General features: G+C 68.3%; 112 protein-coding genes and 2 tRNA genes (2 of these 114 only partly in view). 69 read left to right on the top strand and 45 right to left on the bottom strand.

From position 1 onward, the window contains the following. Together argF and H566_RS0102945 are read right to left on the bottom strand one after the other, a co-directional pair. A protein-coding gene (argF, locus tag H566_RS0102950; protein ID WP_211238027.1) for an ornithine carbamoyltransferase crosses the window boundary here: on the bottom strand, positions 1–822 show its 5' portion. The gene continues 96 nt to the left of window position 1, outside the view; the window shows 822 of its 918 coding nt (coding positions 1–822); the start codon lies at positions 820–822; its stop codon lies off the left edge, out of view. Positions 823–824: 2 nt separating this feature from the next. Further along, complete coding sequence (locus H566_RS0102945; RefSeq protein WP_028310255.1) at positions 825–2,024, bottom strand: aspartate aminotransferase family protein; 1,200 nt, start codon at positions 2,022–2,024, stop codon at positions 825–827. Between the two features lie 263 nt (positions 2,025–2,287). Here H566_RS0102945 and H566_RS0102940 point away from each other — a divergent pair, with 263 nt between their 5' ends. Beyond that, positions 2,288–2,620 (top strand): DUF3579 domain-containing protein, encoded by a 333-nt coding sequence (locus tag H566_RS0102940; RefSeq protein WP_028310254.1) that lies wholly within the window; start codon positions 2,288–2,290, stop codon positions 2,618–2,620. 305 nt (positions 2,621–2,925) lie between these two features. Here the strand turns inward: H566_RS0102940 and rpsT are convergent, their stop codons facing one another. Next, positions 2,926–3,192: a 30S ribosomal protein S20 gene (gene rpsT, locus H566_RS0102935; RefSeq protein WP_028310253.1), complete on the bottom strand. Its 267-nt coding sequence runs from the start codon at positions 3,190–3,192 to the stop codon at positions 2,926–2,928. A 158-nt stretch (positions 3,193–3,350) separates the two neighbouring features. After that, the gene (locus H566_RS22565; protein ID WP_156924277.1) at positions 3,351–3,572 is read right to left on the bottom strand and encodes a hypothetical protein; all 222 of its coding nucleotides are present in this window, start codon (positions 3,570–3,572) and stop codon (positions 3,351–3,353) included. 231 nt (positions 3,573–3,803) lie between these two features. Between H566_RS22565 and murJ the strand changes: the two genes are divergently transcribed. Beyond that, the gene (murJ, locus tag H566_RS0102925; RefSeq protein ID WP_028310252.1) at positions 3,804–5,348 is read left to right on the top strand and encodes a murein biosynthesis integral membrane protein MurJ; all 1,545 of its coding nucleotides are present in this window, start codon (positions 3,804–3,806) and stop codon (positions 5,346–5,348) included. 15 nt (positions 5,349–5,363) lie between these two features. Further along, the gene (locus H566_RS0102920) at positions 5,364–6,212 is read left to right on the top strand and encodes a SirB1 family protein (RefSeq protein WP_028310251.1); all 849 of its coding nucleotides are present in this window, start codon (positions 5,364–5,366) and stop codon (positions 6,210–6,212) included. Positions 6,213–6,278: 66 nt separating this feature from the next. Here the strand turns inward: H566_RS0102920 and ggt are convergent, their stop codons facing one another. The 7 genes from ggt to H566_RS0102885 all read right to left on the bottom strand — a co-directional run bounded on the left by ggt (position 6,279) and on the right by H566_RS0102885 (position 12,325). Further along, a complete protein-coding gene (gene ggt, locus H566_RS0102915; protein ID WP_028310250.1) occupies positions 6,279–8,126 on the bottom strand; it encodes a gamma-glutamyltransferase in 1,848 nt (615 codons plus the stop codon). Between the two features lie 230 nt (positions 8,127–8,356). Beyond that, positions 8,357–9,013 (bottom strand): adenylate kinase, encoded by a 657-nt coding sequence (gene adk, locus H566_RS0102910; RefSeq protein ID WP_028310249.1) that lies wholly within the window; start codon positions 9,011–9,013, stop codon positions 8,357–8,359. A 125-nt stretch (positions 9,014–9,138) separates the two neighbouring features. Continuing rightward, the gene (gene kdsB, locus H566_RS0102905; protein WP_028310248.1) at positions 9,139–9,924 is read right to left on the bottom strand and encodes a 3-deoxy-manno-octulosonate cytidylyltransferase; all 786 of its coding nucleotides are present in this window, start codon (positions 9,922–9,924) and stop codon (positions 9,139–9,141) included. Next, positions 9,924–10,100, bottom strand: coding sequence for a Trm112 family protein (locus H566_RS27960; protein WP_084544696.1), 177 nt, complete (start codon positions 10,098–10,100; stop codon positions 9,924–9,926). The genes kdsB and H566_RS27960 overlap by 1 nt, the downstream gene beginning before the upstream one ends. Further along, positions 10,081–11,208, bottom strand: a complete 1,128-nt coding sequence (gene lpxK / locus H566_RS0102895; protein WP_028310247.1) for a tetraacyldisaccharide 4'-kinase — start codon at positions 11,206–11,208, stop codon at positions 10,081–10,083. The genes H566_RS27960 and lpxK overlap by 20 nt, the downstream gene beginning before the upstream one ends. Positions 11,209–11,266: 58 nt before the next feature. Next, entirely contained in the window at positions 11,267–11,695 is a 429-nt protein-coding gene (locus H566_RS0102890) for an ExbD/TolR family protein (RefSeq protein WP_028310246.1), read from the bottom strand. Positions 11,696–11,710: 15 nt separating this feature from the next. After that, complete coding sequence (locus H566_RS0102885; RefSeq protein ID WP_028310245.1) at positions 11,711–12,325, bottom strand: MotA/TolQ/ExbB proton channel family protein; 615 nt, start codon at positions 12,323–12,325, stop codon at positions 11,711–11,713. A 330-nt stretch (positions 12,326–12,655) separates the two neighbouring features. Here H566_RS0102885 and xseA point away from each other — a divergent pair, with 330 nt between their 5' ends. Both xseA and H566_RS0102875 read left to right on the top strand, forming a co-directional pair. Beyond that, positions 12,656–14,023 carry an exodeoxyribonuclease VII large subunit gene (xseA, locus tag H566_RS0102880; RefSeq protein WP_028310244.1) on the top strand — a complete coding sequence of 456 codons (1,368 nt, stop codon included), beginning with the start codon at positions 12,656–12,658 and terminating at the stop codon, positions 14,021–14,023. 151 nt (positions 14,024–14,174) lie between these two features. After that, complete coding sequence (locus H566_RS0102875; protein WP_028310243.1) at positions 14,175–14,756, top strand: superoxide dismutase; 582 nt, start codon at positions 14,175–14,177, stop codon at positions 14,754–14,756. 182 nt (positions 14,757–14,938) lie between these two features. Here the strand turns inward: H566_RS0102875 and H566_RS0102870 are convergent, their stop codons facing one another. Both H566_RS0102870 and H566_RS27955 read right to left on the bottom strand, forming a co-directional pair. Next, positions 14,939–15,403: a DUF192 domain-containing protein gene (locus H566_RS0102870; RefSeq protein WP_169732485.1), complete on the bottom strand. Its 465-nt coding sequence runs from the start codon at positions 15,401–15,403 to the stop codon at positions 14,939–14,941. 31 nt (positions 15,404–15,434) lie between these two features. Next, positions 15,435–16,034 (bottom strand): pseudouridine synthase, encoded by a 600-nt coding sequence (locus H566_RS27955; protein ID WP_084544695.1) that lies wholly within the window; start codon positions 16,032–16,034, stop codon positions 15,435–15,437. 132 nt (positions 16,035–16,166) lie between these two features. Between H566_RS27955 and icd the strand changes: the two genes are divergently transcribed. Next, positions 16,167–17,438, top strand: a complete 1,272-nt coding sequence (gene icd, locus H566_RS0102865) for an NADP-dependent isocitrate dehydrogenase (protein ID WP_028310241.1) — start codon at positions 16,167–16,169, stop codon at positions 17,436–17,438. 102 nt (positions 17,439–17,540) lie between these two features. Here the strand turns inward: icd and H566_RS0102860 are convergent, their stop codons facing one another. Continuing rightward, entirely contained in the window at positions 17,541–17,747 is a 207-nt protein-coding gene (locus H566_RS0102860) for a cold-shock protein (protein ID WP_028310240.1), read from the bottom strand. Between the two features lie 484 nt (positions 17,748–18,231). Between H566_RS0102860 and clpS the strand changes: the two genes are divergently transcribed. Both clpS and clpA read left to right on the top strand, forming a co-directional pair. Next, positions 18,232–18,540, top strand: coding sequence for an ATP-dependent Clp protease adapter ClpS (gene clpS / locus H566_RS0102855; RefSeq protein WP_028310239.1), 309 nt, complete (start codon positions 18,232–18,234; stop codon positions 18,538–18,540). After that, positions 18,537–20,852, top strand: coding sequence for an ATP-dependent Clp protease ATP-binding subunit ClpA (gene clpA, locus H566_RS0102850; protein ID WP_028310238.1), 2,316 nt, complete (start codon positions 18,537–18,539; stop codon positions 20,850–20,852). Before clpS ends, clpA begins: the two co-directional genes overlap by 4 nt. A 113-nt stretch (positions 20,853–20,965) precedes the next feature. On the opposite strand, the gene H566_RS0102845 is transcribed toward clpA, so the two are convergent. The 9 genes from H566_RS0102845 to H566_RS0102805 form a co-directional block, all read right to left on the bottom strand. Beyond that, positions 20,966–22,177, bottom strand: a complete 1,212-nt coding sequence (locus H566_RS0102845) for an acyltransferase family protein (protein WP_028310237.1) — start codon at positions 22,175–22,177, stop codon at positions 20,966–20,968. Positions 22,178–22,340: 163 nt separating this feature from the next. After that, entirely contained in the window at positions 22,341–22,790 is a 450-nt protein-coding gene (gene dut / locus H566_RS0102840) for a dUTP diphosphatase (protein ID WP_028310236.1), read from the bottom strand. Further along, positions 22,787–23,986: a bifunctional phosphopantothenoylcysteine decarboxylase/phosphopantothenate--cysteine ligase CoaBC gene (gene coaBC / locus H566_RS0102835; RefSeq protein WP_028310235.1), complete on the bottom strand. Its 1,200-nt coding sequence runs from the start codon at positions 23,984–23,986 to the stop codon at positions 22,787–22,789. Before coaBC ends, dut begins: the two co-directional genes overlap by 4 nt. Positions 23,987–24,069: 83 nt before the next feature. Then, the gene (locus tag H566_RS0102830; RefSeq protein ID WP_051377925.1) at positions 24,070–25,689 is read right to left on the bottom strand and encodes an efflux transporter outer membrane subunit; all 1,620 of its coding nucleotides are present in this window, start codon (positions 25,687–25,689) and stop codon (positions 24,070–24,072) included. Further along, positions 25,682–28,816: an efflux RND transporter permease subunit gene (locus H566_RS0102825; RefSeq protein WP_028310233.1), complete on the bottom strand. Its 3,135-nt coding sequence runs from the start codon at positions 28,814–28,816 to the stop codon at positions 25,682–25,684. Before H566_RS0102825 ends, H566_RS0102830 begins: the two co-directional genes overlap by 8 nt. Positions 28,817–28,833: 17 nt before the next feature. After that, entirely contained in the window at positions 28,834–30,126 is a 1,293-nt protein-coding gene (locus H566_RS22560; RefSeq protein WP_084544693.1) for an efflux RND transporter periplasmic adaptor subunit, read from the bottom strand. Between the two features lie 212 nt (positions 30,127–30,338). Continuing rightward, positions 30,339–30,806, bottom strand: coding sequence for a signal peptidase II (gene lspA / locus H566_RS0102815; RefSeq protein ID WP_051378180.1), 468 nt, complete (start codon positions 30,804–30,806; stop codon positions 30,339–30,341). Between the two features lie 260 nt (positions 30,807–31,066). After that, complete coding sequence (gene ileS, locus H566_RS0102810) at positions 31,067–33,886, bottom strand: isoleucine--tRNA ligase (RefSeq protein WP_051378178.1); 2,820 nt, start codon at positions 33,884–33,886, stop codon at positions 31,067–31,069. Positions 33,887–34,091: 205 nt separating this feature from the next. After that, on the bottom strand, positions 34,092–35,096 hold the full coding sequence (locus tag H566_RS0102805) for a bifunctional riboflavin kinase/FAD synthetase (protein WP_028310230.1): 1,005 nt from the start codon (positions 35,094–35,096) through the stop codon (positions 34,092–34,094). 114 nt (positions 35,097–35,210) lie between these two features. On the opposite strand from H566_RS0102805, the gene purN reads away from it, so the two are divergent. The 4 genes from purN (at position 35,211) to H566_RS0102785 (ending at position 40,329) form a co-directional block, all read left to right on the top strand. Continuing rightward, positions 35,211–35,873, top strand: coding sequence for a phosphoribosylglycinamide formyltransferase (gene purN, locus H566_RS0102800; protein ID WP_028310229.1), 663 nt, complete (start codon positions 35,211–35,213; stop codon positions 35,871–35,873). Positions 35,874–36,080: 207 nt separating this feature from the next. Further along, positions 36,081–37,640, top strand: coding sequence for an RsmB/NOP family class I SAM-dependent RNA methyltransferase (locus H566_RS22555; RefSeq protein ID WP_084544689.1), 1,560 nt, complete (start codon positions 36,081–36,083; stop codon positions 37,638–37,640). Between the two features lie 17 nt (positions 37,641–37,657). Then, positions 37,658–39,031 carry a mechanosensitive ion channel family protein gene (locus H566_RS22550; RefSeq protein ID WP_051377924.1) on the top strand — a complete coding sequence of 458 codons (1,374 nt, stop codon included), beginning with the start codon at positions 37,658–37,660 and terminating at the stop codon, positions 39,029–39,031. A gap of 113 nt (positions 39,032–39,144) precedes the next feature. Further along, positions 39,145–40,329: a DesA family fatty acid desaturase gene (locus H566_RS0102785; protein ID WP_028310228.1), complete on the top strand. Its 1,185-nt coding sequence runs from the start codon at positions 39,145–39,147 to the stop codon at positions 40,327–40,329. 226 nt (positions 40,330–40,555) lie between these two features. Here the strand turns inward: H566_RS0102785 and rpmG are convergent, their stop codons facing one another. The 3 genes from rpmG to radC form a co-directional block, all read right to left on the bottom strand. Next, positions 40,556–40,711: a 50S ribosomal protein L33 gene (gene rpmG, locus H566_RS0102780; RefSeq protein ID WP_028310227.1), complete on the bottom strand. Its 156-nt coding sequence runs from the start codon at positions 40,709–40,711 to the stop codon at positions 40,556–40,558. Between the two features lie 29 nt (positions 40,712–40,740). Further along, on the bottom strand, positions 40,741–40,974 hold the full coding sequence (gene rpmB / locus H566_RS0102775; RefSeq protein WP_028310226.1) for a 50S ribosomal protein L28: 234 nt from the start codon (positions 40,972–40,974) through the stop codon (positions 40,741–40,743). A 235-nt stretch (positions 40,975–41,209) separates the two neighbouring features. Beyond that, a complete protein-coding gene (gene radC, locus H566_RS0102770) occupies positions 41,210–41,887 on the bottom strand; it encodes a RadC family protein (protein WP_028310225.1) in 678 nt (225 codons plus the stop codon). Positions 41,888–41,962: 75 nt separating this feature from the next. Between radC and H566_RS0102765 the strand changes: the two genes are divergently transcribed. From H566_RS0102765 to H566_RS0102755, 3 genes are all read left to right on the top strand, one after another. After that, positions 41,963–42,418 carry an FKBP-type peptidyl-prolyl cis-trans isomerase gene (locus H566_RS0102765; protein WP_028310224.1) on the top strand — a complete coding sequence of 152 codons (456 nt, stop codon included), beginning with the start codon at positions 41,963–41,965 and terminating at the stop codon, positions 42,416–42,418. A gap of 1 nt (position 42,419) precedes the next feature. Beyond that, positions 42,420–43,358 (top strand): 4-hydroxy-3-methylbut-2-enyl diphosphate reductase, encoded by a 939-nt coding sequence (ispH, locus tag H566_RS0102760; RefSeq protein ID WP_028310223.1) that lies wholly within the window; start codon positions 42,420–42,422, stop codon positions 43,356–43,358. 47 nt (positions 43,359–43,405) lie between these two features. Then, positions 43,406–43,481, top strand: a tRNA-Thr gene (locus H566_RS0102755). 171 nt (positions 43,482–43,652) lie between these two features. On the opposite strand, the gene H566_RS22545 is transcribed toward H566_RS0102755, so the two are convergent. The 7 genes from H566_RS22545 to H566_RS22530 form a co-directional block, all read right to left on the bottom strand. Then, the gene (locus tag H566_RS22545; RefSeq protein WP_051377922.1) at positions 43,653–44,117 is read right to left on the bottom strand and encodes a c-type cytochrome; all 465 of its coding nucleotides are present in this window, start codon (positions 44,115–44,117) and stop codon (positions 43,653–43,655) included. After that, the gene (locus H566_RS22540) at positions 44,117–44,572 is read right to left on the bottom strand and encodes a c-type cytochrome (protein WP_051377920.1); all 456 of its coding nucleotides are present in this window, start codon (positions 44,570–44,572) and stop codon (positions 44,117–44,119) included. The genes H566_RS22545 and H566_RS22540 overlap by 1 nt, the downstream gene beginning before the upstream one ends. A 98-nt stretch (positions 44,573–44,670) precedes the next feature. Further along, positions 44,671–45,207, bottom strand: coding sequence for a methylamine dehydrogenase light chain (locus H566_RS0102740; protein WP_028310222.1), 537 nt, complete (start codon positions 45,205–45,207; stop codon positions 44,671–44,673). 8 nt (positions 45,208–45,215) lie between these two features. Next, entirely contained in the window at positions 45,216–45,860 is a 645-nt protein-coding gene (gene mauD, locus H566_RS0102735) for a methylamine dehydrogenase accessory protein MauD (protein WP_245591273.1), read from the bottom strand. Beyond that, on the bottom strand, positions 45,835–46,386 hold the full coding sequence (locus H566_RS22535) for a MauE/DoxX family redox-associated membrane protein (RefSeq protein ID WP_051377918.1): 552 nt from the start codon (positions 46,384–46,386) through the stop codon (positions 45,835–45,837). Before H566_RS22535 ends, mauD begins: the two co-directional genes overlap by 26 nt. Further along, entirely contained in the window at positions 46,383–47,537 is a 1,155-nt protein-coding gene (locus H566_RS0102725; RefSeq protein WP_034410334.1) for an amine dehydrogenase large subunit, read from the bottom strand. Before H566_RS0102725 ends, H566_RS22535 begins: the two co-directional genes overlap by 4 nt. A gap of 469 nt (positions 47,538–48,006) precedes the next feature. Further along, the gene (locus H566_RS22530) at positions 48,007–49,038 is read right to left on the bottom strand and encodes a helix-turn-helix domain-containing protein (protein ID WP_051377917.1); all 1,032 of its coding nucleotides are present in this window, start codon (positions 49,036–49,038) and stop codon (positions 48,007–48,009) included. A gap of 226 nt (positions 49,039–49,264) precedes the next feature. On the opposite strand from H566_RS22530, the gene hmuQ reads away from it, so the two are divergent. Then, complete coding sequence (gene hmuQ, locus H566_RS0102715) at positions 49,265–49,567, top strand: heme-degrading protein HmuQ (RefSeq protein WP_028310219.1); 303 nt, start codon at positions 49,265–49,267, stop codon at positions 49,565–49,567. 19 nt (positions 49,568–49,586) lie between these two features. After that, the gene (locus H566_RS0102710) at positions 49,587–51,128 is read left to right on the top strand and encodes a glycoside hydrolase family 130 protein (RefSeq protein ID WP_084544687.1); all 1,542 of its coding nucleotides are present in this window, start codon (positions 49,587–49,589) and stop codon (positions 51,126–51,128) included. Positions 51,129–51,134: 6 nt separating this feature from the next. Here the strand turns inward: H566_RS0102710 and H566_RS0102705 are convergent, their stop codons facing one another. After that, entirely contained in the window at positions 51,135–52,154 is a 1,020-nt protein-coding gene (locus tag H566_RS0102705; protein ID WP_156924276.1) for an NAD-dependent epimerase/dehydratase family protein, read from the bottom strand. 13 nt (positions 52,155–52,167) lie between these two features. Here H566_RS0102705 and H566_RS0102700 point away from each other — a divergent pair, with 13 nt between their 5' ends. Then, entirely contained in the window at positions 52,168–53,226 is a 1,059-nt protein-coding gene (locus H566_RS0102700) for a CDP-6-deoxy-delta-3,4-glucoseen reductase (RefSeq protein ID WP_028310216.1), read from the top strand. Between the two features lie 104 nt (positions 53,227–53,330). Here H566_RS0102700 and H566_RS0102695 read toward each other — a convergent pair whose 3' ends face one another. The 4 genes from H566_RS0102695 to H566_RS0102680 all read right to left on the bottom strand — a co-directional run bounded on the left by H566_RS0102695 (position 53,331) and on the right by H566_RS0102680 (position 57,070). Further along, the gene (locus H566_RS0102695; protein ID WP_245591272.1) at positions 53,331–54,152 is read right to left on the bottom strand and encodes an ABC transporter ATP-binding protein; all 822 of its coding nucleotides are present in this window, start codon (positions 54,150–54,152) and stop codon (positions 53,331–53,333) included. Beyond that, positions 54,149–54,919: an ABC transporter ATP-binding protein gene (locus tag H566_RS0102690; RefSeq protein ID WP_028310214.1), complete on the bottom strand. Its 771-nt coding sequence runs from the start codon at positions 54,917–54,919 to the stop codon at positions 54,149–54,151. The genes H566_RS0102695 and H566_RS0102690 overlap by 4 nt, the downstream gene beginning before the upstream one ends. Beyond that, positions 54,916–56,019: an ABC transporter permease subunit gene (locus H566_RS22525; protein ID WP_034410690.1), complete on the bottom strand. Its 1,104-nt coding sequence runs from the start codon at positions 56,017–56,019 to the stop codon at positions 54,916–54,918. The genes H566_RS0102690 and H566_RS22525 overlap by 4 nt, the downstream gene beginning before the upstream one ends. 121 nt (positions 56,020–56,140) lie before the next feature. Then, positions 56,141–57,070, bottom strand: coding sequence for a branched-chain amino acid ABC transporter permease (locus tag H566_RS0102680; RefSeq protein ID WP_028310213.1), 930 nt, complete (start codon positions 57,068–57,070; stop codon positions 56,141–56,143). A gap of 354 nt (positions 57,071–57,424) precedes the next feature. On the opposite strand from H566_RS0102680, the gene H566_RS0102675 reads away from it, so the two are divergent. Then, on the top strand, positions 57,425–58,690 hold the full coding sequence (locus tag H566_RS0102675; RefSeq protein ID WP_028310212.1) for a D-amino acid dehydrogenase: 1,266 nt from the start codon (positions 57,425–57,427) through the stop codon (positions 58,688–58,690). A gap of 103 nt (positions 58,691–58,793) precedes the next feature. On the opposite strand, the gene H566_RS22520 is transcribed toward H566_RS0102675, so the two are convergent. Next, complete coding sequence (locus H566_RS22520; RefSeq protein ID WP_034410331.1) at positions 58,794–60,059, bottom strand: EAL and HDOD domain-containing protein; 1,266 nt, start codon at positions 60,057–60,059, stop codon at positions 58,794–58,796. A 201-nt stretch (positions 60,060–60,260) separates the two neighbouring features. Here H566_RS22520 and H566_RS0102665 point away from each other — a divergent pair, with 201 nt between their 5' ends. Both H566_RS0102665 and lgt read left to right on the top strand, forming a co-directional pair. Next, positions 60,261–60,521 carry a hypothetical protein gene (locus H566_RS0102665; RefSeq protein ID WP_028310211.1) on the top strand — a complete coding sequence of 87 codons (261 nt, stop codon included), beginning with the start codon at positions 60,261–60,263 and terminating at the stop codon, positions 60,519–60,521. Between the two features lie 98 nt (positions 60,522–60,619). Next, positions 60,620–61,438, top strand: a complete 819-nt coding sequence (gene lgt, locus H566_RS0102660) for a prolipoprotein diacylglyceryl transferase (protein WP_028310210.1) — start codon at positions 60,620–60,622, stop codon at positions 61,436–61,438. A gap of 77 nt (positions 61,439–61,515) precedes the next feature. Here lgt and fur read toward each other — a convergent pair whose 3' ends face one another. Further along, positions 61,516–61,944: a ferric iron uptake transcriptional regulator gene (gene fur, locus H566_RS0102655; protein WP_028310209.1), complete on the bottom strand. Its 429-nt coding sequence runs from the start codon at positions 61,942–61,944 to the stop codon at positions 61,516–61,518. 102 nt (positions 61,945–62,046) lie between these two features. On the opposite strand from fur, the gene H566_RS22515 reads away from it, so the two are divergent. The 6 genes from H566_RS22515 (at position 62,047) to H566_RS0102625 (ending at position 66,435) form a co-directional block, all read left to right on the top strand. Further along, entirely contained in the window at positions 62,047–62,463 is a 417-nt protein-coding gene (locus H566_RS22515) for an outer membrane protein assembly factor BamE (protein WP_084544684.1), read from the top strand. A gap of 19 nt (positions 62,464–62,482) precedes the next feature. Further along, positions 62,483–63,295: a 4-hydroxy-tetrahydrodipicolinate reductase gene (gene dapB, locus H566_RS0102645; RefSeq protein WP_034410329.1), complete on the top strand. Its 813-nt coding sequence runs from the start codon at positions 62,483–62,485 to the stop codon at positions 63,293–63,295. A gap of 6 nt (positions 63,296–63,301) precedes the next feature. Further along, entirely contained in the window at positions 63,302–63,964 is a 663-nt protein-coding gene (locus H566_RS22510; protein WP_051377913.1) for a MotA/TolQ/ExbB proton channel family protein, read from the top strand. Continuing rightward, positions 63,964–64,389, top strand: coding sequence for an ExbD/TolR family protein (locus H566_RS0102635; RefSeq protein WP_028310207.1), 426 nt, complete (start codon positions 63,964–63,966; stop codon positions 64,387–64,389). The genes H566_RS22510 and H566_RS0102635 overlap by 1 nt, the downstream gene beginning before the upstream one ends. A gap of 52 nt (positions 64,390–64,441) precedes the next feature. After that, positions 64,442–64,517, top strand: a tRNA-Ala gene (locus H566_RS0102630). A gap of 145 nt (positions 64,518–64,662) precedes the next feature. Beyond that, positions 64,663–66,435, top strand: a complete 1,773-nt coding sequence (locus tag H566_RS0102625; protein WP_028310206.1) for a site-specific integrase — start codon at positions 64,663–64,665, stop codon at positions 66,433–66,435. Between the two features lie 33 nt (positions 66,436–66,468). Here H566_RS0102625 and H566_RS28760 read toward each other — a convergent pair whose 3' ends face one another. After that, the gene (locus H566_RS28760) at positions 66,469–66,738 is read right to left on the bottom strand and encodes a hypothetical protein (RefSeq protein WP_156924275.1); all 270 of its coding nucleotides are present in this window, start codon (positions 66,736–66,738) and stop codon (positions 66,469–66,471) included. A 147-nt stretch (positions 66,739–66,885) separates the two neighbouring features. On the opposite strand from H566_RS28760, the gene H566_RS0102620 reads away from it, so the two are divergent. Both H566_RS0102620 and H566_RS0102615 read left to right on the top strand, forming a co-directional pair. Further along, the gene (locus H566_RS0102620; RefSeq protein WP_028310205.1) at positions 66,886–67,713 is read left to right on the top strand and encodes a KilA-N domain-containing protein; all 828 of its coding nucleotides are present in this window, start codon (positions 66,886–66,888) and stop codon (positions 67,711–67,713) included. A gap of 146 nt (positions 67,714–67,859) precedes the next feature. Then, a complete protein-coding gene (locus H566_RS0102615) occupies positions 67,860–68,210 on the top strand; it encodes a hypothetical protein (RefSeq protein WP_028310204.1) in 351 nt (116 codons plus the stop codon). 1,091 nt (positions 68,211–69,301) lie between these two features. Here H566_RS0102615 and H566_RS22505 read toward each other — a convergent pair. After that, entirely contained in the window at positions 69,302–69,943 is a 642-nt protein-coding gene (locus tag H566_RS22505; protein ID WP_051377911.1) for a recombinase family protein, read from the bottom strand. A gap of 180 nt (positions 69,944–70,123) precedes the next feature. On the opposite strand from H566_RS22505, the gene H566_RS0102605 reads away from it, so the two are divergent. The 25 genes from H566_RS0102605 to H566_RS27950 all read left to right on the top strand — a co-directional run bounded on the left by H566_RS0102605 (position 70,124) and on the right by H566_RS27950 (position 90,023). After that, positions 70,124–70,480, top strand: a complete 357-nt coding sequence (locus H566_RS0102605; RefSeq protein ID WP_028310203.1) for a hypothetical protein — start codon at positions 70,124–70,126, stop codon at positions 70,478–70,480. Positions 70,481–71,263: 783 nt separating this feature from the next. Next, positions 71,264–72,106, top strand: a complete 843-nt coding sequence (locus H566_RS0102600; protein ID WP_156924274.1) for a hypothetical protein — start codon at positions 71,264–71,266, stop codon at positions 72,104–72,106. Between the two features lie 5 nt (positions 72,107–72,111). Then, complete coding sequence (locus H566_RS0102595) at positions 72,112–72,666, top strand: GTP-binding protein (RefSeq protein WP_028310201.1); 555 nt, start codon at positions 72,112–72,114, stop codon at positions 72,664–72,666. Further along, positions 72,663–74,012 (top strand): phosphatase domain-containing putative toxin, encoded by a 1,350-nt coding sequence (locus H566_RS27135; RefSeq protein ID WP_051377909.1) that lies wholly within the window; start codon positions 72,663–72,665, stop codon positions 74,010–74,012. Before H566_RS0102595 ends, H566_RS27135 begins: the two co-directional genes overlap by 4 nt. A gap of 39 nt (positions 74,013–74,051) precedes the next feature. Then, a complete protein-coding gene (locus H566_RS0102585) occupies positions 74,052–74,462 on the top strand; it encodes a hypothetical protein (protein WP_028310200.1) in 411 nt (136 codons plus the stop codon). Between the two features lie 88 nt (positions 74,463–74,550). After that, entirely contained in the window at positions 74,551–74,961 is a 411-nt protein-coding gene (locus H566_RS0102580; RefSeq protein WP_084544682.1) for a roadblock/LC7 domain-containing protein, read from the top strand. Between the two features lie 208 nt (positions 74,962–75,169). Continuing rightward, positions 75,170–75,652: a pyridoxamine 5'-phosphate oxidase family protein gene (locus H566_RS0102575; RefSeq protein WP_028310198.1), complete on the top strand. Its 483-nt coding sequence runs from the start codon at positions 75,170–75,172 to the stop codon at positions 75,650–75,652. A gap of 23 nt (positions 75,653–75,675) precedes the next feature. After that, a complete protein-coding gene (locus tag H566_RS22495) occupies positions 75,676–76,524 on the top strand; it encodes a YihY/virulence factor BrkB family protein (protein WP_169732484.1) in 849 nt (282 codons plus the stop codon). 88 nt (positions 76,525–76,612) lie between these two features. After that, positions 76,613–77,746, top strand: a complete 1,134-nt coding sequence (gene ribBA, locus H566_RS0102565; RefSeq protein WP_028310197.1) for a bifunctional 3,4-dihydroxy-2-butanone-4-phosphate synthase/GTP cyclohydrolase II — start codon at positions 76,613–76,615, stop codon at positions 77,744–77,746. Beyond that, positions 77,743–78,252, top strand: coding sequence for a 6,7-dimethyl-8-ribityllumazine synthase (gene ribH, locus H566_RS0102560; protein WP_051377906.1), 510 nt, complete (start codon positions 77,743–77,745; stop codon positions 78,250–78,252). Before ribBA ends, ribH begins: the two co-directional genes overlap by 4 nt. Beyond that, the gene (gene nusB, locus H566_RS22490; protein ID WP_034410326.1) at positions 78,242–78,745 is read left to right on the top strand and encodes a transcription antitermination factor NusB; all 504 of its coding nucleotides are present in this window, start codon (positions 78,242–78,244) and stop codon (positions 78,743–78,745) included. The genes ribH and nusB overlap by 11 nt, the downstream gene beginning before the upstream one ends. A gap of 26 nt (positions 78,746–78,771) precedes the next feature. Continuing rightward, positions 78,772–79,827 carry a thiamine-phosphate kinase gene (gene thiL, locus H566_RS0102550; RefSeq protein ID WP_034410324.1) on the top strand — a complete coding sequence of 352 codons (1,056 nt, stop codon included), beginning with the start codon at positions 78,772–78,774 and terminating at the stop codon, positions 79,825–79,827. Between the two features lie 79 nt (positions 79,828–79,906). Next, positions 79,907–80,434, top strand: a complete 528-nt coding sequence (locus H566_RS0102545) for a phosphatidylglycerophosphatase A family protein (protein WP_028310194.1) — start codon at positions 79,907–79,909, stop codon at positions 80,432–80,434. A gap of 27 nt (positions 80,435–80,461) precedes the next feature. Continuing rightward, on the top strand, positions 80,462–80,965 hold the full coding sequence (locus tag H566_RS0102540; protein ID WP_028310193.1) for a CinA family protein: 504 nt from the start codon (positions 80,462–80,464) through the stop codon (positions 80,963–80,965). Positions 80,966–81,087: 122 nt separating this feature from the next. Then, a complete protein-coding gene (recA, locus tag H566_RS0102535) occupies positions 81,088–82,128 on the top strand; it encodes a recombinase RecA (protein WP_028310192.1) in 1,041 nt (346 codons plus the stop codon). A gap of 2 nt (positions 82,129–82,130) precedes the next feature. Next, positions 82,131–82,595, top strand: coding sequence for a recombination regulator RecX (gene recX / locus H566_RS0102530; RefSeq protein ID WP_028310191.1), 465 nt, complete (start codon positions 82,131–82,133; stop codon positions 82,593–82,595). 291 nt (positions 82,596–82,886) lie between these two features. Next, on the top strand, positions 82,887–83,195 hold the full coding sequence (locus tag H566_RS28755) for a hypothetical protein (protein ID WP_156924273.1): 309 nt from the start codon (positions 82,887–82,889) through the stop codon (positions 83,193–83,195). Next, positions 83,192–84,361 carry an ADP-forming succinate--CoA ligase subunit beta gene (gene sucC, locus H566_RS0102525; RefSeq protein ID WP_028310190.1) on the top strand — a complete coding sequence of 390 codons (1,170 nt, stop codon included), beginning with the start codon at positions 83,192–83,194 and terminating at the stop codon, positions 84,359–84,361. Before H566_RS28755 ends, sucC begins: the two co-directional genes overlap by 4 nt. Positions 84,362–84,375: 14 nt before the next feature. Next, positions 84,376–85,269, top strand: coding sequence for a succinate--CoA ligase subunit alpha (gene sucD / locus H566_RS0102520; protein WP_028310189.1), 894 nt, complete (start codon positions 84,376–84,378; stop codon positions 85,267–85,269). Positions 85,270–85,447: 178 nt separating this feature from the next. Further along, complete coding sequence (locus tag H566_RS0102515; RefSeq protein ID WP_028310188.1) at positions 85,448–86,164, top strand: TerC family protein; 717 nt, start codon at positions 85,448–85,450, stop codon at positions 86,162–86,164. Positions 86,165–86,239: 75 nt separating this feature from the next. Continuing rightward, complete coding sequence (locus H566_RS0102510) at positions 86,240–87,076, top strand: Stp1/IreP family PP2C-type Ser/Thr phosphatase (RefSeq protein ID WP_028310187.1); 837 nt, start codon at positions 86,240–86,242, stop codon at positions 87,074–87,076. 58 nt (positions 87,077–87,134) lie between these two features. After that, positions 87,135–87,860 (top strand): FHA domain-containing protein, encoded by a 726-nt coding sequence (locus tag H566_RS22485; protein WP_051377903.1) that lies wholly within the window; start codon positions 87,135–87,137, stop codon positions 87,858–87,860. Between the two features lie 18 nt (positions 87,861–87,878). Then, a complete protein-coding gene (locus tag H566_RS0102500) occupies positions 87,879–88,646 on the top strand; it encodes a 3',5'-cyclic-nucleotide phosphodiesterase (protein ID WP_028310186.1) in 768 nt (255 codons plus the stop codon). Between the two features lie 257 nt (positions 88,647–88,903). Continuing rightward, positions 88,904–89,350: a pilin gene (locus tag H566_RS0102495; protein ID WP_028310185.1), complete on the top strand. Its 447-nt coding sequence runs from the start codon at positions 88,904–88,906 to the stop codon at positions 89,348–89,350. Between the two features lie 238 nt (positions 89,351–89,588). Then, positions 89,589–90,023, top strand: coding sequence for a pilin (locus tag H566_RS27950; RefSeq protein ID WP_028310184.1), 435 nt, complete (start codon positions 89,589–89,591; stop codon positions 90,021–90,023). 7 nt (positions 90,024–90,030) lie between these two features. Here H566_RS27950 and moaC read toward each other — a convergent pair whose 3' ends face one another. Further along, on the bottom strand, positions 90,031–90,522 hold the full coding sequence (gene moaC / locus H566_RS0102485; RefSeq protein WP_028310183.1) for a cyclic pyranopterin monophosphate synthase MoaC: 492 nt from the start codon (positions 90,520–90,522) through the stop codon (positions 90,031–90,033). 85 nt (positions 90,523–90,607) lie between these two features. Between moaC and H566_RS0102480 the strand changes: the two genes are divergently transcribed. Then, positions 90,608–92,431, top strand: a complete 1,824-nt coding sequence (locus H566_RS0102480) for a M48 family metalloprotease (protein WP_028310182.1) — start codon at positions 90,608–90,610, stop codon at positions 92,429–92,431. Positions 92,432–92,602: 171 nt separating this feature from the next. Next, positions 92,603–94,027, top strand: coding sequence for a patatin-like phospholipase family protein (locus H566_RS0102475; RefSeq protein ID WP_245591270.1), 1,425 nt, complete (start codon positions 92,603–92,605; stop codon positions 94,025–94,027). Positions 94,028–94,133: 106 nt separating this feature from the next. Here H566_RS0102475 and H566_RS0102470 read toward each other — a convergent pair whose 3' ends face one another. Beyond that, on the bottom strand, positions 94,134–94,892 hold the full coding sequence (locus H566_RS0102470) for a 16S rRNA (uracil(1498)-N(3))-methyltransferase (protein WP_028310180.1): 759 nt from the start codon (positions 94,890–94,892) through the stop codon (positions 94,134–94,136). 205 nt (positions 94,893–95,097) lie between these two features. On the opposite strand from H566_RS0102470, the gene H566_RS0102465 reads away from it, so the two are divergent. The 6 genes from H566_RS0102465 (at position 95,098) to H566_RS22475 (ending at position 102,892) form a co-directional block, all read left to right on the top strand. Next, complete coding sequence (locus H566_RS0102465) at positions 95,098–96,183, top strand: M35 family metalloendopeptidase (RefSeq protein WP_051377901.1); 1,086 nt, start codon at positions 95,098–95,100, stop codon at positions 96,181–96,183. Between the two features lie 25 nt (positions 96,184–96,208). Beyond that, entirely contained in the window at positions 96,209–96,697 is a 489-nt protein-coding gene (locus tag H566_RS27130; RefSeq protein WP_051377899.1) for a hypothetical protein, read from the top strand. Positions 96,698–97,009: 312 nt separating this feature from the next. Beyond that, complete coding sequence (gene tkt, locus H566_RS0102455) at positions 97,010–99,040, top strand: transketolase (protein ID WP_051377897.1); 2,031 nt, start codon at positions 97,010–97,012, stop codon at positions 99,038–99,040. Between the two features lie 127 nt (positions 99,041–99,167). Next, positions 99,168–100,178 carry a type I glyceraldehyde-3-phosphate dehydrogenase gene (gene gap / locus H566_RS0102450; RefSeq protein ID WP_028310177.1) on the top strand — a complete coding sequence of 337 codons (1,011 nt, stop codon included), beginning with the start codon at positions 99,168–99,170 and terminating at the stop codon, positions 100,176–100,178. Positions 100,179–100,376: 198 nt separating this feature from the next. Continuing rightward, positions 100,377–100,856: a hypothetical protein gene (locus tag H566_RS0102445; RefSeq protein WP_028310176.1), complete on the top strand. Its 480-nt coding sequence runs from the start codon at positions 100,377–100,379 to the stop codon at positions 100,854–100,856. A 50-nt stretch (positions 100,857–100,906) separates the two neighbouring features. After that, positions 100,907–102,892 carry a S8 family serine peptidase gene (locus tag H566_RS22475; protein ID WP_051377895.1) on the top strand — a complete coding sequence of 662 codons (1,986 nt, stop codon included), beginning with the start codon at positions 100,907–100,909 and terminating at the stop codon, positions 102,890–102,892. A gap of 9 nt (positions 102,893–102,901) precedes the next feature. On the opposite strand, the gene rrtA is transcribed toward H566_RS22475, so the two are convergent. Further along, entirely contained in the window at positions 102,902–103,570 is a 669-nt protein-coding gene (rrtA, locus tag H566_RS22470) for a rhombosortase (RefSeq protein WP_051377894.1), read from the bottom strand. Positions 103,571–103,747: 177 nt separating this feature from the next. On the opposite strand from rrtA, the gene H566_RS0102430 reads away from it, so the two are divergent. From H566_RS0102430 to H566_RS0102400, 7 genes are all read left to right on the top strand, one after another. Next, entirely contained in the window at positions 103,748–104,929 is a 1,182-nt protein-coding gene (locus tag H566_RS0102430; RefSeq protein WP_028310175.1) for a phosphoglycerate kinase, read from the top strand. A gap of 206 nt (positions 104,930–105,135) precedes the next feature. Continuing rightward, positions 105,136–106,200, top strand: a complete 1,065-nt coding sequence (fba, locus tag H566_RS0102425) for a class II fructose-bisphosphate aldolase (protein WP_028310174.1) — start codon at positions 105,136–105,138, stop codon at positions 106,198–106,200. A 221-nt stretch (positions 106,201–106,421) separates the two neighbouring features. Then, the gene (locus H566_RS0102420) at positions 106,422–107,318 is read left to right on the top strand and encodes a phosphoribosylaminoimidazolesuccinocarboxamide synthase (protein ID WP_028310173.1); all 897 of its coding nucleotides are present in this window, start codon (positions 106,422–106,424) and stop codon (positions 107,316–107,318) included. 149 nt (positions 107,319–107,467) lie between these two features. Continuing rightward, positions 107,468–108,247, top strand: a complete 780-nt coding sequence (gene tam, locus H566_RS0102415) for a trans-aconitate 2-methyltransferase (protein WP_028310172.1) — start codon at positions 107,468–107,470, stop codon at positions 108,245–108,247. An 8-nt stretch (positions 108,248–108,255) separates the two neighbouring features. Continuing rightward, positions 108,256–108,768 (top strand): 5-(carboxyamino)imidazole ribonucleotide mutase, encoded by a 513-nt coding sequence (purE, locus tag H566_RS0102410; protein ID WP_028310171.1) that lies wholly within the window; start codon positions 108,256–108,258, stop codon positions 108,766–108,768. A gap of 108 nt (positions 108,769–108,876) precedes the next feature. Further along, entirely contained in the window at positions 108,877–110,067 is a 1,191-nt protein-coding gene (locus H566_RS0102405; protein ID WP_028310170.1) for a 5-(carboxyamino)imidazole ribonucleotide synthase, read from the top strand. A 12-nt stretch (positions 110,068–110,079) separates the two neighbouring features. Further along, on the top strand, positions 110,080–110,940 hold the 5' portion of the coding sequence (locus H566_RS0102400; RefSeq protein ID WP_028310169.1) for an L-threonylcarbamoyladenylate synthase. 312 nt of this gene lie beyond the right edge of the window; the window shows 861 of its 1,173 coding nt (coding positions 1–861); its start codon is at positions 110,080–110,082; the stop codon falls past the right edge of the window.

The following is a 110,940-nucleotide window of genomic DNA, read 5'->3' as shown; positions in this document are numbered from 1 at the left end:
GATGACTTCGGCCGTCACTTCTTCGCCGCGATGCGCGGGCAGGCAGTGCATGAACAGCGCGTCGGCATGGGCGACGCCCATGAGCTTGCCGTTCACCTGCCAGTCTGCAAACGCTTTCATGCGCGCCTCGTTCTCGGCTTCCCAGCCCATCGAGGTCCAGACGTCGGTGGTGACGAGGTCGGCGCCACAGCAGGCGTCGGCCGGATCGGCAAACACCTCGAAGTGCTTGCCGTCGGTCACGCCCGCCAGCGAGGCATCGACGCGGTAGCCCGGCGGCGTGCTGACGTTGACCTTGAAGTCGAGCACCTCGGCGGCCTGGAGCCAGGTATTGCACATGTTGTTGGCATCGCCGATCCACGCCACCGTCTTGCCCTGGATGCTGCCGCGGTGCTCCACGAAGGTGAGGATGTCCGCGAGGATCTGGCAGGGATGGAACTCGTTGGTGAGTCCGTTGATGACCGGTACCCGTGAGCACTGCGCGAAGCGCTCGACGATCGACTGCTCGTAGGTGCGGATCATCACCAGGTCGCACATGCGGCTGATGACCTGGGCTGCATCCTCCACCGGCTCGCCGCGACCGAGCTGCGAGTCGCGCGTGTTGAGGTAGATGGCCGCGCCGCCGAGCTGATGCATGCCCGCCTCGAAGCTCAGCCGCGTGCGCGTGCTGGCCTTCTCGAAAATCATGACGAGCGTGCGATCGGCCAGCGGGTAGTAGGTCTCGAACTGCTTGTACTTGCGCTTAATGATCTTGGCGCGTTCGAAGACATGCTCGGTTTCGGCCCGGGTCAGGTCCTTGAACTGGAGGTAGTGCTTGATCGCCATGGTCATTCGAGCAGGAAGTTCTTGATGATCGGAGCCACGCCCGCGACGAGCAGGTCGGCTTCGGCCGTCGTCATGATGAGCGGCGGCAGCAGGCGCACGACCTTGTCGCGCGTCACGTTGATGAGGAAACCCGCCTCCAGCGCGCGGGTCACGATCACGCCGCAGGGCCGGTCGAGTTCGATGCCGATCATCAGGCCCTGGCCTCGAATGTCCGTCACGCCCGCGACACCTTCGAGCGCGGCGCGGAAGCCTGCGCGGATGTGGTCGCCGATGACGACGGCATGCTGAAGCAGGCCGTCTTCCTCAAGCGTCTGGAGCGTGCAGGTACCGGCACGCATGGCGAGCGGATTGCCGCCGAAGGTCGTGCCGAAGTTGCCCGGGCCGATGAGCTTTGCCGCCGAGCCGCGCACCGCGAGCGCGCCGATCGGCACGCCCGAGCCAAGACCCTTGGCCAGCGTGATCGCATCCGGCTCGATGCCGGCATGCTGGTAGCCGAACCAAGTGCCCGTGCGGCCGACGCCGCATTGCACTTCGTCGAGGATGAGCAGCCAGCCGCGCTCGTCGCACAGCTTGCGCAGACCCTGGAGGTACTCGACGCTAGCGAGGTTGATGCCGCCTTCGCCCTGGAGCACTTCCAGCATCACCGAGTTGATCTCGGGATTCGTCTCGGCCACCTCGATGATGGCGGCGAGGTTGTTGTGCGGCACGCGCACGAAGCATTCGTCCTGCATCGGCTCGAAGCCCTTGCGCGCCTTCGGGCTGTCGGTCGCGGCCAGCGTCGCGATCGTGCGGCCATGCCAGGCGTTCTCCATCACCACCGTCTTGATGAAGTCCTTGCCCTGCTTGTAGCCGTAAAAGCGCGCGAGCTTGATCGCGTTCTCGTTCGCCTCGGCGCCTGAGCTGCAAAAGAACACTTCCTCCATGCCCGAACGGGCGCAGATCGCGTCGGCCAGATCTTCCTGGCCGCGCACGCCGTAGATGTTGGACGTGTGGATGAGCTTGCCGATCTGGTCGGTCAGTGCAGCAACCAGCTTGGGATGCGCATGACCGAGCCCGTTGACGGCGATGCCGGCAAGTCCGTCGAGGTACTTGCGGCCCTGCTCGTCCCAGAGCCAGACACCTTCACCACGCGCGAGCGTGATCGGCAGGCGGCCATAGGTGTTCATGACATGCGAGGTCTTGATGGGCTCGGGTGCGTTCATGTCGGTTCCGTACAAATGAAAAGGGCGGTCGCCCGCCCTGGGGCAGATCATAAGCGAAGGGGAATGCGCGTCAGCGATCGCCTTCAGGTGTGGCGCTGACGCTTCGGTGCGGCGAAAGGAAGGGCGATTCGCCATCGTCGTCGCGTGGTGTCGTGTCGCCATGCGGAATCCTGTTTCCGGAAGGCGAAATGCCCGCGAAGTGAATGAAGGGTTCGTGACCGACCCGCGATTACAATTCGGCTCCCCTGTCCGGGTCCAATGCCATGGCCGATCCCATACCCAATTCCATCAGACAGGTAGTCATCCTCGGCAAGACGCAGGATGGCAAAACCTTCCGACCGAGCGACTGGGCCGAACGTCTTTGCGGCGTGATGTCCCCATTCCGGCCCAATGCAGGCCGCGGCGTCCAATCCCATATCGGTTATTCGCCATATGTGCGTCCAAGCTTTCAGGACGGCATCAAGTGCGTGATCGTCGACACCCGTCTGCGCGACATCGAACCGATGGCACTCCAGTTCGTTCTCAATTTCGCTGCCGACAACAATCTTCAGACGATCAGCAGCAGCCAGCCGCCAGCGCCCGCCGAACCCGCCTGAATACTCTCCGAACTGGCCGGCGTTTCTCCAGCCGGCAATCCGACTGATCCGCGCACACCGCTGCCGACTTGGCGTTTTTGACCGGCCTGATTGCAGAAAGGGTCGCGGAAGCGGATTCATTTCGAGGGCAGATCAATTTCCAGAAGCCATTGGCTGCGACTGTCGATAGCACAGGGCCTGCTGCTCGGGAATTTTCCAGTCTGACCGTCATTGATGACGGACTCTGATGCGACAAAAACAAAAAAGCCGCCGGGCAGGTGCCGGGCGGCTTTCTCGAGGCGCTGACGCCGGTCGGCGATGCGACCTCAGGCGGCGAGGGCCTTCAATGCAGCAGCCAGGCGGCTCTTGTGGCGAGCCGCCTTGTTTCGATGAACGATGCGCTTCGCGGCGATGGAATCGATCACGCTGGTCGCGGCACGGAAGTTCGCGATGGCGGCTTCCTTGTCACCGGTAGCGATGGCCTTGCGCACGCCCTTGACGGCAGTGCGATAGCGCGAACGAAGTGCCGAATTGGCGACGTTGAGTTTGACGGCTTGGCGAGCGCGCTTACGCGCTTGAGCGGAATTGGCCATGTTTGCTTGCTGTGCTTTCCGGGGTTCTGCGCGGGGGACCCGCACTGTCGCGCAGACTCGGTGCGCGATGAAACTGGGCTGATGAACACGCGATTATAAAAGTCATACGCAAGAATGGCAAATCGATTGAGGCGGATTGCTTCAATCGCCTGTACGGATCAGTGCTCGTTCGATCCGCGCAGATGCCGGTCGGTGCTTTCGATCACGGGTTGCAGGCCCGTGTCGACGCTGCCGCTCTGAACATCGTCGAAGGCCTTGCGCGTCCGTTCCGCGTCCTTGGGCTGATCGCGGGTCTGATCCGCGACCGACTGGTCGTGCTCGTGCGGCAGCTTCGGATCAGGATGGCGGTCGCGGGGTGTGCGGCGGGTATCGGTGCTCATGACGGTGTCCTGGGATGGAAGGCGGCGGGCCGACAGGGTCGGCATCCTCTTCAGGAAAGCATGGCGGGCATAGGTAGCGCCGTCGGCGTGCGGCATCTTCCGCTGTCGTCACAGGCCGACGTGAGGCGGGGGATGCGTCGGCGGCGTGGGCGGCTGTCCCGACAAGGCGAGCATGGCGGCCGGAAAGAACCGATTGGCTACACTGCCCGCCGGCATTTCTCCTCCCCCAAGATGAATCTCCTCAAGACTCTCGCGACGGTGAGCGGCCTCACGCTGCTGTCGCGCATCTCCGGTCTCGTCCGCGATCTGCTCACCGCCCGGCTGTTCGGCGCGTCGCTGATGACCGATGCCTTCTTCCTCGCATTCAGCCTGCCGAACCTGCTGCGGCGCCTGTTTGCCGAAGGCGCGTTCTCGCAGGCCTTCGTGCCCATTCTTGGCGAGTACAAGGGACGCAAGAGCGAGGACGAGACGCGCAGCCTCATCGACGATGTGGCCACCATCCTCGCCTGGGTGCTGCTGGCGGTGACGGCGCTGGGCGTCCTGGCGGCGCCGGTGCTGATCTGGATCGTCGCGCCGGGCTTTTCGGCCGATCCGCCCAAGTTCGCGACCGCCGTATCGCTGCTGCGGATCATGTTTCCGTACATCGGCTTCATCTCGCTGGTGGCGCTGGCGGGCGGGATTCTCAATACCTGGGCGCGGTTCTCGGTGCCCGCCTTCACGCCGGTGCTGCTGAACCTGAGCTTCATCGTGTCGATGGTGGTGTTCGCGCGCGGTGACGATCCGTCGATCGAGGTGCTGGGCTGGGCGGTGCTGGGCGGCGGCGTGCTGCAACTGGCCTTCCAGGTGCCGGCGCTCATGAAGATCGGGATGCTGCCGCGCATCCGCGTCGATCTGCGCGCGGCCTGGGCCGACGCGGGTGTGCGCCGGGTGCTCAAGCAGATGGGGCCGGCGGTGCTGGGCGTGTCGGTGGCGCAGGTGTCGCTGGTCATCAACCGCGTGTTCCAGAGCTTTCTCGGCACCGGCTCGATTTCGTGGCTGTTCTATGCCGACCGGCTGATGGAGTTCCCGACCGGCATGCTGGGCGTGGCGCTCGGCACCATCCTGCTGCCCTATCTGAGCCGCGCCAACGCGGCCGAGCGGCATGACGACTACAACGCGCTGCTCGACTGGGGCCTGCGCATCGCCTGCCTGCTGGCGCTGCCGGCGGCGGTCGCGCTGATGGTGCTGGCGCTGCCGCTGATCGCGACGATGTTCCATCACGGGCGCTTCGGTGCCGAGGACGTGGTGATGAGCGCGGGCGCGCTACGTGCCTACGCCGTCGGCCTGCCGGGGCTGATCCTCGTGAAGGTACTGGCGCCCGGTTTCTATGCCCGCCAGGACCTGCGCACGCCGGTACGTATTGCACTGCTGGTGCTGCTTGCGACCCAGGCGATGAACGTCGCTTTCATCGGGCCACTCAAGCACGCGGGCCTGGCACTGGCGATCGGGCTGGGTGCCTGCATCAACGCGAGCCTGCTGTTCCGGGGTCTGCGCCGGCGCGGCATCTACACGCCGCTGCCGGGCTGGGGCGGCTTTGCCTGGCGCATCGCGGTGGCGCTGGTGATGCTGGGCGGCACGCTCTGGCTGGCGGCGTCGAGCTTCGACTGGCTGGCCGATGGCCATGCCTGGCTGCGCGTCGCGGTGCTGGCCGGCGTGGTGAGCGGCGGCATCGCGGTCTATGGGCTGACTTTGCTCGTGCTAGGTTTCCGGCCAAAGGACTTCAAGCGCCGGGTCTGATCCGGCCGCGCGGCCATGACAGTCACTCCCATCTCGACGCTCGACTACTGGGCCATGCTCGTCGGCGAGGACGACAGCCTGCCGCTGTTCGAGGCGGCGGCCTCGGTCGCGCAGGACGCCTATCCGGGCCTCGACCTCGAACCGCTGCTCGACGCGGTGGACAGCTTCGCGGCCCGGTTGCGCGGGCGCCTGACCGACGATGCGACGGTCGTGCACAAGCTGCGCATGCTCAACCACCTGTTCTTCGGCGAGCTGCACTTCCGCGGCAACGCCAACGACTATCACGATCCCGAGAACAGCTATCTCAACCGCGTGATCGACCGCCGCTGCGGCATCCCGATCACGCTTGCCATCCTCTACATCGAGATCGGCCGTCAGGCCGGCATTCCGTTGCAGGGCGTGTGCTTTCCCGGCCATTACCTCGTCAAGACGCGCGCCAATGGCGGCGAGGTGTTCATCGACGTGTTCGACCAGGGGCGCTCGCTGTCGCGTGGCGAGCTGGAAGCGCGACTGGTCAACCATCTGCCCGACGATGCCGACCCCACGCTCGAACTCGGCCATCACCTGCATTCGGCCCGCCCGCGCGAGACGCTGGCCCGAATGCTCCGCAACCTGAAGATGATCCATCTGCGCGACGACGACTGGGGACGACTGCTGCCGGTGCAGCAGCGGCTGGTGGCGCTGCTGCCCGACGAGCCGACCGAGCTGCGCGACCGCGGCTTCGTCTACTCGCGGCTCGATTGTCCGCGCGCGGCGATCGCCGATTTCGAGGCCTATCTCGACGCAGCGCCCGATTGCGCCGACGGCCCGGCGGTGCGCGTGCGCATCGACGAGCTGCGGCCGGAGGCGGATCGGCTCAACTGAGTGGCGGTCGGCGGCACGGACGATACGGGGCCGCGCTCGGGCTCGACCCCGCCCGCCCCGATCATGTCAGTCGCCCAGCGCCGTTCCGTCGCGGCGACGGTCGGCGCCACCGACCAGCAGCCGCCCGCCAGCGGGCAGCGCCTGCACGACGATGCCCTGCACGCCGCTCGTCATGTCCACTTCCGCCACCTCGTGGCCGCGCTCGCGCAGCGCGGCGGCAAGGCTCGCGGGCACGGCGCCGCGTTCCAGCTCGGTCGGCCCGTTGCGGCTGCCGAAGTTCGGAAGATCGATTGCCGATTGCAGGTCGAGGCCCCAGTCGGTCAGGCCCACCAGCGTCTTGGCCACGTATTCGATGATCTGCGAGCCGCCCGGCGCGCCGAGTACCGCCACCAGCCGCCCGCCGTCGCGTTCGAACACCAGCGTCGGCGCCATCGACGAGCGCGGCCGCTTGCCCGGCTCGACGCGGTTGGCCACCGGCCGGCCGCCGTCCTCGGGCAGGAAGGAAAAATCGGTCAGCTGGTTGTTGAGCAGGAAGCCGCGCACCATCAGCCGCGAACCGAACAGCCATTCGATCGACGTCGTGAGCGACACCGCCATCCCCTGCGCATCGACGATGCTGATCTGCGACGTGCCGGACTCGCGCACCGAGGCGTCGGGCGCGAAGGCGAGACGGCTGCCCGGCGGCAGTCCGGCCGGCGCTACGCCCAGGCTTCGGTCGGTCACGAGCGCGGCGCGGCGAGCGAGATAGCCCGCGTCGAGCAGGCCGGCGAGGTTGACCGGCACGAAATCGGCATCGGCCAGCCACAGCGCCCGATCGGCGTAGGCGAGGCGCTCGACTTCGCTCAGCAGATGGACCGCGTCGGGCTGGGGTTGCAGCCGGCCGTCCACTTCCACCGGCGGCACGACCGAGATGTTGCGGCGCGCGAGCATGCCCAGCACCTGCGCCACCGCCACGCCGCCGGAGGACGGCGGCGGCATGCCGCAGACGCGCCAGCGCTTGTAGTCGGCGCAGACCGGCTCGCGCCGCCTTGTTTCGTAGCGCTCGAAGTCGGCGAGGTCGAGCAGGCCCGGATTCGTGCTCGCCCGCACCTTGCCGACGATCTCGCGCGCGGTCGGCCCGCGATAGAAGGCGTCGGCGCCGCCCTCGGCGATCGCGCGGTAGGTCGCGGCGAGCGCCGGGTTGCGCAGCAGCTCGCCCTCGGCCTTCGGCCGCCCGTCCGGCTCGAAGAAGTAGGCGCGCGTCTCGGCATCGCCCGCGAGCGCGGTGTCGGATGCGATCTGCCGCGCCAGCCGCGCGCCGATCGGGAACCCGTTCTCGGCCAGCCGGATCGCGGGCGCGAACAGCGTGATCCACGGCAGCCGGCCGTGCTCGCGGTGCATGGCTTCGAGCATGCGCAGGATGCCGGGCGTGCCGACCGAGCGGCCGCCGACGATGGCGCGTTGCAGTTCCATCGGCCGGCCGTCGGCGTCGATGAACAGGCGGCCGTCGGCCTGGAGCGGTGCCGTTTCGCGGCCATCCCAGGCCTCGACTGCCTTGCCGTCCCACAGCAGCGCGAAACCGCCGCCGCCGACGCCCGAGCTTTGCGGCTCGACCAGCCCGAGCACCGCCTGCACCGCCACCGCCGCATCGACCGCCGAGCCGCCCGCGCGCAGCACCTCGCGCCCCACTTCCGCCGCAAGCGGATGGCCGGCCGCGACCATCTGGCGCGTGGCGCTCGGCAGGCTGCCGGCACCATGACGGCCAGTGGAGGTTTCGGGCGGTGGCGGCAGGGCCGTGGCGTCGCCGCGTGGCGGAGCGGACGCGCCGGTCGGTGTCGGCGGGCGGCTGTCTGTGCTGCCCGCCTCCGGCCGGGGACTCGCGCAGCCCGCAAGCGCTGCCAGCAGCGCGAACACGATCAGGGGGCGGCACGCCATGTGGCGGCGGAGTCCAGCCGGGCGGGATTCTGTGGTGACGTGCATGCGGAGCTTTCTCGCGGCGGGGCGTCAGTCAATCATCGGTCGCGCGCGAATCCAATCTGAAACATCGCCATGCCGGCCGGCGCGGCCCGGCCGCCCAGGGCTGTCGGGCGCTCCGCTGCCGGCGAGCGGGCAACAAAAAAGGCCGCTCGAAAGCGGCCTTTTTCAAGCACGGAAGTTGCCCGCGATCAGCTTGCGAGAGCCGCGAAGGCACGGGCCGTCACGGCATCGACGGCGCCCTGGCCGTCGATCTTGCGGTACTTGGGCGCGCCGGCTTCGCCAGCCGTGGCCCAGTCGCCGTAGTACTTGACGAGGGCTTCGGTCTGCTCGTGATAGACCTTCAGGCGCTTGAGGACGGTTTCTTCCTTGTCGTCGTCGCGCTGGATCAGGGCTTCGCCGGTCACGTCGTCGACGCCTTCCGCCTTGGGCGGATTGAACTTGACGTGATAGGTGCGGCCCGAGGCCACGTGCACGCGGCGACCGCTCATGCGCTCGACGATCGGCTCGTCGGGCACGTCGATTTCGAGCACGTAGTCGATGGCGACGCCGGCTTCCTTCATGGCCTCGGCCTGGGGAATCGTGCGCGGGAAGCCGTCGAACAGATAGCCGGCCTTGCAGTCGTCCTGGAGCAGTCGCTCCTTGACGAGGTTGATGATGATGTCGTCGCGCACGAGGCCGCCGGCATCCATGATCTTCTTGGCTTCGATGCCCAGAGGCGTGCCCGCCTTGACCGCCGCGCGAAGCATGTCGCCGGTGGAGATTTGCGGGATGTTGAACTTCTCCTTGATGAAGTTGGCTTGCGTGCCCTTGCCGGCACCAGGCGGCCCAAGAAGGATGAGTCGCATCGGGATTTCCCCAGAGAGTTGTGAATCTTTTTGCCGAGCTTTCACGCGGCGGAAGCGCCTGATTTTACGGGCGCTTTTTCGTCAGTTACGGACCATTCGCTTACGTGCGGCTTGCGCACGCACGCTTACGCGAAGAGTGCCCGGACGCGGTCCAGATCGCCCTGCGTATCAACCCCGGCGGGCGGCGCGTCGGCGATGCGCAGCACCGCGATGCGGAAGCCGTGATGCAGGATGCGCAACTGCTCCAGCGCCTCGAAACGCTCTTCCGGCGGGACGGTCTGGCCAGGAAATTCGCGCAGCGTGGCGGCGCGATAGGCGTAGATGCCGACGTGCCTCAAGGCCGGCAGGCCGGCCGTGAAAGCGTTTGCAGCGGCGGTCTGGCGGTCGGCTTCGGTGAGGAAGGCGTCGCGCGCGAACGGGATCGGCGCGCGGCTGAAATAGAGCGCGCGGTCGGCCGTGTCGAGCACGAGCTTGACCACGTTCGGGTTCAGGTAGTCGGCCGGGTCGTGGATTGCGTGGGCGGCGGTGGCGACGGCGCATTCGGGGCGCGCGTCGAGCAGGGCCGCGCAGTCGCGCACGAGGGCGGGCGGGATGAGCGGCTCGTCGCCCTGGACGTTGACGACGATTGCGTCGTCGGCCAGGCCGAGCGTGGTGGCGACTTCGGCGAGGCGGTCGGTGCCGGTCGGATGGTCGGCGCGCGTGAGCATCGCGTCGACGCCGTGACGCTCGCAGGCGGCGATGACCGCGGGCGCGTCGGTGGCGACGAGCACGCGGCTCGCGCCGGCTTCGGCCGCGCGGCGGGCGACGCGCACGACCATCGGCAGGCCGGCGATGTCGGCGAGCGGCTTGTTGGGCAGGCGCGTGGACTTGAGTCGCGCCGGCACGACGGCGATGAACGCGGGCGTGGTCATCAGGCGCTGGCGTCGTCGAGGTTGCGGGCTTCCGATTCGAGCATCACCGGGATGCCGTCGCGGATCGGGAAGGCGAGCTTGTCGCGCGTGCAGACGAGTTCCTGCTCGGCGCGGCGGTGTTCGAGCGGGCCCTTGCAGATCGGGCAGACGAGGATTTCAAGCAGCTTGGGGTCCATGGCGTTTCTCGGTGAGCCGGTCGGCGAGGAGACGGAGCAGGCCGTCGGGCAGGCGGGCGTCGATCGGGACGACCCAGAGGCGGGCGTCGCCCGCGAGCGCGGGGACGGCGCGGCATTTTATGGCGTCCTTCTCGGTGATCAGGACGTCTTGCGGGCCGAGCGCGGCGAGCGTGCCGGCGTCGAAGCGGGCGTGGTCGGGCAGGGCGAGCGTGCGCGGCGCGAGGCCGTGGGCGCGCAGCATCGCGAAGAATTTTTCCGGTGCGCCGATGCCGGCGGCGGCCTGCACCGGCTTGCCGGCCCAGTCGGCGAGAGGCCGGCGGCGCTCGGGCGCGCAGAGCTGCCAGGCGGCGCCGGGCTCGATGTCGAGCGTGAATGCGGGGGCGCCGGCGGCGAGGGCGGGATCGACCGGGCAGCCGACGAACAGCGTCGCGTCGCGCGGGCGCTCGACCGGTTCGCGCAGCGGGCCGGCGGGCAGGCAGGCTCGGTTGCCGGCGCCGCGCGCGTCGAACAGCACGAGTTCGATGTCGCGCGCGAGGCGGTAGTGCTGGAGGCCGTCGTCGGAGAGCAGCACGTCGATGCCGGGATGCGCGGCGATCAGGGCGCGCGCGGCGGCGACGCGATCGGCGCCGACGGTCATCGGCACGCCGGTGCGCGCGACGATGAGGGCGGGTTCGTCGCCGACGATGGTGGGGGAGGCGGCGGGCGTGACGGCGAGGATGCCGGCGGGCAGCGCCGTGGCCGGCGCCGTCTCGGCCTGATCGGCCCGGCGGGCTCCGCCATCCGCGACGGAGGCTCCGGCCACGGCCGAGCCGCCATGCCCGCGCGACACCACGCCCGGCGTGAACCCACGCTCCCGCAGTGCCTCGACCAGCGCGATCACCGTCGGCGTCTTGCCCGTGCCGCCGACGGTCACATTGCCGACCACGATCACCGGCACGCCCACGCGCTCGCCGCGTCCGGCCTGACGGCGCCGCTTGCGCAGTGCGAACCAGCGCCACAGCAGCGACAGGTCGAGAAACATCCAGTACACGAGCCCGTGTCGCTGCCAGCCGCGCGTGAGCCAGCCTTCGAGCCGGGCGCGAAGACCGGGGGCGGCGGGGGAAGTCATCGGGGGAGGGGGGCGGGACGGGCGCGGGCGGCGGGGATGCCGCCACGCGCCGGAGGGATCAGCGCCGCGCGGGCGCCGTGGATTGCGTGGCGAAGGTCAGCCGCGAGAAGCCGGCGATGCGCGCCGCTTCCAGCACGTTGATGACCGACTGGTGGCTTGACGCCGCGTCGGCATCGACCACGATGACCGGATCGGCGTTGTCGCCGGCCGCGCGCTTGATCTCGGCCGCGAGCGCGTCCGGGTCCTGGGTGCGCACGGCGGTGCGGTCGATCGCGTAATGACCGTCGGGCGTGACGCCCACGTGGATCTGGCGCGGCCGCTCGACGGCCTTCTCGGCGTCGGCGGTCGGCAGGGTGATCTGCAGTTCGGCGAAGCGCGAGTAGGTGGTCGTCACCATCAGGAAGATGAGGATGACCAGCAGCACGTCGATGAACGGGATCAGGTTGATCTCCGGCTCCTCGGTGCCGCGCTTGCGGCGGAAGTTCATCGCGGCCATGCGTGCTCAGCCCTGGCGGCTGCCGTGCACCACATCGACCAGGCGCACGGCCTGGATCTGCATCTCGCTGATGTAGCTGTCGATGAGGCGGCGGAAGTGGCGATAGAAGATGAGCGTCGGGATCGCGATCGCGAGGCCGAAGCCGGTGTTGTAGAGCGCGATCGAGATGCCGCTGGCGAGCTGCGCCGGATTGGCCGAGCCCGCCGCGCCGCCCTGGGAGCCGAAGATCTCGATCATCCCGACCACGGTGCCGAAGAGCCCCATGAGCGGCGCGGCCGAGGCGATCGTGCCGATCGTGGTGAGATACTTTTCGAGGTCATGCGCGACGGCGGCGCCGGTTTCCTCGATCGCTTCCTTCATGACGTCGCGCGGTGCGTTCACGTTGCGCACCGCGGCGGCGAGCACGCGGCCCAGCGGCGAATTGGCTTCGAGCTTGTTGGCCACCTCGGCCGGAACCGGCCCCTTGCGGACCAGGGTGAGCACTTCGGGCAGGAGCGTGGACGGCACGATGGCGCCGCGCCGCAGGCTGCGGACCCGTTCGATGATCAGTGCCAGGGCGACGATCGAGGCAATCAGCAGGGGCCAGATCGGCCAGCCAGCCGCGAGCAGGATGGAAAGCAAACGGAACTCCGGGCGCGGAAGAGGGTTGTCGGATGCAGGTTGAAGCGGGCGCCGATTCTAACGTCGCCGACCTGTCGTTCCGGATGACGCGGAACATGCGTGTGTGGATAACTTTGTGGAAACCCGCTGGCCCCGGCAGCAGCCCGGGCGCATGGACTGGTGTGGTGCATCGACTGTTGGCGCTTGCTCAATGAAAACCCGATTGAATTCAATGGCCTGCATGCATGTCGATGACGGGTGCGCGCCAGTTTCCGGTGCTGATCGCCCAGCGGTTTCTGTGGACATTCCCAAGCAAGTCCGAGGGGTTTCGAGACTTGTCAAGGCGCGCTGATGAGTGGAGATCAATTCGCGAGCGGTTCGCGCGGGCGGGAATCGCTCAGCGTCAGCGATCTGAACCGCGCGGTCGCGCGCTGCCTGGAAAGCAGCTTCCCGCTGCTGTCGGTGCGCGGCGAGCTGTCGAATCTCACGCGCGCGGCCTCAGGGCACTGGTACTTCACGCTCAAGGATGACGCGGCCCAGGTGCGCTGCGCGATGTTCCGCGGTCGGGCGCAATTCGTCGATTTCCAGCCGCGCAATGGCGACGCGGTCGAACTGAGCGCCCAGGTGCGGCTGTACGAGGCGCGCGGCGACTACCAGCTCGTGGTCGATTCGATGCGGCGCGCGGGCGCGGGCGGCCTGCTCGAAGCTTTCATGCGACTGCGTGACCAGTTGGCGCGCGAGGGGCTGTTCGCGGCCGAGCGCAAGCGACCCTGGCCGGAGTTCGTCCGGCGGATCGGCGTCGTCACCTCGCCCGACGCGGCGGCACTGCGCGATGTGGTCGTCACCTTCCGCCGCCGGGCGCCGCAGGTGTCGCTCGTGCTCTATCCGACGCAGGTGCAGGGCGCGACGGCCGCCGCGCAGATCGCCGCCGCGATCGCGCTCGCCAACCGGCGCCGCGAGCGCGACGGTCTCGACGGGCTGATCGTCTGCCGGGGCGGCGGCAGCATCGAGGATCTGTGGTCGTTCAACGACGAGGCGGTGGCGCGCGCGATCGCCGCAAGCGAGCTGCCTGTCATCTCTGGCGTCGGTCACCAGACCGATTTCACGATCGCCGATTTCGTTGCCGACATTCGCGCCGCGACGCCGACCGCCGCCGCCGAGACCGCCGCCCGCCCGCGCGATGAATGGCTGCAGCGCGTCGTCGCCGCGCGCGACGCGCTGGCCGGGCGGCTGGAGCGCCGCATCGAGCAGGGCGAGTACCGCGTGGACGCTCTGACGGCGCGGCTCGTCTCGCCCGCGCAACGACTCGACATGGCCCAGCAGCGGCTAGCGGCGCTCGATCATCGGCGGCGCGCGGCGATGGCACGGCGCGCCGAGGGCGCGGGCCGGCTGCTGCGCGATCTGGGCTGGGCGCTGTCGACCTGTCGGCCGGCGCTTGATGTGCTCGACCATCGCGTCGAGCGCGCGGCAGCGGCGCTCGGGGCGGCGGGTACGGCCGCGTTCACGACGGCGGAGGCACGCCTAGCCCGGCTGGCGGCGGTACTGGAGGCGGTTGGACCGCGTGCGACGCTGGCGCGCGGCTACGCGATCGTGAACCGCGAGGATGGTGGGGTGGTCAGTTCGTCTGCGGCGCTGTCACCGGGTGACGCGCTGCGCATCGAGTTCGCCGACGGACGCGCCGAGGCCGACGTCAAGCGGGTCGAGCGCATACCCAAGTGACCACGAACGATTGACTTGCATCAAAACCGCGCCGGTCTGGGGGATACAATCGAAAACGCTGGTTCGATCGGAAATGACCGCAGCATGGGCTGACCCGACCGCGACCGACACCATCGGACGTACACGCAACCACCGCACAAGGAAGACATCCATGGCATTCACCCTCCCGCCGCTGCCCTACGAACAGACCGCCTTCGAGCCGACCATCACGAAGGAAGCCTTCGAGTTCCACTACGGCAAGCACCATCAGGCCTACGTCACCAACCTGAACAACCTCGTTCCGGGCACCGAATACGAAGGCCTCGACCTCGAAGCCATCATCAAGAAGGCGCCGGCCGGTGGCGTGTTCAACAACGCGGCCCAGATCTGGAACCACACCTTCTTCTGGAACAGCCTGTCGCCCACCGCGACCGCCCCGAGCGGCGCGCTGGCCGCCGCGATCGATGCCAAGTGGGGTTCGTTCGACGCCTTCAAGGAAGCCTTCACGAAGAGCGCCGTTGGCAACTTCGGTTCGGGCTGGACCTGGCTGGTCAAGAAGGCCGACGGTTCGCTCGACATCGTCAACACCAGCAACGCCGGCACGCCGATCACCGGCACCGACATTCCGCTGCTGACGATCGACGTCTGGGAACACGCCTACTACATCAACTACCGCAACGCGCGTCCGAAGTTCGTCGAGGACTTCCTGACCAAGTTCGCGAACTGGGAATTCGCTGCCAAGAACTTCGGCTGATCGCCGGTTCTGGCATCCCGGCGGCCGCGTGGCCGCCGGTGGGGCGCGCATCGCAGGTGTCTGCGTGCGCGCCCTTCGTTTTTACTGGTCGATCGTGGTTGGCGACCGGGCGCCGTGCGCAGGCGGGCCGATCCGGGTTGTGCTCGTCGGCGAAGCGGAATGCCGTTGTCGAGGCTTTTGCATCAGCGCTTGCGTGCGATTCCGTCGATCACCGCGCCCGGCCTGATGCCGCGCTTCGTGAACCAGCCCGCGTTCATCTCCAGCGCATAGCGCACCGGCTGCGCTGAACAATGTGTGGCGTCGGTCTGAGGCGCCATTTCTTCGACGTTCACGATCCTGCCGTCGTCGTCGATGAAGGCGACCGCGAGCGGGATCAGCGTATTGCGCATCCACATGCATTGCTGCGATGGCGCGTCGAACACGAACAGCATGCCGGCTCCAGGCCCCATCGCCTCTCGGAACATCAGCCCACGCTGGCGATCGGCCGGTGTCGCCGCCACTTCGGCGCGGATGAGATGGATGCCGCTCGACAGTTCCGTCACCGGCATCGCTTGCTGCGCCGACACCCCGACCGACCAGGCGAGCGCTACCGCGCCCATGACCCGACGCGCGAACCTCGCGGTCCGGGCGCTCGACTGCTTCTGCATCTGCTACTCCGTTGTAATGAGGGCAGTCATTCTAGAAACGCCTAGCCTGCGGCCGGCTTGCTCCGTGCTGGGACGGCAAGCCCAGACGGGCTGGGCTGATTTCGCAGTGCTCGCCGGGCGCAAGCCCCAGCTCGAAAAGATCGAGTGGGCCGATCGCCACGCGTACCAGCCGCAATGTCGGAAAGCCGACGGCGGCTGTCATGCGTCGGACCTGACGGTTCTTGCCCTCCGTGATGGTGAGGGCCAGCCAGCTGGTGGGGATGTGTTGCCGAGAACGCACCGGTGGGGTGCGCTCCCAGAGGTCGGGTGTTGGGATCATCCGCACCTGGCAGGGGCGAGTCCTGAAATCGCGAAGCTGCACGCCACGCTTGAGATGTTCCAGCGCTACAGCGTCGGGAATGCCCTCAACCTGAGCCCAGTAAGTCTTTGGCAATTTGTGACGCGGATCAGCGATCCGGGCCTGGAGGGCACCATCGTCGGTCAGTAGCAAAAGGCCTTCCGAATCGGTGTCAAGACGGCCTGCGGGATATACGTCGGGTGTCGCGATGCACGACGAGAGGCCCGGATGCACATCGTGAGAACTGAACTGGCAGACCACCCCGAAAGGCTTGTTCAACGCAAGAGTAGGCATGCGGTATCAGGCATAATCCGCCGCACTTGGGCGGGCGCTTCATGATGTGCACTCGCACATTCATATCGTGAAATGCGGGTTCAGGAGATCCCCGTTTCTTAACCAAGCGGCCATAGGCCGCTCAGTCGCAAAATGACCGGAGGCAAGGTGACGTACCAACATATCAAGGTTCCGCAAGAGGGCGCCAAAATCACCGTTAACGCGGATTTTTCGCTCAACGTGCCCGATCAACCCATCATTCCCTACATTGAGGGTGATGGCACCGGCTTCGACATCACTCCGGTCATGATCAAGGTGGTGGATGCGGCGGTTGCCAAGGCCTATGACGGCAAGAAGAAGATCCAGTGGATGGAAATCTTCGCCGGCGAAAAGGCAACCAAGGTTTACGGTCCGGACGTGTGGCTGCCGCAGGAGACGATGGAAGTCCTGCGTGATTACGTCGTTTCGATCAAGGGCCCGCTGACCACGCCGGTCGGTGGCGGCATCCGTTCGCTCAACGTCGCGCTGCGCCAGGAACTCGACCTTTATGTCTGCCTGCGCCCGGTCCGCTATTTCAAGGGCGTTCCGTCGCCGCTGCGCGAGCCGGAAAAGACCGACATGGTCATCTTCCGCGAGAACTCGGAAGACATCTACGCCGGTATCGAATGGGCAGCCGAATCGGAAGCGGTCAAGAAGCTCATCGATTTCCTGATCAAGGAAATGGGCGTCAAGAAAATCCGCTTCCCCGAAAGCTCGGGCATCGGTGTCAAGCCGGTTTCGCGTGAGGGCACCGAACGTCTCGTGCGCAAGGCGATCCAGTACGCGATCGACAACGACAAGCCGTCGGTCACGCTGGTCCACAAGGGCAACATCATGAAGTTCACCGAAGGTGGCTTCCGTGACTGGGGTTACGCCCTTGCCCAGAAGGAATTCGGCGCCGAGTTGATCGACGGCGGTCCGTGGATGAAGTTTGCGAACCCAAAGACGGGCAAGGAAATCATCGTCAAGGACGTTATTGCCGACGCCTTCCTACAGCAGATCCTGCTTCGTCCGGCCGAGTACAGTGTCATCGCGACGCTCAATCTCAACGGCGACTATGTGTCGGATGCGCTGGCTGCTCAGGTCGGTGGCATCGGTATCGCCCCGGGCGCGAATTTGTCGGATTCGGTTGCGATGTTCGAAGCGACCCACGGTACTGCGCCGAAGTACGCCGGCAAGGATTATGTGAATCCGGGTTCGGAAATTCTTTCCGCCGAAATGATGCTGCGCCATCTTGGCTGGTTCGAAGCCGCCGATCTGATCATTGCTTCGATGGAAAAGTCGATTCTGAGCAAGAAGGTCACTTATGACTTTGCTCGCTTGCTCGAAGGTGCAACCCAAGTCAGTTGCTCGGGTTTCGGTCAGGTAATGATCGACAACATGTAATTTGCATGTGTGCCGGAATTCCAAAAAGAATTCCGGCATCACCAAAAAGAAAAGCCCGCAATTGCGGGCTTTTCTTTTTGGTGATCTTGGTCGGTTATCGACTCAACCGCCATTCTGGATATTCGATGCCTGCTTGCCCTTCGGACCTTGCACGACATCGAAAACAACCTTCTGACCTTCCTTGAGGGTCTTGAAGCCGTTCATCTGAATGGCGGAGAAATGCGCGAATAGGTCCTCACCGCCATCATCGGGAGTGATGAAGCCGTAACCCTTGGAGTCATTGAACCATTTGACAGTGCCGGTTGCCATGTCGAGAAGCGTCCTTGATGAATAACAAACAGAGGGAGGCGGTCTCGGCGGCCCCTAGGGCTGTCAAAAGTCGTCACGGTCGATCCGCATCCCCCAACCGTGATTTTTCATCAAGGCCGCACAACACCCGCTTGCCCAGGATCACGCCGTTGGCGCACCCCAAGCGAACTGATCGCTTGACAACTTGAATCCAAACACATCAACGATTCTTTGGCGCTTCTCGGGCGATGTCAAGCAATTGGTTTCGGGAAGATGCAGACAGACACATTTAGTCCGGTGACTCGCAACTCGCTTCCATCCGTCAGTCGCTTGCGATCGGGTGATTTAGCCGGAAGGCGTGCTTCTTGCTGGTAGATGATCGTGTGTAGGGTTTGTGTCGAATGTAGTTTGGGGCGCCGTTGGGTGGCGGACTTTCCGAAGCGCGTTCACTGGCCAGCACTTGTGTAAATTACGCCTCAGACCCATATACGCAGAAATAGGGCTCATGAGTACGAAGCACGACGAAAGCACCGTCTTGGAGCAGCAAGAGCAAAAGCTCAAGCCGCCCCCGCTGTACCAAGTGCTATTGCTGAACGACGACTACACGCCGATGGAGTTTGTCGTTGCAGTGTTGCAAACATTTTTTGGCATGGGGCGCGAGAAGGCTACGCAAGTCATGCTGAACGTTCATCGCGAAGGGCGCGGCGTTTGTGGCGTGTACCCCCGGGATGTGGCAGCAACCAAGGTCGAGCAGGTACTTGAGTTTGCACGGCAGCATCAACATCCGCTGCAGTGCGTGATGGAGGAAGCATGATTGCGCAGGAACTCGAAGTCAGTCTCCACATGGCATTTGTGGAAGCACGACAAGCCCGGCACGAGTTCATCACGGTTGAACACCTGTTGATGGCCCTGCTGGATAACCCCTCTGCGGCGGAAGTGCTCCGTGCTTGTGCTGCCAACATCGAAGATCTTCGCAAGTCGCTGAAGAACTTCATTGAGGACAACACCCCGAAGGTTCCGGGTACGGAAGAGATCGACACTCAGCCGACGCTCGGTTTCCAGCGCGTGATCCAGCGCGCAATCATGCACGTGCAGAGCACGAGCAACGGCAAGAAGGAAGTGACCGGCGCGAATGTGCTGGTTGCGATCTTCGGCGAAAAAGACTCGCACGCCGTGTATTACCTGCATCAGCAGGGAATCACGCGCCTCGACGTCGTCAACTACATCTCGCACGGCATCGCTAAGACCTCCGGGTCCGAGCCGGCGAAGAAGGAGCCCGTCGAGCAGGACGGCGAACCCGAAAGCTCCAGCAAGGAAACGCCGCTGGACCAGTTCACGCAGAACCTGAACAAGGCCGCCGCCGAGGGCAAGATTGATCCGCTCATCGGCCGCGAGCATGAGGTCGAGCGAGTGATCCAGGTGCTCTGCCGTCGCCGCAAGAACAACCCGCTTCTGGTGGGTGAGGCTGGTGTGGGCAAGACCGCGATTGCGGAAGGGCTTGCATGGCGCATCGTCAAGGGCGATGTGCCGGAGATCCTCAACAACGCCGTGGTCTATTCGCTCGATATGGGCGCGCTGCTGGCGGGCACCAAGTACCGCGGCGACTTCGAGCAGCGCCTCAAGGCAGTGCTCAAGCAGCTCAAGGACAATCCTGGTGCGGTGTTGTTCATCGATGAGATTCACACGCTGATTGGCGCCGGTTCGGCGTCGGGCGGCACGCTGGATGCCTCGAACCTGCTGAAGCCGGCGCTGTCGTCCGGTCAGCTCAAGTGCATCGGCGCGACGACCTACAACGAGTACCGAGGCATCTTCGAGAAGGATCACGCGCTGTCGCGTCGCTTCCAGAAGATCGATGTGAATGAGCCGTCGGTGGAGCAGACCATCGAGATCCTGCGTGGCCTCAAGTCGCGCTTCGAGGAGCACCACGGCGTCAAGTACTCGTCGCAGGCGATTACCTCGGCGGTGGAACTGTCGGCCAAGTACATCAACGACCGTCATCTGCCCGACAAGGCGATCGACGTGATCGACGAGGCCGGCGCCGCACAGCGCATCCTGCCCAAGAGCAAGCAGAAGAAGACGATCGGCAAGGCCGAGATCGAGGAGATTATTTCCAAGATCGCGCGCATCCCGCCGCAGTCGGTGTCGTCGGACGACCGCAGCAAGCTGCAGACGCTCGACCGTGACTTGAAGGCGACGGTGTTCGGTCAGGATCCGGCTATCGACGCCCTCGCTGCCGCGATCAAGATGTCGCGTTCAGGTCTCGGCAAGTCGGACAAGCCGATCGGCTCCTTCCTGTTCAGCGGCCCGACGGGCGTGGGCAAGACCGAGGTGGCCAAGCAGCTTGCGTTCATCCTCGGCATCGAACTGATCCGCTTCGACATGTCGGAGTACATGGAGCGTCACGCGGTGTCGCGCCTGATCGGTGCGCCTCCGGGCTATGTGGGCTTCGACCAGGGGGGCCTGCTGACGGAGGCCATCAACAAGAAGCCGCATGCGGTACTGCTGCTCGATGAAATCGAGAAGGCGCATCCAGACATATTCAACATCCTGCTGCAGGTGATGGACCACGGCACGCTGACCGACAACAACGGTCGCAAGGCTGACTTCCGCAACGTGATCATCATCATGACCACGAACGCGGGGGCCGAAGCCCTGCAGAAGCGCACGATCGGCTTCCTGGAGTCGCGTCAGCTTGGCGACGAGATGGGCGACATCAAGCGGATGTTCACGCCGGAGTTCCGCAACCGTCTGGACGGCATTGTCAGTTTCCGCGCGCTCAATGAGGAAATCATCCTGCGCGTGGTCGACAAGTTCCTGATGCAACTCGAAGAGCAGCTGCACGAGAAGAAGGTCGAGGCCATCTTCACCGACACGCTCAAGAAGCATCTGGCCGAGAAGGGCTTCGATCCGCTCATGGGCGCACGCCCGATGTCGCGTCTCATCCAGGACACGATCCGCAAGGCGCTGGCCGACGAGCTGCTGTTCGGGCGCCTCCTGTCCGGCGGCAAGGTGACGGTCGATTTCCGCAAGGAGGCCGATGGTGTCGAGCGCGTGGTGCTCGACTTCAGCGAAGGCGGCAGCACGCCGACGCCGCAGGCACCCGAGCCCGAGGAAACCGTCATCTGAGGCTGAATGCGCATGGCCCTTGCGGGCCGTGTGCGGAAATGACAAGGGCCGGTTCCGTGAAAGCGGAACCGGCCCTTGTCGTTCTGGCGCCATTTTTTCGGCGCCAAGCTGTCTCAGCTCATCGCGGGATGGGAGGTGTCGTGCTCGCGCTTGCGGCGCAGATGGTCGATGAGGTGCATGAACAGCTTGCGCACCCGTGAGGTGTGACGCTCCGTGAGCCACCAGCCGCCGATCGAGGCGAGCAGCGAAATGCCGAGCACCGTTGCGAAGGCAAGCAGGCCGGCGCCATCAAAGGTGAAGAAATGCTCGCCCCAGCCCGCTAGGGCGATCACCAGCAGCATCACCGGCATGTGGAAGCAGTAGATCGAGTAGCTGACCGCGCCAATCAGGAAGGCCGGCACGCGCAGCAGGTCGGGCAGTTTCCAGCGGATGCCGCTCGCGCCGAGCAGCCAGGCCATCGTCAGCAGACCCACCGAGTAATCGCCGCGCCGGAAGCCCTGAGTGGTGAATTGCACGATCACCAGCGCAATCGCCATCGCGCCCAGCAGCGACAGCACGAGCCGCCGCGCCGCCGCACGGTCCATCGAGCGCAGCCTGAGCGTGACCAGATAGATCGCCACGCCGCCCATCCACACGACAAAGCGATGGATGAAGCCGATGTGCTGCCGGCTCTTGTACATGAGGCCCAGCATCAGCAGGGCGAGCAGTGCCCAGCGCAGCCGCCGCTGGGTGATCGCCAGCGCAATGCACGGGAAGCAGAGGTAGTACCACCACTCGTTGGCCAGGGTCCAAAGCGAGGTGTTGGTCGGCAGCAGCTCGGTGAACAGCGAATGCGTGAGCGTGAGCGCCGCGAGGATGCGCAGCGGATCGAAGGTTTCCTCCAGGCGCATGCCCCAGAAGAAATCCTCCCGCGCCGCGACCGGATCGGGCAGACCGGCGGCAGTGATGATGCCGGCCACGACCAGCGACAGCACGACCGACGCCCAGGCCACCGGCAGGATGCGGCTCGCGCGGGACGCAAAGTAGTCGCCCCAGCGGAATTGGCCGCGCGCGATGAACACCGCCGTCGGCCCGCCGACCAGGTAGCCGCTCAGCACGAAGAACAGCATCACGCCGCCCTGGCCGGCGATCGCGGTAAGCCACAGCAGCTTCTCGTACCAGGCGTTCAGCCCCGACATCGACGCGAGATCGAGCGGGCCGAACAGCATCAGCCCTGCGTGATGGACGACGACCACCATCGCGGCCAGCGCCCGCATCAGCGCGAGCTGATGCGACAGCGGTTCGGTGATGACAAGGGCACTCGGGTGAACCGGTTTGGGATTCATGCGCACACCTCCGTGATGAAGATGCGCGCCGGCACGCTCCCGTCACCGGTCCGGATGATGTGGATTTGCTCTGGGTCAGACCACGGACGTGGCGACCCGACGGGCGGGGCAGCGCGGTGCCGCTGGCTGAACGGGGCTGCCGCCAGGCGGGAATCAGGGCCGCTCAGTGCCGGCCGGTGCTCCCGAAGCCACCCTCGCCGCGATCGGACGAACCGAACTCGTCCACCACTTCCAGTTCGACCTGCATGACCGGCACGACGACGAGCTGGGCCAGCCGCTCCATCGGCGCGATCGTGAATTCGGTCTTGCCGCGGTTCCAGGTGCTGACCATGAGCTGGCCCTGGTAGTCGCTGTCGATGAGGCCGACGAGGTTGCCCAGCACGATGCCGTGCTTGTGGCCGAGACCCGAGCGCGGAAGGATCAGCGCCGCATAGGCCGGATCGGCCACATGGATGGCGAGGCCGGTCGGGATGAGCGTGGTGTCGCCGGGCGCGAGCACGATCGGCGCCTCGATGCAGGCGCGCAGGTCGAGGCCGGCCGAACCGACGGTCGCGTAGGCGGGGAGTTGCGAGCGCATGCGCTCGTCGAGGATCTTGACCTGGAGTTTCTTCATTGGAGTCGTTCGGCGATCGCGCGGATGAGGAGGCGCGCGAGCATGAGCTTGTCGGCGCGCGGCAGCCGGGTGATGCCCCGGTCGTCGTAGAGCGCCAGTTCGTTGTCGTCTTGTCCAAAGGTCTGCGGCCCGAGGTTGCCCGCGAGAAGCGGAACCCCCTTTCGCAGGCGTTTGGCTTCGGCGTGGGCGTCGAGGTTGTCGCTCTCGGCGGCAAAGCCCACGCAATAGGGTTTGTGGCCCGATGACTGCGCGTGCCTGGCGACGGTGGCGAGGATGTCCGGGTTCGGCTCCAGATCGAGTTTCGGCAGACCGTCCTCTTTCTTTAGCTTTCCTTTCGCCGCGGAGACGACGCGCCAGTCGGCCACGGCCGCGACGCCGATGAAGACGTCGCTCGCATCGACGCGTGCCATCACCGCGTCGAGCATCTGGGTGGCGCTGCGCACGTCGATGCGCGCGACGCCGGTGGGGCAGGCCAGCGCCGTCGGGCCGGAGACGAGCGTGACCTCGGCGCCGGCCTCGCGCGCGGCGCGGGCGATCGCGTAGCCCATCTTTCCGGACGACAGGTTGGTGATGCCGCGTACCGGGTCGATGGGTTCGTAGGTGGGGCCGGCGGTGAGCAGCACGCGCCGGCCGGCGAGCACCTGGGGCTGGAAGGCCGCGACGATGCCCTCGACGATCTGTTGGGGTTCGAGCATGCGGCCGGCGCCGATCTCGCCGCAGGCCTGCTCGCCCTCGGCGGGGCCGAGCACGATCACGCCGTCGGCGCGCAGCTGGGCGACGTTGCGCTGCACCGGCGCCTGCTGCCACATCTCGACGTTCATGGCCGGCGCGACCAGCAGCTTCACGCGCGAGGGGCGGCCGATGCACAGCGTGGCGAGCAGGTCGTCGGCAAGGCCGTGCGCCAGCTTGCCGATGAAGTCGGCCGAGCAGGGCGCGATGACGATCGCGTCGGCCGCGCGCGTGAGGTTGATGTGCGGCATCCCGTTGGGCTCGCCGCTGTCCCATTGCGACAGCGCGACCGGCCGGCCCGACAGCGCCTGCATGGTGAGTGGCGTGATGAAGCGGGTGGCGGAGCCGGTCATCGCCACCTGCACGGTCGCGCCTTGCTTGCCGAGCGCGCGGCAGAGTTCGGCCGCCTTGTAGCAGGCGATGCCGCCGGTGAGTCCGAGGATGAGGTGCTTGCCCTGGAGTTCCATGACAGGGGTCCGGTTGCGTCGCGGGGGCGCGAGTGTAGCCGGGTGGCATGCGCGGTCGGTGAGCCGCGCATGCCACCCACCGCTCAGTTGCGCGCGCCGCCCGCCGTCGCCGCCACTTCCTTGCCCTGGGCGGCGGCGCTTGCCTCGGCGGTCCAGCCGCCGCCGAGCGCCTTCATCAGATCGACCGAGTAGGCCAGCCGCGAGGCGCGCGACTGCACGAGCGCGTTGGCGGCCGTGTTGTAGCTGCGCTGGGCGTCGAGCACTTCGAGGAAGCCGGAGTAGCCCGCGTCATAGCGCCGCCGCGCGATGTCGAGCGCGCGGCGCGCCGAGTCGGCCTGGCGCTGTATCTCGGCCTCGCTCTGCGCGCTGGACTGCACGTTGCCGAGCGCGTCCGACACCTCGCGGAAGGCGGTCTCGACCGTGCCGCGATAGCTCGCCGCTTGGGCACGGGCGTTGGCCTCGGCCTGATCGACGAGCGCTGTGTAGCGCCCGGCCGCGAACAGCGGGAAGTTCACGCCCAGCCCGGCCGACCAGATACGCGCCGGCGCGTCGAGCAGCTCGCTGAAGATCAGGCTCTGGCCGCCGAACTGGCCCGTGAGGCTGAACGTCGGGAACAGGCTCGCCTTGGCGACGCCGATCTGCGAGGTGGACGACATGAGCGATTGCTCGGCCGAGCGCACGTCGGGCCGGCGCTCCAGCAGCGTCGAGGGCAGACCGGGCGGCGGCAGTTGCGGCAGCGGCAGGCTGTCGAGAGTGCCCGGCTCGATCTTCAGCCCCGGCTGGCCGCTGAGCTGGCCGAGCTGATGTTCGATGACGGCGCGCTGGCGGGCCAGCTCGACCAGGCTCGCGGCGAACTGCGCGCGCTGGCTTTCGGCTTGGGCAAGGTCGAGATCGCTCGTGTAGCCGGCCTGCACCCGGGCGCGGACGATGCGCAGGCTGTCGTCGGCGGTCTTGAGCGAGTCCTGCGTGACGCGGGTCTGGGCGTCGATCGAGCGCAGCGTGAAATAGGCCGTCGCGGTGCTGCTCGCGAGGCCGAGCGCCGTCACGTCGCGCGCGAAGCGGCTGCCGAGCAGCTGGGCGCGCGCGGCGTCGGAGGCGCTGCGCAGCCGGCCCCAGAAGTCCAGCTCGAAGCTGGTCGAGAGCTGGGCCTGGAACTGCTCGTACACCGGCGAGCGGCCGCTGAACTGCTGGCGCTGGAGGCCGCGCTGGCTGCTGCGCGCGCGGGTGGCCGTGCCGCCGAGGCCGATTTCCGGGAAGAAGGCGGCATTGGCCTGACGCACAAGCGCGTCGGAGGCCTCGATCTGGGCGATCGCCTGGGCGAGGCTGGCATTGCTCGCGAGCGCCGAATCGACGAGGGCGGTGAGGCGATCGTCGTTGAACAGCGTCCACCAGCGCGCGGGCAGGTCGGTGGCGAGCGGAGCGTCGGCGCTGCCGGGCGCGGCTTGCGCGGCGCCGGTCTGCGAGCTGTCGGCGGCCGGGCTGCCGGCCTGCGGATTGCCGCCGCTCACGTCGTAGCCAGCTGGCAGGTTGACGGCGGGCCGCTTGTAGTCGGGGCCGACCATGCAGCCCGCGAGCGTGAGTGCGATGGCGAGCGCACCGAGACGCGGCGCGAGGCCGGCTCCGTCCAGCGATGCGGCAAGAAGCCGCGAGCGCCGGCCGGAAGCGACCGCCGCGCGGCCGGGCAGGGAGGTGATGTCACGCATGGCTGTCTCCCGCATGGCCGCAATCCGGCTGGTCGAGATGCTTGGGTCGCTTCTTGCCGGCCAGCAGCACGAAGAACAGCGGAATGAAGATCGGCGCGACGAAGGTGGCGACGATCATGCCGCCGAACACGCCGGTGCCCATCGACTGGCGCGCCGCCGCGCCGGCGCCGGTGGCGATCACCAGCGGCAGCACGCCGAGCACGAAGGCCAGCGATGTCATGACGATCGGCCGGAAGCGCAGCCGCGCCGCATGCAGCGCCGCATCCACGCGGTCGCGCCCCTCGTTGATGCCCTGGAGCGCGAACTCGACGATCAGGATCGCGTTCTTGGCCGCGAGGCCGATCAGCACGATCAGCCCGATCTGGAAGTAGATGTCGTTCTGCATCGCGCGGATCGTCACGAAGCCGAGCGCGCCCGCGAGCGCGAACGGCACCGCCAGCAGCACCGCCGCCGGCAGCCCCCAGCGCTCGTACAGCGCCGAGAGGATGAGATAGACCATCACGATGGCCAGCCCGAAGGCGTAGAGCGACGAGTTGCCGGTGCGCAGCTGCTGGTAGGCGGCGCCGGTCCACTGGATCTGGTAGTCGGCCGGCAGCGCGCGCGCCGCCACTTCCCGCACCGCCGCGATGCTCTGGGCCGAGCTCACGCCGGGCTTGCCGTCGCCGAGGATCTTCGCGGCGAGGAAGCCGTTGAAGCGCTCGAGCTGCTCGGCGCCGACCACGTTCTGCGTCGTGATGAGCGCCTTCACCGGGATCATTTCGCCGCTGCTCGCGCTGCGCACGTACACCTCGCCGAGGTCTTCGGGGTCGGCGCGGTAGGGCGCGTCGGCCTGGATCTGCACGCGGTAGGTGCGGCCGTTGCGGTTGAAGTCGTTCACGTACAGCGCGCCCATCGTCGCCTGCAGGGCCGAGTACACGTCGGCCACCGGCACGCCGAGGCTGATCGCCTTGGCGCGATCGACCTCGACGCGGATCTGCGGCGTGCTCGGCCGGAAGAAGGTCTTGATGTTGGCGAGGCGCGGGTCCTTCGACAGCTCGCCGATGAAGGCGTTGACCGTCGCCGACAGCTCGGCCGGGCTCGCGCCGCTGCGGCTCTGCACGTACACCTCGAAGCCGCCCGCGGTACCGATGCCTCGGATGGCCGGCGGATTGAAGGTAAAGCCGATGCCGTCGGGCAGCATGAAGCCGGCCGGCGTCACGTCGCCGACGAGCTTGTTGGCGTCGGACTTGCGCTCCTCCCAGGGCTTGAGCGTGCTGAACATCGTCGCCGCGTTGTTCTTGTTGCCGCCCGTCAGCAGGTCGAAGCCGGCGATGAAGATGCGGTGTCCGACCGCCTCATGGTCGGCGAAGGCCTTCTGGTAGCGCTCGCCGGCCGCGATCGTGCGCGGCAGCGTCGCCGCGTCGGGCAATTGCACACTCGAAATGACGTAGCCCTGGTCTTCCGGCGGCACGAAGCCGCCCGGCGTGCGCGCGAACAGCAAGCCCACCACCGCCAGCACGCCCGCGAAGAACAGCAGCGACAGCCAGCGATGGCGCAGCGCCAGCCCGACCATGCCCACGTAGCCGTTGGTGAGCTTCTCGAAGCCCCGGTTGAACGGCCGGAACAGAGCCGACTCGTGATGCGCGCCCGGCTTGAGCAGCAGCGCGCACAGCGCCGGCGTGAGCGTGAGCGCCACCAGCCCCGAGATGACGACCGAGATCGTGACGGTCATCGCGAACTGCCGGTACAGCGCGCCCGCGATGCCGCCGAGGAAGGCGACCGGAATGAACACCGAGCACAGCACCAGCACGATGCCGATGACCGCGCCCTGCACCTCGCGCATCGCCTCGATGGACGCTTGCAGCGGCGACATCCTCTGCTCGCGCATCAGGCGCTCGACGTTCTCCAGCACGACGATCGCGTCGTCCACCACGATGCCGATCGCCAGCACCATCGCGAACAGCGTCAGCGTGTTGATCGTGAAGCCGAAGGCGAACAGCCCGGCGAAGGCGCCCACGAGCGACACCGGCACCGCGATCGCGGGGATGAGCGTCGCGCGCCAGCTCTGCAGGAACACGAACACCACCGCCACCACCAGCACCGCCGCTTCGAGCACCGTGTGCGCGACTTCGCCGATCGAGGCGTTGATGAAGGACGTGGTGTCGAACGGCACCATCCAGCGCACGCCGGCCGGAAAGCGCGGCTCGAACTCGGCCATCTTTGCCTTCACCGCCTTCGACACCTGGAGCGCGTTGGCGCCGGCCTGCAGGAACACACCGAGCGCGATCGACGGCTGGCCGTCGGTGAAGGACTGGCTGTCGAAGTTCTGCGCGCCCAGTTCGACGCGCGCGATGTCCTTCAGGCGCAGCACGCCGGTCGGGCCGTTCGCGCGCACCACGATCTCGCCGAACTCCTCGGCCTCGACCAGCCGGCCACGCGTCGTGACCGTGTAGACGAGCTGCTGACCTTCGGGTGCCGGCTCGGCGCCGATCTTGCCGGCCGCGTACTGGGTGTTCTGCGCCGCGAGCGCGTTCTGCACGTCGGTCGGCGTGATGCCGAGGCGCGCCATCTTCGGCACGTCGAGCCAGATGCGCATCGAGTAGTCGCGCGCGCCGAAGATCGTCACGTCGCCCACGCCGGGAATGCGCTTGACCTCATCCGACAGGTTCACGAGCGCCCAGTTGCTGAGCGTGAGCGTGTCGGTCTGCTTTCCATCGGCCAGCATCGACACGACCATCAGGATGTCGTTCGAGCGCTTGAGCACGGTCACGCCGGTGCGCTGCACTTCCTGCGGCAGGCGCGGCGTGGCGATGCGCACGCGGTTGTTCACGTCGATCGCCGCCTTGTCGCCGTCGGAGCCGACATCGAAGGTGACGGTGATGGTGAGCGTGCCGCTCGATGACGCCGCCGAGTTGTAGTAGGCGAGATGCTCGATGCCCGAGAGCTGTTCCTCGATAGGCGCGGCGACCGTGGTGGTGAGCGTCTCGGCGCTGGCGCCGGGATAGGTGGCGGTGATGGTGACGGTGGGCGGCGCGATCTCGGGGTATTGCGCGATCGGCAGCACGAAGGCGGCAACCAGCCCGGCCAGCGTGATGACGATGGAGATCACGGCCGCGAAGATCGGCCGGAGGATGAAGAAGCGGGACATGGCGGCTTATCCCCGGCTCATTGAGCGTTGGCCGGGCGGTTGGCGGGCTGGCCGCCGGCGGCTGTGCCGCCGGTGTTGGCCGGGGTGCTGCCACCGGCGCTGGCCGGCGCGTTGCCGCCCTGGGCGTTGCCACCGGCCGGCGCCGCGCCAGCCGGCGCGCCGTCCGCTCCCGGCGGCGGCCCCGACATCGGCTGCACCGGCGCGTCCGGCCTCAGCTTGATGAGGTTGTTGACGATCACCTTGTCGCCGTCAGCCAGGCCCTTGCGGATTGCCCAGTCCTTGCCGATCCATTGCGCCACTTCCACCGGTCGCGGCGTGGCCTTGCCGCCTTCGCCCACGATCCACACGAAGCGGCCCTTGTCGTTCTGCATCACGGCCGTCTGCGGCACGAGGAAGGCGTCCTGGCTGCCGGCCTGCACGCGCGCGGTCACGAACTGGCCGGGCAGCACCTTGAGGTCGGGATTGGCGAAGGACGCGCGCAGCTGCACCGTGCCGAGCTGGGCATCGACCGTCGAGGCGGTGAAGTTGAGCGTGCCGCCGGTGGCGACTTCGCGGCCGTCGGCGCCGATGAGCAGCACCTTGGCGCCGCGCTCGTTGCTGCGGATGCGCGCCAGTTCGCCTTCGGCCAGCGAGAAGCGCACCCACACCGGATCGGTCTGCACGACGGTCGTCAGCAGCGAGCTGTCGGCGCCCGGCGTCACGAGGCTGCCCTCGGATTGCAGCGCGCGGCCGGTCACGCCCGAGATGGGCGCGGTCACGGTCGTGTACGACAGGTTGAGCCGCGCCGAGCGCACGGCGGCCTCGGCGCCGAGCACGGAAGCGGCGCTGGTCTTGCGCGTGGCTTCGGCGGCGTCGTAGTCGCGGCGGCTGATCGCGTTGTCGGCGACCAGACCCTTGAGCCGGTCGGCCTCGCGCGCGGCCTGCTCGGCGGTGGCGCGCGCCTGCGCCAGATTGGCTTCGGCCTGGGCGAGCGCGATTTCATACGGCTCGCGCTCGATCGAGAACAGTGTCGCGCCGGCCTTCACGCGGTCGCCTTCGTTGAAGCGCCAGCGTTCGAGGATGCCGGCCACGCGCGCGCGCACCTGCACTTCCTTCGAGCCTTCGGCGCGGCCGACGGCGTTCAACTCGATCGGCACCTGCTGGGCGTGGACTTCGACCACCGCGACCGGCATGGCCTGCGGCGCGCCGCCAGGGCCGCCCGCGCCTTGCTGCTGGGCCTCGCCGCGCGAGCAGGCGGCAATGGCGAGCGGGATGAGCGCGAGGGCGACGGCGCGCGCGGCACGGGACCAGCCGCCGCCGGCCGCCAGCATGTCGGCGCGGTGCCTTGCCGGCGTCGCTCGCCCGTGTCGCTGCCGGGCTAGGTTGCCCGGCCCGCGCTCACTGCCGAATGTCGATGAAGTGGGAGAACAGTCGGACGAAAGCGAAGGCTCGGGTCGGGTCATGGCGTAAGGCGGAGTCGGACGCCGCCCGGGCGCGCGGCGGCATCGTTTGTGGGAATTGGATCGGGCCTGCGCCGCGACGGCTATTTCGTCCGTCGCACGCGCAGCAGTTCGTCGAGCATCAGCGTGCCTGCGCCGCAGACGATGGCACTGTCGGCCAGGTTGAAGGCCGGCCAGTACCAGTCACGCCAGTACACGAGGATGAAGTCGACCACATGCCCGTAGGCAAGGCGATCGATGACGTTGCCGATGGCGCCGCCGAGGATCATGGCCAGCGCAAATGAAAAGAGACGTTGCTGGTTGTGACGGGAAAGCAGCCAGACGATGAACAGCGCCGCCCCCGTGCCGAGGGCGATGAAGAAGTATTTCTGCCAGCCGCCCGCCGCCGCGAGGAAGGAGAAGGCCGCGCCCTTGTTGTAGAGCAGCGTCAGATCGAAGAAGCCGTCGGCGATCGGCATGCGCTGGCCGAACTCGAACACGCGGCTGATGGCGATCTTGCTGGCCTGGTCGAGCAGGATCACGACCATCGCGAGGCCGAGCCACGGCAGCATGCCGACGGCCGAAGCCTTGCCGCCGGCGGAGAGAGTCTTGGTCTTGGGTAAGGCTTTGGCCACGCGAGGGACTTTCGTTTGTGGGAAGGGTTCTCGAAGCCGGCCGGTGACGGCGGGACCGCGAGGTTTGCCGCCGGCCGGGACGCCGGGCCTGCGAGCGTCGCCGCCGCGTGCGGCAGTCGCATGACGCCGGCCGGGCGCCGATGCCGCCGTGTTCGCCGTCGCCGGTGAAGGCGACGGCCGGCGTCAGGCGCGCCGCATCACGCCACCGCGCGCGCCTCGGCCACGCCGGCGAGGCCGAGATTGCCGGCGCAGCGGCCGCACAGGCCCGGATGCTCGGCCACGCTGCCGACGTCCTCGCGGTAGTGCCAGCAGCGCTCGCACTTCGCCTTGCCGCTCGGCGCGACCGTCACGCCGAATTCCGCGCCCTCGGCCAGCGACGCGCGGCTCGTGATCATCACGAAGCGCAGCTCGTCGCCGAGCGAGGCGAGGGCCGCATGGTCTTCGCCTCCGGCCGTCAGATCGATTTCAGCCTGGAGCGACGAGCCGACCTTGCCTTCGGAACGCGCGGCCTCGATCGCCTTGAGCACCTCGGCGCGCAGGGCGCGGATGCGCTCCCACTTGGCTACGAGCGCCTCGTCGCCGCCGACGGCCGGGATCGCATGCCAGCCGGTCGTGAAGATCGTGCCCTTCGCGGCCTCCAGCTCGGCGGGCTTGGCGAAGAGCTTGAACGCCTCCTCGGCGGTGAAGCTGAGGAAGGGCGACATCAGGCGCAGCAGGCTGGCGGTGATATGCCAGATCGCGGTCTGGGCCGAGCGGCGCGCGTGCGAGCCGGGTGCCGTCGTGTAGAGCCGGTCCTTGAGGATGTCGAGATAGAAGGCGCCGAGGTCTTCCGAGCAGAAGGTCTGGAGCTTGGCGACGACCGGGTGGAACTCGAAGCGGTCGAAGCTCGCGAGCACCTCGGCCTGGAAGCGCGCGGTGAAGGCGAGGGCGTAGCGGTCGATCTCCAGCATCTGCTCGACCGGCACGGCCTGGGTGTCGATGTCGAAGTCGCTGGTGTTGGCGAGCAGGAAGCGCAGCGTGTTGCGCACCCGGCGATAGGCCTCGACGACGCGCTTGAGGATTTCGTCGCCGATGCTCAGTTCGCCCGAATAGTCGGTCGCCGCGACCCAGAGCCGGATGATCTCGGCGCCGAGCTTCTCGGTCACTTCCTGCGGCTTGACTGTGTTGCCGAGGCTCTTGCTCATCTTGCGGCCTTGGCCGTCCACGGTGAAACCGTGCGTGAGCAGCGCCTTGTAGGGCGCGCGGCCGTCGACGGCGGCGCCGGTCAGCAGCGAACTGTGGAACCAGCCGCGATGCTGGTCGCTGCCTTCCAGATACAGGTCGGCCGGATAGGCGAGGTCGTCCGCGTGCGAGCCGCGCATCACAGTGCGATGGGTGCTGCCGCTGTCGAACCAGACGTCGAGGATGTCGGTGACCTTGTCGTACTGGGCGGCCTCGTCGGCGGGCAGCACGTCGGCGGCGGTGGTGCGGCTCCAGGCCTCGATGCCGCCGGCCTCGACCTTCTGCGCGGCGATCTCGAGGATTTCGAGCGTGCGCGGATGCAGCTCGCCGGTTTCCTTGTGCAGGAAGAAGGGCAGCGGCACGCCCCAGTTGCGCTGGCGGCTGATGCACCAGTCGGGCCGGTTGGCGATCATCGCGTGCAGCCGCGCCTTGCCCCATTGCGGGAAGAAGTCGGTCGCCTCGATGGCCTTGAGCGCTGATTGCCGCAGCGTCTCGCCGACGGTTTCGGTCTGCATCACGCCCTTGGTGTCGGCGGTCGGGCCGTCCATGCGCACGAACCATTGCGAGGTCGCGCGGTAGATGAGCGGCGTCTTGTGGCGCCAGCAATGCATGTAGCTGTGCTCGTTCTTGCCGGCGTGCAGCAGGTTGCCGGCCTCGCGCAGCGCGTCGATCACCTTCGGGTTCGCGTCCCAGATCTTCAAGCCGCCAAACAGCGGCAGGCTGGCGGCGTAATGGCCGTCGCCCTGAACCGGGCCGAGGATTTCGTCGTTGGTCAGGCCGTGGGCCTTGCAGGAGTTGAAGTCGTCCACGCCATAGGCGGGCGCGCTGTGGACGATGCCGGTGCCGGCGCCGGACTCGACGTAGGTCGCGAGATAGACCGGGCTCGCGCGGTCGTAGAAGGCGTCGGCCGCGGCGAGCGGATGGCGGAACTTCAGGCCGCCGAGCTTCTCGCCGACGGTCTCGGCGACGACCTGGCCGTCGAGCCCAAAGCGCTTGAGCGCGCTCTCGACGAGGTCCTTCGCGAGCACGAACCAGCGGTCGGCCGTCGCGACGAGCGCGTAGGCCAGCTCCGGGTGCATGTTGAGCGCCTGGTTCGCGGGCAGCGTCCAGGGCGTCGTCGTCCAGATCACGGTGGCGACCGGCTTGGCGAGCGCGCTCACGGGCAGGCCGAAGGCGGCGGCGAGCTTCTCCTCCTCGCCGGCCGACAGCGGGAAGGCCACATCGACGACGGGCGAAACCTTGTCCTGATACTCGACCTCGGCCTCGGCCAGCGCCGAGCCGCAGTCGAAGCACCAGTTCACCGGCTTGAGGCCGCGATACACGAAGCCGCGCTCGACCATGCGGCCGAGCGTGCGGATTTCATCGGCCTCGGTCCTGAACTCCATTGTCCGGTAGGGGTGGCCCCAGTCGCCCAGCACGCCGAGGCGCTTGAAGTCCTTCATCTGCTTCGCGACCTGCTCGGTCGCGTAGGCGCGGGCCTTGGCCTGCACTTCCTCGCGCGGCAGATGCTTGCCGAACTGCTTCTCGATCTGGATCTCGATCGGCATGCCGTGGCAGTCCCAGCCCGGCACGTAGACGCCGTCGAAGCCCGCGAGCGTCTTCGACTTGACGATCATGTCCTTGAGGATCTTGTTGACCGCGTGGCCGATGTGGATCTCGCCGTTCGCGTAGGGCGGGCCGTCATGCAGGATGAACTTGGGCTTGCCGGCGCGCGAGGCGCGGATCGCCTCGTAGAGATTCTTCTCCTGCCATTCGTCGACCCAGGCCGGCTCGCGCTTCGCGAGGTCGCCGCGCATGGGGAAGGGCGTGTCGGGCAGGTTGAGCGGGTACTTCGACTTGTTCGCGTCGGCGTTCTTGTCTTTGCTGCCCTTGGCTTGCTTGGCGGGCTTGTTGTCGGCGTCGGCCATCGTGCGTTCCTCGGCCCCCTCGGGCTCTTCGAGTCAGGCGCGTGCCACTTTCATCCGACGGATGCGCGCGGGCACGCGAAAGGCGCGTGCTGCGTCAAATGCTGCTGTCGGTGCCGCTGCCGCCGTTGTCGGTGGCGACGGCCGGCGCCTTCGCGCGGGCGGCGAAGAACTCGCGTGCCTGCCGCGCGTCGTTGTCGATCGCGGCGGTGAGCGCGGGCAGGGAGTCGTATTTCTTCTCGTCGCGCAGCTTCTTGAGGAATTCGACGCGGACGAGCTTGCCGTAGGCATCGCCGCTCCAGTCGAACACATGCGCTTCGAGCAGGACGCGGCCGTTGTCTTCCACCGTCGGGCGCACGCCGAGCGAGGCCACGCCTTCGAGCGGCCCGGCTTCCAGCCCGTGGATGCGCACCACGAAGATGCCCGTCGTGCACGGCCGGCGATGGCTGATGCGCACGTTGAGCGTCGGGAAGCCGATCGTGCGACCGAGCTTGCGGCCGTGGATGACCTTGCCGCTGATGGTGTAGGGATGGCCGAGCAGGTCGGTGCAGCGGTCGAACTCGCCGCCGCTGATGGCGGCGCGCACGGCGCTGGAACTGACGCGACCGCCCTCGGCGTCGGCCACGGTCGGCATGTTCTCGACCGTGAAGCCGTGGCGCTGGCCCGCCGCGAGCAGGGTGCTGAAATCGCCCTTGCGGCCCGAGCCGTAGCAGAAGTCGTCGCCGACGATCACATGCTTGACGTGGCAGGCGCCGACCAGCACTTCCTCGACGAACTCGGCGGCGGTAAGCGCCGCGAAATGGCTGCCGAAGTGCTCGACGATCACGCGATCGACGCCGCACTGGCGCAGGCCCTCGAGCTTGTCGCGCAGGTTGGCGATGCGGGCCGGGGCGCGGGTCAGGTCGCCGGCGAGCTGCGCGAAGTACTCGCGCGGGTGCGGCTCGAAGGTCATGACGGCCGCCGGCAGGCCTTTGGCATGCGCCGCCGCGACAACCCGCGCGAGCAGCGCCCGGTGGCCGCGATGCACGCCATCGAAGTTGCCGATGGTCAGCACGCAGGGCGATCGGGATTCGGGCGTCGGCAGCCCGCGGAAGACTCGCATGTTCGTTGTCGTCGGCGCGCGCGGGGCGCGGTCCGCAGCCTGATTGAGAAAACTTCGCATTATATGGGCGCAGGTAGAATCGCCGGCTTTGCGCCGCCGTCCGGCTGAACTTTCATGCTCCAGAAGAACATCGTCATCCTCATCTCGGGACGGGGCTCGAACATGGAAGCCATCGTGCGCGCGGCCGAGTCGGAAGACTGGGCCGGACGCTTCGGTGCCCGCGTCGCGGCCGTGATGTCCAACCGTCCGCAAGCTGCCGGCCTCGGCATCGCCGCCGCGCATGGCATTGCGACCGTCGGGCTCGACCATCGTTCCTTCGCCGACCGCGCGGCCTTCGATGCCGAACTGGCCCGGCAGATCGACGCGCACGAACCGGCGCTCGTGGTGCTTGCAGGATTCATGCGCGTGCTCACGCCGGAATTCGTCGCGCGCTACGAGGGCCGGATGATCAACATCCATCCGTCGCTGCTGCCGAGCTTCACCGGCCTGCACACGCATGAGCGTGCGATCGAGGCCGGCGTGAAGCTGCACGGCGCGACCGTGCATTTCGTGACCGCCGAACTCGACCACGGCCCGATCATCGCCCAGGCCGGCATTCCCGTGCTGCCCGGCGATACGCCCGACGACCTCGCCGATCGCGTGCTGGTGCAGGAGCACCGCATGTATCCGGCTGCGGTGCGGCGCATCGTCAGCGGCGCGGTGGTGCTGGAAAATGGCCGCGTCGTCGCGCGCGACGGCGAGCCGGTGGTCTTCCTCGGCGATTTCGCCGGGCGCTGATCGACGCATCGCGGCTGGCCGGCGCGCGGCAGACTCGCGCCCGACCCCTGCCGCAAGCGGCCTCGCCCCGCCGAGGCGATCGGCCCGATGACTCGGACGGCCGCTCGGCAGACTGCAACGGCCAGCTCACAGACTGAACAAACCCGGCGCCTCGCGCGCCCAAGCAAGCTTTCCCGGCGCGCCCGTCCGCGCCCGAGGTGTTACCGAATGGCTCCGACTCCGCTGCGTCCTTCCTCGCCAAAGCCGCGCCCCAAGAACGACAAGCCCGGCAACCGTCGCCACGACGGCGCGCCCTCGCGCAATCCCGGCCAGAACCGCCGCGCCGAGCAGCGCAACGACGTCCCCCGCCCGGCGCGCGAACGCGATCCCGACGACAAGTCGCCCTTCCTCAGCCCCGGCCTCGCGATCGACGCCGAGCGCCTGCTGGAAGAAGTGCTTCGCTTCGATGGCGCCGCCGACGTGACCGTGTCGCGCCATTTCCGCGACCGGCCGGCCTACGGGCACCGCGTGCGCGGCCTGATCGCCGAGGCGATCTACACCGCGCTGCGCCGCCGCGCCGAGTTCTCGCATTACGCCGCCTCGGGCGTCGGCCGCTTCGAGCGCCGGCTGCTGCTGCTGGCGTTGCGCGAGAACGGCGTCTCGCTCGACGGCCTGGCGACCGAAGGCGAACTCGCCTGGTTCAAGCACCTCGCCACCATCCCGCGCGACACGCTGCCCGCGCCGGTGCGCGCCAACCTGCCCGACTGGCTCTACGAACGCCTCGCCGCCCGCTTCGGCGAGGCCGGCGCGCTCGAACTCGCCGCCGCGCTCGACACCGCCGCGCCGCTCGACCTGCGCGTCAACCGCCTCGAATCCGACCGCGACACGGTCATGGCCCAGCTCGCCAAGGCCGGCCCGCAGTACGCGCCCAGGCCCACGCCGTTCGCGCCGGACGGCATCCGCCTTGCCGGCAAGCCCGATCTCGCGCGGCTGCCGCTGTTCGAGTACGGCGTGATCGAAGTGCAGGACGAGGGCTCGCAGCTGCTCGCGCAACTGCTCGCGCCGCGCCGTGGCGAGATGGTGGTGGACTTCTGCGCCGGCGCCGGCGGCAAGACGCTCGCGCTCGGCGCGCTGATGCGCGGCACCGGCCGGCTCTACGCCTTCGACGTGAGCGACAAGCGGCTGGCCAAGGCCAAGCAGCGCATCGCCAAGAGCAAGCTCCAGAACGTCCAGCTCGTGACGCTCGCCAACGAGAACGACCTGCGCGTCAAGCGGCTGGCCGGCAAGATCGACCGCGTGCTGGTCGATGCGCCGTGCTCGGGCCTCGGCACGCTGCGCCGCAATCCCGACCTCAAGTGGCGCCAGTCGCCGGAGTCGGTGGCCGAGATGAACGAGAAGCAGCGCAGCATCCTCGCCTCGGCGGCGCGGCTGGTGAAGCCGGGCGGCCGCCTCGTGTACGCGACGTGCAGCCTGCTGACCGAGGAGAACGAGGCCATCGCCGATGCCTTCCTCGCCGCGCATCCCGAGTTCGAGCGGCTCGACGCCTACGAACTGCTGCGCGCCCAGCGCATCGAGCTGCCGGCCGGCGCCTCGCCCTATCTGCAATTGCTGCCGCAGGTGCATGGCACCGACGGCTTCTTCGCCGCCGCCTTCGAGCGCAAGGCCGACGCCGCGCCGAAGAAGCCCGCCGCCCGCGCCGACGTCGACGACACGGCCATCGCGCCCGATGCCGCCGATCCGGCCTCGACACCCGCCGCGCCGGCCGACGACACGCCCGCCGCCGACTGACCCTCCGCGTCCCGCCCATGCCCGCCACCACGCCCTTCGACAGGCGCCTCGCCGAGCTCGTCGCCGACTTCTCCCGCCCTGACGCCCTGTGGCAGCTCGTCGTCGTCGCGGTCGCGCTGGCGGCGGGCTGGTGGGCATCGACGGTGCTGGAGCGCCGCGTGCGCGCCCGTGCCGACGAATTGCGCGCCGCCGGGCGGCCCGGTGCCATCGCGATCGGTGCGGCGGCGTTCTCGCGCGTGCTGTTTCCGCTGGCGACGCTGACGGTGCTCTTCCTCGGGCATGCGCTCATCACGCGCTACCTTCCGACCGGACTGCTCTGGCTTGCGGTCGAGCTGCTGACGACGCTCGCGCTGGTACGGCTGGCGGTCTATCTGTTGCGCAAGGCCTTTCGGGTGACGACGGCGCTCGTGATGTTCGAGCGCTGGATCGCGGTCATCGTCTGGGGCGGCTTCGCGCTCGACATCCTCGGGCTGCTGCCTTTCGTGACCGAGGAACTGGACTCGGTCGTGCTGCCGCTCGGCAAGCACAGCCTGTCGCTGCTCGACCTGATGCGCGGCATCGCGACCATCATCGTCACGCTGGTGGTGGCGCTGTGGGCTGGCTCGATGATCGAGACACGGCTCATGCTGGCCGAGGGTATCGACAGCTCGCTGCGCGTGGTGTTCGTCCGGCTGATCAAGGCGCTGCTGGTGCTCGCGGCGGTGCTCATCGGTTCGTCGGCGGTCGGCATCGATCTGACCGCGCTGTCGGTGTTCGGCGGCGCGCTCGGCGTGGGCCTGGGCCTGGGCCTGCAGAAGATCGCAAGCAATTACGTGTCGGGCTTCGTCGTGCTGTTCGAGCGCAGCCTGCGTCTCGGCGATCTGGTCACGGTCGGCACCTACTCGGGCGTCGTGAGCCACATACGGACCCGTTACACGGTCATCCGCGCGCTCGACGGAACCGAGTCCATCCTGCCCAACGAGATGCTGGTGGCGAACGCGGTCGTCAACCAGACCTACACCGATCCGAAAGTGAGGCTCTCCACGCGGGTGCAGGTGGCCTACGGCACCGACGTGGAGCATGCGCTCAAGGTGCTGGCCAGTTGCGCCGTTCACGAGCGCATCGCAACCGATCCGGCACCGTCGGCGCTGCTTGTGTCCTTCGATGCCGATGGCATGACGCTGGAACTCGGCTTCTGGATCGGCGATCCCGACAAGGGCCGCATGGGCGTTGTTTCGGACGTCAACCGCGCCGTCCTCGGCGCCTTCCGCCGCGAAGGCATCGAGATTCCGTTCCCGCAGCGCGAAGTCAGGCTGCTCGGCGGGAGCGCCGTCCGTCAGGTGCAATCCACCGGCGTTGCCGGCCCTGCCGGCGGCGGGATGACAACCCCCGCGGCGCACCCGGGCGCCTGACTGTCTGCTTTCGATTGTTGATTTCGATGGAAGCAGTCCGGCGTCTGCCCGACTAAAATGCTCGATCCGCGTTGATCCGCGGGCTTCGTTCCTTACCCTGGAGGAAATCGATCTTGTTCGATTCCGTTATCGCCTTCCTGTCCAACGGCCTGCTCGACTGGTCCGGCTGGCAGGTTCTCGCCTTCACGCTGATTGCCACGCACATCACGATCGCGGGCGTCACCATCTATCTGCACCGCAGTCAGGCGCACCGCGCCCTCGATCTGCATCCCATCGTCAGCCACTTCTTCCGCTTCTGGCTCTGGATGACCACCGGCATGGTCACGCGCGAATGGGTCGCGATCCACCGCAAGCACCACGCGCGCTGCGAGACGCCTGACGATCCCCATTCGCCCCAGACACGCGGCATCGACACCGTGCTGCTGACGGGCGCCGAGCTTTACCGCGCCGAGGCGAAGAACCAGGAAACCATCAAGAAATTCAGCCTTGGCACGCCCGATGACTGGATCGAGCACAACCTGTACAGCCGTTGGAGCGCTGGCGGCGTGTCGATCATGCTCATTCTCGACGTGCTCATGTTCGGCGGCATCGGCCTGACGGTCTGGGCGGTGCAGATGCTGTGGATTCCGATCACCGCGGCCGGGATCATCAACGGCATCGGCCACTACTGGGGCTATCGCAATTTCTCGGCGCCCGACGCGTCCACCAACATCTTCCCGATCGGAATCATCATCGGCGGCGAGGAACTGCATAACAACCACCATACCTATGCGTCGAGCGCGCGCCTGTCGAACAAGTGGTACGAGTTCGACATCGGCTGGCTGTACATCAAGCTCATGAGCTATGTCGGACTCGCCAAGATCCGTCGCGTCGCGCCCAAGCCGAAGTTCGTCGCGCCCAAGGCGCACATCGACCTCGAGTCGCTCAATGCGGTGGTCAACAACCGCTACGACGTGCTGGCCAAGTACGCCAAGTCGCTCGGTGCCGCGTTCGCCCAGGAAAAGGACCGGCTCGCTGGCGTGCAGTCGGTCAATCTCGCCAAGGTGAAGCGCTGGATGCAGATGGACGCCGCCAAGCTCGACGACAGTGAACGCGCCAAGCTCGGCGAGGCGCTCGCGCACAGCCAGTCGCTCGCCAAGCTCTACGAGATGCGCCTTGAACTGGCCAAGCTCTGGGAGCGCTCCAATCGCACGACCGAGCAGCTCGTCGCCGACCTGCAAGCCTGGTGCGCCAAGGCCGAGGCCTCGGGCGTCAAGGCGCTGGAAGAGTTCTCGGTCAAGCTGCGCAGCTACGCCTGATCGTTCAGACCTGCGCCGGCTGACTGGCTGGCGTCACGAAAAGCCCGCCGAGTGCGGGCTTTTTGTTGCCGACGCTGGCATCGGCAGGCGCTGCGGACCTGCGCTTTCCCGGTGTGGCCGCCGTCGTCGACGGCGGTGTGCGACGGGATCGCATCCCGCTCACGAAAATCGCAGGCAACAAAAAAGCCCGCACTTGGCGGGCTTCTTCGTCATCGGCAACCGAAGATCACTTGATCTTGGTTTCCTTGTACGCGACGTGCTTGCGGGCGACGGGATCGAACTTCTTGATCTCCATCTTGTTGGGCATCGTCTTCTTGTTCTTGGTGGTCGTGTAGAAGTGACCGGTACCGGCGGTCGATTCGAGCTTGATCTTGTCGCGCATGATGGCTTCCTTTCAGTGAGCGACGAGGCTCAGATTTCGCCCTTGGCGCGCAGGTCGGCGAGGACGGAATCGATACCGTTCTTGTCGATGGTGCGCAGAGCCTTGGTGGTCAGGCGCAGGCGAACCCAGCGGTTCTCGCTCTCGACCCAGAACCGGCGGTATTGCAGGTTCGGCAGGAAGCGGCGCTTCGTCTTGTTGTTGGCGTGGGAAACATTGTTTCCCACCATCGGCTTCTTGCCGGTTACTTGGCAAACGCGGGCCATGTCAGAACTCCTGGAGGGATTCGCACCCGCAACCCCCACATGCCTGGAGGCTCCGGACCGTCTGCGGCTCGGGCTCGACAGGATGTCGCTGAATCCGGCGCAGATAACCCACCTAACATTGGTGAATCGGAAAAGCCCGCGATTATAAGCCGGGCCGGGCGATGTCAACAAGCATGCCAACACCCGGGCGGGCGTGAGACATCGGAAAGTCTTTGCTCCGGTGCGTGCACCGTCTTCACAGCCAGCCGCGCTCGGCGAACGAGATGGCCTGATGCCCCGCGACGATGAAGTGGTCGAGCGTGCGCACATCTACCAGCGCGAGCGCGTCGCGCAGGGTGCGCGTGATCGAGTGATCCGCGCCGCTCGGTTCGGCCAGCCCGGACGGATGGTTGTGCGCCAGCACCACCGCCGACGCATTCCACGCCAGCGCTCGCTTCACGACCTCGCGCGGATAGACGGCAGTCTGTGCGATCGTCCCGCGAAACAGCTCCTCGGTTGCGAGCAGACGGTTCTGGGTGTCGAGGAACAGCACCATGAACACTTCGTATTCGAGCGCCGCGAGCTTCAGCCGCAACAGATCGCGCACGGCCTGGGGCGACGTGAGCCCGGCCGTGTCCTGGCGCAGTTCGGATTCGATCGTGCGCCGGGCCATTTCGAGCACGGCCTGGAGCTGGGCGTACTTGGCGTCGCCCATGCCCGGGATCGCCGAAAAATCGGCGCGCGCCGCGTTGAACAGCCGGCCCAGCGAGCCGAAGCGCTGGATGCAGTCGCGCGCGAGATCGACCGCGCTCTTGCCCTTGATGCCGACGCGCAGGAACACGGCCAGCAACTCGGCGTCGGAAAGCGCGCGGGCGCCCTGGGCAAGCAGTCGTTCACGGGGACGCTCGGCTTCGGGCCAGTCAGTGATTGCCATTCTGGGATCGGGTGATGAGGCAGGCCTAGCAGGGGCGATGGGTAGAATCCGCCGACTCAGCCTTCAGGATTTCTTATGAACAATGTCGTCTCGGAAGGGGCCTATCTCACGCTGCATTACCGCCTGTCGTGGCTCGACGGCGAGCATGCCGGCGAGTCGATCGTGAGCACCTTCGAGCAGTCGCCCGCCACGCTGCAACTTGGCAGCGGCCAGCTTTCGCCGGGCCTCGAAGCGCGGCTGATCGGGCTTGAGGAAGGCACGCAGACGCGCATCGAACTCGGCCCCGACGAGGCCTTCGGCCCCCGGAACGTCGAGCTTGTCATGCCGATTTCGCTTGCGACTTACCGGGACAAGATCGACCCTGCCGGCACGCTCGCGATCGGTGACATGGTTCCGGTACCCGGCCCGAACGGCGCGCGCGTGCAGGGTCTGCTGGTCGCGCTCAACGACGAATCGGCGACGATCGACTTCAACCATCCGCTCGCGGGCCGTGCGCTGGCCTTCGAGGTCAAGCTCATCGGGGTGATGTGAGATGGCGAACGTCGAGGAACTCGTCCTGGCCCAGCCGCGCGGCTTCTGCGCCGGCGTGGATCGCGCGATCGAGATCGTCGAGCGGGCGATCGAGCGCTTTGGCGCGCCCATCTACGTGCGTCACGAGATCGTGCACAACCGCTATGTGGTCGAAGACCTGCGCGCGCGCGGCGCGGTGTTCATCGACGAGCTGACCGAGGCGCCGAGCGGCGCGACGGTCGTGTTCTCGGCGCATGGCGTGTCGAAGGCGGTGCGCGACGAGGCCGACCGGCTCGGGCTGCGCATCTTCGACGCGACCTGTCCGCTCGTGACCAAGGTGCATTACGAGGTCGCCCGCCTGCGCGAGGAAGGCCGCGAGATCATCATGATCGGCCACGCGGGCCACCCCGAAGTCGAAGGCACGATGGGGCAGGTGGACGGCGGCATGTACCTCGTCGAGTCGGTCGAGGATGTGCAGTCGCTTCAGGTTCGTGACCCGGCGCTGCTCGCCTGCGTCACGCAGACGACGCTGTCGGTGGACGACACCGCGCATGTGATGACCGCGCTGCGCGAACGCTTCCCGGCCATCGTCACGCCGCGCAAGGCCGACATCTGCTACGCGACGCAGAACCGTCAGGACGCAGTGAAGATCATGGCGCCATTGGTGGATGTGGTGATCGTGGTCGGCAGTCGCACCAGCTCCAATTCCAACCGCCTGCGCGAACTGGCCGAGAAGCGCGGCCTGCCGGCCTACATGGTGGACAACCCGGCCGACATTGATCCTGTCTGGGTCGAGGGCAGGCGCCGCGTCGGGCTGACGGCGGGCGCGTCGGCGCCGGAAGTGCTTGTCAGGCAGATCGTCGACCGGCTACGCGAACTCGGCGCCGCGAAGATCCGCGAGCTGGACGGCGTGCAGGAAAACGTCACCTTCCGGTTGCCGACCGAACTGCTGGACGCCTGAGCACTCGCAATTTAGGAAAGCGCTGCTATACTCGCTGGCTCACTGATGCCGGTGTAGCTCAGTCGGTAGAGCAGCGCATTCGTAATGCGAAGGTCACCAGTTCGATTCCGGTCACCGGCACCACTGGATTCAAAGCAAAAGGCCCCGTTCACAAGACGGGGCCTTTTGCTTTTGTGCGTTCGATGCGCTGGTGCAGGCATGGTGGTGCAGTCAGTCGCCGCAAGCAGACTTGCGTCGCATGCCAGCGCCACTCGCCGGGGGCCGCCGCTTGGTGCGCGCCATCGTCCCTGCCGATCAGGGCCAGGGATAGGGCGCCACGTCCACACCCGCCGCCCGGTACTTCTCGACCAGCCCGCGCCGGAAGGTCACCACGTCCGCCACCGGCTCGGCCATGCGCCGCTCCACCTCGGTCGCGTCAAAGCGCGCGATGCCCGCCGGCGCCTTCGCCCAGCGTGCCGCGATGTAGTTGAGCACGTCGGCAATCTCCTTCGCCGACAGGCTCGACGACACCACGCCCGGCACATGCAGCAGATAGGTCCGCCCCTGCTCGTCGCGGTAGAACGGATCGACCAGGCCGGGGAAGGGCGGGATGCCGCTCTCCGTCGCGCCGCGGCCTTCGACGCCGTGACAGCCGGCGCAGCGCAGCAGGTAGTTGGCGGCGGGCGACAGCTCGCCCGCGAGCGCGGCCGACGGCGCCACCGCCGGGGCCGCGAGGCCCGCCAGCAGCGCCGTCGCCACGCGAAGCGACGACCAGCCCATCACTCCCCCTTGCGCAGGGCGCGCAGCTTCGCGTGCGTGAGCGGACTCTTGCGCGCGGCCTCGACCGCGTCGGCCGTCACCGTCTGCGGCAGGCCGTTGAGCGTGCCGAGCACCCAGCTCGCGATCTCGGCCGCCTCGGCGGCGGGCAGCTGCGTCTGCGCCGGCATCACCAGCCCGCGATAGACCTGCCCGTTCGCCTCGATTGTCCCGCTCAGGCCGGCCGCCAGCACGTTGGCGATGTAGTCCGGCGCGCGCTCGCCGAGCGCCTGCCAGTGCGCCGGATTGCGCAGCGGCGGCGCGAGGCCGTCGATGCCGGCGCCGCCCGCGCCATGGCAGGCGGCGCAGATGTTGGCAAAGGACTCCGCGCCACCGGCCAACGCGGCCGGCGCGCCGGCCAGCAGGGCGATGCCGGCGCCAAGCACCAGCAAGGCGCGGCGGCCTTCGCTCAAGGCCATGAGCCCGCGCCCGGCAATGCCGATTCGCGCCGCCGGCCGCGCGGCGACGGCCGGTGCGTCACCGAAGCCGGCCCGAGGGCCCGCCACCCCGTCCCGCCTCATTCCGCCATCCCCACGAGCACGGCGACCGTGCAGTGATAGCCCTTGTTCGCGTTGGCCATGCACCAGTTGATGTCGTTGTGCAGGCCCATGCGATAGCCCGGACGCTCGCGCTCGGACGTGAGGCAGGCGGTGCTGTTGGCCATCGGCTTGCCGCAGCAGTCGTTGTACGAGACGAGGTAGTCCTTGCCGTCGTTGGGATTGCGGCAGGTGCCGACCCAGGACACCTTCGACGCCTCGCTGCCGGGCGGGCAACTGGTGAGGCTGCCGCCGGCGGTGTTGCACAGCACGCCGTCGAGCGCGCAGTAGCGCCAGTACGAGCAGGCGTACTGGTCGTTCTTGTCGCCGCCGGTCGCCGCCCAGGCGTTGCCGGGCGAGCGGTCGAAGGGCAGGACGGGCACGAGCGCCGTGCCCGCGAGCGCGAGGCCGGTGCGCGACAGCAGGCTGCGGCGGCCGACGCTGGTGGCGGCCTTGCGGGCCCGCTTCTCGGTCGCGCGGTCGATGACGGAAAGCAGGGAATCGATCAGCTTGTTCATGAAGCGGCTCACAACGATTGGGAATGGGCGAGTTGGCGACCGTTGAAGTCCTGGACCGAGGCGAATCCGGTTTCGACGGCGTTGAACAGGCTTTCGAGCTGTTCGCGGGTATTGACGAGGCCCTTGGCGCGCACGACGCCCGCGCTGTCGATCAGCACGGCGAAGGGCAGGCGGGCCACCTTGTAGGTCACGCCCAATTGCTCCGACAGCACATAGGACAGGCCGGTCAATTGCGCATCGGTGATGAATTGGCGATGCCGCGATTCATCGCCGTCGCTGGCCAGCGTGATGTCGAGCCATTGGCGCTCGTCCTGCTGGATCGCCTTGATGGCCGGAATCAGCTTCTTGCAGACCGGGCAGCTCGGCGAAAGAAAGAACACGAGTTTGCTTCTCGCCGCCGCCGAGCCGATCTGCACCTGCCCGCCCGTGAGGCTGGGCAGATTGAAGACCGGCGCCAATTCGCCGATCTTCGGGCCGCTGTCATTCACCATTGCGCCCACCGGCGAAATGCGCTCGAAAAGAATGCCGATCTGCCGGGCGAGCGCGAAGATGATGAACATCATCACGATCACCGCCAGCGCCAATACGGCCACGATGAAATAGAGAAGAGTCATGGGTGTGCCCCTTTCAATGCGGGAAATCGGCCGCGCCATCGGGCGGCGCGAGCTTCTGCCAATTGGCGAGGGAATAGGCGGCCAGTTCGTAAACCAGCCAGCACAGGAGACCGCCGGCAATCGCCAGCGCGGCTTCGGTCGTCGAGAAGGCGCCGGGCGTGGCGCGCGCGAGCAGCAGCGCGAGGCCGGCCAGCGCCGCGTTGCGGGCGACCAGCCCGCGCGACACCGGCAGCCGCGCGCCGCCGCAACCGCAGTTGATGTGGCGGCGGCCGCGCTTCAGGTTCACGGCCATCGCCGCGCCGTACAGCAGCAGCAGCGCCGCCGCGCCGGTGGCGCCAGCGGCCGACGTGCCCGGCACGACCAGCGCGCCCACCGTCAGCGCCTCGGCGCCCGTCGCGGCCGCCGCCGCCGGCCGCGCCAGCACCGCCGGCAGCACGCGGTAATCGGCCACGTAGCCGGTGAAGCGGTCGAACTCCACCGTCTTGTGCCAGGCGGCGCGCGTGAACAGCAGGATCAGGAAGACCGTGCCGGCCAGCGCCGCGAGGTCGGTGAAGGCCGCGTTCACTTGGCCTCGCCGGTTGCGTAGCCGAGCTGGGTGTACTCGCCGATCTTCTCCAGCTTGTGCGTGGGCTTGGCGGCGTAGCGCGCGGTCGGGTCGATCTCGTAGCGCGTCACGTCGGCGGTCTCGCTCAGGCCGATGAGCACCGGCGCCTTGTCGGCGCTGACGAAGATCGACGACAGCTTCTCGACCGCCGAGCGGTACTGCACCGTCTTCGTCTTGAGGTCGAGCGCCCAGACCTCGCTCGCGGGTTCCTTGTGCGAACCCTCGTGGCCCTCGGGATGCATGCCGACGAACAGCACGTTGTTGGCCGCGTTGTACGCGCTGATCTGGTAGCCGCCCGGGCGCCAGCCGCCGGGGATGGCGGCGGCAAAGTTGTATTTCTCCTTCACCTTTGGCTGGGCGCCGGAGTTGTCGATGCGGAACAGGTTGCCGGTGAAGGAGATGAACAGCAGCTCCTTGCCGGCGCGCTCGGCATGCATGAACACGGCATCGGTGTCGGCATCGAAAAACTTCTCGCTCTTGACCGGCGCCGCGTAGCTGCCGTTGGCGTTGACGCGGAAGGTGGCCAGCGTGCCGTCGCCGCACAGGGTCGAAAAGCCGAGGCCCTCGGGCAGGGCGTACACGCCCCAGCAGCCGGGCGTCGGCACCTCGCCGATTTCCTTGCCGGCGGCGAGATCGACCACGCTCACCGAGCTGGCCGGCGTCGCGTTCTGGACCAGCGCGTATTTCTCGTCGGCGGAAAGCTTGAGCAGCGAGCTGTAGGCCAGGCTTTGCGCCATCTTTTCCGAAATCGCGATTTCGCGGCGAATCGTCAGCGTCTTGACATCGTGTTCCTGCAATACGGCTTCGAGCGGGCCGTGGACGATGCGCTTCGGAAATACCGAGATTGTCCAGGCCGTCTTCGCGTCCTTCGAGACGAGGAAATTGCCGGTCAGGCCGAGGCTCATCAGGCCCTTGTTGGTGAGGTCGTCGGTCGAAAACACATTCACCCGGCTGGCGCCGCGCCAGTTCTGGTCGAGGATGAATGCATTGGGGCCGGGCTTGATTTCCTTCTCGACGGAAAGTGTTTCGGGCACGAATTCATCGGCCGCGAATGCGGCATTCGCGGTCATGATGCCGATGGCCGCCGCAATGGCGGTCAGGACGGTTTTCATTGGGAATCTCCAGGCGTCGATGCAGGCCCGGCGCGGGGCCGGGCGGATTGGCGAATCTTTCGCGCTGGAAATGCTGCCGGTGCCGGCAGGCGCAGTAAAGAAATCCGCCCGAGATCAATCTGCACGCGATTGGTGCGGAAAACCGACATTCATTCAGCCGCATGGCCGATTCCTGATGGCCGATTGTCGGTGCGCACCGCGCGGGGGCCTGGACCCGTGGTGAGGCCGAAATGTCTTCCCCGCCGTGGTGCAAATCGGCTCGGGCTTTCGGGTGATGTCTGGCCGAATCTTGATAGTGGCTGGCGCGGTTCGCGGTGGCCCGATGCGGGCGGTGCAAAGTGGCTCTTCCGGTTGGGCGAATCGTGCGGGTGTGCAGATCCAATCAGGGCTGGGGCGGGCAGGGCGAGCGCACCGGGTGGCCCGCATCGGCGCCACTGGCCGGCCATGGAGCGCCGGGGCGGGCAGCCTGTCAGCCCAGCACCAGCTCGTCGGCCAGTGCCCCCGCCATGCGCGCATCGAGCGGTCGCAGCCGGGCATGGCCGGGCGTGCGCGCCGTCACCGACGGCAGCTCGCCGAACAGCGCCTTGTAGTACTGCGAAAAGATGCCGAGGTGCCAGAAGCCCCAAGCGTGCGCCGCCGTCGATGCCGGCACGCCGTCTTCCACGAGCATGCGGCGCACCTCGTGCAGCCGTACTTGGCGGATGAAGGCGACCGGGCTGATGTCGAGCACATGCACGAAGGCGTGATGCAGGCCGCGCCGGCTCATGCGCAGCTGCTCGCACAGGTCGGTGACGGTGGGCGCGGCGCCGCGCCGGTCGAGGATGAATTCGCGCGCCCGATCGACGATGGCGCGGTGCACATGCTGCTGGTCGCGCAGCAGGCGGGTGTCGAGCTGGCTTTCGCCGAGCGCCAGCACGCAGGCATCGAGCACGTCGCTGGCGAGCTGGCGCAGCGAGGCGTCATGGCGCAGCAGTTCGGGCGAGGTGGCGCTGGCGCGGATCGCGTTGCCGAGCATGCGGCGAAAGCGCGTGCCGGTCAGGCTTGTGAGGCCGCGCAGCGGCGCGTCGTCGAGCAGCGGCGTGATGTCGCGGTCGAGCACGATGCGGGCGTGGCGCAGCAGCACCTCGGTGTCGAGGCTGGCGACGACGATGTCGGAGTCCTGCGGCGCGCGGTAGCGGATGAATTCGTTGGCCGGCAGCACCCACAGGCTGTGCTCCCCCATCGGCCGGCCTTGCAGGAAGCCGCCGGGGCCGGACAGCGTCATGCCGACGGTGCAGCGGCCGTCCGGGCCCTGGCAGCGCTCGTCGGTGGCCTGGTTGAGCGTCTCGCGGTACACCTGCACCGGCCCGAGCTTCACCTCGATCAGCCGGCCGACGAACTGGCCGCAGGACAGCTGCATGTAGTCCTGGGTCCAGCCGGGCAGGCAGGCGGCCTGGAGCTGGGCGTCGGAAGTTTCGACGCTCAGGTACTGGCCGGGGGCGGTGGAGGGCGGCGGGAGCATGCGGGGCAACGGGAAAAGGACGAGCCGGCAATGGCGAGCGAAGCGCGCATCGCCCGATGGCGCGGACGCGATGTCGCGTCAGCCGGCGGTGACACGGCCGGTCAGCCTGCCACGCAAGCCGCGTGCCCTTCGGTGCCAGCGCGCACCGGCCGACGACGGGCGCGGCGCTGGCCGATACTTGGCGCTCCGCCGCCCGCGCGCGGCTCCTCCACGCACAGGACCAGCCATGTTCCTCGCCATGAACCGCTTCCGCATCGCGCCCGGCCGCGAGCAGGAATTCATCGACATCTGGAAGAAGCGCGAGAGCTATCTCGACGAAGTTCCGGGCTTCAAGGAGTTCCACCTGCTCCAGGGCGCGACCACGCCCGAGTTCACGCTGTTTGCCTCGCATTCGGTCTGGGAATCGCGTCAGGCCTTCGAGGACTGGACGAAGTCCGAAGCCTTCCGCAAGGCCCATGCGGGCGCCGGCGCCTCGCGCGACATCTACCTGGGCCCGCCGAACCTGGAGCTGTTCGACGCGGTGATCTGAACGCCAGACCCGCCCCGCGATGGTCGCCCGCCCGTTCCCGACATTGGGTGGGGCATGTCTCGCGAGGGCCGCGTGGGCGCTGCTCTGCGGTCTGGTCCTGGCCGGTTGCGGCCAGACGCCAGGCAGCTGGACCGACCCGCCGGACGGCCCTCCTGCAGTCCAGCCCCAGCCGCTGAGGATCGAGCTGGCCGGCGTCGACCGCGAGCCGGTGCTCGGGCGCGGCACGCCCGGCAGCTGGGACGCGGTGGATGTGCTCAATCCCTCGGTGCTGCGCTTTCGGGACCAGCTCTACAACTTCTATTCAGGCTTCGACGGCAGGCGCTGGCACACGGGCCTTGCCACGTCGATCGATGGCCGGCACTGGGTCAGGCATCCGGGCAATCCGCTGCTGTCGCCGGGCGCGCCCGACTGGGCCACCGACTACATCGCCGCGAATGGCGCCGCCATCGTCTGGCAGGGCCGGCTGCTCTACTTCTACCAGGGGCGCGACGCGCAAGGCCGCACCGCGATCGGGCTGGCGACCTCCGACGACGGCGAGCGCTTCCGGCGCCGGCCGCGGCCGGTGCTGGCGGCCGGCCCGGCCGGCGGCTGGGATGCCGTCGCCGTCGCCGATCCCTACGTGATCGCGCGGGGCGACTGGCTCCATCTCTACTACCTGGGCGAGGACGCGCTCGGCGTTCAGCGGCTGGGCGTGGCGCGCTCGCGCGACGGGGTGGCGTGGCAGCGCTCGGCGGCCAATCCGGTGCTCGATGTCGGTGCGCACGGCAGCTTCGACGAGAGCGGGCTGGGCGAGCCGGCGGTCGTGCATTCGCCGCCGTACTTCGTGATGTTCTATACCGGCCGCGATGCGCTCGAGCGGCGCGATCTCGGCTATGCGCTGTCCACCGACGGCGTCCACTGGAAAAAGATGTCGAGCAGCGGCCTGCTGGCCGGGGCCGACCGGCCGGACTGGATGGCGGAGGTGATCTGCGATCCGACCCTTCTGCCCGGCACCGGCGGACGCTGGCGGCTGTGGTTCGGCGGCGGCCGGCGTCGCTCGCCCGACGAGAACCTCGACGGCCAGATCGGGCTGGCCGAGGTCGATCTGGCATTCCGTCCCGATCCCTCGGGCTTCGATGTCGAGGCCGACTGGAGCGCGTCGCGGGCGCGGTCGCGCGATGTGCTGGTCGGCTCCTACGACATCGAGGGCGAGCCGGGCCGGCGGCAGGCGTGGGTCGGGCCGCGGGCGCGCATCACGCTGGTGACCAGCCCGTGGCAGCGCGACCAAGCCCTGCATGTGCATGGCTGGATGCCGGCCGCCATGGCGTCGCGCCAGCTCGGTCGGCCCGGCGCGACGTGGCTTGAACTGCGCGCGAACGGGCGGCTGCTGCGCGGCGGCAGCTTCGACACCGACACGCCGTTCGACTGGGCCATCCCGCCGAGTGAACTGGCGCCGCTGTTCGACGCCGACGGCATGCTCGACCTCGAACTGCGCGCCGACCGCTCCTTCGTGCCGGCCGACCACGGGGGCGCCGACCGACGTCGGCTCGCGTACATGCTGAGGCGCATCGGCTTCGAATGAGGCCGGTCAGTGGGTTGCCGCACCGGCCGTCCGGCCCGGCGCCGCCAGCCCTTCATGCACCGTCGGCCAGCGGTGCCGGAAGCCCAGTTCCCGCACGATCCGCCCAGGCCCCATGCGGCGCGATTCGTTCATGAATGACCACAGCATCGGGCTGACCGCGCGCCGCGCTTCCTCGCGCGGCAGGCGCGGCGGGCGCGGCAGGCCGAAGCTGTCGGCCACGAGGTCGAACCAATCGGCCATCTTCATTTCCGACCAGTCGCAGGCGTTGTAGACGCGCGCGGTGCGCCGCGTGCGCAGCGCCGCCACGCACATCGCGGCGAGGTCGTCGGCGTGGATGTGGTTGCTGTAGCTGTCGTCCTCGGCGCGCATGGCGGGCGTGCCGGCGCGCAGCCGGGCGACCGGCAGATGGGCGGCGTCGTAGATGCCGGGCGCGCGCAGCACCGCGAGCCTGCAAGTGCCGGCGCGCGCGGCCTGCGCGAGCACGCGCTCGGCATCGACGCGGCGCCGCGCGCGCGCATTGGCCGGGCGCGGCGGGCACGACTCGTCGATGCGCGCGCCGCCGCAATCGCCGTACACGCCGGTCGTGCTCACGTACACGAACACCGGCGGACGGCCTTGGCGTCCGTGCGGGCTTGGCGGCGCGGCGGCGTCGCCGGCCGCTAGAATCCGCCGCCCGGCGCGGGCAAGCGCTTGCGTGGCGCGGATCGATCGGTCGCCGCTCGCGCGGCAGCGGGCGGTGGTCAGGCCCAGTGCCGCCGTCAGCCGTCGCGTGCGCAGATCGCATTCGCCCGAGGCTTGCGGCGGCGCCATGTGGATGACCGCGTCGAAGCGCATCCTGCCGAGCGCCGCCAGCGTGCGGGCGCGGTCCAGGTCGGCGACGAGCACCCGCGCCGCGCCGGCCGCGCGCAGTTCCGCCCGGCGCGAAGCTTGCGACGTGAGCACCGTGAGCACGGCGCGCCGGCGCAGCAGCGCGATCACCCGCCCGCCCACATTGCCGGCACCGACGATCAACACCCTTTTCTTCATTGCGAACACCCTTATGACTTCCAATGTCGTGGTCCGGCCGAGCGGCCGCAGCTTCAGCACCGACGAAGGCGAGACCCTGCTCGACGCCGGCCTGCGCCAGGGCGTGACCCTGCCCTACGGCTGCCGTGATGGTGCCTGCGGCGCCTGCAAGGCCAAGCTGCTGTGCGGCGAGGTGACGATGACGGGTAGCTGGCAGCCGCGCGCCCTGTCCGAAACCGAAGCCGCCGAGGGCCAGGTGCTCATGTGCCGCGCGCACGCCAGCGGCGAGGTCGAGATCGAATGCCGCGGCGTCGTGGCCGAAGGCGTGATCGCGCCGCGCAAGTTCCCGGCGCGCGTCGCCAGCCTTGCCCGCCCGAGCGACGACGTGGTCGTGCTGCGCCTGCAACTGCCGGCCAGCGAGCGCGCCCAGTTCAACGCCGGCCAGTTCCTCGACATCATCCTGCGCGACGGCACGCGCCGCAGCTACTCGATCGCCAACGCGCCGCATCTGGCCGAGCAGGTCGAGCTGCACATCCGCCACGTGCCCGGCGGCCGCTTCACCGACACGCTGTTCGGCAAGGCCGAGCCGGCGCTCAAGGAACGCGACATCCTGCGCATCGAGATGCCGCTCGGCACCTTCTTCCTGCGCCAGTCGAACCGGCCGGCGCTGCTGCTGGCCACCGGCACCGGCTTCGGCCCGATCAAGGCGATGGTCGAGCACGCGATCCACACCGCCGACCCGCGCGAGCTGCGCCTGTACTGGGGCGGCCGCACGCTCAAGGACCTCTATGCGCACGACACCGCGCTGGAGCTGGAGCGCCAGGCCAAGGAAGCCGGCGTCGATTTCACCTACGTGCCCGTGCTCTCGCGCCCCGCGCCGGAAGACAACTGGACCGGCCGCACCGGCCATGTGCAGGACGTGGCGCTCGCCGACGAGTCTGACTACTCGGTCTGGCAGGCCTATGCCTGCGGCTCGCCGGCGATGGTGGACAGCGCCCGCCGCGCGCTGGTGGAGCGCGGCGATCTGCTGGAGGACAACTACTTCGCGGATGCGTTCACGACGGCGGCGGACAACGCGGTGCCGCACGCCTGAGCGCGGCGGAGGTCTGCATCGCGGCCGAGGGCCGTGACGGGCGCTCGGCACCGGCCTGCATCGCGGCGGCCGGCACGGCGGGCAAGGCCGGTTCGCCGCCGGCCCTACAACTCCTCGCCCAGATACGCCGCGCGCACCTTCGGATCGTCGAGCAGCCGCGCGGCCGGCCCGGTGAGCGTGACCTCGCCCGAATCCATCACATAGCCGCGATCGGCGATCTGCAAGGCGAGCCGCGCGTTCTGCTCGACCAGCAGGATGGTCGTGCCCTCGGCATGCACCGAGCGCACGACCTCGAACACCTTCTCGACCATGATCGGCGACAGCCCCATCGACGGCTCGTCGAGCAGCAGCAGCTTGGGCTGGCTCATGAGCGCGCGCGCCATCGCGAGCATCTGCTGCTCGCCGCCCGACATCGTGCCGGCGAGCTGGCCGGCGCGTTCCTTCAGGCGCGGGAAGAGGCCGAACATGCGGTCGATGTCGGCCTGCACCTGACCGTCGCTGCGCACATGCGCGCCCATCAGCAGGTTCTCGGTGATGGTCATGCGCGCGAACACGCCGCGCCCTTCCGGTACCATCACCAGCCCCTCGCGCAGCAGGTGGAAGGCCTTGCGCCCCGCGATGCTCTTGCCCATGTAGGCGATGTCGCCGCTCCAGCCCACGCCGCCGGTGATGGCCTTGAGCGTCGTGGTCTTGCCCGCGCCGTTCGCGCCGATGAGCGTCACCAGCTCGCCCCGGTTCACGTCCAGATCCACGCCCTTGACGGCCTGGATGCCGCCGTAGCCCACCTTGAGCCCGCGCACCGACAGCACGTCGCCGCGCGCGGCGGGCGCGATGACAGCGCTTGCAGCGCCCGCGCCGGCCGTGCCGGCACTGGCTGCCGCATTGATGCCCGGGCCGCCCACCGCGCTCATGTCGATGCCGCTCATGCGTGCGCTCCCCCGAGGTAGGCGGCAATCACCGCCGGATTCTTTTGCACCTCGGCCGGCGCGCCGGCGGCGATGACCTTGCCGTAGTCGAGCACCGTCACCCGGTCGCTCAGGCCCATGATCAGTTTCACGTCGTGTTCGATGATGAGGATGGTCCGGCCCTCGGACTTGATGCGCTGGAGCAGGTCGCGCAGTTGCAGCTTCTCGGTCGCGTTCATGCCGGCGGCTGGCTCGTCGAGCGCGAGCAGCTTGGGGTCGGTGGCGAGCGCGCGGGCGATCTCCAGCCGGCGCTGATCGCCGTAGGACAGCGTGCGCGCCTGGAAGGCCGCGTAGCGTGCGATGCCGACGAACTCCAGCAGCTCGTGCGCGCGATGCCGGATCGCCGCCTCCTCCGCGCGCTCGGCCCGGGTCTTGAAGATGGCGCCGACCAGCCCGCTCTTCGTGCGCACATGCCGGCCGACCATCACGTTTTCGAGCGCCGTCATGTCGGGGAACAGGCGGATGTTCTGGAAGGTGCGCGCGATGCCGGCCTCGGCCACCTTGTGCACGGCGGTCGGCGCATAGGGCTGGCCGCCGAGCATGAAGGTTCCGCTGTCGGGCGTGTAAAGCCCGGTGATGACGTTGAAGAAGGTGGTCTTGCCGGCGCCGTTCGGGCCGATGAGCGCGTAGATCTGGCCCTGGCGGATTTCAAGCTCGACCTCGCTCAGCGCCTGGAGGCCGCCGAAGCGCTTGTTGACGCCGCTCACGTGCAGGATGGTCTGGCTCATTGCAGCGCCTCCCCCGAGGTGCCCGTGTCTCCCGCCTTCTTGCGGAAGCGGCGCGGCACCACGCCGTGCTGCGGCGCCGGCCACAGGCCCTTGGGCCGCAGCAGCATGATCGCCACCATCGCCACGCCGTAGATCAGCATGCGCAGCACCTCGGCATCGACCAGCACGCTGCCGAAGATCGCCTCCTGCACCGGCCCCGCCACATAGCGCAGCGCCTCCGGAAACACCGCCAGCAGCACCGCGCCGAACACCACGCCCGGGATGTGCCCCATGCCGCCCAGCACCACCATCGCCAGCACCACGATCGACTCCATGAGGCTGAACGACTCCGGCGAGATGAAGCCCTGGAAGGCCGCGAACATCGAGCCCGCCACGCCGCCGAAGCTCGCGCCCATCGCGAAGGCCAGCAGCTTGATGTTGCGGGTGTTGATGCCCATCGCCTTGGCGGCGATCTCGTCCTCGCGGATCGCCATCCAGGCCCGGCCGATGCGCGAGTCCTGCAAGCGATTGCAGGCGATGATCGTCAGCACCGTCAGGCCGAGGAAGACGTAGTAGTAGAAGTAGGTTCCGGCGTACTTGGTGCCGAACAGTTCATGCCGCTTGCCGAGGCTGAAATCGCCGAAGGCGATCGGGTCGATCAGGTTGATGCCCTGCGGCCCGTTGGTGATGTTGAGCGGCTGGTTCAGGTTGAGCATGAAGATGCGGATGATCTCGCCGAAGCCGAGCGTCACGATCGCCAGATAGTCGCCGCGCAGCTTGAGCGTCGGCGCGCCGAGCAGCACGCCGAACAGCGCCGCCAGCCCGCCCGCGAGCGGGATCACGAACCACACCGGCACATGCATGCCGTCGGGCACGAGCGCCGCGATCGCCGGGAAGGTGTCGGTCAGGTGCGGCGAGGCGAGCAGGCCGTACATGTAGGCGCCCACCGCATAGAAGGCGATGTAGCCGAGGTCGAGCAGGCCGGCGAAGCCGACCACGATGTTCAGCCCGAGCGCGAGCATCACGTACAGCAGCGCGAAGTCGAGGATGCGCACCCAGGCGTTGCCGAAGCTGCCGACCGCGAAGGGCAGCACCGCGAGGATCGCGGCCGTCACGAGCATGGCCGTGACCGCCTTGGCGGGCTGGTCGGCCAGGCGCGGGAAGAGGGTGGGGCGGTGATGCAGGCCGGCGGGCGCGGCCGGCGGGGGCGAGGCGGGCTTGGTGGTCATGATGCAAAGGCTCTCAGGCACGGTCCGCCACGCGCTCGCCCATGATCCCGGACGGGCGCAGCGTGAGCACGATGATGAGGACGATGAAGGCGAAGATGTCCTGGTAGTTGCTGCCGAGCACGCCGCCCGTGAGGTCGCCGATGTAGCCGGCGCCGAGCGCCTCGATCAGGCCGAGCAGCAGCCCGCCCACCATCGCGCCATACAGGTTGCCGATGCCGCCGAGCACCGCCGCCGTGAAGGCCTTCAGCCCCGGCAGGAAGCCCATGTAGAAATGGGCGATCGAATAGTTGGCCGCGATCATCACGCCCGCCACCGCCGCCAGCGCCGCGCCGAGCGCGAAGGTGATGACGATGACGCGGTCGGGGTCCACGCCCATGAGCGCCGCGACACGCGGGTTCTCGGCCGTGGCGCGCATCGCGCGGCCGAGCTTGGTCTTGTTGACCAGCAGCACCAGCCCGACCATCAGCGCCAGCGACAGCAGCACGATGATGACCTGCACCGGCGTGATCGACGCCCCGCCCAAGGGCATCGGCGCATTGGGCAGCAGCGCCGGAAACACCATGTAGTTGCGGCTCCAGATCAGCATTGCGAGCGTTTGCAAGGTGATCGACATGCCGATCGCGGTGATGAGCGGCGCGAGGCGCGGCGCGTTGCGCAGCGGCCGGTAGGCGACACGCTCGATGCCGATGTTGACCAGCACGCACACCACGATCGCCGCCGCCAGCGCGATCAGCAGCACCAGCGGCCCAGGCATCCAGGGCGCGGCTTCCTGAAGGAATTTGGACGTGCTGAGCGCGGTGAGCGCGCCCACCATCAGCACATCGCCGTGCGCGAAATTGATGAGCTGGAGGATCCCGTAAACCATCGTGTAGCCAAGCGCGATCAGCGCATACACGCTGCCGAGCACCAGCCCGTTGATGAGCTGCTGAAGCAGTATTTCCATTCGAATTCCCGAGGTGAGGCGAGGCAGGGCCGATGCCGCGATGATCGGCGCCAGCACGCACGAACCATTCCACGAAACCCCGGTCAGGGCAGGGTGAAAGGCGACAGCATGTGTCGCGCGGCGGCATGCGTGGCGCGCCGGCGCGAGCTTGTACGGAAATCCGTGCGCCGGGGCCAGCGCGCGTGCGGCTTTCCGGACGCGGGCACGATCAGGCGCAAGCCGTTTGCATGGCGATGTGGCGCGGGCCGCAATGCCTTGCAGTCGAGGCGCCCGTCGCGCGGCGCACAATCGCGCCCCTGGCGGCGGGCATGGCCGGCCGCCGACCGCTTTCGCGGGCTTCATGACGGAGAGGAAATGAGGGTGATCGTTCTCGGCGCCGGCATCGTCGGCGTCGCCACGGCGTGGTTCCTGCGCGCGCGCGGCTGCGCGGTGACGGTGGTCGATCGTCAGGCCGGCGCGGCGTGCGAGACCAGCTTCGCCAACGGTGGCCAGATCTCGGTCTGCTATGCCGAGCCCTGGGCCAACCCGGCCGCGCCGCTCAAGATCGCCAAGTGGATGACGCAGCCCGACGCGCCGCTGCTGTTCCGCCCGCGCCTCGACTGGCGGCAATGGGACTGGTGCCTGCGCTTCCTGCGCGAATGCACCGACGCGCGGCTGCGCGCCAATGTGCGCGACATCGTCAGCCTCGCGAGTTATTCGCGCGCCACGCTGCAAACGCTGCGCGCCGAGCTGAGCATCGACTACGACCATCTGGAGCGCGGCATCCTGCGCTTCTTCACCGACCGCGCGGTCATGGAGGCGGTGGCGCCGGGCGCGGGGCTGATGCGGGAGTTCGGCGTGGAGCGGCGCCAGCTCGATGCGGCCGGCGCGGTCGCGCTGGAGCCGGCGCTCGGGCCCATCGCGCACCGCATCGTCGGCGCCGACTACACGGCGGCGGACGAGTCGGGCGATGTGCATCGCTTCACGACGGCGCTGGCCGAGCGGGCGCGGGCGGCGGGCGTGGAGTTCGTGTTCGACCACGAGGTGACGCGGCTCGTCGCGCGCGGCGGGCAGGTGGAGGCGGTCGAGCTGCTGGGGCGCGACGGGCGGCATTCGACGCTCGGCGGCGATGCCTTCGTGGTCGCGCTCGCGAGCCATGCGCCGGCGCTGCTGCGGCCGCTCGGCGTGCATGCGCCGATCATCGCGGCCAAGGGCTATTCGGCCACCTTCCGCGTGGTCGAGCCGGGCAAGGCGCCACAGGTGAGCCTGATCGACGATGCCAACAAGCTCGTGTTCTCGCGCTTCGGCGACCGGCTGCGCGTGGCGGGCACCGTCGAGCTGGGCAGCGAGCAGCCGCGCGCGCTCGACGAGGTGCGCTGCGAGACGCTGCGCCGCCGGACCGCCGAGCTGTTCCCGGGCGCCTGCGACTGGGCCGAGCCGTCGTTCTGGACCGGGCTGCGCCCCGCGACACCGAGCAACGTGCCGCTCATCGGCCGCAGCCGCGTCGGCCGGCTGTGGCTCAACTGCGGCCACGGCACGCTCGGCTGGACCACGGGTTGCGGCTCGGGCGCGCTGCTGGCCGACCTGCTCACGGGCAACAAGCCGGCGATCGACTTCCGCGTGCTCGGCGGTCGGGGCTGAGGGCGCGTCATCTATTCGTGCGCGGCGTTCAGGGCGCGCTTCGCGGTGGCGGCGTTCCCGAACCCCACGCTCCCGGGGCCGCCGCGCGGGCGGCGTCCGCCGCTCACACGCCCAGCGTCTCCGTCCATGCGAGCGCGCTCATGTGGGCCTCGCTCACGCCGTAGGGCTCCAGCTGGAGCGCGAGTGCGAGATCGCCGAGGCGGTCGAAGTCGCCGCCCTCGCAGGCTTCAACCAGTTCGAGAAAGGGGCCGAACACACCGCTGCGTTCGAGCAGCGCGTCGGTCACTTCCTCGGGCAGGCTCAGCGAGCCGAGCACCTTCTCCATCGGCATGCCGAGCATCGCGTCGAGCGCCGAGAAGATGCCCACCACGAAGGCGTTGTCGCACTGTTCCTTGGGCAGCAGCTTGAGCGCGAGCAGTTCCATCAGCCGGCCGCGCGTGATGACGGTGCGCGCCAGCGCCGGCGGCACGCTGTTGGCGCTGACCGTCGCGAACAGCACCGCGAGCCAGCGGAACAGCTTGCCGTAGCCGAGGATCATCACCGCGTGCCTGAACGACGTGACCTCGCATCTCAGCCCGAAGCCCGAGCTGTTGATGTAGCGCAGCAGCTTGAAGCTGAGCGCCGGATCGCGCTTGAGCACGGTCTCGACCGCCGACGGATCAGCCTCGCGCCGTGCCAGATCCATCAGTTGCAGCACGTTGCCGTGCGCCGGGCTGATGCTCTTGGTGCCTAGGGTGCGCGGGCGCTGGAAGTAATAGCCCTGGAACAGGTGGAAGCCGAGTTCGCGGAAGCGCTCGAACACCTCGCGCGTCTCGACCCGCTCGGCCACCAGCCTGAGCTTGCCGTGCAGCGCCGCCATGCCGAGCAGGCGCTGGGCGGCGCGCGCGTCGAGGTTGCGCACGTCGATCTTGATGTGGCTGAGCAGCGGCAGCCAGCCGCGGAAGGCGTCGTCGAGCATCCAGCCGCCGCCCGCGAGGCGGAAGCCGCGCTCGCGCAGCGCCGCCAGCCGCGCGCCGATCTCGGCGATGCGTTCGGGCGGGCAGCCGTCGGCGATCTCGATGACCATGCGTTCGGGGTGGATCAGCTCCAGGTGGTCGCCGTCGAGCGCGTCGAGCGCGCAATTGACGAAGGCGTCCTTGTCGCCGAACAGCGTGTCCGCGCCGAAGTTCGACAGCGCATGGAACAGCAGGATGCTGTCGGACTCGCGCGTGTGCACGACGGGGGCGTGCTCGGCGGTCTCGTCGGCGCGCGACAGCAGCTCGTAGCCGACGATCTTCTCGTCGCGGTCGAGGATGGGCTGGCGGGCGATGAAGGTGTGCGACGCGGCGTCGTCGGCCGCGCCGGGCGTGAGCGGTTCTCGCGATCCCATCGGGTGTTCTCCGGGCCGGGCCTCCGGGCGCGCGACAGGCGGGCTCAAGCGGAAGCGGCGGCATGCCGTTGATGGTCATGGGTGAGCGCAAACCCCGATCTTGTGAAATGCCGGGCGTTTCGCCTTGCGGTTACGAGGTGGATGTGATGGGCGCTTGCTCGTGTAAGGTGGCCGCGCGAACGACAGGCAACGGGTGAGGCGATGTATTGGATCTATGTGGGCAGCTTCGTGCTGTTCATCGCGAAGATCTTGGACGCGGACTGGCTGCGCGATGTGTCGTGGTGGTGGATTTCGGTGCCGCTGCTCGGGACGATCGCGTGGTTCGAGGTGCTCGAACGGCAGTTCGGCTTCGACCGCGCGCGCGAGTTGCAGGACGCGGCCTACGAGAAGGCCAAGCGCGAGCGCGTCGCGCGCGGTGTGGCCGGCGCCAAGCAGCCGGCACGACGCACCGCCCGGCGCTGACGGGGCCGCGAGGCCGGCCCCGGGCTGTCCAACCCCTCGGCTACACTCGCCCGCCGTTTCCTCCGCCAGCCGGCGCCCGTCGCGCCGCATCCGCCGTCATGCTCGTGCATCCGCAGTTCGATCCCGTCGCCATCCACATTCCGCTCGGCTTCACCGAGCTGGCCATCCGGTGGTACGGGCTCATGTACCTCGTGGCCTTCGGGCTGTTCGTGGGGCTCGCGCGGCTGCAGCTGCGCCGGCCGCATGTCGCGGCCCAGGGCTGGAACGCGCGCGACATCGACGACATGCTGTTCTGGGGGCTGCTGGGCGTGATTCTCGGCGGCCGGCTCGGCTATGTGCTGTTCTACAAGCCGGCCTACTACTTCGAGCATCTGGCCGAGATCGCGCAGGTCTGGCACGGCGGCATGAGCTTCCACGGCGGCTTTCTTGGCGTGCTCGTGGCGATGGCGGCCTTCGGTGCCTCGCGCGGGCGGCCGTTCTTCCAGCTCATGGACTTCGTCGCGCCCTGCGTGCCGGCGGGACTGGCGGCGGGGCGGCTCGGCAATTTCATCAACGGCGAACTCTGGGGCCGACCGACCGATGTGCCCTGGGCGATGGTGTTTCCGCAGGTCGATGACCTGCCGCGCCATCCCTCGCAGCTCTACCAGTTCGCGGGCGAGGGGTTGGCGCTGTTCGTGCTGATGTGGCTGTTCAGCCGGCGCCCGCGCCCGACCGGCATGGTGTCGGCGGCCTTCCTGGTGGGTTACGGCGTGTTCCGCTTCCTGGCCGAATTCGGCCGCGAGCCGGACAACTTCCTGGGCCTGCTGACCTTCGGTCTGAGCATGGGGCAGCTGCTGAGCCTGCCGATGATCGTGGCGGGCGTGCTGCTTGGCTGGGCGGCGTCGCGGCGGGTGCTGCCGCGCGCGCTGGCGGGATGAATCTGACGTGATCGCCAGCGGACAGGGCCGCCGGGCGCGGGTTGCGAGACTGGTCCGTCAGACCGGTGCGTGGCGTTTCAGCGCCGACGGTGCTCGCAATCCTGCTTGGTGCAATGACCATAGAGCGCGAGTGCGTGGGCCTGGAGCGTGAAGCCGCGATCCGACGCGATGCGCTGCTGGCGGGCCTCGATGTCGGGATCGTAGAACTCCTCGACACGTCCGCATTCGAGGCAGACCAGATGGTCGTGGTGATGCCCCTCGTTCAGCTCGAACACAGCCTTGCCCTGCTCGAAGTGGTTGTGCGCGAGTACACCGGCCTGTTCGAACTGGGTGAGCACGCGGTAGACGGTGGCAAGGCCGATGTCGATGTCCTCCGCCAGCAGCAGCTTGTACACGTCGTCCGCGCTCAGATGCCGCTGCTCGGTCTTCTGGAACAGCTCCAGGATCTTGAGGCGGGGCAGCGTGGCCTTGAGGCCCACGGACTTGAGATCGGCGGTGTTGGACATCATGGAATGACAGGTGACTCGTTCAGGGGCGGCACCCGGGCGAGCCGCACGTCGCCGCTATGATAGTGAGTTTGAGCCGCCTCAAGCGGCGCACGGAGATTCATGGTTGCGAGTCATTTGAGTGCCCCGGCGCGCGCGGGGCGCGGAGCGAGGGCGACGACGCTGGCGCTGCTGGTGGCGCTCGGCATGTCGGGCTGCGGCTTCTTCCAGCCCTATCGCTTCGAGTTGCAGCAGGGCAATTTCGTCAGCCGCGAGATGGTCGAGCAGCTGCGCATGGCCAAGGCCAGCCGCCCCGAGGGTGTGACGCGCGATCAGGTGCGGCTCATCCTCGGCTCGCCGATGGTGCGGCCGCTGTTCCACACCGACCAGTGGGAATACGTCTTCTACAACCGCAAGAGTAGCGGCGAAGTCATCGAGCGGAAGCTCACCGTCTATTTCAGCGGCGACAAGCTCGATCGCTGGGAAGGCGACCTGATGCCTTCCGAGCGCCCCGAGGCGCCCGCCGCGCCGCAAAGCTGATTTTTTCCGGACTGCAAGCATGATCAAGATCGCCATCACCGGCGCCGGCGGCCGCATGGGCCGCATGCTCGTTGAAGCCACCGTCAACGACCCGTCGGCGCAACTCGTCGCCGCCTTCGACCGCCCGGGTGGCGCCAACATCGGCCGCGATGCCGGCGAGGTGCTCGGCATCGAGACCGGCATCAAGGTCCGGGGCGTCGCGCCCGCCGACCTCGCCGGCGCGCTCGACGGCGTCGACTGCCTCATCGACTTCACCCGCCCCGAAGCCACGCTCGCCCATCTCCAGGCCTGCGTCGCGCATGGCGTCAAGTTCGTCGTTGGCACGACCGGCTTCGACGCCGACGGCAAGGCTGCGATCGCCAAGGCCGGAGAGAGCATCGGCGTGGTGTTCGCGCCGAACATGAGCGTCGGCGTCAACGCGACGTTCAAGCTGCTCGAAGTCGCCGCGAAGATCCTGTCCAGCGGCTACGACATCGAGATCATCGAGGCGCATCACCGTTTCAAGGTGGATGCCCCGTCGGGTACCGCGCTGCGCATGGGTGAAGTCGTCGCCAAGGCGCTCGGCCGCGATCTTGACGCGGTGGCGGTGTACGGCCGCGAAGGTGTGACCGGCGAGCGCAAGCCCGAGACGATCGGCTTCGCGACGATTCGCGGCGGCGACGTGGTCGGTGACCACACCGTGCTGTTCGCCGGCATCGGCGAACGCATCGAGATTACGCACAAGTCCTCCAGCCGCATGACCTACGCGACAGGCAGCCTGCGCGCGGCGCAATTCCTGGCCGGCCGCGAGCGCGGCGTGTTCGACATGCAGGACGTGCTCGGCCTGCGCTGACCGGCCATGGACGCGGGATTCACGCAGTACTGGGATCAGGCCGATGCGGTGGGGCACGCGACTGCGCTGCTGCTGATCGTGTTTTCGCTGCTGAGCTGGGCGACGATCCTGCGTCGCCTCGCTGCCATGCGACGGCGTCCGCCCACGAGCGCCGAGCTGGCCGCGTACTGGCAGCAGACGTCGGCGCACGAGGGGCTTGGGGTGCTGGCGGCAGCGGATCGGGGTGGGCAGTTCGTCGCGCTCGCCGAAGCCGCCGCGCGTGCCGAGTCGCAGCTCCGGGGCACCACTCGCAGTCAGGCCGACGCCGTCATCTCGCGCGAGTTGCGCACGGCGCTGTCCGACGGCACGCGCGACCTGGAGTCGGGCATGACCCTGCTGGCGAGCATCGCGAGCACGGCGCCCTTCGTCGGGCTGTTCGGCACGGTCTGGGGCATCCATCGCGCCCTCGGCAGTCTGGCCGAGGCCGGCGCATTCACGATCGAGCGCGTTGTCGGGCCGCTCGGCGAGGCGCTCGTCATGACCGCCTTCGGCCTCGCGGTCGCGATTCCGGCCGCGCTTGCCTACAACGCCTTCGTGCGTTCTAACCGTGCGTTGCTCGAACGGCTCGACGGTTTCGCCGCCGACCTGCGCCTGCGCGCGATCGGCCCGCTCACGGACGAGCAGGGCTGATGGCGCTCGACGGCTTCCAGTCGCGGGGCGGCGCGCGCGAGCCAATTGCCGAGATCAACACCACGCCGCTGGTTGATGTGCTGCTGGTGCTGCTGGCGATGTTCATCGTCGCGGCGCCGCTGCTCGGCGCGTCGATCCCACTCGATCTGCCCGCCGTGCGCGGCACGCAGATGCCGGTCGCTCCGACGCGAGTCATCATCACGCTCGACGCCCGGGGCGGTACTTTCTGGGAGGGCGAAGCCGTCGACGCTGACGAGATGGATCGACGTCTGGCCGAGGCTGCGACCCGGCTGCCGCAACCTCAGCTGTTCATCAATGCAGACCGCAGCTGCCGCTACGAACAAGTCGCGGCTGTGATTGGACTCGCGCGTGCGGCCGGACTTGGGCGTGTCAGTCTTCTGGCTGTTGCGCAGGATGCGAGGTAAGGAGAGAGGTGCTTGTGGAGTCGAGCAACTATGCTATTATTTCGTTCTCGACGGGGAAGTAGCTCAGCTGGGAGAGCGTCGCGTTCGCAATGCGAAGGTCGGGAGTTCGATCCTCCTCTTCTCCACCAAATACCCGCCCAAGGCCCTGAAGTCCTTGATTCTTAAAGAGAGTCAATGGAATCAGGGCCTTAGCTTTTGGGGGTGTGTCACCCCACTGTGTCACTCGTGAAGCCTGAACAGCGTCCCTCAAGCCCTTCTGAGCGAGACGACCCGATGGCCCGAGACGTTGGCCTTAGCCGGCGTGGCGGCGTGTGGCAGAGCTGCATCGTCGTTCCCCTTGACCTCCGCGACTCCTTCGGGACGACCAAGTTCCGCAAGAGCCTGGGCACCAGTGACCGCGCCGAGGCCCGCGCCCTTCACCACGCACGGCAAGCCGAGCTTCACCAAGAGTTCTTGGCCCGTCGCAAGGCGCTGAACGCCGTCATGGTCGGCCCGATCACTCCCGAGCTGGTCCAGGCGGTCGCGGATGCGGTTCATCGGAAGCGGCTGTCGGGCGATGACGCGATCCGCTTTAACCCGGAAGCCCGCCGCGCCCTCTTTGACGCCCTGGACTCACTGCGCCCGAGCTACTTCGGGGTTGTGCGTCCATCCTCGCCGCCGCCCGCCCTTGGCTCACTGGCCCATCTAGCCGGCCTCACAGAGAGTCAGGCGAACTTGGTGCAGGCGGTGAACCTGTCCCTGGCTGAGAAGGCTGGCAAGGCGGTAACGCGCGGCGACCTCGCATCTGTGGTGCCCGATGCAACTGCGGCCCTTGCGGCAATGGGCTTGAAGATGGATTGGGGCCGGGGTGACGTGCTGCCCCTGCTGCAAGCCGTGCTACACGCGAACGTCAGGGCCGCACGGGACCTCATGGCCCGCGATGCTGGGGAGGTAGTTGAGACGCCCGCCGCGCCGCCGCCTGACGCCCCTGTGACCCTCGCACGACCTCAAGGCGCCCCAGTCCGCTACCTGCGCGATGTGCTGCCCGAGTGGGAATCCCTCAAGGAACGGCCGGTTAAGACGGTGCAGAAGGCCCGGCTTGCCCTCCAGGACTTCGAGGCCGCTACCGGGAACCCGCCGCTGTCGGAGCTAGGCAGGGCGCACACGGTCGCCTTCGAGCGGTACGCGACCCAAAGCGCGAGCCGGGCGGATGGTCCCTCGCTCAAGACGCTGGATAGCCGCTTGTCGATGGTTCAAGCCCTGCTGAACGTGGCCGAGCGATTGGAGTGGTTCCCGCGCAATCCGTGGGCGGGCTGGGGCCTCAAGGTCCCGAAGACCGAAGCGGCCCGCGATCCCCTGAGCGATGAACAGGTGCGGCACCTCTTCGGACAACCGCTGTTCACCCGCTATGACCTCCCGGGACTGGCCGACGCCTCACAGGACGCCGCGTACTGGGTCCCGATCCTGTCGGCGTTCACGGGCGCCCGGGTGACTGAGCTTGCCCAGCTCGCCACCGACGATGTGGCCGAGGAGAAGGGCGTCCCGGTGCTGCTGATCCGGGCCGATCCTGCGAAGCCGTGGCAACGCCTCAAGAACGACAGTTCAGAGCGCAAGGTCCCGGTGCATTCCGAGCTTGTGCGCCTGGGCTTCCTTGATTACGTGCGGGCGATCCAGGACGCACAAGGCGGCCCGGGCGGTCAGGTGTTCCCCGCCGCCAAGGACGGCCCGAATGGGCTGGGTGGTGGCGTGTCCAAGTGGTTCGGCAAGTACCGGCGCAGCATCGGCATGGACGGCGCGGGCGACGACCTCCACGCCTTCCGCCACACGGTCGAGACGATGCTGTCACGGGCCGGCCTGCGACAGGTGGTGATTGATCGGGTTCTAGGCCACCGGAGCGAGGGCGGCGAGGGCGTGCGCACCTACGGGCGACACACGGACCTTGGGGAGCGGGTGGAAGCAGTCCAGGCGATCCGCTATGAGGGCCTCGAACTGCCCAAGGTGTTCACGGCCCCTCGCTGGACTCCCGCTTACCGAGCATGGACGCGGGTGGTAGGGAAGGAGACATAGGACGCCGATTCGGTCCAGTCGCCTGCTATGGCTTCACAGTGGGCCACCCGGGCCATAGTCTGGATAGAGCTTAGACGTGATAGTCAGGCCCACAGCAAAGCGTTCTAGCGTGTAGCCGTGAAGGATTGCCACTGCGTCGGTAGCCAGGTCTGCTTTAGGTGCATCTGTCGATAGCTGGGTAACGTCAACGAACACTTCGGCGCCGGTCAAGCTATGGATGGCGTCTGCGATGGCTAATTGCAGCTCGTTGATGCTCACCGACTTGAGACTCTTACCTTTCAAGGGCTGCGGCTTGTCGTTCATGGGGTACTCCGGATCGAGGGCGACGCAGACTAGCTGCCCCACATCATGCGGACAAGCAAGGAGCTGACTGGGTGAGCCTGCGTCCTGTGCGGAGGGTGACGAACCCATGACGGCCCGTCACCTCCATGACTCCCAAGAGACCCCCGAATGACGCAGCTCACCACCACCAAGCCCCTCCGCATCACCCGTGACTTCCAGGGCACTGCCTTCGAGTTCCGTGAGGACGGCTACTTCAACATGACCAAGGCCGCCGCCCACTTCGGGAAGCGGCTGGACAACTTCTGGGCCAACGACGAGACCCGCCGCTACATGAAGGAGCTGGCGCTGGTTGTGGCAAATACCTGGAATCCCAGTGAATTGGACGAGACGACCCAGAAGCGGATTGCGTGGTTCAGGGGGATGGCCGCCAGCAACTTCCACGACGCCACGATCTGCGGCGTGGACGTCACCGCGTTCCGCAAGGTGCTGACGCAGTCCGTTCGCGGGCAGCACGGCGGCACCTGGGGCCACCCCAAGCTGGCCGTGTTCTTCGCCCGCTGGCTCTCCGTCCGCTTCGCGGTCTGGTGTGACGCCGTGATCGAAGACCTCCTGGCCGGTCGTGCGCAGCTCACCATCACCAAGCCCGACGAGTCGGCGATCCTGGCCCTGCAACAGCGGAACGACGAGCAGGCCGCCGAGATCGGCCTGATCCTGACCGAGCTGGCCGATGCGCTGGCGAAGGTCGATGAGGTCAAGCGGGAGGCGGCGAGCATGCGACCCCTAGTAGCAGCCGCTAACGTGCCGAGCCGAAGTGCTGCCTGGAACGTAGTCACGGTGGGTCCTGGGAGGATCAAAAGTCCTGTTCGGAACGTAGTCCCGGTGGGTCATGGTGTAGTAGCAGCAGTGATCGGGCCGTGTAGTCGAGTGCCGTCATGCGACCTCCGAGACCTCATGAGGGAAGCCCGAGTAGGTGAGTGGGTGGGCGGGTATCAATGACCGTCCTGGCCCGTCACGATGAACACCACACCTACACCCAAGAGACGAAGCTCTCTGTGTGTCCTGGCCCCTCATGATCCCTTGGGGAGGTGGTGGGGGAGGCCGCTACCATGACCTCCTCTAGCTGTTCCTTGCCGCTGCATCCGATGCCCGAAGCCTTCGCCCTCAAAGACCCTCACGGCCGAGTCCGTGCCCTCCTCGCCGCCCCGGTGGCGCCCGGGTCCGTCGTGGCCGAGGTCTATGGCCTGGGGCCGGACGCCTCCTTCTTCCGGCTGCATGATCGGGAGCAGGGGTGGGGGCTGTTCGCCTCGGACGTGGACGATGTCTTGATAGACCTTGAGGTCCGCTCCCCGATCCTGGCCGATGGTCAGCCGGCGCACGCCCTGGACACGATGCTTGATGAAGCGGTCCAGCGCCTCCTTGACGCCGGATGGTCCCTCGGGCCGGCAGACGCGGCCGAGACCTCCCGCGCTCCTTCCTCGCCGCCGACTGCCTGAGCGGTCAGGACGGACCTGGGGGCGCTTGATCGGCCCGGAGCGGGGTCGGGTACGTGGTGAGCGGTGCGCTTGTCCTGGCCCTGCCTGAGCCGTTCCAAGGGGCGCGGACTTCCTGGCGATCTCGGGAAGACACGCGGCAGCCTGGGGCCTGGGTCGAGCTGGCAAGTGCCCCCCCTCGGCCCGGGTCGAGCTGGCACGGGAGGCGGATAGCGGACACCGTCCCTAGAAGGAAGGCATCAGGGCGCATGTCTCTATCCGGGCGAGGCGCTATCGCCTTGGACCGCCCGGGCCTGGGCCACGGCCAGTGCGGCAGGAAGGGGCGGGAGGTCGGCAGCTATGACGGCCCGTGACCTCTCAAGACCTCCAGGCCGAATGCTCTCCCAGCAGCTTCCGCACGGCACATGCCCAAGACCCCCGGCAACGGGGCAGGAAGCCTCACAGGGCGGCGAAGACGCACCCGGCTACCTCGGGGAGCTGCGAAGGGCTGGCGAGGCTCACGGGGCGCCTGGGCGGTCCTGCGGAGGGGGGGGCGGACTTCCTGGCAGTTCCCAAAAAATCCGTGACACGTCCCCTTGATGTCCCGCGCCTGCCATTGCCCCCCATCGGCCCCCGTCGAGGCGCCTGGGCGGCGAGGAGAGCGCGAGCGGGGCGAGGAGGTGGTGCGAGAGCTGGGCGAGGCGGCGCGGAGGGCACGGCGGGGCGCTGGCTGGCCTGGGCCGATCCTCGCCGCCGACCTCCCGACCTCAAGCCCTAGCGGTGGTGGGCGTGGTGTCCTGGGCTTGGACGGCACGGGCCGGCGCTGGCCGGGTCGGGGCGCCGTGACGGCACGGGACAGCCTGGGACACGGGGCCGCCCGAGCCGGACGGCGAGGCTTCCCGAGGCAATGGCCCAAGGAAGGCCGAGGCGGGCGCCTGGGCGGCGAAGAGAGCGCGGGCCGGCGGCAGTGGTGGCACGGACGGCGCGGGCGCCTGGGCGGTCTGAGGAGGGCACGGCGGGTCACGGGCTGGCGCTGGCCGATCCTCGCTGCCGACCTCCCGACCCCAAGCCCTGGGAGCGGTGGGCGTGGTGTTCCCGCTCGTGACGGTCTTTGACTACTTGCGGGCCTGGGAAGTGTCCGCGCCGCCCTTGCGCTGTTCCTTGGCGGCGAGACGGGCCGCGACCTTCTCGGGGTCCCGGATGTCGATGACTGCGCCCCGACTGATTCCGTACTCCCGGGCCAGCTCCGACACGGTGGCGCCGGCCTCCAGGCGTGCGCGGATGTCGGCCCGCTGGGCTTCGGAGGTCTTGGGCCTGCGCCCGAGCTTGGTCCCCTCCAGCTTGGCGCGAGCTAGACCGGCCTGGGTCCGCTCGATGAGGAGGTCGCGCTCCATTTCGGCCACGGCGGAGAGCATGGCGAGCATGAGCTTGCCGGCGGAGGAGGTGAGGTCAGTCCCGCCGAGGTTCAGGACGACAACCCGCACCCCCAGCTCGCTGAGGTCGCGGACGGTCTGTTGAACGTCCAAGGCGTCACGGCCGAGCCGGTCGAGCTTGGAGACGATGAGCGCATCGCCCTTGCGGAACTTGCCGACCATCCGGGCGAACTCGGGGCGCTGCATGGCGGACACCTTCCCGGACACGCCCACATCGGCGAACCACTGGTCAACCTCATGGCCGGCCTGGGCCAGTTCAAGGCGCTGGTTCTCGGCGGTCTGGTCGGTGGTGCTGACTCGGCCGTAGCCGAAGCGGTGGTTCATGGCGCGGACTCCCTGGGGTGTCGGAAAACGACCGTTTGTTGATGGTGTCGGGAGCCTGCCAGAAGTGGTGTCGGAAATCTAGGCTTGTCAGTTTCTGACTGTCTGGTTATTCTGACATCGGTTTCTGACATGTGGTCAGGGCCGCCAACCACACCACCACTACTAATTAGTAAGCAGACCATGACCCCTTACGAATCCACGGACGTCCGCGCCTTCCGTTCGCCCGACCTTGCCGCCTTCACGACCGCCGAGGCCCTGACCCTGTGGCAGGCACGCGCCACGCTGGCCACCTCCATGAGCGACAAGGTCGGCACGGTGGGCCTTGTGTTTGACGGCGAGGAAGACCAAGCCCCCTATGCGCTGTTCTATGCCAAGGGCGTCCGCCCGGGGGTGGACCTGCGTGAAGGCGCGGGCCTCATGACGGTGCAGCTCACAGCGGAGCCGGGCGCCCGCTTCGTCCGCCTGGGGCCGGTTGAGGCTGGCGGCGAGGTCCAAGGGGCCAGCGATGTCCTGGCCGAGGTGCTGGCCGGTCTGTGACTTCTGTCAGCGCACGCGCATACGCACCCCTGTTTTTTTGCACGGTGGCGGGTATGATCGGCGCCCTCAGAGCTGTGTCACTTCACGGTGGCAAACCGGAAGCCAGTGGTGTGGTAAGTGGTTGATTTATAAGGGATAGAGAGCATCGCCACGCGATCCTCCTCTTCTCCACCAAATTGCAAGACCCGGTAACTGTTCAAGTTACCGGGTCTTTTTGCTTCTTGGCTCCGTGTGTACCAATCTGCTTATTCATCGCAGTCTTCAATAGTTAATTCTTGGCAGCATCAGCGATTGCCGGAGACGCATTGTTCGTTTGCTCTCGCATTCGTCTGAGGGTCTTTCAGATTTCGCATGAGAGTGATCGCGAGCATTTTCTATGTGCAATGTGAGGCGACTGCTTCATCAACTTCATTTGGCTCATTTAGAGCATTTCTGTCTGTGAATCGCGCCAGCACCGCATCCGTGTTTTCCTTCCCGACGGCTACTTCGCGACCGTAATTTCAAGGCGGGATTCCAGCAAATCGTCTAGAACTCGTCAGGTTCATTTTTCTACTGTGCTTCGGGTTACCGGATTCGGCAGGATGCGCCAATTTCCAGGCTTTGCATTTTCGTGATTTTTTTCACGTTTTATTGGCCAAGCTCGGGGGCAATCCCTCGGGGCCGCGCTACCGTATTTGGCGAAAAGTGACATTGCACATTGTTGCTTTTAATCAATGTCCATGCAGTGATGGGCAAAATCCGGTAGTCCACCGCAATGAAATAGCCCTTCCGACGGTGAAATGCATGCAACTCGCCAATTCGGTCAGCGCGCGCGCTCCGCTTCCTGCGTTCGGACGGGGACCGGAACACTTCTTTCCTGATGCGCATATTGTCGGATTGATTGCCGACGGCGCCGGGGAAACCGCCGATTGCAGCCTCGTCCTCCCGGGGAGCGGCGCACTCACCGTTCATGCAGGACGCCGCGAATGCAGCGTCGCAGTAGCAGAGCAAGACATGCCCCGCTTCCTGTCTGCTCGCCGTGACGATTTCAGGCTCATACCAGTGCCCGCCGACGCGCCCATGGCGCGGCGCATGCGGCTCGAGGACCTGCTCTGGAGCGCCGGCTATCTTGCGAGTCGCGGTCGGATGGTGGCCGGCGGGTCGTTGCTTGATGTCGTGCGCATTGTCCGCTGGCCCAACTTCTCGCGTCTGCCTTGCTCGCTGGACACCATGCGGATGGTGGCGCTGCTGACGCGCCATCCGACATCTATCGCGCTTGCAACCCGCATCCTCGACATTCGGCAGGACGAGGCCTGCCGTGTGTACTCGGCCGCGACCTGTGCCGGCCTGGTCGAGGTTCGCAACCGGCGGTCCGCAACCCGTGGGGCGGGAGGCGATGTCTCGCCCGACACCTGGGAGTCCGGTGCGCAGTTCGCAAGCCACGCATCCGACGACGCAGAAGCCTGTGCGCCGGCCGCAGCACATGAAGAACTCGCGAGCGCGACGGTCGTGCAGCCGGCGCGCGCGGCCGACGACGCGCACGCAACGTCGGCTGGCCTTGCCGCGGTCGATGCCAACCCTCCGGCTCGCAGGGGCCGCCGCGACACGCTGCTCGGCCAGCTGCTCGCCCGCATCATGGGACTCTGATCAACATGCAGCCCAAGCTCCTGTTCGCCGGCCCGGTCGGTGCCGGCAAGACGACCGCCATCGGCGCGGTCAGCGACATCCCGGTCGTCAGCACCGAGGAGCGCGCGACCGACGTGATCGCCGCCATCAAGGAGCGCACCACCGTGGCGATGGACTATGGCGTGCTGCATCTGGACGGCCGCACCGACATCCACCTCTACGGCGCGCCCGGTCAGCCGCGCTTCCGCTTCATGTGGGAAATCCTCGGGCACGGCAGCCTCGGCCTCGTGATTTTGCTCGACGATACGCGCCCCGATCCGGCCGGCGATCTCGACTACTACGTCCAGGCCTTTCGCGGCCTGATCGACGCCACCGGCCAGGTGCTGGTCGTCGGTGTCACCCGACTCGTGCCTGGCGCGGCGCTCGATCGCTATCACCAGCGGTTGGCCGCGCTCGGGCTCAGCGCGCCGGTGTTCGAGGTCGACGCGCGCCGCCGCGACGACGTCAAGTGTCTGCTGCTTGCACTCCTGAGCCTGCTTGACGACCGGGTGCGACGCGGCGCGACGGCGCGCGCCCAATGAGCGCCGCCACCGACGCCGTGCTCGTGCTCGAAGGCTTCGGCGTCGCCTTCCGCGAGCGCACGATCCTCAGCAGCATCGACCTGCGCATTGCCGACCGTGAATGCGTCGTGCTGCTCGGCCCGGCCGGCACCGGCAAGTCGACGCTCTTGCGCACGATCGCCGGCCACAACAACGCCAATCCGTCGATGCGCATCTGGGGCGAGGCGAGCTATCTCGGCCGAACGCTCGACGAGGGCAACCGCCCGGTGCTCGTCGGCCAGAGCGCACGACTCATGCTTGCCAGCGTGCTCGAGAACCTCATGAGCGGCCTGCCCGAACGCGGTTCGCTCACGCCGGCCCAGCAGCGCGAGACCGCTGCGCGCGTGCTCGAAGCCGCCGATCTGCATGAACTCGTCGCGCGGCTCGACGACCAAGTCGCCGATTTGCCGCTCGGCCGCCAGCGCCATCTCGCGATCGCGCGCGCCGCCGCGGCCGGCTGCCGGCTGCTGTTCATCGACGAGCCGACGGCAGGCCTGCCGCCGGCCGACGCCGCCCTGCTGCTGCGCTATCTCGGCAAGCTGGCCGGACGCTGCGCGCTGCTGGTCGTGCTGCACAACCAGGAGGAGTGCCGCGAACTGGGCGGGCGCGCGGTGCTGGTGGCGGGAGGCGTGGTGCGCGAGACCCAGACCATCCCGCGCTTCTTCGACGCGCCCGACAGCGGCCTCGCGCGCGACTTCGTGCGCAGCGGCAGTTGCGACGCACCCTCGCCCGACGCTCGTCCCGAAGACCTCGCCGAGGGCTCGCTGCCGCCGGTGCCGCCGCCGCCCGCGGCGCAGCGCTACGTGAGCGACGCCTTCGGGCCGCGCGGCTTCCTGTGGCTGCGTCCGGGGCAGCTCGCCGGCACGCCGCGTCCGGGCGTGTTCTTCGACGCGCCGGTCGATCTCGAAGCGCTTCAGCGCGTGGGCGTGAATCTGCTGGTCAACCTCACCGATCTGGCCGGTGATCCTGCCCAGCTCGCGGCCTTCGGCTTGGCCGAGCGTCAGTTCCCGATCCGCGACATGACCGCGCCCGCGAACGATTACGCAGAAACGATCTGCCGCGCCATCGACGAGGAACTTGCGCGGGGCAAGGTCGTCGCGGTGCATTGCCACGCCGGCCTCGGCCGCACCGGCACCGTGCTCGCGGCCTGGCTCATCTGGCATGGCCAGCCCGCGCTCGATGCCCTGGAAGCCGTGCGGCGCATCGACGCGCGCTGGGTCCAGTCGCGCGAGCAGGCAGATTTTCTTGGCGCCTTCGCGAACCATCTCGCGCGGGGCGCCTCCACCCCGGGGCAAGGCCGCGGCAGTCAGAAGCCGGTCGCCCCATGACCTCCCCGGCGTCAGCCGGTCACACCAGGAAGAAAAAAGATGAGCTCGAAACTCGACACCGAACTGCAAAAGGCGATCAGCGCGCTGCCCGAATGCGTGGCCGCCGGCTACATCGATCTGAGCAGCGGCATGTTGCTGTCGATGCGCACGGTCGATTCGCACCCGCGCGAGGTGCTCGACCTGCTGGCGGCTGCCACGACCGACCTGTTCCAGGGCCCGAACGTCACGATGATCGAGCAGCTGTTCAAGAAGGCGCGCGGTGTTCGGGATGATGGCCAGCACTACTTCCAGGAAATCATCGTCAACAGCGACAACCTCATCCACGTCTTCATCCGCGGCAAGAAGAGCCCCGAGCACGTGGTCGGCTTCGTGTGCCGCAAGAGCGCCAATCTCGGCATGGCGCTGACCAAGGCGCGCGTCTCGCTGCCGGCGCTCGAAGCCGCGCTGTGAGCGCCGCGCGGGTGGCGGCCATGACGGCCGGCGCCCGCCGCGCCAGAATGAACCGATCGCACCGCCCACGTCGCTTCCCGGAGCCGCCATGCCCCAGTACTCCTACGGCACCCATGTCGAAATGCTCGACCCGGAACAGCGCGTCGCGCTGCTTTCGCCCCTCCTGCGCGCCATGAACCAGGCGCAGCGGCTCGATGCGTCGGCGGTGATTTCCGGCGACGGTTTCGTCATCGCGAGCGAACTCGGGCCGGACATCGAACCCAACCGCTTCGCCGCCATGGGCGCCTCGCTGCTCGCGCTGGCCGATCGCGCCGCGCGCGAGGTCGAGCGGGGCGCGCTGCGCCAGGTGCTGGTCGAGGGCGAGCATGGGACGATGCTGCTGGTGCGCGCCGGCACCGACGCCGTACTCGCGGTAGCCGCGCCGGCCAACGTCAATCTCGGGATGATCTTTCTCGAAACCCGGCGCACCGCCGCCAAGATCGAGTCGCTGCTCGGCTGAGCGCGGCAGCCGTCGCCGCTTCGCGCGACTTCGCTAGCCCTGGCAGCCGCGCCGGCATCTGCCAAAGACAGCTGCCGGTGCCGTGTCGCGGCGCGCGCCGACGCCTTCGGCCGCGCCTCGCCTACACGCGACGGTCGTGTCGGCCGCGAAGCTTCGGTCCAGAGGCCGGACACGCCCCGTCCGGCTCGCAACGGACACGGAGGCAGGCATGACCGACAGCCAGCAGGAATTCTGGAACCGCATTTCCGGCGAGCGAGCCCTGATGCTCACCACCATCGGCACCGACGGGCGCCCGTCGAGCCGCCCGATGACGCTGGTGCAGAAGGACTTCGACGGGACGCTCTGGTTCTTCACCAGCCTGCGCGCGCCTTTCGTGGCCGACATTGAACTCAATCCCCAGGTGGGCGTGACGATCGCCGACCGTGCCCACGACCTCTGGGTGTCGATGCGCGGCGAGGCCCGCATCAGCGGTGATCGCGCGCGCATGGAACTGCTCTGGCAGCCAATGGTCGCAGCTTGGTTTCCCGACGGCCTCGATGATCCCGACATCGCGCTGGTCGAGATCGCGCTCGACGACGCCGAGTACTGGGACGTGAAGGAAAGCAAGCTCACCCAGGTGTTCAAGATGGCCACGGCCGCGATGCGCCATGAACGCCCGCGCCTCGGCGAGCACGGTCATCTGCAACTGTGATGGAGGCGCGGTTGCCGCGCCCGATGCGCCTGGCCTGGCTCGCGGCCTCGCGCTGGATCGACGATCAGTGCACGAGCCGGGGCGCGGCGCTGGCCTATTACGCCGCGTTCTCGCTCGCGCCGATTCTTGTGATCGCGGTGTCGGTGTCGGGCTTGGTGTTCGGGCGCGAGGCGGTCGAGGGCAGGGTGCTCGCACAATTGCAAGGCCTGATCGGCGCCGACGGGGCGAGCCTCGTGCAGCGCATGGTCGAGCAGAGCTATCTGTCGGGTGGCGGGGTGACGGCGATCGTCATCGGCCTGGCAGCGATGCTCGTGGGTGCCACGAGTCTGTTTGCCGAACTCGACAACGCCTTCTCGGCGATCTTCGGCCACCGGCGGGTGTACCGGAATGCGGCGCTCACGCTCGTGATGGGCCGGCTGCGTGGGCTGGCGATCGTGGTAGGCGTGGGCTTCCTGCTCATCATCTCGCTGGTGGCGAGCGCGGCCGTGCTGGCGGTGACCGAGTACCTCACGCGCTGGACCGGCGACTGGCTGCGTGTCGCGGCGGTGATGCAGGCGCTGTTGTCGCTGGCCTTCCTCACGGCGCTGTTCGGGCTGATGTTCCGGCTGCTGATTCCGGTGCGGCTGCACCGGCGCACCGTGCTGACCGGCGCCTTCCTGACCGCGCTGCTGTTCGAGGTTGGCAAGTTCGGCGTCGGGCTCTATCTCGGGCGCACCGCCTTCGGTTCGACCTTCGGTACCGCCGGCTCGCTCGCGGTGCTGCTGTTCTGGGTGTACTACGTGTCGCTGGTCGTGCTTTATGGGGCGGAGGTGATGCTTCAGTTGCAGCCTTCCGGCGATCGGCCGACCCGCGCCGAAACGTCGCCAGCCTGATGCAACCCCTACAATGCGGCTTTGGACCGCGCCTCAACCGGCGCGGTCTTGTCGTCTTTGCAAGGGTGGTTCCCCGATGCTTTCCAACATGAGTGGCGCGCCGGACGCGGCGGCCACCACCATTTCCCCCGTGCCCGAGATCGTGGCCGAGCTGCGCGCCGGGCGCATCGTCGTGGTCGTCGACGACGAGGACCGCGAGAACGAGGGCGACCTGCTGATGGCCGCCGAGTTCGTGACGCCCGAGGCGGTCAACTTCATGGCGAAGTTCGGTCGCGGCCTCATCTGTCTGACGCTCACCGGCAAGCGTTGTGATCAGCTCGGCCTGCCGCCGATGGCGCGCAACAACGGCACCGTCTACGGCACCGCGTTCACGGTGTCGATCGAGGCAGCCGAGGGCGTGACGACCGGCATCTCCGCCGCCGACCGCGCCCGCACCGTGCAGGCCGCCGTCGCGCGCAACGCCAAGGCGAGCGACCTCGTGCAGCCGGGCCACATCTTTCCGCTGCGAGCCCAGGACGGCGGCGTGCTCATGCGCGCCGGCCATACCGAGGCAGGCTGCGATCTCGCCGCGCTTGCGGGCTGCGAGCCGGCCGCCGTCATCTGCGAAATCCTCAAGGACGACGGCACGATGGCGCGCCTGCCCGACCTGATCGAGTTCGCGCGGGAGCACGGCCTCAAGATCGGCACCATCGCCGACCTCATCCAGTACCGCGCCCAGAACGAGTCGCTCGTCCAGCGCATGGGCGAGCGCGTCGCGCGCACGCCCTGGGGCGAGTTCCGCGCCGTCGCCTACCGCGACCGTCCGAGCGGCCAGGCGCACATCGCGCTGGTCAAGGGCGATGTGCGGCCCGAGGTCGAGACGCTGGTGCGCGTGCACGAGCCGCTGTCGGTGCTCGACTGGCTCGACACCGAGGCCACCACCCACAGTTGGCCGCTGCCGCGCGCGCTCGAAGCCATCGGCCGCGCCGAGGCCGGCGTGGCCGTGCTGCTCAACGCGGGCGAGGCCGCGGGCCAGTTCTTCGACCATTTCGACGCGATCAAGGCGATCGACGGTGGCGCCAAGGCGCAGCCGCCCAAGGTCGATCTGCGCACCTACGGCGTCGGCGCGCAGATCCTGCGCGACGTGGGCGTCGGCCGAATGAAACTCCTGTCCCGTCCGCGCAAGATGCCGTCGATGGGCGGGTATGAACTCAAGATTTCCGGATACGAGGAGGAGCGATGAGCCAGGATTCCGTTCAGGACGCAGCGGATGCCGAGCTGCTCGAAGGCAAGGGCTTGCGGATCGGCGTGGTGCAGGCGCGTTTTAATGCGCACATCTGCAATGCGATGGCCGAGGCCTGCCTCGATGAACTCGCCCGCCTAGGCGTGGCCGACGAGGACGTGACCGTCGTGTCGGTGCCCGGCGCGCTCGAACTGCCGCTCGTGCTGCAGAAGCTCGCGCACACCGAGGCCTATGACGCGCTCGTGGCCATCGGCTGCGTGATCCGCGGCGAGACCTACCACTTCGAGATCGTGTCGAACGAAAGTTCGCGCGGCGTGTCGGAGATCGCGTTGCGATATGACATTCCGGTGGCGAACGCCGTGCTTACCTGCGAAAACGAGGAGCAGGCAAACGTGCGGGCCCAGCCCAAGGGCGTGGACGCCGCGCGCGTGGCCGTCGAGATGGCCAACCTCGCCGTCGAGATCGACGCGCTCCAGGAACCGGAAGACAACGACGATGACCAATGATTCCCGCACGCCGGGCGCCCCGCAGTCGGGTGCCCGCGAAGGTCGCCCGGCCGGCGGCCCGCCCAAGAGCGCGCGCCGCCGCGCGCGCGAATTCGCGCTCCAGGGCGTGTACCAGTGGCTGCTGTCCAGCGAGCTGCCCGGCGCGATCCAAGCCCATGTGGCTGATCAGCCCGGCTTCGACAAGGCCGATGCCGAGTACTTCTCGCTGTTGCTGCATGGCGCCATCAACAACGCCGATCAGCTGCGCGGCCTGTTCGCGCCGCATCTCGACCGTGCGGTCGGCGAGCTGTCGCCGGTCGAGCATGCGGTACTGCTGCTCGGTAGCCGCGAGCTGGCCGCGCATGCCGAGGTGCCGTATCGCGTCGTCATCAACGAATCGGTCGAGCTGGCCAAGTCCTTCGGTGGCACGGACGGCTTCCGCTTCGTGAACGGCGTGCTCGACAAGGTCGCGGCCGGCGTGCGCCCGACCGAGTTCAAGCCGCGCAACGGCTGAACCTCACTCGCGGAACCGGTCGCCGCATGGGCGAATTCGAGCTGATCGAGCGGCTGTTCCGCATCCCCGCCGCCGCGCTGGCCGAGCGCCGGCCGGGCGTGCTGCTGGGCATCGGCGACGATTGCGCGCTGCTCGATGCCGGCCCGCTCGCCGTCTCGACCGACATGCTGATCGAGGGGCGGCACTTCTTCCCCGATGTCGATCCGGCCGCGCTCGGGCACAAGTCGCTCGCGGTCAACCTGAGCGACCTCGCCGCGATGGGGGCCGAGCCGCTCGCCTTCACGCTGGCGCTTGCGCTGCCTGCCGAGCGCGCCCGCGATCTCGCATGGTGCGAGGCTTTCGCGGGCGGCATGCTCGCGCTCGCCGCCGGGCATGGCTGCGCGCTGGTCGGCGGTGACACGACGGCCGGGCCGCTCACCATCTCCATCACCGTGTTCGGCCGTGTCGCGCCAGCGCTCGCGCCTCGGCGCGACGGTGCGCGGATCGGCGACGACCTGTGGATCACCGGCACGATCGGCGATGCGGCCTTGGCGCTTGAGCAGCTGTTCGCGGCGCGTGGGCAGGGCGGTGCCGGCGTGACCAAGGCCGACTCCTCCGCCGGTGGCACCGATACCGATGCGGTCGGCGCCAGTCCGGACGCCGGTCCGGCCGCGATCCCTACCCGTCACCGCCTCGAACGCCCGACGCCGCGCTGCGCCCTCGGGCGCCGACTGCCCGGACTCGCGACCTCGGCCATCGACATTTCCGATGGCCTGGCCGGTGATCTCGGTCATGTGCTCGCCGCGAGTGGCGTCGATGCCGTCATCGACCTCGACCGTCTGCCGCTGTCGCCCGTGCTGCTCGCGCTCGCGCCGGATGCGCGCTGGCGTCATGCGCTCGCCGGTGGCGACGATTACGAGCTGTGTTTCACCGCGCCCGTCGCCGCCCGCGATGCAGTGCTGGCCGCCGCCGCGGTCGCCGCCACGCCCATCGCACGTGCCGGCAGCATCACCGCGCGTGCCGGCGACCGGCCGGCGATCTGCTGGCGACGCGGCGACGCGCCGGTCGCGCTCGCGCTGCGCGGCTTCGACCATTTCGCCTGAGCGTCCGCCCGCCGCAACTGCCCAGACCTCCGCCCGCCGCAACCGTCCCGCGCCACCGCGTCAGCCCGATTCGCCGACCATGCCCGCCACCGCCCGCCCCGCCGCCGACTGGCGCTTCATGCTCGCCAGCGTCTGGCATGTGATCGCCTTCGGCTTCGGCAGCGGACTCGCGCGCAAGGCGCCCGGCACCTGGGGAAGCATGTTCGGCTGGTTCACGTTCGTGGTGATCGACCGGGCGCTGCCTGTCTTCGCCGACGGCCGCTGGTTCGCGCTGACGGTGCTCGCGGGCTTCGCGCTCGGTGTCGCGGCCTGCGGCATCACCGGCCGGCGGCTCGGCGTGAGCGACCACGGCGCGATGGTCTGGGACGAGATACTCGCCGTCTGGTGCGTGCTCGCCTTCCTGCCGACGCGCTTCTGGTGGCAGGCGGCGGGCGTGGCCGCGTTCCGCCTCTTCGACATCTGGAAGCCCGGCCCGATCCGCGCGCTCGACCGCCGCATCAAGGGTGGCACGCTGGTGAACGGCTTCGGCGTGATGATTGATGACCTGCTCGCGGCGGCGTTCGCGCTGCTGCTCCTCGCCATCGCGCGCCGGCTGCTGTCGGCCTGACACGCGATGCCCGTTTCCGGAGAAGTCATGGGCCTCGTTCCCGAATCCCTCGTCCAGGCCGCCGCCGATGCGTTGCGCGCGCGCGGCTGGCGCGTCACCACCGCCGAGAGCTGCACCGGTGGCATGATCGCGGCCCGCCTCACCGACTTGGCCGGCTCGTCCGACTGGTTCGAGCGTGGCTTCGTCACCTATTCCAACGATGCGAAGGTCGAGTTGCTCGGCGTGCCGGCCGAGACGATCGCGCAGCATGGCGCGGTGTCGGAAGCGACGGCACTCGCGATGGCGCGCGGCGCGCTCGACCGCTCGCTCGCTCAGGTGGCGGTAGCCGTCACCGGTATCGCCGGGCCGGGCGGCGGCAGTGCCGAAAAGCCGGTCGGCACCGTGTGGTTCGGCTTCGTCGTGCGCGGTCAGCAGCCATTCGCGGCGCTGCGGCAGTTCGATGGCGATCGCGCTGCCATACGTGCGGCGACCGTTGCCCATGCGCTCGAACGCATCGCCGAGCTGACCGAACCGCCGGGCGTTCTTGTCTGATGGCCTCCTACTGTTGATTCATACAGTAGTTCGGCGCATACTCCGTTTCACGTTCCGCGCGGCAAGGTGTTCGATCAGCAACCGCGCGGGTGTCGAAACCCTTCCACCCAGGTAGCTCAGTCATGAACACCCCCGCCAATTCGGCCGACAAGGCCAAGGCCCTCGCCGCCGCGCTCGCCCAGATCGAAAAGCAGTTCGGCAAGGGCTCCATCATGAAGATGTCCGATGGTGAAGTCGCCGAGGACATCCAGGTCGTCTCCACCGGCTCGCTCAGTCTCGACATCGCGCTTGGCGTCGGTGGTCTGCCGCGCGGCCGCGTGGTCGAGATCTACGGCCCGGAATCGTCGGGCAAGACCACGCTCACGCTTCAGGTCATCGCCGAGATGCAGAAGCTCGGCGGCACCGCTGCCTTCATTGACGCGGAGCACGCGCTCGACGTGCAATACGCCCAAAAGCTGGGTGTCGATCTCAGCAACCTGCTCATCTCCCAGCCCGACACAGGCGAGCAGGCGCTTGAAATCGCCGATGCGCTCGTGCGCTCGGGCTCGGTCGATCTCATCGTCATCGACTCGGTCGCGGCACTGACGCCCAAGGCAGAAATCGAAGGCGAGATGGGCGATTCGCTGCCTGGTCTCCAGGCCCGCCTCATGAGTCAGGCCCTGCGCAAGCTCACCGGCACCATCAAGCGCACCAACTGCCTAGTCATCTTCATCAACCAGATCCGGATGAAGATCGGCGTCATGTTCGGCAACCCTGAAACCACCACCGGTGGCAACGCGCTCAAGTTCTACGCTTCGGTGCGCCTCGACATCCGTCGCGTTGGCGGCATCAAGAAGGGCGAGGAAGTCATCGGCAACGAGACCAAGGTCAAGGTCGTCAAGAACAAGGTCTCGCCGCCGTTCAGGCAGGCCGACTTCGACATCCTCTACGGTGAAGGCATCTCGCGCGAAGGCGAGGTGCTCGACCTTGGCGCCACCCACGGCATCGTCGAGAAGTCGGGCGCTTGGTACAGCTACGGCGGCGAGCGCATCGGCCAGGGCAAGGACAACGCGCGCGAATACCTGCGCAGCCGCCCGGAGATTGCGTTCGAGATCGAGAACCGTATCCGCGAGAAGCTCGGTGTCGCGCGCCGCGAGGCCGGCGTCGACAGCGCGGCCGAGTAAGCGTGAAGGGCAGGGCGCCGACGGGCGCTCTCAGCCTCAAGGCCCGCGCTCTGCGGGCCTTGTCGTTGCGAGAGCACAGTCGTGCCGAGCTGGGCCGCAAGCTCGCGCCGCACGCCGAATCCGCCGAGCAGCTCGCGTCGCTGCTCGATGCGCTCGAAGCCGAGCGTCTTCTTTCCAACGACCGCTTCGCCGAATCGCTGGTGCGGCGCCGTGCCGAACGTTTCGGCACGGCTCGCATCAAGGCCGAGCTGCGTACCCATGCGCTTGCTCCCGAGGTGATCGAACATGCGCTCGGCGACTGCGCTGCCTCCGAAGCAGCGCGCGCCCGGGAGGTTTGGGCCAAGCGTTTCGGCATGCCGGCCGAAGATGCGGCGGGCCGCGCCAAGCAGGCGCGCTTCCTGGCTGCGCGCGGTTTCTCGGCGGCTGTCGTCCGCGCAATCGTCTCGGGCATCGACGATAGCGATTGATTCGCGCTGCGCTGCGCCATTGTGGTTTCCACCAGAGTCCGTGCTCGGGGCTACACCGGCAAGCTGCGTCATTGCGCTGCGGCAAGACGGTATTTTCTCCGTGCTATCCTCCGCCGCGTGCTTGGCACAACGCAGCATTCGGGTGGTGTACCGCCCATGCTTCCGCAGCCGTTCGAAGCGAACGTCAGCGCAACAGTTCATAACGGCATGTCCATGCCTCATCCCCTCTGTCGTCGCTCCGACCCCCTAGGGGTCTGCCCGCCGAAGGCCTCCCTCGAGGTGCAGTCATCAATGGCCGTCTCGCATAACGAGGCGCTTGCCAGCGACGACGCGCTGAACTTCCTCGCCGGCTATTGCGGCGCAGCATCCTTCTCCGATTTCAACGATTCTGAACGCTGCATGCGCGGTCCTTCCGTTGCGCGCGCCAGGGTTGCCGCATTTCATCGACGCGCCGTCGGGGCGCGCATGACCCAGAAACAAACGACTGCCGTGGTTCCGCAGGCCGCCCATGCCGGCGGAAGCCGGCAGTCGTTTGTCCGCCATGGCTCGGCGGCTTGCCGACGCCGTCGATCATCAGCAGCCTGCAAGGGGAACACATGAAAATTCATGAGTATCAGGGGAAGGAGATTCTCCGCAAGTACGGGGTCACGGTGCCGCGCGGCATCCCGGCCTTCACGGTGGACGAGGCCGTCAAGGCTGCCGAAACGCTGGGCGGCCCGGTCTGGGTCGTGAAGGCCCAGATCCACGCGGGTGGCCGCGGCAAGGGCGGTGGCGTGAAGGTCGCCAAGTCGATGGAACAGGTACGCGAATACGCCGATGCCATCCTCGGCATGCAGCTCATCACGCACCAGACCAGCGCGGAAGGCCAGAAGGTCCGTCGCCTGCTGATCGAAGAAGGCGCGGACATCAAGAAGGAACTCTACGTTGCCTTCGTGACCGATCGCGTCTCGCAGAAGGTCGTCGCCATGGCCTCCAGCGAAGGCGGCATGGACATCGAAGAAGTCGCGGCCCATACGCCCGAAAAGATCCACAAGCTGGTCGTCGAACCGTCGACCGGCCTGACCGACGCGCAAGCCGACGAACTGTCGACCAAGATCGGCGTGCCCGCAGAGCTGCTCGAACAGGCGCGTGTCAACCTCAAGGGCCTGTACCAGGCCTTCTGGGACACCGACTGCTCGCTGGCCGAAATCAACCCGATGGTCCTGACCGGCGACGGCAAGGTCATCGCGCTCGACGCCAAGATCAACTTCGACCCGAACGCGCTGTTCCGTCACCCCGACATCGTCGCGCTGCGTGACCTCGACGAAGAAGATCCCGCCGAAATCGAAGCCAGCAAGTTCGACCTCGCCTACATCCAGCTCGACGGCAACATCGGCTGCCTGGTGAACGGCGCCGGCCTCGCGATGGCGACGATGGACACCATCAAGCTCTACAACGGCGAGCCGGCCAACTTCCTCGACGTCGGCGGTGGCGCCACGACCGAGAAGGTGACGGAAGCCTTCAAGATCATGCTGAAGAACCCGAAGGTCGAGGCCATCTTGGTCAACATCTTCGGCGGGATCATGCGCTGCGACGTGATCGCCGAAGGCGTCATCACCGCGGCCAAGGCCGTCGGCCTGAAGGTGCCGCTCGTCGTGCGCATGAAGGGCACGAACGAAGAACTGGGCAAGAAGCTCTTGGCGGACTCGGGTCTTCCGATCATCGCCGCCGACACGATGGCGCAAGCGGCCGAGAAGGTCGTCGCTGCCGCCGCCGCTGCCAAGTAAAGCGAGGAAGAACCATGTCGATCCTGATCAACAAAGACACCAAGGTCATCACCCAGGGCATCACGGGCAAGACGGGCCAATTCCACACCCGCGGCTGCCGCGACTACGCGAACGGCAAGGCTGCCTTCGTGGCGGGCGTGAACCCCAAGAAGGCCGGCGAGGACTTCGAGGGCATCCCCATCTTCGCGAACGTGTCGGAAGCCGCCAAGGCGACCGGCGCGACCGTGTCGGTCATCTACGTTCCGCCGGCGGGCGCCGCCGCGGCCATCCTCGAGGCCGTTGAAGCCGATCTCGACCTCGCGATCTGCATCACCGAAGGCATCCCGGTGCGCGACATGGCCGTCGTGCGCGACAAGATGCGCGCCAAGGAAGCGGCCGGCGGCAAGAAGACGCTGCTGCTGGGGCCGAACTGCCCCGGCCTCATCACGCCGGAAGAAATCAAGATCGGCATCATGCCGGGCCACATCCACCGCAAGGGCCGCATCGGCATCGTGTCGCGTTCGGGCACGCTGACGTATGAAGCCGTCGCGCAGGTGACGGAACTGGGCCTCGGCCAGTCGAGCGCGGTCGGCATCGGCGGCGACCCGATCAACGGCCTCAAGCACATCGACGTGCTCCAGCTGTTCAACGACGATCCGGACACCGACGCGGTGATCATGATCGGCGAGATCGGCGGCCCCGACGAAGCCAACGCCGCGCGCTGGGCGAAGGACAACTTCAAGAAGCCGATCGTCGGCTTCATCGCCGGCGTCACGGCGCCTCCCGGAAAGCGCATGGGCCACGCCGGTGCGCTGATCTCGGGCGGCGACGACACCGCCCAGGCCAAGCTCGAAATCATGGAAGCCTGCGGCATCAGGACCACGAAGAACCCGTCCGAACTCGGCAAGCTCCTCAAGAGCGTGCTTTAAGCTTCGGTCCGAAGCGGCCCGCCTTGCGCGGGCCACGGTTCCTGCAAACGCCCGCTTCGCAGCGGGCGTTTTGCTTTTCCGGCGGTGCGGGCTGCGTGCGGCAAGTGCGCTGCGGCCCGAGGCCGCAGCGCCCGCGCGAGCGCCGTCCGTCCCGACCCATCGATACCTCCGCAAGCACATGCTCGACGCCATTCCGGCCTTTGCCGACATCCACTGGGCCGCGGTCCTCCAGATCATCGTCATCGACATCCTGCTCGGCGGCGACAACGCGGTCGTCATCGCGCTGGCCTGCCGCAACCTCACGCCGCACCACCGCTGGCAGGGCATCCTCTGGGGTTCGGCGGGCGCGATCGTGCTGCGCATCGCTCTCGTGGCCGGCGCCATGAGCCTGCTCGACCTGCCGGGCCTCAAGTTGGTGGGCGCGCTGCTGCTCATCTACATCGGCGTCAAGCTCACGCTGCCGGAGGACGAAGACCACGAGGTCGACGGCGCGAAGCATGTGCTGGGCGCGGTGCGTACCATCATCGTGGCCGACCTGGTCATGAGCATCGACAACGTCATCGCCATCGCCGGCGCCTCGCAGCAGGCCGGCGACGAGCACCGGCTGGCCTACGTGGTGTTCGGGCTGCTGGTGTCGATCCCGTTCATCATCTTCGGCAGCCAGATCGTGCTGAAGGCGCTCGACCGCCTTCCGGTGCTGGTGTGGGCAGGTGCCGGGCTGCTTGGCTATCTCGGCGGTCATCTCCTGCTCGGCGATCCCCTCGCGCACGACTTCGTCGGCCATCCCACGCCGCTGCTCGATCATCTGTCGGGTGCGGTCGGCGCCGCGCTGGTCGTGGTGCTCGGGCACCTCATCGGACGCCGCATGGCGGCATCGGGCGCCGATCGGACCTGAAAGTCGCTAGGCTCGCAGGGCTTACACTTCCCCGCCCGACACCTACGTCGCCTCGCCAGCACCAAGCGCCCGGTCATGCCCGACTCGCTCAAGCTTGAATTCGTCTCCGTCACCGATCCGGGAGTGGTCCGCCAGCAGAACGAGGATTCCGTGGCCATCGTGCCGGAGGTCGGCCTCGCGGTCCTGGCCGATGGTATGGGCGGCTACAACGCCGGCGAAGTCGCCAGCACCCTCACCACGCACCTGCTCTCGCGCGATCTGGCCGAAGACCTCGCCGCCGTGTATTCGGCGCGCGACCGCTTCGACCTCCATTCGCTGCACGGCCTGCTGCGCGACCACATCACCGACGTTAACCGCGCCGTGTACGACGCTGCCCATTCGCAGGAAGAACTCAGCGGCATGGGCACGACGCTCGTCATGGCGCTGTTCCACGGCGACTGCGTGACCATCGCCCACGTAGGCGACTCGCGCGCCTACCGCTACCGGCGCGGCAAGCTCGAACAGGTCACGCGCGATCATTCGCTGCTCCAGGAGCAGATCGACGCCGGCCTCATCAGCGAACTCGAAGCCCGCTTCTCGATGCACAAGAACCTCGTCACGCGTGCGGTGGGCGTCGATCCGGTGGTCGAACCCGACATCATCGAGGTCGACACCGAGCCCGACGACATCTTCCTGCTCTGCTCCGACGGCCTCACCGACATGGTGGAAGACGTCGGCATCGCGGCGCTCATGACGGCCTATCAGGAAGCGGATGCTCGCCTTGACGAGCTTGCGACAGGCCTCGTGCGCACCGCCAATGACCACGGCGGGCGAGACAACGTATCTGTCATACTGGCCCGCGTCGATGCGGGGGGCGAACGGCCCAAGCGGCTGCTCTCGCGCATGACCGACTGGCTCAAGTCGCAGGGGTGAGCCGGCGCAAGCAGGCCAACCGCGCAAGCCGGACCCCGATCCGACCACGGTACACACAATGGCGAAGCTGATACTCAGCATGGACGGGTTGGCGCTGAAGGAGGTCGTGCTCGACAAGGAGCGCACCACCATCGGACGCAAGCCTCACAACGATCTCGTGATCGACAACCTCGCCGTCTCGGGCGAGCACGCGGTCATCGTCACGATCCTCAACGATTCCTTCCTCGAAGACCTCGGTTCCACCAACGGCACCTTCGTCAACGGGCAGCAGATCAAGAAGCACTTCCTCCAGAACGGCGACACGATTGAACTCGGGCGCTACAAGCTCAAGTACTTCGCCGACCAGGAAACGCTCCCGGGCGACAGCCCGCGCGGCGGCGCGCCCGTCGCCACCGGCATGCTCGGCCGTACCTCGGCCATGCCGCCGCTGCCCGTTCCGTCAGGCACCCAGCGCCTGCCGCCGCAAAGCCTCGGCAGCGACGTGACCGCCATCGTGCGCATCCTGAGCGGGCCCAACACCGGGCGCGAACTGTCGATCCGCAAGGCGCTCACCACGCTCGGGCGGCCCGGCGTGCAGGTGGCCGTCATCACGCGGCGGCCGCAGGGCTACTTCATCACCCATGTGGAAGGTTCGCAGTTCCCGCTCGTCAACGGACGCTCGCTCGGGGCCGAAGCCTTCCCGCTCAACGACCATGACGTGATCGAGCTGTCGGGCACGCGCATGGAGTTCGTGCTGCGCAACGCCGTCGCCAGCGTCGCTGACGGCAGCGCCACGGTTCACTGACAGCGCGCGAGGCAAGGCATGCGACTGCGCGTCCTCGGCTGTTCGGGCGGCATCGGCGATGGTGGCCACACCACCTCCTTCCTCGTTGATGACGACCTGCTCATCGACGCCGGCACCGGCGTCTGCGGGCTCGACATCGCCGCGCTCGCGCGCATCGACCATGTGTTCGTCACACATGCGCATCTCGATCATGTGTGCGGCCTCGCATTCATAATCGACAGCGTGTTCGGCCACCGCCGCGCGCCGCTGCGCGTGCATGCGTTGCCAGCCACGCTCGCCGCGCTGCGCGACCACATGTTCAACGGCGTGATCTGGCCCGACTTCACGCGGCTGCGCAGCCATGGCCAGCCCAGCCTCGAATTCATCGAGTTCGATGTGGGCGCGGTGTTCGAGTCGGCAGGGCGGCGCGTGGAGGCGCTGCCCGCCGCGCATCAGGTGCCCGCCGTCGGCTACCGCGTCGATGCGCCCAGCGGCCGCAGCTTCGTGTTTACCGGCGACACCGCCGCCTGCCCGGCGCGCTGGGACGCGGTCAACCGCATTCCCGACCTCGCGCTGCTCGTGATCGAGACCGCCTTCTGCAATGCCGAGGCCGATCTCGCGCTGCGCTCGCAGCATCTCTGCCCGGCCAGTCTGGCCGACGACATCGCCGCGCTCGCCGCACGCCCGGCGCTGCGCATCACCCATCTCAAGCCCAGCGACGCGCAACTCACGATGGAAGAGGTGCGCGCCGCCATTCCCCGGTTCGACCCGCTGCCGCTACGCGATGGCGAGGTCTTCACGTTCTAGGCCGGACTCCAAGCCACCGTTCATGCCCGGGAGGGTGACGCTCGGCGTTGGTTGTGACAGGAATTGTCAGCCGGCTTGACGGGATTTGTCAGTCGCCGCGTGGACGGCATGCAAGTGACAAGACCAGCGTGAACAACAGCACGGGACTTGCCCCCCAGTTCGGAAGAAGCCCCATGGCACACCCGTTGCCTTTACCGGGTATCGCCGGGGAAGACACCGGCGAGTGACTCCCAACCGCTCATTCCTGGAGAACCTGCATGAAGCGTCAATTCCGCAAGGCCCAACAAGGTTTCACCCTCATCGAACTGATGATCGTCGTGGCGATCATCGGCATCCTGGCGGCGATCGCGCTGCCGGCGTATTCGGATTACCAGGCCAAGTCGAAGGTTGCCGCCGGTCTGGCCGAAATCTCGCCGGGGAAGACGCTGTTCGAAGACAAGCTGAACAACGGTGATGACGTGGCAGCGCCGGCCGATATTGGTCTTGCTGCTTCCACCAGCAACTGCAGCCAGATCACGGCTGCTGGTACGAACGCGGCCGGCACTGGAACGATCGTCTGTACGATCGGCAACGCGCCGACGCAAGTGAATGGCACGACCATCACTTGGACACGTGCCGCTGCCGGTACTTGGAGCTGCGCTACCACGGCCCTCGCCAAGTACGCCCCCAAGACCTGCCCGGGCGCTGCTGCCGCTGCCAACTGATTTCAGATGAAAGATGGAGGGACTCAGATACTTACTGTTTGACTGAGCATCCAAGTCTCGACGCACTTCAAAGCCCTGCGATGGATAGTCCATCGCAGGGCTTTGTTTTTCCGAGCAAATTTAAGCTGTCGTGACCCTATAACGAAGAATTGACCGTAGGGACTTTGTCTAACCCGACGTATGGCATTGAGAAAAAAGCCTGAAAGTGCGGCCGCAGACATTAAGCGCCGTACTGACCATGAAGCGACGATCTCCTTCGCAGCCCAAAGGCTTCACTCTCATCGAACTGATGATTGTCGTCGCGATCATCGGTGTGCTCGTATCAATCGCGGTCCCGATCTTTGCCAGTTACAGGAGTCGGGCCAAGGTCACGGCTGCCTATTCCGAGATTTCATCGGTTCGGACTCAGTTTGACGAAAAGCTGAACAACGGCGATCCGGTTGCCGACATCAGGGACGTAGGGCTGTCTTCCAGCACGCACAACTGCGGCAGCATCAACCTCACCGGCAATGGTGACGGCAGTCATTCGATCTCTTGCACGATCACAGCCGCCACGCCCGAAGTCGAGGGGCGGACTGTCACTCTGACCCGCACCGCCAGCGGCCTGTGGAGCTGCACCACCAGTGCAGCCGCCGAGTACGCCCCAAAGAACTGCACAAGCACGGCTTCATGACGCGGCCTCACCCCGCGCTGAAATCGCTCTTCCCGCCACTCTTCCTCAGCAGCCTCACCCCGCCGATCTCCATCTCGCGCTCGACCGCCTTGCACATGTCGTAGATGGTGGCGAGGCCGATCTGCACCGCGACGATTGCTTCCATCTCCACGCCGGTCTGGCCGACGCATTGCGTCGTCACCTCGCAGCGCACCGCGGCGCGGCCGTCGCCCGTGTCGTCGATGAGGCCGAAATCCACCGCCACGCGCGTGAGCGCGATCGGGTGGCAGAGCGGGATCAGCTCGCTCGTGCGCTTGGCGGCCATGATCGCGGCGACGCGCGCCACGCCGATCACATCGCCCTTCTTCGCATTGCCTTCGCGGATGAGCGCGAGCGTGTCGGGCCGCATGAGGATGCGGCCCTCGGCGACTGCGACGCGCGCGGTGTCGGCCTTGGCGCCGACATCGACCATGTGGGCCTGACCGTCGGCGTCGATGTGGGTGAGGGTGGCGTCTTGCATGGGGTTACTCGCGGGACATGGCCTTGAAAGAGGCCGGGGGAAGCGGCTTCGTATGATAGGTGCCCCGTTTCCGGCGCCTGCTCCGATGCCTTCCACCTCACTTCGCGCCACCGCTGGCCGCCGCGCGATCGCCGCGCTCCTCGTCACCGCGCTCGGCCTCGGGCCGGCCGGCGTGGGCGGGCTTGCCGCCGGCACCGTCCGGGCCCAGGTCAACCTGCCCGACCTCGGCGACGCCGACACCGAGGCGCTGCCGCCGTCGCAGGAACGCAAGCTCGGCGAGCGCGTGATGGCCCAGGGTTGGGCCGCGCACGACATCTACGACGACTACGAGATCACCGAATACATCTCCGCGCTGGGCCTGAGGCTCGCGCGCGCGAGCGACGACCTCGGCAACGCGGGCGCGCTGCTCAATCTCAGGCCGGAAGACTTCCGCTTCTTCGCCGTGCAGGACGCGAGCATCAACGCCTTCGCGATGCCGGGCGGCTTCATCGGCATCAACACCGGGCTGCTGACGGCGGCGCAAAGCGAGAGCGAGCTGGCCTCGGTGTTCGGCCACGAGATCGGCCATGTGACCCAGCGCCACATCGCGCGCCAGATGGGCGGCCAGCGCGGCGCCAACGTGGCGATGATCGCGAGCCTGCTGGTGGCGGTGCTGGCGGCGGCGTCGCGCTCCAATTCGTCGGGCGATCTGGCGACGGCGGCGATGATGGCCGGGCAGGGCAGCGCGATCGCGTCGCAGCTCGCGTTCAGCCGCGATGCCGAGCGCGAGGCCGATCGGGTCGGCTTCCAGACGCTGACGGCGGCGGGCTTCGATCCGAACGGGATGGTCGAGTTCTTCGGCCGGCTGCAGCGCGCCTCGCGGCTGTACGACGCCGGCAACTACGCCTTCCTGCGCACCCACCCGCTCACGCTGGAGCGCATCACCGACATCGAGGGCCGCGTGCGCAGCGTGCCGCCGCTGGCCGCGCCCTACCTCGACAGCCCGGAGTTCTGGCTGGCGCGCGCGCGCGCCAGGCTGGCGGAGGACACGACGATCGCCGGCAACCGGGCGGCGATGGACTTCTTCAAGGCCGAGGCTGAGCGGCTGACCGCGCCCGATGCGGTGGCGGCGACCGGCACGCACTGGATGGCGGCGCGCCCGGCGGTGGCGCCGGGGGCCGGCGCAGGGGGTAGCGCGCCGGCTGCGAGCGCCAGCAATGCCCCTGCGAGCGGCGCCGCGACAGCGGCCGGCGCCGCCATGCGCCCCGGCACGCCGGCCAGTGACGGCGAGGTGGCGGCGCGCGTGGGCCAGTTCTCGGCCACGCTTCCCTTGCTGCCCGCGTCACCGGCCGCGCGCGCCGCGCCGTGGTACGGCCTCGCGCTCGCTCGGCTCGCGGCCAATGACGCCGACGGCGCCGCCGCCGCGCTGGCCGAGGCGCGCAAGCGCCTGCCCGTGCACGCCTGGTTCGACCGGCTGGAGGCCCGCATCCTGCTGGCGCGCGGCAAGCCCGATGCCGCCATCGCCTTCGCCGACACGGCGCGTCGGCGCTGGCCGCAGTCCGAGCCGCTACGCGACGACTACGGCCAGCTCCTGCTCGACGCCGGCCGCCCGCGCGCCGCCGCCGACTACCTGCGCGAGCAGACCGCGCTGCTGCGCTCCGATGCGCGGCTGCACGAGCAGCTCGCCCGCGCCTGGTCGCAGCTCGGCGACAGCGCGCGCCAGTACCAGTCGATGGGCGAGTACTACGCCCAGCGCGGCATCCTGACCGGCGCGGTGCAGCAGCTCGAACTCGCGCAGAAGGCCACACGCGGCGGCGGCGCGAGCAATGCCGATCTCGCGCTCGCCTCCGAGATCGATGCCCGCCTGCGCGGCCTGCGCGACCAGCTGCGCGAAGAGATGGGCGAGAAGAACCGCCAGCGCGGCGGCTGACGGCGCTGGCGCGGGCCGCGATGGCGTCCGGAGTGCCGGCCGTGAAGCCGCTTCCCGCCGTTCCCCCGAACACCCGCCGCAATCCCGTCCTGCTCGCGCCGTCGGGAGCGGCACTCCCGGCCGACCATCGGCGCAGCCTCGCGCATTGGCGCGCGCGGCCCGCCAGCAACGATGAGTCCGCGCCTTTCCTCCGCCGAAACCGCCGCGCCGCCGGCCGATGCCACGCCGGCCGCGCGCGCGGGATCGGGCATGCCGATCGGCGCGGCGCCGGATCTGGCGGCGTCCGCATGCGCCGCGCCGCGCGCCGGCAGCGAGCCACGCCCGGCCGAGGGGGGCCGCGCCGCGCCCGCGCCGGTGCGTGGCCTCGTGCTCTCGGGCGGCGGCGCGCGGGCGGCCTATCAGGTGGGCGTGCTGCTGGCGCTGCGCGAGCTGCTGCATGACCAGCGCCCGCCCGCCACGCGGCTGCCGCCGGGGGCGCTGCCGACGGGCATCGCGCCGCGTCCGCCGGGCGAGGCGCCGCGCGCCGCGATCCCCGCGCGCCTGCCCTTCGACGTGGTGAGCGGCACCTCGGCCGGCGCCATCAACGCGACCGCGCTCGCCTGCCGCGCCGACGATTTCGACGCCGGCCTCGATGTCCTGGCCCGGGTCTGGCGCGACATCCATGCTCATCACGTCTATCGCAGCGACGTGGCCGGCGTCGCGCGCACCGGCGCGCACTGGCTGGCGATGTTCGTGATCGGCTGGGCGCTGCGGCGGCGCCGTTTCCAGCGCCCGCGCTCACTGCTCGACAACAGCCCGCTAGCCGGCCAGCTCGACGCGCTCATGGACTTTCCGCGCCTCGCCCGCAACATCGACGACGGTCGGCTGCGCGCGCTCGCGGTGGCGGCGTCCGATTACGGCTCGGGCGAGCACTACACCTTCTTCCAGACCGCCGCCCGCATCGCGCCGTGGTCGCGCACCCAGCGGCAGGCGCGGCCGGCGCGCATCGGCATCGGCCATCTGCTCGCGTCGAGCGCGATCCCGTTCATCTTTCCGGCCGCGCCGCTGGAGGTGGATGGCGAGCCGTCATGGTTCGGCGACGGGTCGATCCGCCAGCACGCGCCGATGTCGCCGGCCATCCATCTGGGCGCCGACCGGCTGTTCGTGGTGGGCGCGGCCTCGGCCGGGGCGCGCGGTTTCGTGCCCGAGGCGGTGAAGGCGCGGCGCGGCCAGTACCCGACGCTGGCCCAGGTGGCCGGGCATGCGCTCGGCTCGATCTTTCTCGACGGTCTGGCGATGGATGTGGAGCGGCTGGAGCGCATCAACCGCACGCTGGCGCTGATGCCGCCGGCGCGGCTGGCCGAGTCCCCGCTGCGGCCGGTGCGGGTGCTGGTGGTGGCGCCGTCGCGGCCGATCGACCCGATCGCGGCGCGCCATGTGCGCAGCCTGCCGCGCCCGGTGCGCATGCTGCTCGGCAGCGTGGGCGCGACCGAGGCGCGCGGCGCGGCGCTGGCGAGCTATCTGCTGTTCGAGCCGGGCTTCGTGCGCGAGCTGATGCAGCTCGGCCATGACGACTGCATGCGCAAGCGCGACGAGGTGAGAGCTTTCTTCGCGTGAGCGGGGAACGGGGCCGGCGTGCGGCGGCTTGCGCGCCGTGGCGCCGGCCCGGTCGCGCCAGCGCCACGGCTCTCGACCTGGCCGGGGTCGAGCGCTGCCCGCCGCCTTACTGCCCCCAGACCGCCTGGATCGTCGCGATGGCGGCGAGGCCGGCGGTTTCGGTGCGCAGCACGCGCGGGCCGAGCGAGATCGGATGGAAGCCGTTCTGCAGCGCGAAAGCCTCTTCCGCATCGGTGAAGCCGCCTTCCGGTCCGATCAGCAGCGTGACCGTCTGGCCTTCGAGCGGCGCGCCGTGGCTCAGCAGCGCCTCGTTGAGCGGCCGGCGTGCGCGCGGCGAGGCGATGAGCTTGAAATGCGCGTGATGCGAAGCGATGAAGTCGCGCACGCCGCGAATGGGTTGCAGGCCGGGCAGGGTGTTGCGCGTGCATTGCTCGCAGGCGGCGCGGATCACGCCGAGCCAGTGGCCGTGACGGCGCTCGGCACGGTCGCCCACGAGCTTGATGATTCCGCGCTCGGCCTGCACCGGCACGAAGTTGGCCACGCCCAGCTCGACCGCCTTCTCGATGATCCAGTCGATCTTGTCGCCCGGGCACAGCGCCTGCGCGAGCGTGATGGCGTAGGGCAGTTCGGCCTCGCGCACCACGTGCTCGCGCACGTGGGCGATGACGGTGTCGCGGCCCACGTCGCGCAGCACCGCGTGGAATTCGCCGCCATGGCCGTTGAAGAGGCACACCCGCGCGCTCGGCCCCAGCCGACGCACCTGGATGTGACGGACCACCTCGGGCGGCAGCGCGATGGTGGTGTTCTCGATCAGCGTGGCATCGACGAAGAAGCGGGGCAGGTTGGCGGGGGCGACAGCGTTCATGGGGACTTCCGAAAGGGGCGGCAAATTCTTGCACAGCCGTTTCGGCGGGGCCGATGCACGCATCGCGGTGGCGCCTTCCGTCCACCGGGCCTCGCGGATATCGGCGCACAAGTGATCATTGTTACGTTCAGAAATCGGCGGACCGATCTCCGCAACCGATGACGGCCCGCCGCAATTTCCCACCGAACCCCAAGGAGAAGCCCCCATGAACAAGAAGATCGATCACCTCGGCGCGGCGTTCGCGCTTGCCTTCGGTCTGGCAGCGAGCCAGGCCAGCGCCGGCACCGCCGGCCTCGATGTCCAGCTGTCGACCCCGGGCCAGATGTTCAAGGGCACGCAGGATGTGCCGGTCACGGTCACCGTCACCAACAACGGCGCCGCGCCGGTGCGACTGCTGAAGTGGGCGCTGCCGGGCGCGAAGGCCGAGGGCTCGATGTTCGTCGTCAAGCGCGACGGCCAGTCCGTGCCCTATCTGGGCGCGCTCTACAAGCGCGCCGCGCCCACCGCCGACGACTACGTGACGCTGGCGCCGGGCGAAAAGGTGTCGGCGGCGGTCGAGCTGTCGGCGCTGTTCGACCTGTCGCAGGGCGGGCATTACGCGATCAGCTACAAGGCGGTGTCGGCCCAGTTGGTGGCGCCTGCCGCGCCGGCCGGCAGCACGAGCAAGACGGTGTCGCCGTCGTTCGGCTCGATCTCGTCGGGCGCGCTCGATGTCTGGATGGAGGCGAGCGCCACGCCCCAGGCCGAGGCGCCGATGGCAGCCTGCGTGGCCGGTGGCGGCATCACCTATCTGCAATGCAGCAGCTCGCGCCAGGGCGCGCTGATCACGGCGGTGAAGTCGGCCTACTCGATGGCCAGCAACGCCCAGTCCTATCTGTCGAAGATGACCGGGGCCACCACGCGCTACACGACCTGGTGGGGCAGTTATTCGTCCGCCGGCCGCGACCAGCTCAAGGAGCATTACGCCAACGAGATCACCGCGCTGACGACCAAGCGGCTCCAGTTCGACTGCACCTGTACCGAGCAGAACGTGTACGCCTACGTGTACCCGTCCTCGCCCTATCGCATCTACCTGTGCGGCGCGTTCTGGGCCGCGCCCAACACGGGTACCGATTCGCGCGCGGGTACGCTCATCCACGAGCTGTCGCACTTCACGGTCGTGGCCGGCACCGATGACTATGCCTATGGGCAGGATGCCGCCCAGTCGCTGGCCATCAGCAATCCGACCCGCGCGCGCATGAACGCGGACAGCCACGAATATTTCGCCGAGAACACGCCGGCGCTGCCGTGATCGGCGCCGGTCTGCCGGAGTCCGCATGAAGACCGTCGCCACCCTCGTCCTGGGCCTTCTCATGACCGCCTGCTCGCATGCCGTCCCGTCCGGCGCCTTGCCGATCGGCTGCGGGTTCGCGGTCGAGCCGCCGATGGCGGTGGTGACGCTCACCAACCACGGCGACCGCGACCTGTGGTTGCTGCGCTGGAATACGCCGTTCGAGCGCCAGCCGTGGTTCGGCCGCTGGCTGGACGTGGAGCGCGACGGGCGCGCGCTCGACTGGCGCGGGCCGATGGTCAAGCGCGGCGATCCGGCGCCCGCCGACTATCTGCGACTTGCGCCAGGCGAAAGCCGAAGCGCGCGCGCCGACCTCTCGCTGGTGTACGCGCTCGACCAACCGGGCCGCTACCGCGCCGTCCCGAGGCTGAACCTGCTTGACTGGGGTCAGGGCGATCTGCCTTGGCCGCGCACGCGCGCCGATTTCGTCGCCACGCCGCTGCCCTGCGCGGCGGTGGATTTCGACTGGCGCTGAGCGACCGGCTCTGCTGCACCGCACGACGTTTCAGGGCAGGGTCGTCAAGGGCGCTCTGCTAGACTTTTGCCCGTTTCCAGCCCGCAAGACAGGGAGTTTCAGCGTCGTTTTCCTTGCAGAAGCCTCTTGCGAGCCACCGGATCTCCCCCGTGGTGGCTTCTGTTCTCACGCAAGCCTCGGCCGGGCAAACCGACGCAAACTCCCGGCCTTCGCCGGGCGACTCTCCGTCACCGGCGCCATGGGCGCCTCAGCAGCAGGGGAATGCGGCCGTAAACGCTGTTTCCCTTCCAGCCTGTCTCCAAGACTGTCCTCATGACCGTTAACGCCACTTCCAGCACCGCCGTTTCCGCTTCGACCCCCAACTCGCCCGGCGACACGCTGCTGGCGAATGCCATCCGGGTGCTGTCCTTCGACGCCGTCGAGGCGGCCAAGTCGGGCCATCCGGGCATGCCGATGGGCATGGCGGACATCGGCGTCGCGCTGTGGACGCGCCACTACCGCCACAACCCGGCCAATCCGGCCTGGGCCAACCGCGACCGCTTCATCGTGAGCAACGGCCACGGCTCAATGCTCCACTACTCGCTGCTGCACTTCGCGGGCTACGACCTCCCGATGGAGGAGATCCGCAACTTCCGCAAGCTGCATTCGCGCACCGCCGGCCACCCCGAGGTGGGCATCACCCCGGGCGTCGAGACCACCACCGGCCCGCTCGGCCAGGGCATCGCCAACGGCGTCGGCATGGCGCTGGCCGAATGGCTGCTCGCCAGCGAGTTCAACAAGCCGGGCCTGCCCATCGTCGATCACCGCACCTATGTCTTTCTCGGCGACGGCTGCCTGATGGAAGGCGTGAGCCACGAGGCCTGTTCGCTGGCCGGCACGCTGCGCCTGAACAAGCTCGTCGCGCTCTACGACGACAACAACATCTCCATCGACGGCAAGGTCGAGGGCTGGTTCACCGAAGACATCCCGAAGCGCTTCGAGTCCTACGGCTGGAACGTGATCGGCGGCGTGGACGGCCACAGCGTCGAGGCGGTGAGCGCCGCGATCGAGGCCGCCAAGACCAGCGACCGCCCGACGCTCATCTGCTGCAAGACCGTCATCGGCAAGGGCTCACCCAACCGCGCCGGCACCGCCAAGGCCCACGGCGAGGCGCTCGGCGCCGAGGAAATCAAGCTGACGCGCGAGGCGCTCGGCTGGGCCCACGCGCCGTTCGAGATCCCGGCCGAGGTGTATGCCGGCTTCGACGCCCGCGCCCGCGGCGGCGCGCAGGAAGCCGACTGGAACGCGCTGTTCGCGCAGTACGAGGCGCAGTTCCCCACCGAGGCGGCCGAATTCAAGCGCCGCATCGCCAAGGGCCTGCCGGCCAACTGGAGCGAGACCGTCGCCGCCTACCTCGCCGCCTGCGAGGACAAGAAGGAAACCATCGCCACCCGCAAGGCTTCGCAGAACGCGATCGAGGCCTATGCCAAGGTGCTGCCCGAATTCCTCGGCGGCTCGGCCGACCTGACCGGCAGCAACCTCACCAACTGGAGCACGAGCAAGCCGGTGCGCGTGGGCCAGCCGGGTCAGCACATCAACTACGGCGTGCGCGAATTCGGCATGAGCGCCGTCATGAACGGCATCGCGCTGCACGGTGGCTATCTGCCCTTCGGCGCCACCTTCCTCACGTTCAGCGACTACTCGCGCAACGCTATCCGCATGGCCGCGCTGATGAAGCAGCGCAGCATCTTCGTGTTCACGCACGATTCCATCGGCCTCGGCGAGGACGGCCCGACCCACCAGTCGATCGAGCATGTGTCGTCGCTGCGCCTGATTCCGGGTCTTGATGTCTGGCGTCCGGCCGACACGACCGAGTCGGCCGTGGCCTGGGCCGTGGCCGTCGAGCAGGTCAACCGGCCGAGCACGTTGTTGTTCTCGCGTCAGAACCTGCCCTTCCTGAGCAAGCCGGCAGGCGCGATCGAGGGAATCCGTCGCGGCGGCTATGTGCTGAGCGACGCGCCGGGCGCCAAGGCTGTCATCCTCGCGACCGGCTCGGAAGTCGGCCTCGCGCTCGACGCGCAGAAGCTGCTGGCGGAGCAGGGCGTCCCGACCCGCGTGGTCTCGATCCCGTCCACCTCGGTGTTCGACCGCCAGCCCGCCGACTACAAGGCGGCGGTGCTGGGCAGCGGCCTGCCGCGCGTGGCGGTGGAAGCCGGCGTGACCGATTTCTGGTGGAAATACCGTGTCGAGGCCGTGGTGGGCATCGACACTTTCGGCGAATCGGCGCCGGCGGGCGTGCTGTTCAAGCACTTCGGTTTCACGCCCGAGAACGTGGCCAACACCGTAAAGGCCGCGATCGCCTGAGTCTCGCGGAGGGCGGCCGGCGGCACGGGCGTTCGACCCCGGCCGCGACGGGCCGGCGAGGGGCCGAAAAACGCATAACGATTACGCAGTGCCATCCATCCAACTTCCCCTGAAAGGGACCTGAACCATGACCATCAAGGTTGCCATCAACGGCTACGGCCGCATCGGCCGCAACGTGCTCCGCGCTCATTACGAAGGCGGCAAGAAGCACGACATCGAGATCGTCGCGATCAACGACCTCGGCGACCCGAAGACCAACGCGCACCTGACCAAGTACGACACGGCCCACGGTCCCTTCCCCGGCACCGTGTCGGTCGAAGGCGAGTACATGATCGTCAACGGCGACAAGATCCGCGTGCTGGCCAACCGCAACCCGGCCGAGCTGCCCTGGGGCGAGCTGGGCGTGGACGTGGTCATGGAATGCACGGGCTTCTTCACCACCAAGGAAAAGGCTTCGGCCCACCTGAAGGGCGGCGCGAAGAAGGTCATCATCTCGGCCCCCGGCGGCAAGGACGTTGACGCGACCGTCGTGTTCGGCGTGAACCACGGCGTGCTCAAGTCGACCGACACGGTCATCTCGAACGCCTCGTGCACGACCAACTGCCTGGCCCCGATCGTCGCCCCGCTGCACGAGAAGATCGGCCTCGTCTCGGGCCTGATGACCACGGTCCACGCCTACACCAACGACCAAGTCCTGACCGACGTCTATCACGAAGACCTGCGCCGCGCCCGCTCGGCCACGCAGTCGATGATCCCGACCAAGACCGGCGCCGCCGCCGCCGTCGGCCTCGTGCTGCCGGAACTGAACGGCAAGCTCGACGGCTTCGCGATCCGTGTCCCGACCATCAACGTGTCGCTGGTCGACCTGTCGTTCATCGCCGCGCGCGAAACCACGGTCGAGGAAGTCAACGCCATCCTCAAGGAAGCGTCGGAAGGCAAGCTCAAGGGCGTTCTCGGCTACAACACCGAGCCGCTCGTGAGCGTCGACTTCAACCACAACCCTGCGTCGAGCACCTTCGACTCGACCCTCACCAAGGTGTCGGGCACGCTCGTGAAGGTGTCGAGCTGGTACGACAACGAATGGGGCTTCAGCAACCGCATGCTCGACACGACCGTCGCGCTGATGTCGGCCAAGTAATCCGGCCTTGCGTTCCGGGCCGATCGCGTGTCGGTCCGGCCCGCGTCGCCCCGGGCAAGGGCGGCATGAAGAGCCGGCCGCGCCTTGGGCGCGGCCGGCTTTTTTCGCTCCTGCCGGCCGTCATGTGGTGGGGGCTGCCCGTCCGGCATGCGGGTGTTACCGCGCCCGCCGACGATCCGGCTGGGCTAGCGTCGGCGGATGATTCCGTTCGCCAAGCCGTCGCGTGACGTTCTGCCGCTGGTCCTGTGGCTGTGCCTGTCACTGGCCGCCTGCGCCCGCGAGCCGGTCCGGCAGCCCTGCTACGTGAGCGCCACCGGACCGATCTCCCCGGCTGGCAACGGCGAGGCCACCACCACCGACGGCGCAAGCCCCGGCATTGCCGCGCTTGCAACCGAAAACCCCCAGCAATCCCGGCGCATCATCCTTCGGATGCGTGATGCCCGGGCCGAACCGACGCCGCAGCAGCTGATGCGGCTAGGCACGGCCTGCGACGCGCGGCTCGCCCCGATCCGCCCGATGTCGGGTGGCGCCGAGGTGGTGATGCTGACCGCGACCCAAGGCGATGCCGACACCGCGCTCGCCTGCCTCGCGCGCCAGCCCGAGATCGATTACGCCGAACCCGACGCCCGTGCCCGCCCGGCTGCCGGCGGGGGTGCCGGAGTCCAGCGGCCCCAATGACGGCGCGTGCCGAACGGCGTCGCGCCCGCCTTCTTCTTCCGGAGTTGCCGATGAAGTCCCGTTTCCTTCCCGTCCTCGCGCTCGGTGCCGTGGCCGTCCTGCCGTCGATGGCGCAGACCCCCTCGGTTGGCGCCGAGCAGCTGCGTTTCTGGGCCCGCGCCCAGGGCTATGGCGATCAACCGGTCACGCGCTTCATCGTCCGCTACAAGGACGAGACCGCTACCACCCAGCGCGCTGGCATCGCGGCGACGCGCCTGGGCAAGCTGCGCACCGTGGCCGGCGAGACGCTCGTGTACGTGCGCCCGAGCGCCAACCTCGCGCATGTGCTGTCGCTGCCCAAGGTGATGAGCGAGACCGACGCCCGCGCGCTCGCGCGGCAGATCGTCTCGAGCGACAGCAACGTGCTCTACGCCGAGCCCGATGAGCGCCGGTATCCGCAGACGGTGGCGCGCGCGGCGGCGCTCGACGCGGTGCCGTCCACCACGCAATGGAATCTGCTCGCGCCCTCGGGCAGCCAGACCGGCGGCATGAACGCCGTGGGCGCCTGGGCCAGCACCCAGGGCGAGGGCGTGACGGTGGCGATCGTCGATACCGGATTCGTCGATCACGCCGATCTGTCGGCCAGCATGATCGGCGGCGCGGCCGCGTCCTCGGGCTATGACTTCATTTCCTACGACCACGACTGCACCTCGGCGGGCACGGCCTACACGGGCAGCTTCCTGTCGGCCGGCGACGGTGACGGCCCCGATGCCAACCCGACCGACATGGGCGACTACGTGACCAGCGCCATGAGCAATGCCGTCGGCGGCCTGCGCGGCTGCTCGGTGCAATCGTCGTCGTGGCACGGCACGCATGTGGGCGGTACGGTGGCGGCGGTCAACAACGGCACCGGCACGCTCGGCGTGGCCTTCAAGGCCAAGCTGCTCGCGGCGCGCGTGCTGGGCCGGGGCGGCGGCTGGATTTCGGACATCGCTGACGGCATCGTCTGGGCCTCGGGCGGCACGGTGAGCGGCGTGACGACCAACGCCAATCCGGCCAAGGTCATCAACCTGAGCCTCGGCTACGAGTCGACCAGCGGTTGCAGCACGACCGAGCAGAACGCGATCGACACCGCCCGCGCCAACGGTGCTGTGGTGGTGGTGGCGGCCGGCAATCTCGCGTCGAGCAACACCAGCATCGACGTGCCGGCGAGCTGCGCGGGCACGATCGCCGTGGTCGCGCACAGCTACGAGGGCGATCTGGCGCTGTACTCGAAGTACGGCAGCGGCGCGACCATCAGCGCTCCGGGCGGCGCGAGCGATGCGGGCTGTCGCAGCTACAGCGGCTCGGCCTGCGTGTCGGCCACGCTGGGCGACGCGGCGCTCATCAACTCGACCAGCAACAGCGGCACCCTGGACGCGGTGGCCGACAGCTATCGGGCCGAGGCCGGCACCAGCATGGCGGCGGCCCATGTGAGCGGCGCTGCGGCGCTGCTGTACTCGCTGATGCCCACGCTCACGCCCGACGGCGTGAAGAGCCTGCTCACCGCGAGCGCGCGCGGCTTCCCGAGCGGCACCTTCTGCGCCACGGCCACCGATGGCCGATGCGGCGCCGGTCTGCTCGACGCGGGCGCGGCGGTGACCCGGCTGCAGGCGCTGATCCCGACCGTGAGCGCGACCTCGTCGGGCACGGCGGCGGGCGGACGCGTCACGCTCAACGCGGGGGCCAGCACCAGCGCCGATACCAGCCGCAGCTACACCTATCGCTGGGAGCAGACCTCAGGCACGGCGGTCTCGCTCAGTTCGTCCACCGGCAGCAGCGTGAGCTTCACTGCGCCAGCCGAGGGCTCGACCGTGGCCTTCAAGGTGACGGCCACGGCCAGCGACGGCATCGCGGCGAGCGGCGCGGTGTCGCTCACGACCACGGCCAGTACGGGCGGCGGTTCGTCGTCGGGCGGTGGTGGTGGCGCGACCGGCCTGGCCGGTCTCGTGCTGCTGCTGCTGGCGCGCGCCGGCCTTGCGCGCAACCGTCTGACGGGCGGGCGGCGCCAGGCCTGATCGGCGGCGTCAGCCCGTGGCTGGATAGCGCGCGCGCCGCGTCTTGCGCGGCCGCGCGAGCCAGCCCACGCCCAGCCCGGCCAGCGCGCCGGTGAGATGGCCGGTCGGCTCGACCGGCCCGCCGATCCAGCCCGGCCCCTGGATGCGCAGCAGCATGTCGGTCGTGATCTTGATGGCCAGTCCGGCCAGCAGCACCCAGCCGAAGCCCGGCCCGTGCAGCCAGTGCTCGAAGCGCGATCGCACCGAGGCCACCTGCCGCCACCGGGCCGGATCGGGCAGGCGCAGCAAGATCACCGAGTTGGCCGCGAACAGTCCGTGCAGCGCACCGGACAGCCCCAGATACCAGCCCACGCGCGGCGCGCCCGCGAGCAGCAGGGCGCAGCCGAGGAAGCCGCAGGCGGCCAGCACGCTCAGCTGGCGCCAGGGCCGCACCACGCGCGCGAACATCATCAGCACCACGCCGAGCCCGGCCAGATTCAGCAGCAGATGCAGCCAGCCGAGATGCACCCAACTGGCGGTGAGCAGTTCCCACCATGCGCCATGCAGCACCTCCGAGCGGGTATAGCGCAGGCCCGGACCGGCGCTCTGGGCCATCGCGCAGACGCAGGCGGCGATGAACAGGCAGGCGGCGCTTGCGCGCCTCAGAGCCGAGGCGGTCGTGTCGGGATGGGGGTGCATGGAAGCGTAAAAACGGCGCCGCCGGGCGGTCGGCGGGCAATGATAGAGCGGCATTACGTCAGCGGCCGTCCGATAGCCCGCCGCTATAATCCCTATATCTTCCGGACTGCTTTCCTGCGGTCCATTGCGCGCCATCCGGGGGCGCCGACCGTCTTCCAAACCCTTCATGAGTCACACATGAACTTCAAGAAACTGACGGACCAGGCCCTGAGCGGCAAGCGCGTCTTCATCCGTGCCGACCTCAATGTGCCCCAGGCCGACGATGGCTCGATCACCGACGACACCCGGATCCGTGCGTCGGTGCCTGGCATCAAGTTCGCCGCCGACGCCGGCGCGGCGGTGATGGTTACCAGCCATCTCGGCCGCCCGACCGAAGGCGAGCCCAAGCCCGAAGACTCGCTCCAGCCCGTCGCCGACCGCCTGTCCGAACTGCTCGGCAAGCCCGTGCGCCTGATCGAGAACTGGGTCGATGGCGGCTTCGAGGTCGCCTCGGGCGAAGTCGTGCTGCTCCAGAACTGCCGCCTCAACAAGGGCGAGAAGAAGAACAACGAAGAACTCTCGAAAAAGATGGCCGCCCTGTGCGACATCTACGCCAACGACGCCTTCGGCACCGCGCACCGCGCCGAGGCCACGACGCACGGCATCGCGAAGTTCGCGCCCATCGCCTGCGCCGGCCCGCTGCTCGCGGCCGAACTCGACGCGCTCGGCAAGGCGCTCGGCGCGCCGGCCCGTCCGCTCGTGGCCATCGTCGCCGGCTCGAAGGTCTCGACCAAGCTCACGATCCTCAAGTCGCTGTCGGAAAAGGTCGACCAGCTCATCGTCGGCGGCGGCATCGCCAACACCTTCCTGCTGGCCGAAGGCGCGCCGATCGGCAAGTCGCTGGCCGAGAAGGATCTGGTGGCCGAGGCCAAGACCATCATCGAAGGCATGAAGGCGCGCGGCGCCAGCGTGCCGCTGCCCACCGACGTCGTCACCGCCACCGAATTCGCGCCGACCGCCGTCGCCACCACCAAGCCCGTGGCCGAGACCGGCGCCGACGAGATGATTCTCGACATCGGCCCGCAGACCGCCGCCTCGCTCGGCGAGATCATCGCCAAGGCCGGCACCATCGTCTGGAACGGCCCGGTCGGCGTGTTCGAGTTCGACCAGTTCGGCGGTGGCACCAAGGCGCTGGCCGAGTCGATCGCCAAGTCGGCCGGCTTCAGCATCGCCGGTGGTGGCGACACGCTCGCCGCCATCGGCAAGTACGGCATCGAGAAGGACGTCGGCTACATCTCGACGGGTGGCGGCGCCTTCCTCGAATTCCTCGAAGGCCGGGTGCTGCCGGCCGTCGAGATCCTCGAACAGCGCGCGGCCTGATCGCGCGTCCGATGACGACCGGAACCTGCATGCCATCCGCGCATCCGGCCGGTCGCCAGTCCAGCCCGCGAGCCAGCGCCACCCGCAAGGGGTGGCGTCGCGGGGTTCGATGCGGGTTCCCCAATTCCAAATCCAGAACTTGCCTCGCGTGCCGGAGAGGGCGCGCGTGCCCCCGCTTTTCTCAATAGTGCCCTTGGAGGTTTGTCATGCCCCTCGTATCCATGCGTCAGCTCCTCGATCACGCGGCCGAAAACGGCTACGGGATCCCCGCCTTCAACGTCAACAACCTCGAACAGGTCACGGCGATCATGGAAGCGGCGAAGGAAACCGGCGCGCCCGTGATCATGCAGGCGTCGGCAGGCGCCCGTAAGTACGCCGGCGAGCACTTCCTCAAGCATCTGATCCAGGCCGCCGTCGAGGCCTATCCGGAAATCCCCATCGTCATGCACCAGGATCACGGCCAGTCGCCGGCGATCTGCCAGGGCGCGATCAACCTGGGCTTCAGCTCGGTGATGATGGACGGCTCGCTCCATGAAGACGGCAAGACGCCTGCCTCGTTCGACTACAACGTCGAGACGACCAAGAAGGTCGTTGAGCTGGCGCACAAGGTCGGCGTGACGGTCGAAGGCGAACTCGGCTGCCTCGGCTCGCTCGAGACCGGTCAGGCCGGCGAGGAAGACGGCATCGGCGCCGAAGGCGTGCTCGACCACGCCTCGCTGCTGACCGACCCCGAGGAAGCCGCCCAGTTCGTCAAGGCCACCGGCCTCGACGCGCTCGCGATCGCCATCGGCACCAGCCACGGCGCCTACAAGTTCACGCGCAAGCCCACCGGCGACATCCTCGCGATCAGCCGCGTGAAGGAAATCCACGCGCGCATCCCCAACACCCACCTGGTCATGCACGGCTCGTCGAGCGTGCCGCAGGAACTGCTGGCCGAAGTGCGCCAGTTCGGTGGCGACATGAAGGAAACCTACGGCGTGCCCGTGGAAGAACTCCAGGAAGCCATCAAGCACGGTGTCCGCAAGATCAACATCGACACCGACATCCGCCTCGCGATGACCGGCGCGATCCGCCGCTTCTTCGCCGAGCAGCCGGGCAAGTTCGATCCGCGCGAATACCTCAAGCCCGCGCGCGAAGCCGCCAAGAAGCTGTGCGCCCAGCGCTACCGCGAGTTCGGCTGCGAAGGCCAGGGCGCGAAGATCAAGGCCGTGACGCTGGTGGACATGGCCGCCGCCTACGCCTCGGGCAAGCTGGCCCAGCAGGTGCTGTGATGACGCGGGCGGCGCCTGCCGCCCGTCGGCTGCCGCGTCGCATGCCTTTGCGCATCGCGATGCGGGCCCGGTGCATCGGGCGCTTGCAATAAACTCGCGCCCTTGCGCAACGGCACAAGCCTTGCGCGCGGTGCAGCCGGCACCTCACGCCGCGTCCCGTCCGGGCGCGGCGTTTCGCTTTTCTGGCGGCGCGAATGCCGCATTCGATACAGGACATCCCGATGAGCACGCTGTACCAATCGTCGATCGCTTCGCTGCCGCTGCTGGGCCGCGGCAAGGTGCGCGAGAACTACGCGGTCGGTGACGACAAGATCCTGATGGTGACGAGCGACCGTCTCAGCGCCTTCGACGTGATCATGTCCGAGCCCATTCCCGACAAGGGCCGCGTGCTGACCGCGATGGCGCTGTTCTGGTTCGACAAGCTCGGCGGCATCGTCCCCAACCATCTCACCGGCATCGCGCCCGAGAGCGTCGTCGCCGAGGGCGAGGTGGAGCAGGTGCGCGGCCGCGCAATGGTCGTGAAGAAGCTCAAGCCCATCCCCATCGAGGCGGTGGTGCGCGGCTATCTCGCGGGCAGCGGCTGGAAGGAGTACCAGGAAGGCGGCGAAGTGTGCGGCGTCAAGCTGCCGGCCGGCCTGCAACAGGCGAGCAAGCTGCCCGAACCGATCTTCACCCCGGCCACCAAGGCCGAGATGGGCGACCACGACGAGAACATCAGCTTCGAGCGCGCCGCCGAGATCATCGGCGCCGAGCTCGCCGCCAAGGTGCGCGACACGAGCATCGCGCTCTACAAGGCGGCCAGCGAGTTCGCGGCGACGAAGGGCATCATCATCGCCGACACCAAGTTCGAGTTCGGCCTTGATGACGCCGGCACGCTCACGCTCATGGACGAGGTGCTGACGGCCGATTCGTCGCGCTTCTGGCCGGTCGAGGGCTACCAGCTCGGCATCAGCCCGCCGAGCTACGACAAGCAGTTCGTGCGCGACTACCTCGAAACCATCACCACCTGGGGCAAGACCGCGCCCGCGCCGGCGCTGCCGCCCGAGGTGATCGCCAAGACGAGCGAGAAGTACCGCGAGGCGCTGGTGCGCCTGACCGGCAGCGACCTGCCAGCCTGAGCGCGGAGGATGGGAGCGGCCGGCGGGCCGCGCCAGTCCGCGCGCGGCCCGCCGGCCGCTCCGGTCTGCAACCGGTGAGCCGGTTCGATGGCCGAGCCGCCGCGCGCGGCCTGCGCTACGCCCCATCCCTATCGCCCAAGGAGTTGTCCATGACCCGTCCCGACTGGAACGCCAGCCTTTATCTGAAGTTCGAGGACGAGCGCAGCCGGCCGGCGCGCGACCTGCTCGCCCAGGTGCGCAACGCCGCGCCGAGGCAGGTGATCGACCTCGGCTGCGGCCCGGGCAACTCGACCGAACTGCTCGCCGCGCGCTGGCCCGACGCCGAGATCGCCGGCCTCGACAGCTCGCCCAACATGCTGGCCGAGGCGCGCAAGCGTCTGCCGCGGGCGCGCTTCGAGCTGGCCGACCTCGCGAGCTGGCTGCCCGACCGCGAATACGACGTCATCTTCGCGAACGCGGTGTTCCAGTGGCTGCCCGACCATCCGGCCATCCTGCGCCGGTTGCTGGAGTCGCTCGCGCCCGGCGGCACGCTCGCCGTGCAGATGCCCGACAACCTCGCCGAGCCCTCGCACCGGCTCATGAAGGACGTGGCGGCGGCTGGGCAGTGGGCCGATCGCCTTGCGGGCGCGGCGCGCGATCCGCTGCCGGCGGTGCGCGATTACTACGATCGGCTGGCGCCTGTGGCGGCGCGGATCGACCTCTGGCACACCCACTACAATCACGCCCTTTTTGGCGCCGCCGCCGTCGTGGAATGGGTGTCGAGCACGGGCCTCAAGCCCTTCCTCGATCCGCTCGACGAGACCGAGCGCGCCGATTTCATCCGGCAGTACACCGCCGCCATCGCGGCGGCCTATCCGCTGGCGGAAGACGGCAGACTGCTGCTGCGCTTCCCCCGTCTGTTCATCGTGGCCGAGCGCGGCCAAGCCTGAGGAATGCCATGAGCAAGCCCGTCGTCACCAATCCCGTCATCGGCATCGTCATGGGCAGTTCCAGCGACTGGGACGTGATGCGCCACGCGGCCGAGATGCTGGAGCGCTTCGGCGTCGCCTTCGAGGCGCGCGTGGTGTCGGCCCATCGCATGCCCGACGAGATGTTTGCCTACGCCGAGGCCGCCGTCGGCCGGGGCCTCAAGGCCATCATCGCTGGCGCGGGCGGCGCGGCCCATCTGCCGGGCATGATCGCGGCCAAGACGACGGTGCCCGTGCTCGGCGTGCCGGTGCCGTCCAAATACCTGCGCGGCGAGGATTCGCTGCTGTCGATCGTGCAGATGCCCAAGGGCATTCCGGTCGCCACCTTCGCGATCGGCGAGGCGGGCGCGGGCAACGCGGCGCTGTTCGCGGTCGCACTGCTGGCGTCGGCCGGTGACGCTGCGCTCGCCGAGGCGCTGCTGAAGTTCCGCGCCGAGCAGAGCGCCGCCGCGCGCGCGATGACGCTGCCGCCGGCCAACTGATCCGCGCGGCGGGCGGTGGCGGCGTTGCCCGCCTCGCCCGCCGCTTCCCGATGCCGGGCGCCCAGTGCGGCCGGTCCGTCTTCTTCCGCCTTCCGTCTCGCCATGGCCCTGACCGCCGTTCCCAGTTCGCAACTGCCCCTGCCCATCCTGCCCGGCGCCTGGCTGGGCATGCTCGGCGGCGGCCAGCTCGGCCGCATGTTCTGCTTCGAGGCGCAGGCGATGGGCTATCGCGTGCTGGTGCTCGATCCCGACGCGCACAGCCCGGCCGGTGCCGTGGCCGACCGCCATCTGCGCGCCGCCTATGACGATGCCGCCGCGCTCGACGAGATGGCGCGCGTCTGCCGCGCCGTCACCACCGAGTTCGAGAACGTGCCGGCGCCCACGCTCGCGCGGCTCGCGCGCGACTGCCTGGTCGCGCCGGGCGCGTCGGCGGTGGCGATCGCGCAGGACCGCATCGCCGAGAAGCGCTTCATCCAGACGGCGGGCCAGCGCGTCGCGCCGCATGCGGTGATCGAGTCGGATGCCGATCTCGATGACGCGGTCATCGCGCCGCTGCTGCCGGGCGTGCTCAAGGTCGCGCGCCTCGGCTACGACGGCAAGGGCCAGGTGCGTGTGAGCACGCCGGCCCAGGCGCGTGCCGCCTTCATCGAGATGGGCCGCGTGCCTTGCGTGCTGGAGCAGTTCCTCGACCTCGACTTCGAGGTGTCGGTGGTGTGCGCGCGCGGCCATGACGGCCGCACCGCGAGCTTTCCTGTGGTGGAGAACGTGCATCGCGCCGGCATCCTGGCCGTGACCACGGCGCCGAGCCCGCGCGCCGACGCGAGCCAGGTCGCGGCCGCGCGCGAGGCCGCGCTCACGATCGCCGACATGCTGGGCTACGTCGGCGTGCTGTGCGTCGAGTTCTTCGTGCTGCGTGACGGCTCGCTGGTCGTCAACGAGATGGCGCCGCGTCCGCACAACTCGGGCCACTACAGCATCGAGGCCTGCGTCGTGAGCCAGTTCGAGCAGCAGGTGAGGGCGCTCGCCGGTTTGCCGCTGTCCAGCGGCCATCAGCACAGCCCGGCGGTGATGCTCAACCTGCTCGGCGACGTTTGGTTCGACGAGGAAGGCCAGCTGCGCGCGCCGCGCTGGACCGAGGTGCTTGCGATCGAGGGCGCCAAGCTGCATCTGTACGGCAAGGCCGATCCGCGTCGCGGCCGCAAGATGGGCCACATCACCTGCGTCGGCCCGACGGTCGAGGCGGCGCGCAATGCCGCGATCCGCGCGGCCGAGGTGCTCGGCCTGCCGCGTCCGGCCTGACGGGGGCGCCGCATGGCACGCGTGATCGCCGCCGACGCGGCCGGCATCGAGCAGGGCATTGCCGCGCTCGCGGCAGGCGAGCTGGTCGCGCTGCCGACCGAAACCGTCTACGGCCTTGGCGCCGACGCGACCCGGCCCGACGCGGCGCGTGCCGTGTTCGCCGCCAAGGGCCGGCCGGCCGATCACCCGCTCATCGTCCATGTGCTCGGTGCCGATGATCTCGACGCCTGGGCCGCCGAGGTGCCGCCGCTGGCGCGCGCGCTCGCGGCCGAGTTCTGGCCCGGGCCACTCACGCTCGTGCTCAGGCGCGCCGACGGCGTGTGCGACGAGGTGACGGGCGGGCAGGACACGGTGGGACTGCGCTGTCCGGCGCATCCGGTGGCGCGGGCGCTGATCGCGGGCCTGGCGCGGTGCGTGGCGACTCCCGCCGCGCAGCCCGCGCCAGTCGCCGATCCGGTGGCGGCCGGCATGATGGAAGGCCGTGAGCCGTCGGCGGAGGTGCCGCCGCCCGCGCGCCGTCGCGTCGGCATCGCGGCGCCGTCGGCCAACCGTTTCGGGCGCATCAGTCCGAGCCTCGCCAGTCATGTGGCCGAGGACTTCGCCGATCTCGACCTGCTCGTGCTAGACGGTGGCGCCTGCGAGGTCGGAATCGAATCGACGATCGTCGATCTCACGCGCGGCGCGCCGGTCGTGCTGCGGCCCGGCGCGATCACGCCGGCCCGGATCGCGTCGGTCGCGGCGCGGCTCGCGGCCAACGCCGGGAGACCGCATTCGGTGGCTTCCGCCGGCGACCCGGACGCGAAGGCCGGAGCCCCGGCCACGTGCGGCGAGCCGGTGCCGGCACCCGTTGCCGCGTCTGCATCCGCGCCCGCG

Source organism: Derxia gummosa DSM 723, from assembly GCF_000482785.1.
Lineage (GTDB): Bacteria > Pseudomonadota > Gammaproteobacteria > Burkholderiales > Burkholderiaceae_E > Derxia > Derxia gummosa.
This window is presented reverse-complemented; position numbering and strand designations above follow the sequence as displayed.

Coding starts and splice junctions, on each gene's coding strand:
- H566_RS0102945 (WP_028310255.1), bottom strand. CDS start 2,024: ATGAACGCACCCGAGCCCATCAAGACCTCGCATGTCATGAACACCTAT.
- H566_RS0102940 (WP_028310254.1), top strand. CDS start 2,288: ATGGCCGATCCCATACCCAATTCCATCAGACAGGTAGTCATCCTCGGC.
- rpsT (WP_028310253.1), bottom strand. CDS start 3,192: ATGGCCAATTCCGCTCAAGCGCGTAAGCGCGCTCGCCAAGCCGTCAAA.
- H566_RS22565 (WP_156924277.1), bottom strand. CDS start 3,572: ATGAGCACCGATACCCGCCGCACACCCCGCGACCGCCATCCTGATCCG.
- murJ (WP_028310252.1), top strand. CDS start 3,804: ATGAATCTCCTCAAGACTCTCGCGACGGTGAGCGGCCTCACGCTGCTG.
- H566_RS0102920 (WP_028310251.1), top strand. CDS start 5,364: ATGACAGTCACTCCCATCTCGACGCTCGACTACTGGGCCATGCTCGTC.
- ggt (WP_028310250.1), bottom strand. CDS start 8,126: ATGGCGTGCCGCCCCCTGATCGTGTTCGCGCTGCTGGCAGCGCTTGCG.
- adk (WP_028310249.1), bottom strand. CDS start 9,013: ATGCGACTCATCCTTCTTGGGCCGCCTGGTGCCGGCAAGGGCACGCAA.
- kdsB (WP_028310248.1), bottom strand. CDS start 9,924: ATGACCACGCCCGCGTTCATCGCCGTCGTGCCGGCGCGACTCAAGTCC.
- H566_RS27960 (WP_084544696.1), bottom strand. CDS start 10,100: ATGGACCCCAAGCTGCTTGAAATCCTCGTCTGCCCGATCTGCAAGGGC.
- lpxK (WP_028310247.1), bottom strand. CDS start 11,208: ATGACTTCCCCCGCCGCCCCCGGTCTTCGCGCCCGGCTCGAAGGCTGG.
- H566_RS0102890 (WP_028310246.1), bottom strand. CDS start 11,695: ATGAACTTCCGCCGCAAGCGCGGCACCGAGGAGCCGGAGATCAACCTG.
- xseA (WP_028310244.1), top strand. CDS start 12,656: ATGAGTGGAGATCAATTCGCGAGCGGTTCGCGCGGGCGGGAATCGCTC.
- H566_RS0102875 (WP_028310243.1), top strand. CDS start 14,175: ATGGCATTCACCCTCCCGCCGCTGCCCTACGAACAGACCGCCTTCGAG.
- H566_RS0102870 (WP_169732485.1), bottom strand. CDS start 15,403: ATGCAGAAGCAGTCGAGCGCCCGGACCGCGAGGTTCGCGCGTCGGGTC.
- H566_RS27955 (WP_084544695.1), bottom strand. CDS start 16,034: ATGCCTACTCTTGCGTTGAACAAGCCTTTCGGGGTGGTCTGCCAGTTC.
- icd (WP_028310241.1), top strand. CDS start 16,167: ATGACCGGAGGCAAGGTGACGTACCAACATATCAAGGTTCCGCAAGAG.
- H566_RS0102860 (WP_028310240.1), bottom strand. CDS start 17,747: ATGGCAACCGGCACTGTCAAATGGTTCAATGACTCCAAGGGTTACGGC.
- clpS (WP_028310239.1), top strand. CDS start 18,232: ATGAGTACGAAGCACGACGAAAGCACCGTCTTGGAGCAGCAAGAGCAA.
- clpA (WP_028310238.1), top strand. CDS start 18,537: ATGATTGCGCAGGAACTCGAAGTCAGTCTCCACATGGCATTTGTGGAA.
- H566_RS0102845 (WP_028310237.1), bottom strand. CDS start 22,177: ATGAATCCCAAACCGGTTCACCCGAGTGCCCTTGTCATCACCGAACCG.
- dut (WP_028310236.1), bottom strand. CDS start 22,790: ATGAAGAAACTCCAGGTCAAGATCCTCGACGAGCGCATGCGCTCGCAA.
- coaBC (WP_028310235.1), bottom strand. CDS start 23,986: ATGGAACTCCAGGGCAAGCACCTCATCCTCGGACTCACCGGCGGCATC.
- H566_RS0102830 (WP_051377925.1), bottom strand. CDS start 25,689: ATGCGTGACATCACCTCCCTGCCCGGCCGCGCGGCGGTCGCTTCCGGC.
- H566_RS0102825 (WP_028310233.1), bottom strand. CDS start 28,816: ATGTCCCGCTTCTTCATCCTCCGGCCGATCTTCGCGGCCGTGATCTCC.
- H566_RS22560 (WP_084544693.1), bottom strand. CDS start 30,126: ATGCTGGCGGCCGGCGGCGGCTGGTCCCGTGCCGCGCGCGCCGTCGCC.
- lspA (WP_051378180.1), bottom strand. CDS start 30,806: ATGCTGCCGTGGCTCGGCCTCGCGATGGTCGTGATCCTGCTCGACCAG.
- ileS (WP_051378178.1), bottom strand. CDS start 33,886: ATGCGCGGCGACCTCGCGAAGCGCGAGCCGGCCTGGGTCGACGAATGG.
- H566_RS0102805 (WP_028310230.1), bottom strand. CDS start 35,096: ATGCGAGTCTTCCGCGGGCTGCCGACGCCCGAATCCCGATCGCCCTGC.
- purN (WP_028310229.1), top strand. CDS start 35,211: ATGCTCCAGAAGAACATCGTCATCCTCATCTCGGGACGGGGCTCGAAC.
- H566_RS22555 (WP_084544689.1), top strand. CDS start 36,081: ATGGCTCCGACTCCGCTGCGTCCTTCCTCGCCAAAGCCGCGCCCCAAG.
- H566_RS22550 (WP_051377924.1), top strand. CDS start 37,658: ATGCCCGCCACCACGCCCTTCGACAGGCGCCTCGCCGAGCTCGTCGCC.
- rpmG (WP_028310227.1), bottom strand. CDS start 40,711: ATGCGCGACAAGATCAAGCTCGAATCGACCGCCGGTACCGGTCACTTC.
- rpmB (WP_028310226.1), bottom strand. CDS start 40,974: ATGGCCCGCGTTTGCCAAGTAACCGGCAAGAAGCCGATGGTGGGAAAC.
- radC (WP_028310225.1), bottom strand. CDS start 41,887: ATGGCAATCACTGACTGGCCCGAAGCCGAGCGTCCCCGTGAACGACTG.
- H566_RS0102765 (WP_028310224.1), top strand. CDS start 41,963: ATGAACAATGTCGTCTCGGAAGGGGCCTATCTCACGCTGCATTACCGC.
- ispH (WP_028310223.1), top strand. CDS start 42,420: ATGGCGAACGTCGAGGAACTCGTCCTGGCCCAGCCGCGCGGCTTCTGC.
- H566_RS22545 (WP_051377922.1), bottom strand. CDS start 44,117: ATGGGCTGGTCGTCGCTTCGCGTGGCGACGGCGCTGCTGGCGGGCCTC.
- H566_RS22540 (WP_051377920.1), bottom strand. CDS start 44,572: ATGGCCTTGAGCGAAGGCCGCCGCGCCTTGCTGGTGCTTGGCGCCGGC.
- H566_RS0102740 (WP_028310222.1), bottom strand. CDS start 45,207: ATGAACAAGCTGATCGATTCCCTGCTTTCCGTCATCGACCGCGCGACC.
- mauD (WP_245591273.1), bottom strand. CDS start 45,860: ATGGCGCGGCCGATTTCCCGCATTGAAAGGGGCACACCCATGACTCTT.
- H566_RS0102725 (WP_034410334.1), bottom strand. CDS start 47,537: ATGAAAACCGTCCTGACCGCCATTGCGGCGGCCATCGGCATCATGACC.
- H566_RS22530 (WP_051377917.1), bottom strand. CDS start 49,038: ATGCTCCCGCCGCCCTCCACCGCCCCCGGCCAGTACCTGAGCGTCGAA.
- hmuQ (WP_028310219.1), top strand. CDS start 49,265: ATGTTCCTCGCCATGAACCGCTTCCGCATCGCGCCCGGCCGCGAGCAG.
- H566_RS0102710 (WP_084544687.1), top strand. CDS start 49,587: ATGGTCGCCCGCCCGTTCCCGACATTGGGTGGGGCATGTCTCGCGAGG.
- H566_RS0102705 (WP_156924276.1), bottom strand. CDS start 52,154: ATGAAGAAAAGGGTGTTGATCGTCGGTGCCGGCAATGTGGGCGGGCGG.
- H566_RS0102700 (WP_028310216.1), top strand. CDS start 52,168: ATGACTTCCAATGTCGTGGTCCGGCCGAGCGGCCGCAGCTTCAGCACC.
- H566_RS0102695 (WP_245591272.1), bottom strand. CDS start 54,152: ATGAGCGGCATCGACATGAGCGCGGTGGGCGGCCCGGGCATCAATGCG.
- H566_RS0102690 (WP_028310214.1), bottom strand. CDS start 54,919: ATGAGCCAGACCATCCTGCACGTGAGCGGCGTCAACAAGCGCTTCGGC.
- H566_RS22525 (WP_034410690.1), bottom strand. CDS start 56,019: ATGCTCGTGACGGCCGCGATCCTCGCGGTGCTGCCCTTCGCGGTCGGC.
- H566_RS0102680 (WP_028310213.1), bottom strand. CDS start 57,070: ATGGAAATACTGCTTCAGCAGCTCATCAACGGGCTGGTGCTCGGCAGC.
- H566_RS0102675 (WP_028310212.1), top strand. CDS start 57,425: ATGAGGGTGATCGTTCTCGGCGCCGGCATCGTCGGCGTCGCCACGGCG.
- H566_RS22520 (WP_034410331.1), bottom strand. CDS start 60,059: ATGGGATCGCGAGAACCGCTCACGCCCGGCGCGGCCGACGACGCCGCG.
- H566_RS0102665 (WP_028310211.1), top strand. CDS start 60,261: ATGTATTGGATCTATGTGGGCAGCTTCGTGCTGTTCATCGCGAAGATC.
- lgt (WP_028310210.1), top strand. CDS start 60,620: ATGCTCGTGCATCCGCAGTTCGATCCCGTCGCCATCCACATTCCGCTC.
- fur (WP_028310209.1), bottom strand. CDS start 61,944: ATGTCCAACACCGCCGATCTCAAGTCCGTGGGCCTCAAGGCCACGCTG.
- H566_RS22515 (WP_084544684.1), top strand. CDS start 62,047: ATGGTTGCGAGTCATTTGAGTGCCCCGGCGCGCGCGGGGCGCGGAGCG.
- dapB (WP_034410329.1), top strand. CDS start 62,483: ATGATCAAGATCGCCATCACCGGCGCCGGCGGCCGCATGGGCCGCATG.
- H566_RS22510 (WP_051377913.1), top strand. CDS start 63,302: ATGGACGCGGGATTCACGCAGTACTGGGATCAGGCCGATGCGGTGGGG.
- H566_RS0102635 (WP_028310207.1), top strand. CDS start 63,964: ATGGCGCTCGACGGCTTCCAGTCGCGGGGCGGCGCGCGCGAGCCAATT.
- H566_RS0102625 (WP_028310206.1), top strand. CDS start 64,663: ATGGCCCGAGACGTTGGCCTTAGCCGGCGTGGCGGCGTGTGGCAGAGC.
- H566_RS28760 (WP_156924275.1), bottom strand. CDS start 66,738: ATGAACGACAAGCCGCAGCCCTTGAAAGGTAAGAGTCTCAAGTCGGTG.
- H566_RS0102620 (WP_028310205.1), top strand. CDS start 66,886: ATGACGCAGCTCACCACCACCAAGCCCCTCCGCATCACCCGTGACTTC.
- H566_RS0102615 (WP_028310204.1), top strand. CDS start 67,860: ATGCCCGAAGCCTTCGCCCTCAAAGACCCTCACGGCCGAGTCCGTGCC.
- H566_RS22505 (WP_051377911.1), bottom strand. CDS start 69,943: ATGAACCACCGCTTCGGCTACGGCCGAGTCAGCACCACCGACCAGACC.
- H566_RS0102605 (WP_028310203.1), top strand. CDS start 70,124: ATGACCCCTTACGAATCCACGGACGTCCGCGCCTTCCGTTCGCCCGAC.
- H566_RS0102600 (WP_156924274.1), top strand. CDS start 71,264: ATGCAACTCGCCAATTCGGTCAGCGCGCGCGCTCCGCTTCCTGCGTTC.
- H566_RS0102595 (WP_028310201.1), top strand. CDS start 72,112: ATGCAGCCCAAGCTCCTGTTCGCCGGCCCGGTCGGTGCCGGCAAGACG.
- H566_RS27135 (WP_051377909.1), top strand. CDS start 72,663: ATGAGCGCCGCCACCGACGCCGTGCTCGTGCTCGAAGGCTTCGGCGTC.
- H566_RS0102585 (WP_028310200.1), top strand. CDS start 74,052: ATGAGCTCGAAACTCGACACCGAACTGCAAAAGGCGATCAGCGCGCTG.
- H566_RS0102580 (WP_084544682.1), top strand. CDS start 74,551: ATGCCCCAGTACTCCTACGGCACCCATGTCGAAATGCTCGACCCGGAA.
- H566_RS0102575 (WP_028310198.1), top strand. CDS start 75,170: ATGACCGACAGCCAGCAGGAATTCTGGAACCGCATTTCCGGCGAGCGA.
- H566_RS22495 (WP_169732484.1), top strand. CDS start 75,676: ATGCGCCTGGCCTGGCTCGCGGCCTCGCGCTGGATCGACGATCAGTGC.
- ribBA (WP_028310197.1), top strand. CDS start 76,613: ATGAGTGGCGCGCCGGACGCGGCGGCCACCACCATTTCCCCCGTGCCC.
- ribH (WP_051377906.1), top strand. CDS start 77,743: ATGAGCCAGGATTCCGTTCAGGACGCAGCGGATGCCGAGCTGCTCGAA.
- nusB (WP_034410326.1), top strand. CDS start 78,242: ATGACCAATGATTCCCGCACGCCGGGCGCCCCGCAGTCGGGTGCCCGC.
- thiL (WP_034410324.1), top strand. CDS start 78,772: ATGGGCGAATTCGAGCTGATCGAGCGGCTGTTCCGCATCCCCGCCGCC.
- H566_RS0102545 (WP_028310194.1), top strand. CDS start 79,907: ATGCCCGCCACCGCCCGCCCCGCCGCCGACTGGCGCTTCATGCTCGCC.
- H566_RS0102540 (WP_028310193.1), top strand. CDS start 80,462: ATGGGCCTCGTTCCCGAATCCCTCGTCCAGGCCGCCGCCGATGCGTTG.
- recA (WP_028310192.1), top strand. CDS start 81,088: ATGAACACCCCCGCCAATTCGGCCGACAAGGCCAAGGCCCTCGCCGCC.
- H566_RS28755 (WP_156924273.1), top strand. CDS start 82,887: ATGGCCGTCTCGCATAACGAGGCGCTTGCCAGCGACGACGCGCTGAAC.
- sucC (WP_028310190.1), top strand. CDS start 83,192: ATGAAAATTCATGAGTATCAGGGGAAGGAGATTCTCCGCAAGTACGGG.
- sucD (WP_028310189.1), top strand. CDS start 84,376: ATGTCGATCCTGATCAACAAAGACACCAAGGTCATCACCCAGGGCATC.
- H566_RS0102515 (WP_028310188.1), top strand. CDS start 85,448: ATGCTCGACGCCATTCCGGCCTTTGCCGACATCCACTGGGCCGCGGTC.
- H566_RS0102510 (WP_028310187.1), top strand. CDS start 86,240: ATGCCCGACTCGCTCAAGCTTGAATTCGTCTCCGTCACCGATCCGGGA.
- H566_RS22485 (WP_051377903.1), top strand. CDS start 87,135: ATGGCGAAGCTGATACTCAGCATGGACGGGTTGGCGCTGAAGGAGGTC.
- H566_RS0102500 (WP_028310186.1), top strand. CDS start 87,879: ATGCGACTGCGCGTCCTCGGCTGTTCGGGCGGCATCGGCGATGGTGGC.
- H566_RS0102495 (WP_028310185.1), top strand. CDS start 88,904: ATGAAGCGTCAATTCCGCAAGGCCCAACAAGGTTTCACCCTCATCGAA.
- H566_RS27950 (WP_028310184.1), top strand. CDS start 89,589: ATGAAGCGACGATCTCCTTCGCAGCCCAAAGGCTTCACTCTCATCGAA.
- moaC (WP_028310183.1), bottom strand. CDS start 90,522: ATGCAAGACGCCACCCTCACCCACATCGACGCCGACGGTCAGGCCCAC.
- H566_RS0102480 (WP_028310182.1), top strand. CDS start 90,608: ATGCCTTCCACCTCACTTCGCGCCACCGCTGGCCGCCGCGCGATCGCC.
- H566_RS0102475 (WP_245591270.1), top strand. CDS start 92,603: ATGAGTCCGCGCCTTTCCTCCGCCGAAACCGCCGCGCCGCCGGCCGAT.
- H566_RS0102470 (WP_028310180.1), bottom strand. CDS start 94,892: ATGAACGCTGTCGCCCCCGCCAACCTGCCCCGCTTCTTCGTCGATGCC.
- H566_RS0102465 (WP_051377901.1), top strand. CDS start 95,098: ATGAACAAGAAGATCGATCACCTCGGCGCGGCGTTCGCGCTTGCCTTC.
- H566_RS27130 (WP_051377899.1), top strand. CDS start 96,209: ATGAAGACCGTCGCCACCCTCGTCCTGGGCCTTCTCATGACCGCCTGC.
- tkt (WP_051377897.1), top strand. CDS start 97,010: ATGACCGTTAACGCCACTTCCAGCACCGCCGTTTCCGCTTCGACCCCC.
- gap (WP_028310177.1), top strand. CDS start 99,168: ATGACCATCAAGGTTGCCATCAACGGCTACGGCCGCATCGGCCGCAAC.
- H566_RS0102445 (WP_028310176.1), top strand. CDS start 100,377: ATGATTCCGTTCGCCAAGCCGTCGCGTGACGTTCTGCCGCTGGTCCTG.
- H566_RS22475 (WP_051377895.1), top strand. CDS start 100,907: ATGAAGTCCCGTTTCCTTCCCGTCCTCGCGCTCGGTGCCGTGGCCGTC.
- rrtA (WP_051377894.1), bottom strand. CDS start 103,570: ATGCACCCCCATCCCGACACGACCGCCTCGGCTCTGAGGCGCGCAAGC.
- H566_RS0102430 (WP_028310175.1), top strand. CDS start 103,748: ATGAACTTCAAGAAACTGACGGACCAGGCCCTGAGCGGCAAGCGCGTC.
- fba (WP_028310174.1), top strand. CDS start 105,136: ATGCCCCTCGTATCCATGCGTCAGCTCCTCGATCACGCGGCCGAAAAC.
- H566_RS0102420 (WP_028310173.1), top strand. CDS start 106,422: ATGAGCACGCTGTACCAATCGTCGATCGCTTCGCTGCCGCTGCTGGGC.
- tam (WP_028310172.1), top strand. CDS start 107,468: ATGACCCGTCCCGACTGGAACGCCAGCCTTTATCTGAAGTTCGAGGAC.
- purE (WP_028310171.1), top strand. CDS start 108,256: ATGAGCAAGCCCGTCGTCACCAATCCCGTCATCGGCATCGTCATGGGC.